Source organism: Novosphingopyxis iocasae (assembly GCF_014334095.1).
In the GTDB taxonomy this organism is placed as follows: domain Bacteria; phylum Pseudomonadota; class Alphaproteobacteria; order Sphingomonadales; family Sphingomonadaceae; genus Novosphingopyxis; species Novosphingopyxis iocasae.
This window is the reverse complement of record NZ_CP060495.1, coordinates 593,673-708,254: the sequence shown is the minus strand read 5'-3', so window position 1 is coordinate 708,254 and position 114,582 is coordinate 593,673. Positions and strand designations below refer to the sequence as shown.

105 protein-coding genes and 4 tRNA genes (2 of these 109 running past the window's edge) are annotated in these 114,582 nt (G+C 62.2%); 57 read left to right on the top strand and 52 right to left on the bottom strand.

What is annotated here, in order from left to right:
- On the top strand, positions 1–614 hold the 3' portion of the coding sequence (locus tag H7X45_RS03380; RefSeq protein ID WP_246449623.1) for a sigma-54-dependent transcriptional regulator. It extends 814 nt beyond the left edge of the window; 614 of the gene's 1,428 nt are visible here — the last part of the coding sequence; the start codon falls outside the window, past its left edge; the stop codon is at positions 612–614.
- A 404-nt stretch (positions 615–1,018) separates the two neighbouring features.
- Here the strand turns inward: H7X45_RS03380 and H7X45_RS03375 are convergent.
- Positions 1,019–1,106 (bottom strand) — tRNA-Ser (locus H7X45_RS03375).
- A 177-nt stretch (positions 1,107–1,283) separates the two neighbouring features.
- Here H7X45_RS03375 and H7X45_RS03370 point away from each other — a divergent pair.
- The 10 genes from H7X45_RS03370 to mazG are packed head-to-tail and all read left to right on the top strand — an operon-like array spanning position 1,284 to position 9,977.
- A complete protein-coding gene (locus tag H7X45_RS03370; RefSeq protein WP_187336149.1) occupies positions 1,284–2,321 on the top strand; it encodes a lytic murein transglycosylase in 1,038 nt (345 codons plus the stop codon).
- The gene (locus H7X45_RS03365; protein WP_246449621.1) at positions 2,299–3,105 is read left to right on the top strand and encodes a septal ring lytic transglycosylase RlpA family protein; all 807 of its coding nucleotides are present in this window, start codon (positions 2,299–2,301) and stop codon (positions 3,103–3,105) included. The genes H7X45_RS03370 and H7X45_RS03365 overlap by 23 nt, the downstream gene beginning before the upstream one ends.
- Before the next feature lie 41 nt (positions 3,106–3,146).
- Entirely contained in the window at positions 3,147–4,283 is a 1,137-nt protein-coding gene (locus tag H7X45_RS03360) for a D-alanyl-D-alanine carboxypeptidase family protein (protein WP_187336148.1), read from the top strand.
- Positions 4,283–4,909 carry a dTMP kinase gene (tmk, locus tag H7X45_RS03355; protein ID WP_187336147.1) on the top strand — a complete coding sequence of 209 codons (627 nt, stop codon included), beginning with the start codon at positions 4,283–4,285 and terminating at the stop codon, positions 4,907–4,909. Before H7X45_RS03360 ends, tmk begins: the two co-directional genes overlap by 1 nt.
- A gap of 4 nt (positions 4,910–4,913) precedes the next feature.
- Positions 4,914–5,915, top strand: coding sequence for an AAA family ATPase (locus tag H7X45_RS03350; protein WP_187336146.1), 1,002 nt, complete (start codon positions 4,914–4,916; stop codon positions 5,913–5,915).
- Positions 5,912–7,480: a methionine--tRNA ligase gene (gene metG, locus H7X45_RS03345; protein ID WP_187336145.1), complete on the top strand. Its 1,569-nt coding sequence runs from the start codon at positions 5,912–5,914 to the stop codon at positions 7,478–7,480. The genes H7X45_RS03350 and metG overlap by 4 nt, the downstream gene beginning before the upstream one ends.
- Positions 7,467–8,243, top strand: a complete 777-nt coding sequence (locus tag H7X45_RS03340; RefSeq protein ID WP_187336144.1) for a TatD family hydrolase — start codon at positions 7,467–7,469, stop codon at positions 8,241–8,243. The genes metG and H7X45_RS03340 overlap by 14 nt, the downstream gene beginning before the upstream one ends.
- Positions 8,240–9,004 (top strand): MBL fold metallo-hydrolase, encoded by a 765-nt coding sequence (locus H7X45_RS03335; RefSeq protein WP_187336143.1) that lies wholly within the window; start codon positions 8,240–8,242, stop codon positions 9,002–9,004. The genes H7X45_RS03340 and H7X45_RS03335 overlap by 4 nt, the downstream gene beginning before the upstream one ends.
- Complete coding sequence (locus H7X45_RS03330; RefSeq protein ID WP_187336142.1) at positions 9,001–9,180, top strand: hypothetical protein; 180 nt, start codon at positions 9,001–9,003, stop codon at positions 9,178–9,180. Before H7X45_RS03335 ends, H7X45_RS03330 begins: the two co-directional genes overlap by 4 nt.
- A gap of 20 nt (positions 9,181–9,200) precedes the next feature.
- Positions 9,201–9,977 carry a nucleoside triphosphate pyrophosphohydrolase gene (gene mazG / locus H7X45_RS03325; RefSeq protein WP_187336141.1) on the top strand — a complete coding sequence of 259 codons (777 nt, stop codon included), beginning with the start codon at positions 9,201–9,203 and terminating at the stop codon, positions 9,975–9,977.
- Here mazG and hflX read toward each other — a convergent pair.
- The 5 genes from hflX to dusB form a co-directional block, all read right to left on the bottom strand.
- Positions 9,956–11,284 (bottom strand): GTPase HflX, encoded by a 1,329-nt coding sequence (gene hflX, locus H7X45_RS03320; protein ID WP_187336140.1) that lies wholly within the window; start codon positions 11,282–11,284, stop codon positions 9,956–9,958. The genes mazG and hflX overlap by 22 nt on opposite strands.
- A complete protein-coding gene (gene hfq, locus H7X45_RS03315; RefSeq protein WP_187336139.1) occupies positions 11,281–11,775 on the bottom strand; it encodes an RNA chaperone Hfq in 495 nt (164 codons plus the stop codon). The genes hflX and hfq overlap by 4 nt, the downstream gene beginning before the upstream one ends.
- 74 nt (positions 11,776–11,849) lie before the next feature.
- Entirely contained in the window at positions 11,850–13,229 is a 1,380-nt protein-coding gene (gene ntrX, locus H7X45_RS03310) for a nitrogen assimilation response regulator NtrX (protein ID WP_187336138.1), read from the bottom strand.
- Positions 13,229–15,487: a sensor histidine kinase gene (locus tag H7X45_RS03305; protein ID WP_187336137.1), complete on the bottom strand. Its 2,259-nt coding sequence runs from the start codon at positions 15,485–15,487 to the stop codon at positions 13,229–13,231. The genes ntrX and H7X45_RS03305 overlap by 1 nt, the downstream gene beginning before the upstream one ends.
- 112 nt (positions 15,488–15,599) lie before the next feature.
- Entirely contained in the window at positions 15,600–16,598 is a 999-nt protein-coding gene (dusB, locus tag H7X45_RS03300; RefSeq protein WP_425498180.1) for a tRNA dihydrouridine synthase DusB, read from the bottom strand.
- 112 nt (positions 16,599–16,710) lie between these two features.
- On the opposite strand from dusB, the gene H7X45_RS03295 reads away from it, so the two are divergent.
- Together H7X45_RS03295 and H7X45_RS03290 are read left to right on the top strand one after the other, a co-directional pair.
- On the top strand, positions 16,711–17,853 hold the full coding sequence (locus tag H7X45_RS03295; protein ID WP_187336135.1) for a bifunctional 2-C-methyl-D-erythritol 4-phosphate cytidylyltransferase/2-C-methyl-D-erythritol 2,4-cyclodiphosphate synthase: 1,143 nt from the start codon (positions 16,711–16,713) through the stop codon (positions 17,851–17,853).
- Positions 17,850–18,365 carry a CinA family protein gene (locus tag H7X45_RS03290; protein ID WP_187336134.1) on the top strand — a complete coding sequence of 172 codons (516 nt, stop codon included), beginning with the start codon at positions 17,850–17,852 and terminating at the stop codon, positions 18,363–18,365. Before H7X45_RS03295 ends, H7X45_RS03290 begins: the two co-directional genes overlap by 4 nt.
- Here H7X45_RS03290 and H7X45_RS03285 read toward each other — a convergent pair.
- Positions 18,317–18,787: a type II toxin-antitoxin system RatA family toxin gene (locus tag H7X45_RS03285; RefSeq protein ID WP_187336133.1), complete on the bottom strand. Its 471-nt coding sequence runs from the start codon at positions 18,785–18,787 to the stop codon at positions 18,317–18,319. The genes H7X45_RS03290 and H7X45_RS03285 overlap by 49 nt on opposite strands.
- Positions 18,787–19,728, bottom strand: coding sequence for a lipoyl synthase (gene lipA, locus H7X45_RS03280; protein WP_187336132.1), 942 nt, complete (start codon positions 19,726–19,728; stop codon positions 18,787–18,789). The genes H7X45_RS03285 and lipA overlap by 1 nt, the downstream gene beginning before the upstream one ends.
- 68 nt (positions 19,729–19,796) lie before the next feature.
- Between lipA and H7X45_RS03275 the strand changes: the two genes are divergently transcribed.
- From H7X45_RS03275 to H7X45_RS03245, 7 genes are all read left to right on the top strand, one after another.
- Positions 19,797–20,435 (top strand): carbonic anhydrase, encoded by a 639-nt coding sequence (locus H7X45_RS03275; protein WP_187336131.1) that lies wholly within the window; start codon positions 19,797–19,799, stop codon positions 20,433–20,435.
- On the top strand, positions 20,432–21,049 hold the full coding sequence (locus H7X45_RS03270; protein WP_187336130.1) for a pyridoxamine 5'-phosphate oxidase family protein: 618 nt from the start codon (positions 20,432–20,434) through the stop codon (positions 21,047–21,049). Before H7X45_RS03275 ends, H7X45_RS03270 begins: the two co-directional genes overlap by 4 nt.
- 94 nt (positions 21,050–21,143) lie before the next feature.
- On the top strand, positions 21,144–22,643 hold the full coding sequence (gene putP / locus H7X45_RS03265) for a sodium/proline symporter PutP (protein ID WP_187336129.1): 1,500 nt from the start codon (positions 21,144–21,146) through the stop codon (positions 22,641–22,643).
- Positions 22,644–22,694: 51 nt separating this feature from the next.
- Positions 22,695–23,441, top strand: coding sequence for an NYN domain-containing protein (locus tag H7X45_RS03260; protein WP_187336128.1), 747 nt, complete (start codon positions 22,695–22,697; stop codon positions 23,439–23,441).
- A 203-nt stretch (positions 23,442–23,644) separates the two neighbouring features.
- A complete protein-coding gene (locus H7X45_RS03255) occupies positions 23,645–23,887 on the top strand; it encodes a hypothetical protein (RefSeq protein ID WP_187336127.1) in 243 nt (80 codons plus the stop codon).
- A gap of 4 nt (positions 23,888–23,891) precedes the next feature.
- Positions 23,892–24,164, top strand: a complete 273-nt coding sequence (locus H7X45_RS03250; protein WP_187336126.1) for an acylphosphatase — start codon at positions 23,892–23,894, stop codon at positions 24,162–24,164.
- Positions 24,161–24,574, top strand: a complete 414-nt coding sequence (locus H7X45_RS03245; RefSeq protein ID WP_187336125.1) for a gamma-glutamylcyclotransferase family protein — start codon at positions 24,161–24,163, stop codon at positions 24,572–24,574. The genes H7X45_RS03250 and H7X45_RS03245 overlap by 4 nt, the downstream gene beginning before the upstream one ends.
- 80 nt (positions 24,575–24,654) lie before the next feature.
- Here H7X45_RS03245 and H7X45_RS03240 read toward each other — a convergent pair whose 3' ends face one another.
- Positions 24,655–25,782, bottom strand: coding sequence for an alpha/beta hydrolase (locus tag H7X45_RS03240; RefSeq protein ID WP_187336124.1), 1,128 nt, complete (start codon positions 25,780–25,782; stop codon positions 24,655–24,657).
- A gap of 160 nt (positions 25,783–25,942) precedes the next feature.
- Positions 25,943–27,622 carry an energy-dependent translational throttle protein EttA gene (ettA, locus tag H7X45_RS03235; RefSeq protein ID WP_187336123.1) on the bottom strand — a complete coding sequence of 560 codons (1,680 nt, stop codon included), beginning with the start codon at positions 27,620–27,622 and terminating at the stop codon, positions 25,943–25,945.
- A 206-nt stretch (positions 27,623–27,828) separates the two neighbouring features.
- On the opposite strand from ettA, the gene H7X45_RS03230 reads away from it, so the two are divergent.
- Both H7X45_RS03230 and H7X45_RS03225 read left to right on the top strand, forming a co-directional pair.
- Positions 27,829–29,214: a M28 family peptidase gene (locus tag H7X45_RS03230; protein ID WP_187336122.1), complete on the top strand. Its 1,386-nt coding sequence runs from the start codon at positions 27,829–27,831 to the stop codon at positions 29,212–29,214.
- A gap of 3 nt (positions 29,215–29,217) precedes the next feature.
- Positions 29,218–29,526: a hypothetical protein gene (locus tag H7X45_RS03225; RefSeq protein ID WP_187336121.1), complete on the top strand. Its 309-nt coding sequence runs from the start codon at positions 29,218–29,220 to the stop codon at positions 29,524–29,526.
- 18 nt (positions 29,527–29,544) lie between these two features.
- Here H7X45_RS03225 and H7X45_RS03220 read toward each other — a convergent pair whose 3' ends face one another.
- Positions 29,545–30,429: a dienelactone hydrolase family protein gene (locus H7X45_RS03220; RefSeq protein WP_187336120.1), complete on the bottom strand. Its 885-nt coding sequence runs from the start codon at positions 30,427–30,429 to the stop codon at positions 29,545–29,547.
- Between the two features lie 189 nt (positions 30,430–30,618).
- Between H7X45_RS03220 and H7X45_RS03215 the strand changes: the two genes are divergently transcribed.
- Entirely contained in the window at positions 30,619–32,730 is a 2,112-nt protein-coding gene (locus H7X45_RS03215; protein WP_246449619.1) for a prolyl oligopeptidase family serine peptidase, read from the top strand.
- 10 nt (positions 32,731–32,740) lie between these two features.
- Here H7X45_RS03215 and H7X45_RS03210 read toward each other — a convergent pair.
- A tRNA-Pro gene (locus H7X45_RS03210) sits at positions 32,741–32,817 on the bottom strand.
- 88 nt (positions 32,818–32,905) lie between these two features.
- Between H7X45_RS03210 and H7X45_RS03205 the strand changes: the two genes are divergently transcribed.
- The 4 genes from H7X45_RS03205 (at position 32,906) to H7X45_RS03190 (ending at position 35,234) form a co-directional block, all read left to right on the top strand.
- Complete coding sequence (locus tag H7X45_RS03205) at positions 32,906–33,820, top strand: NAD(P)/FAD-dependent oxidoreductase (protein ID WP_187336118.1); 915 nt, start codon at positions 32,906–32,908, stop codon at positions 33,818–33,820.
- Between the two features lie 160 nt (positions 33,821–33,980).
- Positions 33,981–34,751, top strand: a complete 771-nt coding sequence (locus H7X45_RS03200; RefSeq protein ID WP_187336117.1) for a murein L,D-transpeptidase catalytic domain family protein — start codon at positions 33,981–33,983, stop codon at positions 34,749–34,751.
- 67 nt (positions 34,752–34,818) lie between these two features.
- The gene (locus H7X45_RS03195) at positions 34,819–35,106 is read left to right on the top strand and encodes a hypothetical protein (RefSeq protein WP_187336116.1); all 288 of its coding nucleotides are present in this window, start codon (positions 34,819–34,821) and stop codon (positions 35,104–35,106) included.
- 51 nt (positions 35,107–35,157) lie between these two features.
- Positions 35,158–35,234, top strand: a tRNA-Ile gene (locus tag H7X45_RS03190).
- Positions 35,235–36,279: 1,045 nt separating this feature from the next.
- Here the strand turns inward: H7X45_RS03190 and H7X45_RS03185 are convergent.
- A complete protein-coding gene (locus H7X45_RS03185; protein ID WP_187336115.1) occupies positions 36,280–37,989 on the bottom strand; it encodes a histidine kinase dimerization/phospho-acceptor domain-containing protein in 1,710 nt (569 codons plus the stop codon).
- Between the two features lie 173 nt (positions 37,990–38,162).
- Here H7X45_RS03185 and H7X45_RS03180 point away from each other — a divergent pair, with 173 nt between their 5' ends.
- Entirely contained in the window at positions 38,163–38,645 is a 483-nt protein-coding gene (locus H7X45_RS03180; RefSeq protein ID WP_187336114.1) for an Lrp/AsnC family transcriptional regulator, read from the top strand.
- Between the two features lie 54 nt (positions 38,646–38,699).
- On the opposite strand, the gene H7X45_RS03175 is transcribed toward H7X45_RS03180, so the two are convergent.
- Positions 38,700–39,974 carry a tetratricopeptide repeat protein gene (locus tag H7X45_RS03175; protein WP_187336113.1) on the bottom strand — a complete coding sequence of 425 codons (1,275 nt, stop codon included), beginning with the start codon at positions 39,972–39,974 and terminating at the stop codon, positions 38,700–38,702.
- A 212-nt stretch (positions 39,975–40,186) separates the two neighbouring features.
- Between H7X45_RS03175 and yaaA the strand changes: the two genes are divergently transcribed.
- The 3 genes from yaaA to gyrA all read left to right on the top strand — a co-directional run bounded on the left by yaaA (position 40,187) and on the right by gyrA (position 44,693).
- Entirely contained in the window at positions 40,187–40,951 is a 765-nt protein-coding gene (yaaA, locus tag H7X45_RS03170; protein ID WP_187336112.1) for a peroxide stress protein YaaA, read from the top strand.
- Positions 40,952–41,070: 119 nt separating this feature from the next.
- Positions 41,071–41,763, top strand: coding sequence for an SDR family NAD(P)-dependent oxidoreductase (locus tag H7X45_RS03165; protein ID WP_187336111.1), 693 nt, complete (start codon positions 41,071–41,073; stop codon positions 41,761–41,763).
- Positions 41,764–41,900: 137 nt separating this feature from the next.
- On the top strand, positions 41,901–44,693 hold the full coding sequence (gene gyrA, locus H7X45_RS03160) for a DNA gyrase subunit A (protein WP_187336110.1): 2,793 nt from the start codon (positions 41,901–41,903) through the stop codon (positions 44,691–44,693).
- Between the two features lie 7 nt (positions 44,694–44,700).
- Here the strand turns inward: gyrA and H7X45_RS03155 are convergent, their stop codons facing one another.
- From H7X45_RS03155 to H7X45_RS03140, 4 genes are read right to left on the bottom strand one after another with little or no spacing between them, the layout of a single operon-like run.
- A complete protein-coding gene (locus tag H7X45_RS03155) occupies positions 44,701–45,081 on the bottom strand; it encodes a type II toxin-antitoxin system death-on-curing family toxin (protein ID WP_187336109.1) in 381 nt (126 codons plus the stop codon).
- Positions 45,078–45,296, bottom strand: a complete 219-nt coding sequence (locus tag H7X45_RS03150; protein WP_246449616.1) for an AbrB/MazE/SpoVT family DNA-binding domain-containing protein — start codon at positions 45,294–45,296, stop codon at positions 45,078–45,080. The genes H7X45_RS03155 and H7X45_RS03150 overlap by 4 nt, the downstream gene beginning before the upstream one ends.
- A 20-nt stretch (positions 45,297–45,316) precedes the next feature.
- Positions 45,317–45,997: a lysoplasmalogenase family protein gene (locus H7X45_RS03145; protein WP_187336107.1), complete on the bottom strand. Its 681-nt coding sequence runs from the start codon at positions 45,995–45,997 to the stop codon at positions 45,317–45,319.
- The gene (locus H7X45_RS03140; RefSeq protein WP_187336106.1) at positions 45,994–46,827 is read right to left on the bottom strand and encodes an NAD(P)H-hydrate dehydratase; all 834 of its coding nucleotides are present in this window, start codon (positions 46,825–46,827) and stop codon (positions 45,994–45,996) included. The genes H7X45_RS03145 and H7X45_RS03140 overlap by 4 nt, the downstream gene beginning before the upstream one ends.
- Positions 46,828–46,891: 64 nt before the next feature.
- On the opposite strand from H7X45_RS03140, the gene trmFO reads away from it, so the two are divergent.
- The gene (gene trmFO, locus H7X45_RS03135) at positions 46,892–48,232 is read left to right on the top strand and encodes a methylenetetrahydrofolate--tRNA-(uracil(54)-C(5))-methyltransferase (FADH(2)-oxidizing) TrmFO (RefSeq protein WP_187336105.1); all 1,341 of its coding nucleotides are present in this window, start codon (positions 46,892–46,894) and stop codon (positions 48,230–48,232) included.
- Between the two features lies 1 nt (position 48,233).
- On the opposite strand, the gene H7X45_RS03130 is transcribed toward trmFO, so the two are convergent.
- A complete protein-coding gene (locus H7X45_RS03130) occupies positions 48,234–48,701 on the bottom strand; it encodes an EF-hand domain-containing protein (RefSeq protein WP_187336104.1) in 468 nt (155 codons plus the stop codon).
- 33 nt (positions 48,702–48,734) lie between these two features.
- Entirely contained in the window at positions 48,735–49,310 is a 576-nt protein-coding gene (locus H7X45_RS03125) for a squalene/phytoene synthase family protein (RefSeq protein ID WP_187336103.1), read from the bottom strand.
- A gap of 78 nt (positions 49,311–49,388) precedes the next feature.
- On the opposite strand from H7X45_RS03125, the gene H7X45_RS03120 reads away from it, so the two are divergent.
- The 3 genes from H7X45_RS03120 to H7X45_RS03110 are packed head-to-tail and all read left to right on the top strand — an operon-like array spanning position 49,389 to position 52,764.
- Positions 49,389–51,476 carry a TadE/TadG family type IV pilus assembly protein gene (locus H7X45_RS03120; RefSeq protein WP_187336102.1) on the top strand — a complete coding sequence of 696 codons (2,088 nt, stop codon included), beginning with the start codon at positions 49,389–49,391 and terminating at the stop codon, positions 51,474–51,476.
- On the top strand, positions 51,473–52,066 hold the full coding sequence (locus H7X45_RS03115) for a TadE/TadG family type IV pilus assembly protein (RefSeq protein ID WP_187336101.1): 594 nt from the start codon (positions 51,473–51,475) through the stop codon (positions 52,064–52,066). The genes H7X45_RS03120 and H7X45_RS03115 overlap by 4 nt, the downstream gene beginning before the upstream one ends.
- Positions 52,063–52,764: a TadE/TadG family type IV pilus assembly protein gene (locus H7X45_RS03110; protein ID WP_246449614.1), complete on the top strand. Its 702-nt coding sequence runs from the start codon at positions 52,063–52,065 to the stop codon at positions 52,762–52,764. Before H7X45_RS03115 ends, H7X45_RS03110 begins: the two co-directional genes overlap by 4 nt.
- 52 nt (positions 52,765–52,816) lie before the next feature.
- On the opposite strand, the gene H7X45_RS03105 is transcribed toward H7X45_RS03110, so the two are convergent.
- The 3 genes from H7X45_RS03105 to H7X45_RS03095 all read right to left on the bottom strand — a co-directional run bounded on the left by H7X45_RS03105 (position 52,817) and on the right by H7X45_RS03095 (position 55,816).
- On the bottom strand, positions 52,817–54,247 hold the full coding sequence (locus H7X45_RS03105) for a pyruvate dehydrogenase complex E1 component subunit beta (protein WP_187336100.1): 1,431 nt from the start codon (positions 54,245–54,247) through the stop codon (positions 52,817–52,819).
- Complete coding sequence (gene pdhA / locus H7X45_RS03100) at positions 54,247–55,197, bottom strand: pyruvate dehydrogenase (acetyl-transferring) E1 component subunit alpha (protein ID WP_425498187.1); 951 nt, start codon at positions 55,195–55,197, stop codon at positions 54,247–54,249. Before pdhA ends, H7X45_RS03105 begins: the two co-directional genes overlap by 1 nt.
- 283 nt (positions 55,198–55,480) lie before the next feature.
- A complete protein-coding gene (locus H7X45_RS03095) occupies positions 55,481–55,816 on the bottom strand; it encodes an FtsB family cell division protein (RefSeq protein ID WP_246449612.1) in 336 nt (111 codons plus the stop codon).
- Between the two features lie 214 nt (positions 55,817–56,030).
- On the opposite strand from H7X45_RS03095, the gene H7X45_RS03090 reads away from it, so the two are divergent.
- The 5 genes from H7X45_RS03090 to H7X45_RS03070 all read left to right on the top strand — a co-directional run bounded on the left by H7X45_RS03090 (position 56,031) and on the right by H7X45_RS03070 (position 58,178).
- Complete coding sequence (locus H7X45_RS03090; RefSeq protein WP_187336098.1) at positions 56,031–56,558, top strand: hypothetical protein; 528 nt, start codon at positions 56,031–56,033, stop codon at positions 56,556–56,558.
- 32 nt (positions 56,559–56,590) lie between these two features.
- Positions 56,591–57,013, top strand: a complete 423-nt coding sequence (locus H7X45_RS03085) for a phage holin family protein (RefSeq protein WP_187336097.1) — start codon at positions 56,591–56,593, stop codon at positions 57,011–57,013.
- On the top strand, positions 57,010–57,345 hold the full coding sequence (locus H7X45_RS03080; protein ID WP_187336096.1) for a hypothetical protein: 336 nt from the start codon (positions 57,010–57,012) through the stop codon (positions 57,343–57,345). Before H7X45_RS03085 ends, H7X45_RS03080 begins: the two co-directional genes overlap by 4 nt.
- A complete protein-coding gene (locus tag H7X45_RS03075) occupies positions 57,342–57,839 on the top strand; it encodes a YtxH domain-containing protein (protein WP_187336095.1) in 498 nt (165 codons plus the stop codon). The genes H7X45_RS03080 and H7X45_RS03075 overlap by 4 nt, the downstream gene beginning before the upstream one ends.
- A 114-nt stretch (positions 57,840–57,953) precedes the next feature.
- Positions 57,954–58,178 carry a DUF4170 domain-containing protein gene (locus H7X45_RS03070; RefSeq protein WP_187336094.1) on the top strand — a complete coding sequence of 75 codons (225 nt, stop codon included), beginning with the start codon at positions 57,954–57,956 and terminating at the stop codon, positions 58,176–58,178.
- A 20-nt stretch (positions 58,179–58,198) separates the two neighbouring features.
- Here the strand turns inward: H7X45_RS03070 and H7X45_RS03065 are convergent, their stop codons facing one another.
- The 5 genes from H7X45_RS03065 to carA form a co-directional block, all read right to left on the bottom strand.
- A complete protein-coding gene (locus tag H7X45_RS03065) occupies positions 58,199–58,840 on the bottom strand; it encodes a rhomboid family intramembrane serine protease (RefSeq protein WP_187336093.1) in 642 nt (213 codons plus the stop codon).
- Positions 58,841–58,874: 34 nt separating this feature from the next.
- Positions 58,875–59,351: a transcription elongation factor GreA gene (gene greA, locus H7X45_RS03060; protein WP_187336092.1), complete on the bottom strand. Its 477-nt coding sequence runs from the start codon at positions 59,349–59,351 to the stop codon at positions 58,875–58,877.
- 88 nt (positions 59,352–59,439) lie between these two features.
- Positions 59,440–62,793 (bottom strand): carbamoyl-phosphate synthase large subunit, encoded by a 3,354-nt coding sequence (gene carB / locus H7X45_RS03055; RefSeq protein WP_187336091.1) that lies wholly within the window; start codon positions 62,791–62,793, stop codon positions 59,440–59,442.
- Positions 62,793–63,017, bottom strand: coding sequence for a methionyl-tRNA formyltransferase (locus H7X45_RS03050; protein WP_187336090.1), 225 nt, complete (start codon positions 63,015–63,017; stop codon positions 62,793–62,795). The genes carB and H7X45_RS03050 overlap by 1 nt, the downstream gene beginning before the upstream one ends.
- Complete coding sequence (gene carA, locus H7X45_RS03045) at positions 63,017–64,192, bottom strand: glutamine-hydrolyzing carbamoyl-phosphate synthase small subunit (RefSeq protein WP_187336089.1); 1,176 nt, start codon at positions 64,190–64,192, stop codon at positions 63,017–63,019. The genes H7X45_RS03050 and carA overlap by 1 nt, the downstream gene beginning before the upstream one ends.
- 163 nt (positions 64,193–64,355) lie before the next feature.
- On the opposite strand from carA, the gene H7X45_RS03040 reads away from it, so the two are divergent.
- The 6 genes from H7X45_RS03040 to H7X45_RS03015 all read left to right on the top strand — a co-directional run bounded on the left by H7X45_RS03040 (position 64,356) and on the right by H7X45_RS03015 (position 71,254).
- Positions 64,356–64,805 carry a GatB/YqeY domain-containing protein gene (locus H7X45_RS03040; RefSeq protein WP_187336088.1) on the top strand — a complete coding sequence of 150 codons (450 nt, stop codon included), beginning with the start codon at positions 64,356–64,358 and terminating at the stop codon, positions 64,803–64,805.
- Positions 64,802–65,530, top strand: coding sequence for a hypothetical protein (locus H7X45_RS03035; protein ID WP_187336087.1), 729 nt, complete (start codon positions 64,802–64,804; stop codon positions 65,528–65,530). The genes H7X45_RS03040 and H7X45_RS03035 overlap by 4 nt, the downstream gene beginning before the upstream one ends.
- A 61-nt stretch (positions 65,531–65,591) precedes the next feature.
- Positions 65,592–67,466, top strand: a complete 1,875-nt coding sequence (dnaG, locus tag H7X45_RS03030) for a DNA primase (protein ID WP_187336086.1) — start codon at positions 65,592–65,594, stop codon at positions 67,464–67,466.
- 36 nt (positions 67,467–67,502) lie between these two features.
- Positions 67,503–69,539, top strand: coding sequence for an RNA polymerase sigma factor RpoD (rpoD, locus tag H7X45_RS03025; RefSeq protein WP_187336085.1), 2,037 nt, complete (start codon positions 67,503–67,505; stop codon positions 69,537–69,539).
- 134 nt (positions 69,540–69,673) lie between these two features.
- Entirely contained in the window at positions 69,674–70,327 is a 654-nt protein-coding gene (locus H7X45_RS03020) for a DUF6975 family protein (protein WP_187336084.1), read from the top strand.
- A gap of 81 nt (positions 70,328–70,408) precedes the next feature.
- On the top strand, positions 70,409–71,254 hold the full coding sequence (locus tag H7X45_RS03015; RefSeq protein ID WP_187336083.1) for an AAA family ATPase: 846 nt from the start codon (positions 70,409–70,411) through the stop codon (positions 71,252–71,254).
- A gap of 18 nt (positions 71,255–71,272) precedes the next feature.
- Here the strand turns inward: H7X45_RS03015 and H7X45_RS03010 are convergent, their stop codons facing one another.
- Positions 71,273–72,724 (bottom strand): methyl-accepting chemotaxis protein, encoded by a 1,452-nt coding sequence (locus tag H7X45_RS03010; RefSeq protein WP_246449608.1) that lies wholly within the window; start codon positions 72,722–72,724, stop codon positions 71,273–71,275.
- An 84-nt stretch (positions 72,725–72,808) separates the two neighbouring features.
- Between H7X45_RS03010 and H7X45_RS03005 the strand changes: the two genes are divergently transcribed.
- Positions 72,809–73,993, top strand: coding sequence for a vWA domain-containing protein (locus H7X45_RS03005; RefSeq protein WP_187336081.1), 1,185 nt, complete (start codon positions 72,809–72,811; stop codon positions 73,991–73,993).
- Between the two features lie 65 nt (positions 73,994–74,058).
- Here H7X45_RS03005 and H7X45_RS03000 read toward each other — a convergent pair whose 3' ends face one another.
- The 4 genes from H7X45_RS03000 to H7X45_RS02985 form a co-directional block, all read right to left on the bottom strand.
- A complete protein-coding gene (locus tag H7X45_RS03000) occupies positions 74,059–74,376 on the bottom strand; it encodes an alkylphosphonate utilization protein (RefSeq protein ID WP_187336080.1) in 318 nt (105 codons plus the stop codon).
- Between the two features lie 102 nt (positions 74,377–74,478).
- Positions 74,479–75,726 carry a JmjC domain-containing protein gene (locus H7X45_RS02995; RefSeq protein ID WP_187336079.1) on the bottom strand — a complete coding sequence of 416 codons (1,248 nt, stop codon included), beginning with the start codon at positions 75,724–75,726 and terminating at the stop codon, positions 74,479–74,481.
- Positions 75,690–76,904, bottom strand: a complete 1,215-nt coding sequence (locus H7X45_RS02990; protein WP_246449606.1) for an exo-beta-N-acetylmuramidase NamZ family protein — start codon at positions 76,902–76,904, stop codon at positions 75,690–75,692. The genes H7X45_RS02995 and H7X45_RS02990 overlap by 37 nt, the downstream gene beginning before the upstream one ends.
- A gap of 65 nt (positions 76,905–76,969) precedes the next feature.
- A complete protein-coding gene (locus tag H7X45_RS02985; protein ID WP_187336077.1) occupies positions 76,970–77,533 on the bottom strand; it encodes a DOMON-like domain-containing protein in 564 nt (187 codons plus the stop codon).
- Positions 77,534–77,664: 131 nt separating this feature from the next.
- Here H7X45_RS02985 and tyrS point away from each other — a divergent pair, with 131 nt between their 5' ends.
- Entirely contained in the window at positions 77,665–78,888 is a 1,224-nt protein-coding gene (tyrS, locus tag H7X45_RS02980) for a tyrosine--tRNA ligase (RefSeq protein ID WP_187336076.1), read from the top strand.
- Between the two features lie 106 nt (positions 78,889–78,994).
- On the top strand, positions 78,995–79,312 hold the full coding sequence (locus H7X45_RS02975) for a PilZ domain-containing protein (protein WP_187336075.1): 318 nt from the start codon (positions 78,995–78,997) through the stop codon (positions 79,310–79,312).
- A 19-nt stretch (positions 79,313–79,331) separates the two neighbouring features.
- Here the strand turns inward: H7X45_RS02975 and recG are convergent, their stop codons facing one another.
- Complete coding sequence (gene recG, locus H7X45_RS02970) at positions 79,332–81,383, bottom strand: ATP-dependent DNA helicase RecG (RefSeq protein WP_187336074.1); 2,052 nt, start codon at positions 81,381–81,383, stop codon at positions 79,332–79,334.
- Positions 81,384–81,463: 80 nt separating this feature from the next.
- Here recG and H7X45_RS02965 point away from each other — a divergent pair, with 80 nt between their 5' ends.
- Positions 81,464–81,736 (top strand): FAD assembly factor SdhE, encoded by a 273-nt coding sequence (locus H7X45_RS02965; RefSeq protein WP_187336073.1) that lies wholly within the window; start codon positions 81,464–81,466, stop codon positions 81,734–81,736.
- A gap of 129 nt (positions 81,737–81,865) precedes the next feature.
- A complete protein-coding gene (gene mfd, locus H7X45_RS02960) occupies positions 81,866–85,339 on the top strand; it encodes a transcription-repair coupling factor (protein WP_187336072.1) in 3,474 nt (1,157 codons plus the stop codon).
- Between the two features lie 114 nt (positions 85,340–85,453).
- On the opposite strand, the gene H7X45_RS02955 is transcribed toward mfd, so the two are convergent.
- On the bottom strand, positions 85,454–86,752 hold the full coding sequence (locus tag H7X45_RS02955) for a putative bifunctional diguanylate cyclase/phosphodiesterase (RefSeq protein WP_187336071.1): 1,299 nt from the start codon (positions 86,750–86,752) through the stop codon (positions 85,454–85,456).
- Positions 86,753–86,881: 129 nt separating this feature from the next.
- Between H7X45_RS02955 and H7X45_RS02950 the strand changes: the two genes are divergently transcribed.
- Complete coding sequence (locus H7X45_RS02950) at positions 86,882–87,652, top strand: NAD kinase (protein WP_187336070.1); 771 nt, start codon at positions 86,882–86,884, stop codon at positions 87,650–87,652.
- 18 nt (positions 87,653–87,670) lie between these two features.
- Here the strand turns inward: H7X45_RS02950 and H7X45_RS02945 are convergent, their stop codons facing one another.
- The 4 genes from H7X45_RS02945 to H7X45_RS02930 all read right to left on the bottom strand — a co-directional run bounded on the left by H7X45_RS02945 (position 87,671) and on the right by H7X45_RS02930 (position 91,648).
- Positions 87,671–88,036, bottom strand: a complete 366-nt coding sequence (locus tag H7X45_RS02945; protein ID WP_187336069.1) for a hypothetical protein — start codon at positions 88,034–88,036, stop codon at positions 87,671–87,673.
- Positions 88,037–88,181: 145 nt separating this feature from the next.
- A tRNA-Asn gene (locus H7X45_RS02940) sits at positions 88,182–88,256 on the bottom strand.
- Positions 88,257–88,467: 211 nt separating this feature from the next.
- Complete coding sequence (gene secA, locus H7X45_RS02935) at positions 88,468–91,194, bottom strand: preprotein translocase subunit SecA (RefSeq protein WP_187336068.1); 2,727 nt, start codon at positions 91,192–91,194, stop codon at positions 88,468–88,470.
- Between the two features lie 133 nt (positions 91,195–91,327).
- Positions 91,328–91,648, bottom strand: a complete 321-nt coding sequence (locus tag H7X45_RS02930; protein ID WP_187336067.1) for a hypothetical protein — start codon at positions 91,646–91,648, stop codon at positions 91,328–91,330.
- A 68-nt stretch (positions 91,649–91,716) separates the two neighbouring features.
- Here H7X45_RS02930 and argJ point away from each other — a divergent pair, with 68 nt between their 5' ends.
- Positions 91,717–92,946, top strand: coding sequence for a bifunctional glutamate N-acetyltransferase/amino-acid acetyltransferase ArgJ (argJ, locus tag H7X45_RS02925; protein WP_187336066.1), 1,230 nt, complete (start codon positions 91,717–91,719; stop codon positions 92,944–92,946).
- A gap of 14 nt (positions 92,947–92,960) precedes the next feature.
- Positions 92,961–93,755: an inositol monophosphatase family protein gene (locus H7X45_RS02920; RefSeq protein WP_187336065.1), complete on the top strand. Its 795-nt coding sequence runs from the start codon at positions 92,961–92,963 to the stop codon at positions 93,753–93,755.
- A 154-nt stretch (positions 93,756–93,909) separates the two neighbouring features.
- On the opposite strand, the gene trxA is transcribed toward H7X45_RS02920, so the two are convergent.
- The 9 genes from trxA to H7X45_RS02875 all read right to left on the bottom strand — a co-directional run bounded on the left by trxA (position 93,910) and on the right by H7X45_RS02875 (position 107,516).
- Complete coding sequence (gene trxA, locus H7X45_RS02915; RefSeq protein WP_187336064.1) at positions 93,910–94,227, bottom strand: thioredoxin; 318 nt, start codon at positions 94,225–94,227, stop codon at positions 93,910–93,912.
- A gap of 90 nt (positions 94,228–94,317) precedes the next feature.
- Positions 94,318–97,722, bottom strand: coding sequence for a double-strand break repair helicase AddA (gene addA, locus H7X45_RS02910; RefSeq protein ID WP_246449604.1), 3,405 nt, complete (start codon positions 97,720–97,722; stop codon positions 94,318–94,320).
- Positions 97,719–100,715 (bottom strand): double-strand break repair protein AddB, encoded by a 2,997-nt coding sequence (gene addB, locus H7X45_RS02905; protein WP_187336062.1) that lies wholly within the window; start codon positions 100,713–100,715, stop codon positions 97,719–97,721. Before addB ends, addA begins: the two co-directional genes overlap by 4 nt.
- Positions 100,716–100,736: 21 nt before the next feature.
- Entirely contained in the window at positions 100,737–101,468 is a 732-nt protein-coding gene (locus H7X45_RS02900; RefSeq protein WP_246449602.1) for a nucleotidyltransferase family protein, read from the bottom strand.
- A 1-nt stretch (position 101,469) separates the two neighbouring features.
- A complete protein-coding gene (locus H7X45_RS02895; RefSeq protein WP_187336951.1) occupies positions 101,470–102,450 on the bottom strand; it encodes an aminoglycoside phosphotransferase family protein in 981 nt (326 codons plus the stop codon).
- On the bottom strand, positions 102,447–102,890 hold the full coding sequence (gene tsaE, locus H7X45_RS02890; protein ID WP_187336950.1) for a tRNA (adenosine(37)-N6)-threonylcarbamoyltransferase complex ATPase subunit type 1 TsaE: 444 nt from the start codon (positions 102,888–102,890) through the stop codon (positions 102,447–102,449). Before tsaE ends, H7X45_RS02895 begins: the two co-directional genes overlap by 4 nt.
- Before the next feature lie 8 nt (positions 102,891–102,898).
- Positions 102,899–105,238, bottom strand: coding sequence for a sensor histidine kinase (locus tag H7X45_RS02885; protein WP_187336061.1), 2,340 nt, complete (start codon positions 105,236–105,238; stop codon positions 102,899–102,901).
- A 184-nt stretch (positions 105,239–105,422) separates the two neighbouring features.
- Positions 105,423–106,826 (bottom strand): adenosylhomocysteinase, encoded by a 1,404-nt coding sequence (ahcY, locus tag H7X45_RS02880; protein WP_187336060.1) that lies wholly within the window; start codon positions 106,824–106,826, stop codon positions 105,423–105,425.
- Positions 106,827–106,952: 126 nt separating this feature from the next.
- Complete coding sequence (locus tag H7X45_RS02875; RefSeq protein WP_187336059.1) at positions 106,953–107,516, bottom strand: YqgE/AlgH family protein; 564 nt, start codon at positions 107,514–107,516, stop codon at positions 106,953–106,955.
- A gap of 121 nt (positions 107,517–107,637) precedes the next feature.
- Between H7X45_RS02875 and H7X45_RS02870 the strand changes: the two genes are divergently transcribed.
- The 3 genes from H7X45_RS02870 to H7X45_RS02860 all read left to right on the top strand — a co-directional run bounded on the left by H7X45_RS02870 (position 107,638) and on the right by H7X45_RS02860 (position 110,063).
- Positions 107,638–108,111, top strand: a complete 474-nt coding sequence (locus tag H7X45_RS02870) for a peroxiredoxin (RefSeq protein WP_187336058.1) — start codon at positions 107,638–107,640, stop codon at positions 108,109–108,111.
- Positions 108,112–108,156: 45 nt separating this feature from the next.
- Positions 108,157–109,566, top strand: a complete 1,410-nt coding sequence (locus H7X45_RS02865) for an AMP nucleosidase (protein ID WP_246449600.1) — start codon at positions 108,157–108,159, stop codon at positions 109,564–109,566.
- 116 nt (positions 109,567–109,682) lie between these two features.
- Complete coding sequence (locus tag H7X45_RS02860; protein ID WP_187336057.1) at positions 109,683–110,063, top strand: hypothetical protein; 381 nt, start codon at positions 109,683–109,685, stop codon at positions 110,061–110,063.
- Positions 110,064–110,149: 86 nt separating this feature from the next.
- Here the strand turns inward: H7X45_RS02860 and H7X45_RS02855 are convergent, their stop codons facing one another.
- From H7X45_RS02855 to H7X45_RS02840, 4 genes are all read right to left on the bottom strand, one after another.
- Positions 110,150–112,039, bottom strand: a complete 1,890-nt coding sequence (locus H7X45_RS02855; RefSeq protein WP_187336056.1) for a M2 family metallopeptidase — start codon at positions 112,037–112,039, stop codon at positions 110,150–110,152.
- Between the two features lie 77 nt (positions 112,040–112,116).
- Positions 112,117–112,875, bottom strand: coding sequence for an alpha/beta fold hydrolase (locus H7X45_RS02850; protein WP_187336055.1), 759 nt, complete (start codon positions 112,873–112,875; stop codon positions 112,117–112,119).
- A 102-nt stretch (positions 112,876–112,977) separates the two neighbouring features.
- Positions 112,978–114,003, bottom strand: a complete 1,026-nt coding sequence (locus tag H7X45_RS02845; protein ID WP_187336054.1) for an aspartate-semialdehyde dehydrogenase — start codon at positions 114,001–114,003, stop codon at positions 112,978–112,980.
- A gap of 115 nt (positions 114,004–114,118) precedes the next feature.
- Positions 114,119–114,582, bottom strand: the 3' end of a protein-coding gene (locus tag H7X45_RS02840) for an APC family permease (protein ID WP_187336053.1). The gene runs 742 nt beyond the window's last position; 464 of the gene's 1,206 nt are visible here — the last part of the coding sequence; its start codon lies beyond the right edge, outside the window; its stop codon occupies positions 114,119–114,121.

Sequence of the window (114,582 nt, the reverse complement as noted above, 5' to 3'; positions counted from 1 at the left end):
AAGCAGTGGATGTGCGGATTGTGTGCGCAACCAATCGAGACCCGCTTCGCGAAGTTGCCGAGGGGCGCTTTCGCGAAGACCTCTTTTACCGCCTCAACGTCATACCCATCCATCTTCCGCCGCTACGCGACCGGGGCAACGACATCCTGCTATTGGCCGATCGCCTGACGCAAGCTATTGCCGAGGAGGAGCGCCGCCCGAACATGCGCCTGAGCGCATCCAGCCGCGCGCAGATTGCTACCCATCCTTGGCCCGGCAATGTCCGCGAATTGCAAAACGCCCTGCGCCGAGCCATCGTTACCGCACCGGGCGAGGAGGTGGACGTTCAGCTCACTGCCCATCCGGCGGGAACGGTCCCAAAGCCGCTCCTGGCCTGCGACGCCCTTCGCGATCCGTTGCCGCAGAGCGCCACCAAACCCGCTGATGCGATCGACTTGGCGGACCTCGAAGGACTTACGCTGGAGCAAATCGAGCGGATCGTCATCCAGGCGGCCATCAAGCGCAATCAGGGAAACGTGACCCGCAGCCAAGGATTTGGCGATCAACCCTTCCACCGTTTATCGCAAAATCGAAAAATGGTCCGCCGCAGCCGAATTATAGACCGCACTGGCTGAGGGGCATTACAAGCCAAACTATTTCTGGTGGAAGATGGGTTGCGTACAGGAAATGTTGTAACAGACTTTGCATGCAATTAAGCGAACAAGCTTGGTCAGCCGTACCGCCGATCCCGTCGTCCGACCACTGGTCGAATACGCTTACCAATCTTCGGGTAATGCTCCGCACTGCCTTCGGCGGGCCGTGGTTTTGGGCATGCGAGAAGCATCCAACATCTCGAATTTAGCTCCGATAGCTTCGGCACGCGATTAGTAATAGCCAATCTATCCGCACTCCTGCGCAGATGACGATCTTGTATCGAAATAAAATAGCCGGATAAAATCGCTATAAACCGCCAAAATCTGATAATTTAGTATCAGCGAATTTTGCTCGTGTCCGCTAAGCCGCGCATTCCCCAGTTAACTGGCGGAAGGGGTGGGATTCGAACCCACGGATGCTTGCGCATCGGCGGTTTTCAAGACCGCTGCAATCGACCACTCTGCCACCCTTCCGGTGCTGGACAGGCCTGTTCGAGCCGTCCGGTCGCGGGTTCCCTTAGCGCGGTGCTACGCCGCTGCCTAGCCTTGCGCTGAAGCGTGTCGAAGCGGCGACCATTTGCGGTTTCGCGCGCGGTTCATCCGTGCGACAACGACGCTGCACCATAGATTTGTGGCCCAAGGGAGTTCTTCATGCCGCGTATTGTTCTGGCAATCGTCACAGGTCTTGCATCGCTGATGCTGGCCAGCTCTCAACCGGCGTTCGCGCAGGATGCTGCGGGCTTTCAGGCCTATCTGACGCAGCTGCGCGCCGCTGCGCTGGCAGAAGGCGTGAGCGCCGCTACGCTCGACCGCGTTCTGCCCACGCTTACGTTCAGCGAAACCGCGATCCGCATCGACCAGAAGGCGAGCGGGGGCGGGGGGAGCGGTGCGATCCCGATGTTTACCGGGTCGGATGAGCAGCGCGCTATTATCGGCAAGGCCGGGCCGGGCCGCGATAAATATCGCGAATTGCGTCCCCAGCTTGATCAGATCGAGCGCGAACTGGGTGTGCCGCCTGGCATCATTCTCGCGATCTACGGCAAGGAGAGCAATTTCGGCAGCTATACCGGCAATTTCGATACGATCAGCGCGCTGGCGACGCTCGCTTATGAAGGACGCCGCCGTGCCTTGTTCGAGGGGGAGGCGATAGCAGCGCTCAAGATGGTCGATCGGGGCGTTCCGCGCACCAAATTGACCGGCAGCTGGGCCGGCGCCATGGGCAAGCCGCAATTCCTGCCGTCTGTTTATTTGCGCCTCGCGGTAGACGAGGACCGCAACGGCTTTGCCGACATCTGGGATAGCGAGGCGGACGCGATGGCGTCGATCGCCAATTATCTGGTTGCCGCGGGATGGCGGGCGGACCGGCCCTGGGGCGTTGCGGTGGACGTGCCCTCCGGTTTTGATCGCAGCGCTTACCGCAATCGGACCGTGCCTACGCGCTGCCCGCGCGTGTTCGAACGGCATAGCCGCTGGATGACGTTGGCCGAATGGGAACAACTCGGCTTCCGCCCGCAGGCCGGTTTCTGGCCGCAGGACAAGGACAGGATCCTCGCCACGCTGCTGGAGCCCGACGGCCCCGGCAACACGGCCTATCTGCTCACCGGTAATTACCGCGCGATCCTGGATTATAATTGCTCGAATTTCTACGCCATGGGGGTTGGCCTTCTTGCTGATCAGATCCAGCGCTAAGCTGATCTTTCTTGGGCTGATGTCAGCCGCGCTGGCTTCCTGTTCCGGCGGTCCGCAGCTTAGGGAAATTTCCGACAGTCCGGTCAAGATCGGCGCTCCCTATACTGTGCGCGGCGCAACCTACGTCCCCGCCGATGATCCAGCTTATGACGCGGTAGGCTATGCCAGCTGGTACGGCGGCGCGCATGAGGGGAGAGCGACGGCGCGGGGCGAGCCTTTTCACAAGTCCGCGATCACCGGCGCGCACCGCACGCTGCCGCTACCGAGCTATGTCGAGGTGACTGCACTGGAGACCGGGCGCACCATCCTTCTGCGCATCAACGACCGCGGGCCATTTGTTGCGGGGCGCATTATCGATCTTTCAGAGGGTGCGGCGGAAGAACTTGGCGTCAAGGCAGCAGGGATTGCGCCGGTCCGGGTCCGGCGTGTCGAACCGGTCGAGAGCGAGCGCCGACGCCTGCGCCAAGGCAAGCGCGTTAACCGGCCCAGCGCATCGCCGCGCGAAATCGCTGGTCTGCGGGCCAGATTGAACCAAGGCGGCGGCTTGACGTCATCGCAACAGGTCGCGCCGCAATCCTCTGTTCTCTATGTTCAGGTCGCCAGTTTTTCGGAGAAGGCCAATGCGTCGCGGCTCGCTTCGCGCCTTGGCGCCAGCATTCGGCCAAGCGGCTCAGGTCACTGGCAGGTGCTGCTCGGCCCCTATTCTTCTGGAGAAGCCGCACGCGTAGGGGTGGAAGCGGCGCGCCGGGCGGGCTATTCGGACGCCATGATCCTGAATCGCTGATCGAACCTGTTTGTCCTCACTCCATCTATCGACGGAATTTCATGCGCCATTTCCTCAGTCTCGCCGCCGCCCTTACGCTTGCCGTTCCCGCCTCCGCCCAGGCACCGAGTTATGACAGCACAGCTCCGATCGCATATATGGTCGATCTGAGCTCCGGCGCGGTGCTCTATTCGCGCGCTGCGGACAAGCGAATGCCCCCGGCCTCGATGGCCAAGATGATGACGGTGCTGGTCGCTTTCGATCTGATCGACAGCGGCAAGGTGAACGCCGACAAGAAAATTCTGGTCGGCGAGGATTCCTGGCGCGAATGGAATAATCGTGGATCGTCCATGTTTCTTGGCGTCAACGAACAGGTTTCGGTGCGCAATCTGCTGCACGGCATCGTGACGCTTTCGGGCAATGACGCCACCGTGGTTCTGGCCAAGGGGCTTGCCGGCTCGGAGCAGGCGTTCGTCGGTATGATGAACGAGAAGGCTCGCAAGATCGGTATGAGCAACAGCCATTTCGGCAATACGAACGGCTGGCCCGACGAAGGCGTAACCTATGTGACCGCGAAAGACCTGGCCACGCTAGCCAAGGCGACGATCGAGGAACATCCGAAACTCTACGAAGAATATTACGGGCAGCATAACTTCACCTGGCAGGGGATTAAACAGCCCAACCGCAATCCGCTGATCGGCAAGGTGCAAGGTGCCGACGGGCTCAAGACCGGCCACACTGAAGAGGCCGGCTATGGATTTACCGGATCGGCCGAACAGAATGGCCGCCGCTTGGTGGCGGTCGTCGCCGGACTCGACACCTATAACAACCGTATCAAGGAATCCGTTGCCTTCATGAACTGGGGCTTCGGTGCATGGACGACTAAGCCCCTCTATAAAAAGGGTACGGAAGTCATTGAAGCGAAGGTGCAACAGGGCGGCTCTCGCAGCGTTCCGCTTGTTGCACCGCGCGATCTGGCCGTGACGCTGCCGGCGACGCAGGGCGGCGATTACAAAGTCGCGGTGCGCTATGAGGGGCCGCTCACCGCGCCGATCGCGAAGGGCGACAAGGTGGCGGACCTGATCGTGACCACGGCGGACGGATCGACCCAACAAATGCCGCTGGTGGCGGGCGAGGATGTCGGCGAGGCCGGCATTTTTTCCCGCATCTGGAACGGCTTCCTGTCGCTTTTCGCCTGATGGAACGGGGCCGTTTCATCGCACTGGAGGGGGGCGAGGGGACCGGCAAGTCCACGCAGGTGAAGGCGCTGGCCGCCGACCTTTCGCGCCGCGGCATCGATGTGGTTACCACACGCGAGCCCGGCGGAACGGTGGGGGCCGAGGCGATCCGCAATTTGCTGCTGGAAGGAGCGGCAGATCGCTGGACGCCGGAGAGCGAGGCATTACTATTTGCCGCGGCGCGTGCCGATCATGTCGCCAAGCTGATCCGCCCGGCAATCGAACAGGGCCAATGGGTCTTGAGCGACCGTTATGTCGACAGCTCGCGTGCCTATCAATCGGCCAGCGGACTGCCGGACGATGATTTGATGACCTTGCACCGCATTGGCAGCGACGGATTATTGCCCGATCGCGTTTTGTTGCTGGAACTGCCAGGGGGCGAGGCAGGACGACGCGCCCATCGTCGCGATGGCGGGGCGGGCGATCGCATCGGCGGGCGGGACGAGCAGTTCCATGCCGATGTCGCCGGCGCGTTCCGCCGCTACGCTGCGGCCGAACCGGATCGCTTTCGTCGAATTGAAGCAAGCGGGCCGCCGGAAGAGGTCACCCGCGCTTTGGTTTCGGCGCTCGGCGACTATATCTCGTGACGTGATGGCGAACTTCATCGGACATGATCGCGCGGAAGCGGCGGTTCTCGCCGGTTTGGACGAAGGACGGCTTCACCACGCCTGGCTTCTGAGCGGGCCTAAGGGCATGGGCAAAGCCAGTTTCGCGCTACGCGCCGCGCGGTTGCTTCTGAGCGATAATGATGGATTCGAAGGTTTTTCCGCTTCCCAAGAAGGCCAGGCAGCTGCGTTGATCCGCGCCGGATCGCACCCCGACCTTAAGATTTTGCAGCGCTTGCCCAAGAAGGACGGGCTCGATCCGGAAGATGTCAGCGATGAGGCGGATCTCAAGCGCAATATCAGCGTCGATCAGGTGCGATCGCTGCAGCCATTGCTCGGCGGTAAGACGTCGATCGCGCCGCGGCGTGTCATCATAGTGGATGCCGCTGATGATCTGGAGCGCAGCGGTGCCAACGCGCTTCTGAAAAACTTGGAAGAACCACCGGAAAACACTGTGTTTTTCCTAGTTTCACATGCACCGCAGCGACTGCTTCCGACAATTCGTTCGCGCTGCCGGGTTCAGCGTTTCGACCCCTTGAGCGATGAACAGATGGATGCTTTCCTGCGTTCTGCGCTGCCCGATCTGCCGGACCAGGACCTTGCGGCGCTGATCCTCGCCGCGGAAGGATCACCGGGCCGCGCGATTGCCATGCACGGGCTCGACTTGGGTGCGCTCGACCGGCAGCTGTCGCAGATTTACCGCGAGGGCGATCGCAGCGGCAGCCTGGGATCCGGACTTGCGCAAAAGCTTTCGCTGAAAGCCGCGAATGAGCGATATCTCGCCTTTCTGGAGCAGGCGCCTGCTTATTTCGCAGCCATCGCGCGCGAGACCCCCCCCGCCAATGTGGCCCCAGTAATTGATGCCTGGCGTGAGGCCAGCGACCTTGCCGCACGCGCTGTCCCGCTTACGCTGGACAAGCAGAGTGTGGTTTTTCGCATGGCGCGGTTGCTGGCAGGCCTCTCTGCCCATAGGGATGCACGGCAATGACCGACACCAGCCCATTCTACGTCACCACCGCGATCAATTATCCCAATGGCAAGCCGCATATCGGCCACGCCTATGAAGGGATTGCGGCCGACGTCATCGCCCGTTTCCGCCGCTCCCAGGGACGCGAGGTCCGTTTCCAGACCGGCGTCGACGTCCATGGCCTGAAGATGGTGAAGACCGCGCGCGAAAAGGGCCTCGATCCGTCCGAATTCGCGGCACAGATGACGCCCCACTTCACTGAGCTGTGTGAGCGCTACCGGATCAGCTATGATCGGTTTATCAGCACGAGCGAGGACGCCAACCACATCGCCGCGCAGGAAATCTGGAAGCGTATGGAAGCGAGCGGCGATCTGTATCGGGACCGCTACGAAGGATGGTATTCGGTTCGCGACGAAGCTTATTATGCGGAGGGCGAACTGCTGGACGGGGAAGGGGGCGCGAAGCTCTCCCCGCAGGGAACGCCGGTGGAATGGACGGTCGAGGAAAGCTGGTTCTTCCGTCTTTCAGCCTATCAAGAGCGTCTGCTGGCACTGTATGCGGACCATCCGGAGTTCATTCAGCCTGATAGCCGCCGCAACGAGGTCATCCGCTTTGTCGAAGGTGGCCTCAACGACCTATCTATCTCTCGCACCAGTTTCGATTGGGGCGTGCCGGTGCCGGATGATCCGGATCATGTGATGTATGTCTGGATCGATGCGCTCACCAATTATTTGAGCGGCCTTGGCTTTCCGGACGACAAGGATGCACTGGTCGAAAAATTCTGGCCCGCGAATGTCCACCTGATCGGCAAGGACATCGTGCGCTTTCATGCGGTTTACTGGCCGGCGTTCCTGCTGAGCGCGGGGATCGAGTTGCCGCATCAGGTGCACGCTCATGGGTTCATCCTCAATCGCGGGCAGAAGGAATCCAAATCGCTCGGCAATGTCACCGATCCCATCGCGTTGGCAGATCGCTTCGGATCGGACGCCATTCGCTATTTCCTGATGCGGGACGTCAGTTTCGGGCAGGACGGCAGCATTTCGGATGAGGCCATCGTGACCCGCGCAAATGCTGACCTCGCAAACAGCTTCGGCAATCTCGCGCAGCGGACATTGTCGATGATCCACAAGAACCTGGATGGCAAACTAGCTACTGGATGGGAGCCGACAGAAGCTGATCGTGAGCTTCAGGCGCTCGTCCAGAATGCGTGCGGTGAGGAACTGCCGGAGGCATTCGAGCGCTTTACGTTCTCGCACGGTCTCGAGGCGTGGATCCGGGCGGTGTTCGCGTGCAATCAATATGTCGATGAGCAAGCGCCCTGGACACTCAAGAAAACCGATCCCGAACGGATGGCGGCGGTTTTGAGCCAGCTTTTCATTTGCATCCGCACGCTGGCGATAGCGATTGCTCCGATCGTTCCGGATGCAGCCCAGAAGCTGCTCGATCAAATGGGTATCGAAGCCCGCAACTGGCGCGATATCGCTGATCAGAATTGGTACCAGGCACGCGCCGCCGGTGCGCCGCTTGGCAAACCCGAGGGCATTTTTCCGCGATTGGAATTGGAGGCGACCGATGCTGGTCGATAGCCACTGCCATCTAAATTATGACGGGCTGGTCGATCGGCAGCAGGAAGTGCTCGCGGCCGCTCGTGCACGCGGCGTTTCCGCCATGCTCAATATATCGACCCGCGAAAGCGAATGGGACGATGTGGTGGCGACCGCCGAACGCGAGTCTGACGTCTGGGCCTCGATCGGCATTCATCCGCACGAGGCGGATGCCCACCCCGAAATGGACACCGCCAAGCTGGTAGCAGCCGCTGAGCGCGCCCGCGTGATCGGCATCGGCGAAAGCGGTCTCGATTATTATTATGACCATAGCGACCGCGATCAGCAGCGGCGCGGCTTTCGCGCGCATGTAGCGGCGAGCCGCGAAACCGGACTGCCGCTGATCATCCACACCCGCGAGGCCGAGGCCGATACCTTTCAAATCCTGCAGGAGGAGATGGGGAAGGGGGCTTTTCCGGCCTTGATCCATTGCTTCACCGCCAGCGCCGATTTCGCGAAGAAGGTGCTGAACCTAGGCCTCTACATTTCGATTTCCGGTATCGTGACGTTCAAGAATGCCAGGGAATTGAAAGAAGTAGCAGCCAAAGTTCCAAAGGACAGGCTACTTGTCGAAACCGACAGCCCGTTTCTGGCGCCCGTTCCGCATCGCGGCAAACCCTGCGAACCCGCGTTCGTTGTTGATACGGCGGCCTATGTTGCAGAGCTTCGCGGCGTCCCGATCGAACAGCTCGGCGAAAGCACGACGGAGAATTTCTACACGCTCTTTTCGAAGGCGGTCCAGTGAAGCTGCGGGTTCTTGGCAGCGGGACCAGTTCGGGTGTTCCGCGGATCGGCAATGATTGGGGCGATTGCGATCCCGGTGATCCGCGTAACCGGCGCCGACGTGCCTCGATCTTGATCGAGCATGACGGTAAGAACATCATCGTCGACACAGGGCCGGACTGCCGTGAGCAACTGCTGGATGCGAATGTGGCGACGCTCGACGCGGTGATCTGGACGCATGAGCATGCCGATCATTGCCATGGGATCGATGAACTGCGCGGCGTTTATTTCAACAATCGGGGCACGGTACAGGGCTATGCGCGCGAACGCACTCAGGCCATCCTGACCGACCGTTTCCCGTATGCCTTTCAGGGCTTCAACGAATATCCCGCTTATGCCAGCGTCGATCTTTTACCCGACGACAGCATGATCGCAGGTGTTCGCGTGCGCGTGGTCGATCTCCCGCATGGCCCCATCAGTTCTGCGGCGATGCGTTTCGACATCGGCGATGTGGCCATGGCCTATGCCACGGACTTCAACGTCTTGACCGATGAAGCTCGCAAACTGTTCAAAGGGGTCGATCTGTGGGTGGTGGACTCGGTGCGGCGCCGTCCGCATCCGACGCATCCGCATCTTGCGCAGGTTCTGCGGTGGATCGACGATTTGGGCGTTAAACAGGCGGCGCTGACCCATCTCGACCAGTCGATGGACTATGTCACACTAAAAGCTGAGCTGCCGGAGCATGTGGAGCCGGCCTATGACGGACTGGAGTTCGTCTGGTGATCGGCGGCGGCCTGGGCGTGAACTTGATCTGGGCGATCGGCATTCTGGTGCTATGCATTAGCTCGCTCATGGCACGGCGCGTACCACTGAAAGGCGCTGTGCGCATCGGACTGATCTGGGTGGCCATATTCGTCGCAGCCTATCTCATCATCAACTTGATCACAGATTTAACATAATATGTATTATCGCACTTAGAATGGCCGAAACTCGCAACAGCTTTAACGACCTCGTAACCATCATGGCGCGCCTGCGCGACCCGCAAGGCGGATGCGAATGGGACTTGGCCCAAACCTTCGCCAGCATCGCGCCCTATACCATTGAAGAGGCCTATGAAGTTGCCGACGCGATCGCGCGTGGCTCCATGCCCGAGCTGAAGGATGAGCTTGGCGATCTGCTACTCCAAGTGGTCTTCCACGCGCGGATGGCCGAGGAAGCTGATGCTTTCGCCATTGAGGACGTGATCAAAGCGATCTGCGACAAGATGGTTCGCCGCCATCCCCATATCTTCGATCAAAGTTCGCCCAATGAAACCCACGCTATCGAACAGCGCTGGGAGGAGATCAAGGCGGCCGAACGCGGCGATGTTGGCGTGCTGGACGGTGTTGCGCTGGCACTACCTGCGCTGTTGCGAGCTCAAAAGATCCAGAAGCGCGCGGCCCGCGTGGGCTTTGACTGGCCTGACGCAAGTGGCGCGAAAGCCAAGATTATTGAGGAACTGGACGAGGCCGAAGCGGCGACGAGCGCCGCGGATGTGGAGGACGAGGTCGGTGATCTGCTGTTCGCCGTCGTCAACTACGCGCGGCATCGTGCAGTCGATCCGGAAACCGCGCTTCGCGGTGCGACGGCAAAATTCGAACGGCGCTTCCGCCAGATGGAAAAGTCTGCGGATCAACCCCTTGGAAGCTTAACCCTCGAAAGCCTCGAAGAACTGTGGGCTACCGCCAAGCGTGCTCAGGCATCTTCGGCGGACTGATCAAGACGCCGGAAACGCCCCCAATTGCGCTCCGACATGCGAACGTTCAATTCTGTCATTTCGCCATCCTGCGATTGACCCAGCACCCGTCCATTTTCATGCAACCAGGCAAGCAGACGTCCCTCACCCGCCGGTAAACGCACCACCGCTTCGCGGTCGTCCGCAGTCAACTTGCCTGCGACCAGCTCGCGCATGGCCTCAACGCCCTCACCGGTAACGGCCGAGATCGTAGCCACGTCGTCCAGGCCCGCCGCCGCTTCTGCCAGATCGGCTCGCCGCTCAGATCCGATAAGGTCGATCTTGTTCCAGACCTCAAGGATCGGGATCGGATCTTCCTCCCCTTCCCCGTTCACGCCCAGATCGCGAAGGATGGCCAAAACATTGGCCCGCTGCGCATCGCTTTCCTCGTGCGCAATATCGCGCACATGGACGATCAGATCCGCGGCCGTCACTTCCTCCAACGTCGCCCGGAAGGCAGCAATGAGTTCGGTCGGCAAATCGGAAACGAAGCCGACGGTATCTGACAATATTGCTTTATCCAGACCGGGCAGACTGATCTCACGCATGGTGGGATCGAGCGTGGCGAACAGCAGATCTTCCGCCATGACGTCACTTCCGGTCAGGCGGTTGAAAAGCGTGGACTTTCCGGCATTGGTATAGCCGACCAGCGCCACGACGGGCCAGGGAGCGCGCTGACGCCGGTCGCGATGCAGCGAGCGCGTGCGGCGCACATCCTCCAGTTCCCGGCGCAGCTTGGCCATGCGATCACGGATCAGGCGACGGTCGGCTTCGATCTGGGTTTCACCCGGACCGCCTAGAAAACCAAAGCCGCCGCGCTGGCGTTCAAGGTGCGTCCAGCTGCGGACGAGACGACCGGCCTGATAATCAAGATGGGCAAGCTCAACCTGCAGACGACCTTCGGCGGTTGCTGCGCGCTCACCAAAAATTTCGAGGATGAGCCCGGTGCGGTCGATCACCTTGGTACCGGTCTTGTCCTCCAGGTTGCGCTGCTGGATTGCGCTTAGCTGCGCGTCAACGATCAGCAGTTCAGCATCGTTCTCTTCAATCGCCGCCGCGATTTCCTCAACCTGCCCGCCGCCCAGTAGGGTGGCTGCGCGTGGCGTGCGCACGCGGTAGGTGCGCGATTCTACGACATTCAGTCCGATTGCGAGGGCTAGCCCCCTGCCCTCCTCAAGCCGCGCGTCGGCGTCGAAACCGGACTCTCGGTCGATCTGCGGGAGGACGAGCACCGTACGGGCACCGCGGGAAAATTCATCCTCGCGTCCGAGCGTAAAACCGGTACTCAATCGTCCTCCTCGTCTTCGCGGTTATATTCGGCAAGGTTGATCGGCTGCAGCGGCTGAACGGTCGACACGGCGTGCTTGTAAACGAGCTGGCACATATTTTCCCGCTCCAGCAGTAGCGAGAACAGGTCATATGCGCGGATGGTCCCCTGCAGCATTACGCCGTTCACCAGGAACATCGTCACCGGCTCCTCGGTATCGCGCACGGCATGGAGGAACACCTCCTGCAACACGCCTTTGCGGTTGTTCGCCGACGCCATCAGGTCGTCGAACTGTTCCATCTCGACAGGCTCACTAGCCATGACTGTGCTGATCGCATGCTTGTAGACAAGCTGGGCCTGGCCATCGCGGCGCAGGAGCACGGAAAAGTTGTCAAACCAGGTGATGATACCCTGCAGTTTTACGCCCTTCACCAAAAACATCGTTACCGGCGTCTTGGTCTTGCGCAAATTGTTCAGGAACAGGTCCTGAAGTCCGTTATTTCCATCTGCCATTCGATTGTTCCCCCGAATTTGGCGGGCGTTTGTCCCCGCGGATTATTGTTATCGTCACTCTGTCTGCCGAGGGCTTAATCGCCTTCCTTTTTCCGATCGGAAATTCCGAGAAGCTTGAGCTTCCTGTGCAGGGCAGAGCGCTCCATACCGATGAACGTAGCCGTGCGAGACACGTTCCCCGAAAAACGCCGGATCTGGATGCGAAGATATTCGCGTTCAAAGGTTTCCCTGGCTTCGCGCAGCGGCGATCCCATCATGTTGGTGATTGCGGACCCCGAATTTCCATCCTGTCCCATCACTTCCGGCGGCAACATGTCGAGTTCGATCTTGTCCCGCCGCTCGACCGGGGAAAGAATGATCGTCCGCTCGATCACATTGCGGAGTTGGCGGACATTACCCGGCCACTCACATGATTGCAGCGCTGCCATCGCCTCTTCGGTAATCTCGGGTGGCGCTATATGCTGTTCGCTGGAGAAGCGGGCGACGAAATGACGCGCCAGCGCCGGGATGTCCTCGCGCCGCTCGGTCAACGGCGGCAGATCGATCGGCACCACGTTGAGCCTGTAGAACAGATCTTCCCGGAACCGCTTTGCCTCAATTTCCTCCGCAAGATCGCGCGAGGTGGAAGAGATGAAGCGCACGTCGACACGAACAGGACGGCTGCCGCCGACGCGGATAAAGCTCTGGTCGGTCAGCACACGCAAAATTTTCCCTTGCGTGTTGAGCGGCATATCCGCGACTTCGTCGATGAACAGGGTGCCGCCATGGGCTCGCTCAAGCAGGCCAGCCTGAATAAGGCGCCCCTCCCGCTCCATCCCAAACAGTTCTTCCTCGACATGATCCGGCGCCATACGGGCAGCGCTGACGGTGACGAAAGCTGCCGAAGCGCGCGGGCTCCAGCCATGCAAAAGCCGCGCGGCCACTTCCTTTCCAACGCCCGCCGGCCCGGTAATCAGCAAACGACTTCCCGTGCCGGCCACACGCTTCAGCGTCGCGCGGACATTGTTGATGGTACTGGAATTGCCGGTCAGCTCCTCGGCCTGTCCTACCTTTTCTTTGAGGACGGCGTTTTCCTGCTTCAGTCGCTCGGTTTCCGTAGCGCGATTGACGAGGTGTATCAGCCGCTCGGCCTCGAAAGGCTTCTCAATGAAATCGACGGCGCCCATGCCCACCGCGGCCACCGCGGTATCGATATTTCCATGACCGGAGAACACGATCACCGGAAGATCCGGATCGCGGCTCTTTACCTCTTTGAGGATTTCGAGACCGTCCATTTTCGAGCCGCGGAGCCAGACATCGAGAAGCAGAAGCGACGGACGACGTTCGTTGATTGCATCCATCGCGCTATCGCTGTTCTCGGCTGTCCGCGTTTCGAAACCCTCGTCCGAGAGCACGCCTGCAACGAGATCACGAATGTCCTTTTCGTCATCGACTATGAGGATATCGAGCGACATTAATTCTGGTCCTTCGGGCCGTTCTGGTCGTCACTGAGTTTGTTGCCGCCGGGCGTACCCAACAACGCGGGAGAGAAGCGCAAGGTTACGCAAGTGCCGCCATCAGCGGAATCGCTGAAGCCGATCTCGCCGAAATGCTCCTCGACGATCTTCTTCACAATCGCGAGGCCGAGGCCGGTGCCGCTGGCGCGGGTGGTCATATAGGGCTCGACAATGCGATCGCGGTCCTCGGGCAATCCGATGCCGTTATCACCAATCTCGACACGGATGTCATCGTCGCCCTTTGCGATCCGGACGCCAATCCGGCCATCGGAGAGATTGAAATCGGGATCGGCTTGAGCACGTTCATCGACCGCCTCCACCGCGTTCTTGATGATGTTGGTGAGCGCTTGGCCGATCTGGCGTCGATCGCACACCAGTTCGACATCTTCATCCGGTGCATTAAGATCGAAAATGATATCGGGGTGTGCGACTTCGTGAAGCAATAGCGACTGTTTGACCATATCCTGCAGGCTCTCGCTGCGGAAGACGGGCTTGGGCATGCGCGCGAAGGCGGAGAACTCGTCGACGATATTGCGAAGGTCGCCAACCTGGCGAATGATCGTGCCGGTCAGTTCCAGGAAGACATCGCCATCTTTCGTAATGTCCTTGCCGAACTTGCGCTTCAGCCGCTCGGCGGCGAGCTGGATCGGGGTGAGAGGGTTCTTGATTTCGTGCGCGATGCGGCGGGCGACATCGGCCCAGGCGGCGCGGCGCTGGTCTACCAGTTGCTGCGTAATATCCTCGAACGTCAGAACCTTGGCGTCGGGCCGGACGGACAGATTCACGGCGAGCGTCCGGGCATCGTCACCGCCGCCGAACTGCATCACCGCGCGCTCTTCTCCTCCATCGACCAGATCCGCCATAGCGGGCGAAACATCGCGCAGCGGCCTATCGATAAGACCCTGGCCATCGCTGCCAAGCAATTGCTGGGCGATGCTGTTGGCAAGACGGATGCGCCCATCGTCGCCCAGGCTGACGATGCCGGCCGTCACCGATTCCAGCACGGTCTCGATGAACGCGCGGCGTCCATCGAGCTGACTGTTCGCAGCTAGCAGATCGGAGGTCTGGATTTCTAGGCGCTCCGTCATGCGATTGAACGAGCGGCGCAAAATTCCGATTTCATCCGGCTGGTCGTCGACGATCGGCACGCGCGTGGAAAATTTGCCGTCGGCCACATTCTGCGCGGCATAGACCAGCTCGGTAACCGGATTGACCAGCCGGTCCGCCACCAGCAACGCCACCCATACGGCAACGCCGATGATCAGCAGTGAGATCAGGAACAGCGCGGCATTGAACTGAAGCTGCAGACTGCGCGATCGCTCGGCCAGCGCGCGATAATCGTTCAACACCTCCTGCGCGCGGTCTCCCATCGTGAAGCCGGCCGAATTCACGGTGCGGGTGGTGTAGAGATAGAGCCCGCTCTCCGGAAAAATCGGCGTGGCGGATTCGATCTTGTCCGCATCGGCCTGCACCACGATCTGCTCGCCAGCCTTTAGCTGGCGCATGATGCCCGGCGCTATCCACTGGGGATCGCCCGTCGGTGTGCCCTCCGAACCTGCCACCGCGGCCGTGCGCTGGCGCCCGTCCTCGCCCAGTTGGACCATGACCGCCTGATTGAATTTACGGCCCACGGTTTGAACGACATAGGCATCCTGAAAGGCGGGCGACTGCAGGCTGGTTTGGCCGAGCACGATCCTGAGATCGCTCGCCATGGTGAGCGTTTCGTCGCGCACGTCGTTCAGTTTTTCGGCGTAATAGCCCTTGGAGAGCGAAACCGAATTTTCGATCATTCCGCGCGCCGGGTCCGAGAACCAGAATTGCACACCGCTCTGAAACAGGATCGAGGCAAAGATCACGACCAGCAAGGTCGGTACCGCGGCGATCAGCGAGAACAGCGCCACCAGCCGGACATGGAGCCGCCCCTTGCTGCCGATCGACGACCGCGCGGCGCGGCGCAGCGCCATCCTCCGGCCGCCAAGGACAAGAATTGCAGTAGCGGGCAACAGATTGACGACAAGCAGTGCCGCCATGACGACAGGGCTAAGCGGCACATTGTTGCTGCCTTGGCCCGACAGCACCCAGTAGGTGAGACCGGCAATCAGGAGCATCCCGATCGCGCTGCCCCACTCCCATATGGAGATGGCACGTTCGCCGCCGGCGAAGTCCGCCAGTCGGGAGAAGACGCTTCGGCGGCGTTCGCTTATCTCAACGTCCAATCGGGGCGCGCTAGTGGCCATCAGGACACAGTTAGCCCATCAACGTGGCCGGTTCACCACAAAAAGCGGTCTAAAAGCGATATTCACCGTCCGCTGGACCCGGCTGGACGCGTCAAGCCGCTTCTGCACGCTCCAGATAGGGCTCGTAGAAGCGGGCGAGCATATCGCGCACCTTTTTCGGATCCGGCTCCTGATTCACCGCATTGCGCCATTCTGCCGAACCGGGCAGGCCCTTGACGTACCAGCCCAGATGCTTGCGCGCGCACCGGGCGCCGACATCCGGACCATAATGATCCATCATTGCCAGATAATGCTCATCGATCAGGCGATATTGTTCCGTCAGCGAGGGATCGGGCAGACGGGTACCGTCCGCCAACCAGCGCATCACCTGCCCGAGCAGCCACGGCTTTCCATAAGCGCCGCGGCCGATCATGACGCCATCCGCCCCGCTTTGCTCCAACGCCTTGTCGGCATCCTCGATAGAGCAGATGTCGCCATTGGCGATGACGGGAAGGTTCGTGGCCTCTTTCACCTTCGCAATGAACGACCAGTCCGCCGTCCCCTTGTACATCTGGCAGCGCGTGCGGCCATGCACGGTGATCAGCTTGGCACCGACATCCTCGGCAATATGCGCAAGCTCCGGCGCGTTCAGGCTCGAATGGTCCCAGCCCATGCGCATCTTTACAGTGACCGGCACCTTCACGGCATTCACGGTCGCCTCGATCAAGCGACGCGCCAGCGGAAGATCGCGCATCAGAGCAGAGCCCGCATCGCCATTGACGACCTTCTTCACCGGGCAGCCCATATTGATATCGATAATCGCCGCGCCGCGATCTTCATTCAGCTTCGCCGCCTCGGCCATCACTTGCGGATCGCAGCCGGCAAGCTGCATCGATACCGGCTCCTCCGCCGGGTCCCACGCCGCCTTCTGGACCGATTGGAGCGTCTCACGGATCATCGCCTGGCTGGCGATCATCTCGGTCACGTTGAGGCCGGAGCCGTAGCGGCGCACAAGCTTTCGGAACGGCATGTCCGTCACACCGGTCATTGGCGCGAGGATCACCGGCTGCGCAATGGTGATGTCGCCGATCTGGATGGGCGAAAGCCGCATATCGTAAGTCCGCATGTTGACAGGAAGGAGGCAGGTTAGACCCGCGTGTTAGACCGCTAAATAGCGTTAAAGCGCTTGGCGGACAAGATCAGGGGGCGCTAAGGGCGCGGCGATGGCGCAAGACCTGCATATCCTGATCGTCGCTGCCGGCAGCGGAAGCCGCGTCGGCGGCAATGTGCCGAAGCAGTATCGCTCTCATCTCGGCAAGCCCCTGCTTCGCTGGAGCGCCGAACGCTTCGCGCAGGATAAGCGGGTCCGCTCGCTGACGATCGTGGTCGGCGCCGGGCAAGAGGGAGAAGCGCTGGCAGCGCTTGGCGGTATCGAAGCAAAGCTCATCACCGGCGGTGCCACCCGGCGCGATAGTGTACGAAACGGGCTGGAACATCTGGCTGCACATGGCGCGCAGGGCGTAGTTTTCATTCACGACGCCGCACGGCCGGATGTACCGGATAGTGTGATCGAAGCGTTGATGGCAGCTCTAGCGACTGCGCCCGGAGCAACTCCTGTTCTGCCGGTTGCCGATAGCATTATCCGGGCGGAGGACGGAGTTATTGTCCCGCGCGAGGCCCTTCGCCGCGTCCAGACACCGCAGGCGTTCGACCTTCAGGCCATTCTTGCCGCCCACCGTGCCTGGCCAGAGGATCGGGACGCGAGCGACGATGCCCAGATGCTGCGCGCAAGCGGGGGAGAAGTAGCGCTGGTGCCGGGCGATGAGCGTTTGAAAAAGATCACTTTTGCGGAGGACTTCGTGGAACTGAGCCCCCTGCCCCCCTTCCGCATCGGGACGGGATATGACGTGCATCGCCTGGTTCGCGGTGAAGAATTGTGGCTGGGCGGCATTTTGTTCGATCACGACTTCGGCCTTGCCGGCCATAGCGACGCCGATGTCGTGCTTCACGCCATCACCGACGCCATCCTGGGTGCGATCGGTGCCGGGGACATCGGAAGTCATTTCCCGCCAAGCGATCCGCAGTGGCGCGGCGCGCGATCAGACCGTTTCCTGGCCCATGCGGTGGCGCTAGCAGATGCCGCGCACTACATGATCGGCAATATCGATTGCACGGTGATCTGCGAGGCTCCCAAAATCGGGCCGCGGCGCGAGGCGATGCGCAAGGAAGTTGCCCGGATCGTCGGCACCGATATCGCACGTATCAGCATTAAGGCGACGACTACCGAGGGCCTGGGCTATACCGGTCGGCGCGAGGCGATCGCTGCCAGCGCCAGTGCGCTGCTTCAGAGAAAGGACGAACCATGACCGATACGCTTTTCTCTCCGGAGGTATACGATCTCGCAAAGCGCGTGATTGACGAGAACAAGGCGATCGGACGCCGGGTGACCGTTGCCGAGAGTTGCACTGGTGGGCTCGTCTCCGGCGCGCTGACGGAGGTTCCAGGAAGCAGCGCGGTTTTCCAATGCGGCTTCACCACCTATGCCGATGAAGCGAAGATCGCGATGCTGGATGTCGCGCCCGATCTGATCGAAGTGTTCGGCGCAGTCTCGATGGCGGTGGCCTGGGGCATGGCGCAGGGCGCGCTCGCAAAGAGCGACGCGGATGTGGCCGTCGCGATCAGCGGCGTTGCCGGTCCCGGCGGCGGCTCGCCCAACAAGCCGGTCGGCACGGTGGTATTTGCCAAAGCCAAGCGCGGCGATGACCCCGAGCAGATCCATGCCGATCGCAAGGACTTTGGCGAGGACAAAAGCCGCGCCGAAATTCGCCGTCAGGCGGTGATCTGTGCGCTCGAATTGTTATTGCCCGACGCGCCATAAAGCTCCTCAGCGCGTTTTTCGAACGCACCGATCATCTTCATCAAAGCCTTTTCGAAAAACTGGCCGGCCAAGCTTTGGAACAGCCGGTTCTTGAAGGCGAAATCGACCTTAAAGTCGACGACGCAACCGCCTTCCCCGTCGCTCTCGAAGGCCCAGTCGTTGTGAAGATATTGCAGAGGGCCATCGACATATTCGACGTGGATGGCCGTCTTGGGCACCTTTACCACCTTTGATGTGAAGCTCTCCCGGATCGCCTTGAAGCCTACCACCATGTCGGCAATCGTCTCGGTCGGCTGTTCCTTCCGCACGCGCATGGCCACCACCCAGGGCAGGAACTCGGGGTAGCTTTTCACGTCCGCGACCAGATCATACATCTGCTCGGGCGTGTAGGGCATCCGGCGCTTTTCGCTATGGCGGGGCATCAGCGCGCCGCCGCCTTGGCCAGCTTCTCCTCCCGCGCAGCCCGCATCTGCGCGAAATCGTCACCGGCATGATAGCTGGAGCGGGTCAACGGGCTAGATGCGACCATCAGGAAGCCCTTGGCGCGCGCAATCGCAGCGAACGCATCGAAGCCTTTGGGCGGAACGAAGTCCACCACCTCGGCATGCTTGGGCGTCGGCTGGAGATATTGGCCCATGGTGAGGAAGTCGACATCGGCGGAGCGCATATCGTCCATCACCTGATGCACCTCCAGCCGCTGTTCGCCGAGACCGAGCATAATGCCGGACTTGGTAAAGATCGACGGCGCGTGGCGCTTCATTTGCTCCAGCAGGCGCAGCGAGCTGTAATAGCGCGCGCCCGGGCGAATGGTGGGATACAGCCGCGGCACCGTTTCCAGATTATGATTGAACACATCTGGCCCGGCCGCGCCGATCTTCTCGATCGCCTGCTCGTGCTTGTTACGGAAATCGGGCGTAAGGATCTCGATCGTGGTGCTGGGCGTCTGGTTGCGCAGTTCGTTGATTACTTTAACGAATTGGTCCGCGCCGCCGTCCGGCAGATCGTCCCGGTCCACCGACGTGATGACGATATGTTCCAGGCCCATCTTGGCCGCGGCCTCGGCGACATGGCCGGGCTCGGACTTGTCCACGATGCGCGGCATACCAGTCTTGACGTTGCAGAAAGCGCAGGCGCGCGTGCAAACATCGCCCAGGATCATCACGGTGGCGTGCTTCTTGGTCCAGCACTCGCCGATGTTCGGGCAGGCGGCCTCTTCGCACACGGTATTCAGGTTCAGCTCGCGCATCAATTTGCGCGTTTCAGCAAACCCCTGGCTGGTCGGGGCCTTCACCCGGATCCAGTCCGGCTTGCGCTTGCGTTCCGGACGATTCTCGGGAACTGGAGTGTTGGTCATGTCGTTCATGACCCGGAAATAGCGACGCCACCCAATGGTTGCCACCCCCAAAGCCGTTCTAGGGATAAAGGAAATCCATGACCGACTTTAACGATATGATCGAAGGCTATCGCGGCTTCTACCGCAACGATTGGGAAGCGCACCGCCAGCGCTGGGAAGAACTAACCGAAGGCCAGTCGCCGCAGGTGATGGTGATCTCCTGCTCGGACAGCCGAGTCGACCCCGCACTCGTGTTCAACAGCAAGCCGGGCGAGATCTTCGTCGTGCGCAACGTTGCCGCGCTGGTCCCCCCGTTCGAGACCAGCCCGGGCTTCCACGGTGTGTCCGCCGCCATCGAATTCGCCGTCCAGTTCCTCAAGGTTCCTGAGATCGTGGTGATGGGCCATGGCCGCTGCGGCGGCTGCAATGCTGCGCTGACAGGCAATGTCGCAGACACCGGCCATGGCGAAGGCGCCCACATCGCGGATTGGGTCCGAATGCTGCGCGACGCCAAGAAAAAAGTGGCGGAGGAATATGGTACCGAAGGGCGCGACGCCGGGCGTGCCATGGAGCTTGCCGGAGTGCGCGTCAGCCTCAACAACCTCATGACGTTCCCCTACGTCGCCGAGAAGGTCGAAAAGGGTGAACTGAAGCTGCAGGGTGCTTATTTCGCCATTGAGGACGGCGAGCTTCACGTACTCAACAAGGACAGCGACCAGTTTGAAACGGTGAGATGAGCGACGCTCTTCCCGATTTCTACAACGATCTAGATGCCTCGCTCGACCGTGCCTGGGCGCTCCTTTTGGAAGGGGCACACAGCCGGTCAGGCGGGGCGCATACGCCGTCGTTGGCTACCGTGGACGCCAAGGGGCGGCCGCAGCAACGGATCATGGTCCTCCGCGAAGCGGATCGTGATAGTCGGCACATGCGTTTTCATACCGATGCCCGTTCCGAGAAGATCGTGGAGATCGGATCGGCCGCGCCGGTCAGCGTGCTAATCTACGATGCGGACGCCAAGCTCCAGTTAAGGCTCTCGGGCACAGCCAGCATTCAGGCCCATAGCGCGTCGGCCGACGAGGCCTGGAGCGAGGCCGATAACTATGCGCGCCGTTGTTATCTGGCCGATCCCGGCCCTGGCACGCCAGTACAGAAGCCCACTTCCGGCCTCCCCGCGTCGGTTCAGGGCGAGAAGCCAAGCGACGAACAACTGAAGCCCGCGCGCAGCAATTTCGCGATCGTGCAGGCCGAAATCGATCAAATCGATTTTTATTATCTCGCCCATCAAGGCCACCGCCGGGCGCGATTCGCTTGGAACGGCGAAAGCTGGGAAGGGACCTGGCTGGTTCCCTGATCAATCGCCGCCACCGGACTGCCTATCGGCAGTCCGCCGCGTATGAAGCACCGCCGGGCTGGACAAGGGCCGCTCGATCCTTATCCAAGGCGCCATGAAGACCGGCACACTCATCTCTCTCGCGCTCTACTTCATCCTTATGATCGGCATCGGGCTGTACGCCTGGCGCAAATCGACCGACAGCAGCGAAGGTTATCTGCTCGGAGGACGCCAACTGCACCCGGCGGTGGCTGCCCTGTCGGCTGGCGCCAGCGACATGTCCGGATGGCTTCTTCTCGGTCTGCCCGGCGCGCTGTTTGCCTCCGGCCTCGTGTCCGCCTGGATCGGCATCGGTCTGTTCTTCGGCGCGCTTCTCAACTGGATCATCGTCGCGCCCCGGCTGCGTGAGCAGACCGAGCGGCTCGGCAACGCCCTCACCATCCCAGAATTCCTCGCCAACCGCTTTCCGGACCGCGCGCTGGCGCTGCGGGTCACCAGCGCGCTGATCGTCGTGGTATTCTTCGCCGTGTACACCGCGGCGGGCCTGGTGGGCGGCGGCAAGCTGTTCGAGACGAGCTTCGCTGCGCTGTTCGGCGACATCGGCATCCCCGACTACGCGCTGGGCCTCTGGATCACCGCGGGCGTCGTGTTGGCCTACACCATGGTCGGCGGGTTCCTCGCCGTCAGCCTGACCGACTTTGTGCAAGGCTGCATCATGGTTGTCGCGCTGGTCCTGATGCCGCTGGTCGTCATGTTCGGCCCCGGCGGCAGCGCGGGCGAATCGCTCACCCAGGTTCAGCCGGGCTTCCTAGACCTCACTTACGGGCTCACGACCATCGGCTTCTTCTCCGCGGTCGCCTGGGGCCTTGGCTATTTCGGCCAGCCGCACATCATCGTGCGCTTCATGGCGGTGCGTAGCGTGAAAGCCGTCGCCACCGCCCGCAACATCGGCATGACTTGGATGTTCGTCTGCCTGCTCGGCGCACTGGGCGTGGGCCTTGCCGGCCGCGCCTATGCCGCGCGTAACGGCATCGTGGTGGAGGACCCGGAAACGATCTTCATCGTTCTCGCCGACCTGCTGTTCCACCCGCTCATCACTGGCTTCCTCCTCGCCGCGCTGCTCGCCGCCATCATGTCGACCATCAGCTCGCAGCTGCTGGTCTCCTCCAGCTCGCTGACCGAGGACTTCTACAAGCTGTTCCTGCGCAAGAATGCGTCCGAGCGCGAGTCGGTGAACGTCGGGCGCATCTGCGTCCTCCTCGTCTCGCTCGTCGCGATCCTGATCGCGAGCGATCCGAACAGCGAAGTGCTAGGCCTCGTCTCCAACGCCTGGGCCGGCTTCGGCGCAGCCTTCGGCCCCATGATCCTGCTCTCGCTCACCTGGAAGCGGATGAGCGGCGCGGGCGCGGTCGCCGGGCTCCTCACGGGCGCGGTCGTCGTCGTCGGCTGGATCGCCCTGGGCTGGGGCAAGAGCTTCATGGGCGGCGAAGGCGTGTATGAGATCATACCCGGCTTCATCGCCTCCTTCATCGCAGTGGTGGTCGTCAGCCTGATGACCGAACCCGCCCCGTTCGAAGAGGTGGCCGACGATCCCGCGCCGCAGCCTGCCGAGTGATGTGCGTCTGAGCGTTTGCAATCGCGGATGCAAGCAGGCAGGGCAGCGCGCATGACCACCGATGGCAAACGCAACACCGCCCTCCTGATCGACGCCGACAACGCGTCCCACGCCGGCATCGACGCGGTACTCACCGTGATGGCCGAGCTGGGCGAGGTGAACATCCGCCGCGCCTATGGCAACTGGCGCAAGCAGGCACTGAAGGGTTGGGTCGACAAGCTGCACCTCTACGGCATCGAGCCGCAGCAGCAGTTCGACATGACCAAGGGCAAGAACGCCACCGACATGAAGATGACCATCGATGCGATGGACATGCTGATCGGCGGGCGCGTGAACGGCTTTGGCATCATGAGCTCGGACAGCGACTTCATGCCGCTGGCCATGCGCCTGCGCCAGGACGGCTACCCGGTCTACGGCTTCGGCAGCGCCAAGACGCCGGAGGCCTTCAAGGCCGCCTGCACACGCTTCATCGATGTCGACGCGCTGATGCGCAAGGACACACCGCGCAGCGACAAGCCCGCCAAGACCGGGGAGACCAAGGCGTCCAACGGCACGCAGGAGCGCGGCCAGGTGGACGACAAGCTGATCGGCCTGCTGGTCGATGCGTACAACGCCAGCGACCGGGACGAGCGCGGCTTCGCCAACATGTCGCAGGTGGGCCAGCGCGCGGGCAACCGCTCCAGCTTCGACGTTCGCAACTACGGCTTCTCGCGCCTCAGCGACCTGTTCGAGGCGGTGCCCAACTTCCAGACCGAGCGGCGCGACGGCAACCAGCTCTGGGTCAAACGGCTGCGCTGAGCTTCACACTGCTTCACACAGTCTTGGGCGGAAGACTCTCGCCCCCGAAAACGCCCTGCCCCCGCGGCTTCGCGCGCCCTTACGATGTCAAAGGACCGATCCTCGTTTACCCCATTTGTTCTCCTGTAGGACAGCGCAAAATCGCGCGGCCGGAACGCCCTCGCCTGTCGGACCGTTGACCCTCCAAACGCAAAGGAGATCCCATGACCGACGAAAACAAGCGCACCGAAACCGCCCGCGACCATGACGACAGCCGCATCATCGATGCCGCGCAGAAGGACGCGATGGGCGGCGGTGCCGAGCAGAGCCGTTCGGGCGGCGACAAGCAGACCGCCGTCGGCACCCGCGCCGAAGCCAAGCGCGTCGACGACCCGCAGGTCGATACCGGCGTCGACAAGGGCGACGACCGCGCCGATACAAAGCCCAACGAAACCAGCGCTACCTGAGCGCATGACCACCGCTTGCCGCCTGACCGTCCACGGCCGTGTCCAGGGTGTCTGGTATCGCAACTGGACGGTTCAGGCGGCGCGTGACCTCGCCCTCACTGGCTGGGTCCGCAACCGCAAGGACGGCACGGTGGAAATCCACGCCGAAGGTGATGCGGACGCGATCGATCGCCTGATCGAACTCGCCGCCGCTGGGCCACCCGCCGCCAACGTCGAGCGCATCGAATGTGACGCAGCCGATTGCCAAAGCTTCGATGTCTTCGAAAAGCGACGATGACCAACCTGCTGTTCGCATACGGCCTGCTGATGACAGGCCAAAGTGGCTCTGCCGACTTGGAGCTCTACGACAAACTAACATCGATCGGCCGGGACAGCGTCACCGGCCGTTTATACGATTGCGGCGGATATCCGGGCCTGGTGCCAGGCGAATACGGAGATGTAGCCGGCGAAGTTTTTCGCGTACGGGACGAAGCCGTCTGGCATACCCTAGACCGGTTTGAGGATTATGATCCCGCCCAAACCAAAAATTCGCTCTATATCCGTAAGCGTGCAGTGACGGCATCGGGCTACGATGTCTGGCTGTATTGCTTCAACGGTGCCACAGCTTCGCTATCTCTTGTTCCACAATCAGACTGGCGGCACATCGATAGCCGGAAGGGCAAAGGCTCTCCCGGCCGACATGCCTGAGATAGAGGCACATCCAGCGCACTGATTACCTATTGTCATTGCCGATACTGCGGGCGTCCGGATCGGTGATGTCATTCAAATTACTTCTTAGGGTGTCCGAAGTCACCGGGGCCAAAATTCCCGGCTGTCAAGGGAAGGCCGGGTTTCATCAGCAGGCACCACCCATAATAACCTCCAGGTGCGGCATTCTTTTCACTCCACGATGCGGGCCTTGCGATCTCGGCCCTGCACGCGCCGGCGTCCAGATTGGCCCGGGCCGCAGCCGTGTAATCAGGCGCTTTTCCGCCATGGTAGACAAACGGTACCGGGTTTCCCGTGCGCGCCGGCTTTAGGTAAAGCGTTCGGAACGCGTCTAGCCAGCCCATCAGCGCCATGGTGCGATGCTCCTCGCTGCCTGAACGGTCGACAAACGCCCATTTCAGCCCTTCGGGCGCGCTGGTATCGAAAGCGGAGACCAGGGTTTCCAGCCATTCTCTCGATCGGTTGCCGACACCCTCGTCGCCCATCGTAATGTAGATCCGACGGTCTGAAGGGATTTGCGCCGCAAGCTTTGCCGCGGCCTCATCCACCACGCGCCCTTCGTCCCACCAAACGCTGGTTGTCAGGGCGATGTAATCGTCGAACATCTCTGGCCGCTCGAGCAGAGTATCGACCACAAACAGTCCGCCGAGGGAAGCGGCCGTCAGAACCTTGCGGTCCGTTCTGTAGCGGTTCGTTGCCCAAGGGATCACGTCACGTTCCAGGAATTCACGAAATTTCGGCGCGCCGTTTGGCTGCATCCGATCTCCGTAAACGGCCGTCAGCGTCCGTGCATCCATGCGATTTAGAGGCGGCGTGAGTTCGGCGTAGCGATTGTCAGTGCGAACGCCGATCAGGATAAACGGCTCGAAACTGGTAGAAAATTCTGCCTCGGCTGCGATGCCGGAAAGTAGCTCGAAATCTTGCTCCGGCCCGCCATCGACAGAGAAGACTATCGGATATGTGCGGTCCGGATTCTCGGAATAACCCCGCGGCAGACGAACAGTGACCAATTTTTGCACGCCATAAACGCTCGATTCGATCCTGTGAGCGGAACCGATAACGATTGGCTCTCCCGCCGCATCGGAGAGAACGGCATGGTCGGCCTCGGACTGAGCTTCGGCTTGGTTGGGGAAGCCGACGAAAAATGCGGCTGCAAGAAGCGGAAAATGGCGGAAGGTCGCGTGCATAAAAAGTCTATGTCACACAGGCCCTTATGTTGCCAAGCTCTTCCCTTTTCCAGCGATTTGATCGAGTTGACGTGCTCCGCGCTTTTGAAGTGTCATGCAAATTAAAGCCACCCAGGCAGATGCCAGGGTGGCCTTTATTGTTAGCTGACAAACGGCCGAACTACCGCGTCAGCCGCTTGTAGCTCGTCTTGCCCGGCTTCAACGCGTCTTCGCCCAGGCGGCGGACCTTGTCTTCTTCATAAGCTTGGAAGTTGCCTTCGAACCATTCGACATGGCTGTCGCCTTCGAAGGCGAGGATGTGCGTGGCCAGGCGATCGAGGAAGAAGCGATCGTGGCTGATGACCACGGCGCAGCCCGCGAAGCTTTCCAGCGCCTCTTCCAGCGCGGCAAGCGTTTCGGTGTCGAGATCGTTGGTCGGTTCGTCGAGCAGCAGGACGTTGCCGCCCTCCTTCAGCATCTTGGCCATGTGCACGCGGTTGCGTTCACCGCCCGACAGCTTGCCGACCTTCTTCTGCTGGTCGCCGCCCTTGAAGTTGAACGCGCCGACATAGGCCCGCGTCGCCATCTCATGCTTGCCGAGCTTCATATAATCCAGCCCGTCGGAGATTTCCTCCCAGACATTCTTGGCGGGATCGAGATGGTCGCGGCTCTGGTCGACATAGCCCAGACGCACGGTCTCGCCGATTTCGATGGAGCCGGAATCGGGCTCTTCCTTGCCGGTGATGAGCTTGAACAAGGTGGTCTTGCCCGCGCCGTTGGGGCCGATCACGCCGACGATGCCGCCGGGGGGCAGCGAGAAGGTGAGGTCTTCGAATAGCACCTTGTCGCCGAAGGATTTGGTGAGGCCTTGAGCCTCGATCACCTTTCCGCCCAGGCGTTCTGGCGTCTGGATGAGTATCTGCGCCTTGCCGGGCGCGCGGTTTTCCTGCGCTTCGACCAGCTCGTCGAACGCCCGGATACGCGCCTTGCTCTTGGTCTGGCGGGCCTTCGGGCTCTGCCGGATCCAGGCAAGCTCGTCCTCGATCGCCTTTTGGCGGCCCTTGTCCTCGCGCGCTTCCTGCTCGAGCCGCTTGGCCTTCTTCTCCAGATAGGTGGAGTAATTGCCTTCATAGACGAAGTAGCGCGAGCGATCGAGCTCGAGGATCCAGTTCACTACATTGTCGAGGAAGTAGCGATCGTGGGTGACGAGGATGACGTTGCCCGCATAATCCACCAGGTGCTTTTCCAGCCAGGACACGCTTTCGGCATCGAGATGGTTGGTCGGCTCGTCGAGCAGCAGAATGTCGGGTTTTTCAAGGAGCAGACGGGTCAGCGCCACGCGGCGCTTCTCGCCACCGGAAAGATTGGCGACCGAGCTGTCGCCCGGAGGGCAGCGGAGGGCCTCCATGGCGATTTCGAGCTGGTTGTCGAGCGTCCAGCCGTCGACCGCGTCGATCTTTTCCTGCAGCGTGCCCATCTCTTCCATGAGCGCGTCGAAATCCGCGTCCTCGGGCGGATCGCCCATCAGGGTGCTGATCTCGTTGAACCGGTCGACGAGGTCCGCGACGGGGCGCACGCCGTCCATCACATTTTCCTTCACCGTCTTGCTCTCGTCCAGCTCCGGCTCCTGCGCCAGATAGCCGACGGTGATCCCCTCGCCCGGCCAGGCCTCTCCGGTGAATTCCTTGTCCATGCCGGCCATGATCTTCATCAGCGTGGACTTGCCGGTGCCGTTGGGCCCGACGATGCCGATCTTGGCGTCCTGATAGAATTGCAGGCTGAGGTTGGAGAGCGTGGGCTTGGGCGCTCCGGGGAAGGTTTTCGTGAGGTTCTTCATCACGAAGCTGTACTGGGCGGCCATGTCGTCTTGCTTTCGGTTGGCCCGCCCCGTTTTCCGTAAGTGCTGAGCCTGTCGAAGCACGTTTCTCGAACGAGAGGCGCCCTTCGACCAGCTCAGGGCTTCGGAAAGAGGCGGGCAGTATGGAATTTCCCGCTCCCTCTAGTCGCAAGGCCCGCGCGCTTCAACCGTCCTTGGCAAGCGCCGCCTTGGCCGATAGATCGGGCGCCATGATCAAACTCATCCCGCTCACCGCCGTCCTTCTCACCACCGCCGCGCCCGCGCTGGCGCAGCAGGATCTACGCAACCTTTCGCCCATGCAGGCGGACGCGATGAGCGACGAAGTGGCCTATGACATCACCGAAGGGCTGGTAACGGAAGTCGGCCACCGAATGGGGGGGACCGAGGACGAGGCGCGGGCCCGCGAATGGGCGGTAAAGAAGCTGACCGATCTGGGTTTTGCCGACGTCCATGTCGAAACCTACCAGATGCCCGTCTGGGTGCGCGGCACGGAGACGGCGGAGGTGATCGCGCCCACACCGCAGGACTTCCACATCACCGCGCTGGGCACCAGCGGCTCGACCGGGCCGAAGGGGATTGAGGGCGAGGTGGTCTATTTCCCTAGTTTCTCCCGCCTGCTCGCCGCGCCGGAGGGTAGCCTCAGCGGCAAGATTGCGTTCGTGACGCACGATATGCGCGTGACGCAGGACGGCTCGGGCTATGGATTTGCCGGCCCCTCCCGCTGGCGCGGGCCGAATTTCGCGTCCAAGGCAGGTGCTTCGGCCATCGTCATCCGCTCGGTCGGCACCGACCATCATCGCAATCCGCACACCGGCGGCACCACGTTCGATGAAGGCGTGAAGCACATTCCGGCGGGCGCCATCAGCAATCCCGATGCCGACACGCTGGAGCGACTGATTGCGCTGGGCGAGCCGGTCCGCATGAAGCTGGTGCTGACGCCGAAGGACCTCGGCATGCAGGAAAGCGGCAATGTGATCGCCGAAGTTCCCGGCGCGGACGAAACGCTGCCGCCGATCGTGGTGGCCTGCCATCTCGATAGCTGGGACCTCGCGCCGTCGGCGTTCGACGATGCCGCGGGCTGCGGCATTATCACCGCCGCGGCCAAGCGCGTGATGGAGATGGGGCAGCCGCGTCGGACCATCCGCCTCCTTTGGGCGGGCGCGGAGGAAGTCGGCGTGTTCGGCGGCAAAGCCTATGGCGAGGCGCACAAGGATGAACCGCATGCGCTGGCCATGGAATCCGATTTCGGCGCGGATCGCGTATGGCGCGTGGACTTCAACCTGGGCGATGCGGACCTCAAGGATCGGCTGGCGCTAGCGCTCGCCCCACTCGGCATCGCACGCGGCGATACCCATGCCCATGGCGGCGCGGATGTCGGCGCGATCATCGAGGCGGTGAAGCCCGCGGTGATCGATCTGCAGCAGGACGGCACGCGCTATTTCGATCTGCACCACACGCCGGATGACACGCTCGACAAGATCGATCCCGCCCAGATGGCGCAGAACGTCGCCGCCTGGACCACCGTGCTGCAGATCATGGCCAATCATGACGGCCCGATCGGCCCCGAACTCGCCGCCGCGCACGAGGGCGGCTGAGCCGTGCGCCGCGCCATCCTGATCGCGCTGCCGCTGGCGTTGATGGCTTGCAAGCAGCAGCCCGCCGATCCCGACCTTAGCGGCGAAGCAAAGATCGACGCGGAAGCAAAGTCCTTGAACGAAGCCGCGGACGAGGCCGCTCGGATCGTGGAGGAAGATGCCGCGAGCAACGTTGCCGAGCGGCGCGCCGACACCGCCGCAGCGGCAGCCGCTGCGGGTGCGCTTTACGGCGGACAGGCTGCGCAGCCAAATGGCACCGGCCGCCGCAGACCGAATGCGGATGCGACGCCCAGTCCGGAACGTCCCTACTGATCGGGCACTGAAGCTCGGCTACAGGTTTTTGCGATACAGCTCGCTCATCCGGCCCCAGGCGCGCTCGGCGGCGGACTGATCGTAGGACGGGCTGTCGATGACGGTCCAGCCATGGTCCGCAGGATAGACCTCAACCTCCGCAGGAACATTCGCTGCCGCCGCAGCTTCGCGAAGCGCGGTCTTGTCGCCCGGTGCCTTCTCATCGTCATTCTCGGCGATCGCGAACAGATAGGCGGCCTTGGTTTCGTCGAGCAGCTTGTGCGGGCTTTGCGGATCGTCCGGCTTCACCAGCCCCCCGCCATGGAGCGAGGCAGCGGCGCGCACGCGGGCCGGCACTGCGGCGGCGGTGTACACGGTGAACGGCCCACCCATGCAATAACCATTGGTGCCGGCGCCTTTGGCAGTATCCACTTCCTCACGCGCATCGAGCCAGCCGATCGCCGCCTTGGCATCGCGCATGATCGCGTCCGGCCCCAGCAGCTTGCGCATCTCGCCCGCCTTGGCAAAACCGTCATTGGCCTGGAAATCGGCGAAGTCGCTGAACATCGGCGCCTTCCCGCTGCGATAATATTGGTTCGCGACAAGCACGGCATAGCCCTGCCCCGCCAGCCGGCGCGCCATCACCTTGAAGGCATCACGCAGGCCCGCAATGTCCGGCCACGTCAGGATCGCCGGGTGTTTGCCGGAAGAGGGCCGCACGAAAAACGCATCCATCGTGCCGTCCGCCGTGGGTATGCTCACCATGCCCTCGGTCAGGCTAGCGGTGGAAGCCATTCCGCTGCTGCCAGGAGTACAAGCCGCCAGCGCCGCCATGCTGCCGAGCGCCGCGAACTGCCGGCGGTTGACCGACCAGTCATGGCGCTTGGCTGATTCCATCCGGTTCAGATCGTCGCGCTCGCACATGGGTTCGTCTCCTGCCGTTAGTTTTTCGTCGAAGAGCTTAAGCTGCAGACAGCGCGCGTAAAGCCCCGCTCTTGCAAAGGGTTTGCCAGCCGATAAGCTCCCGGCAACCCCTGATTTTCCGGAAAGCCTCCATTCATGCGCAGAACAGCCCTCGCCCTCCTCGCCTCCACTTTGCTAAGCGCTCCGCTCATGGCACAAACCAAAGACAGCACCGCTCCGGCCTCTGCAGCCGCCAATCCCGACGATCCCTATATCTGGCTGGAAGAAGTGCGGTCGGATCGCGCGATGGACTGGGTGAACGCCCACAATGCCGAGACGGTGAAACGTCTGGAGGCGGACCCGCGCTATCAGGTGAATTATGACGAGGCGCTGGCGCTGGCAGGGGCAAAGGATCGCATCCCGATGCCGAGCTTCCTGAACGGCGAGATCTACAATTTCTGGCAGGACGAGGAGCATCTGCGCGGCATCTGGCGCAAGACGAGCCTTGCCGATTATCGCACGGCCGATCCAAGCTGGACAACCGTGCTCGACATTGATGCGCTGGGCAAGGCGGAGGGCAAATCCTGGGTGTTCAAGGGTGCCGACTGCCTGGAGCCTGAAGAACGTCTTTGCCTCATCAGCCTGTCCGACGGCGGTGAGGATGCGACCGTCACGCGCGAGTTCGATCTGCAGACGGGCCGTTTCGTGGACGGCGGCTTCGATCTGCCGCGCGCCAAATCCGCGGTCACCTGGGAAGATCAGGACCATCTGTTGGTGGCGACCGACTGGGGCGGCGATGATCTGACGACTTCGGGCTATCCCTATATCGTCAAGCGCCTCGCGCGCGGACAGGCCATGGCCGATGCGGTTGAGGTCTATCGCGGCGAGAAGGACGATGTCGGCGTGTTCCCCGGCATGGTACAGGACGGATCGGGCAACAGACTGCCTACGGTCGTGCGCGCGATCGATTTCTTCCACTCCACCACTTCCGTCCTTACCGAGGACGGCGCAAAGGCGCTCGCCATCCCTGAAAAGGCGAACATCGCCGGAATGGTCGACGGTCATGTGATCGTGAGCCTGGATGAGGACTGGACCGTGAACGGCAAGACCTTCGCCGCCGGTTCGGTGGTCGATCTGGCGCTTGCCGATGTGAAGGCCGATCCGGCCAATCTCGCCCCCCACCTCGTATGGGCACCGGGCCCGCGCGACGCGCTGGAAGGCGTCTCGACCACGCAGGATCGTCTGCTGATTGCGACGCTGGAAAATGTACGCGGGCGGCTGTGGTCCTACGCCCCTAGCCGCGATGGCGGCTGGAAAGCGATGCAGCTCGATCTGCCCGACAATCTCTCGCTCGGTTTCGGTTCGACCGACGAGAAATCGGACGAGGCGTTTCTGGTGGCCAGTGGTTTTACGACACCGACCACACTGTATCTTTCCAACGCCGCGACAGGTGAGATCGAGGAAGTCAAATCGCTTCCCGCGAAGTTCGATGCCGAAGGACTGGTCGTCGAACAGCTGGAGGCGACGTCCAGCGATGGCACGAAGATCCCCTATTTCGTGGTGCACCGGAAAGACATTCCGCTGGACGGCAACACCCCGACGCTACTGAACGCTTATGGCGGCTTCCAGGTGAGTCAGACGCCTTATTATTCGTCCAATATCGGCAAGCTATGGCTGGAACGCGGCGGCGCCTTTGCGCTCGCCAATATCCGTGGTGGCGGCGAGTTCGGCCCGGCCTGGCATGAGGCAGGCCTCGGCACCAAGCGCCAGATCATCTATGATGATTTTGCGGCAGTGGGCGAGGATCTTATCGCCCGCAAAATCACATCGCCGAAGCATCTTGGCATCTTCGGCGGCTCCAATGGCGGGCTGCTTATGGGCGTGGAGATGATCCAGCGGCCGGACCTTTGGAATGCCGTCGCTATCCAGGTGCCGCTGCTCGACATGATCCGCATCAGCAAGATCGCAGCGGGCGCGTCCTGGCAAGGCGAATATGGCAATGTGAACACCGATCCGGAGGCTATGGCCTTCTGGCAGAAAACTTCGCCCTATCAGAATCTGGAGCGCGGCGCGGACTATCCCGAACCGTTCATCTTCACCACCACCAAGGATGATCGCACCGGCCCCCAGCACGCCCGCAAATTCGCCGCGCGCATGGAGGAATATGGCCTGCCCTTCTATTATTATGAGAACACCGAAGGCGGCCACGGATCGGGCGCGGATATCAAGCAGTCCGCGCGCACCAACGCCCTCACCTATACCTATTTCATGGAAAAGCTGATGGGCCCGCCCGCCGGCGGCACCGGTGAAGGCGCAAAATAAGCGTGAAATATGGTCGGGGAGACAGGATTCGAACCTGCGACCCCCTGGTCCCAAACCAGGTGCGCTACCAGCCTGCGCCACTCCCCGACTGCCCAGCGCCCTAGCTTCGCGCGGCTGGGTGGACAAGAGCTAAGATAGCTAGGCGGCGGGCGCGGGCGGGAGTAAATGGCGTCGCATGAGCGAAACGATTGAATGCGTGGTAGTCGGCGGCGGGCCGGCGGGGTTGACGGCGGCAATCTATCTGGCGCGTTTCCGGCGGCAGGTGGTGGTGATCGATGCGGGCGAAAGCCGCGCGGCGATGATCCCGACGTCGCATAACCATGCCGGGTTTCCGGACGGAATAGCGGGTGAAGAACTGCTTGCCCGGATGCGCGCGCAGGCGGAGAAATATGGCGCCGAAATCCGTACCGGGCGTGTGCTGGACATCGCCGCGCTGGGTGACGGCTTTCAGCTGGACAGCGACGACGGTGCAATCACGGCGCGCGCCGTCCTGATCGCGACAGGCGTCGTCAATCGCCGCCCGCCCATTGCCGAGGCGGATCATGACGAAGCGCTTGCGCGCGGCCTGCTGCGCTATTGCCCGATCTGCGATGGCTATGAAGCTAGCGGCCAACGGATCGCCGTGCTGGGCGCAGACGGACACGGTGTGGCCGAAGCGCTGTTCCTGCGGCGGTATAGCGAAGACGTTACCCTGCTCACCTTGGTCGAGGCCGATCTAGATCAGGGCGACCGTGCCGATTGCGAGCGGGCGGGCGTCGCCATCGAAACACGCCCCGCTTCGGCCTTCGCGTTCGACGAATGCGTGCGCGTAACTTTCGAGGATGGCGGAGAGGAGCGCTACGACACGCTGTATCCCGCGCTCGGCTCCAACGGCAATTGTGAGCTGATCGATGCGATGAAGGTGGCTCAGGACGAGGACGGCTGCGTGCCGACCGACCGGCACCAGCGCTTGAAGGTCGACGGACTTTATGCCGCGGGCGATATCGTGGCCGCGCTGGACCAGATCAGTGTCGCCATGGGTCACGGCGCGATCGCCGCCACCGCGATGCACAATGATCTGCGCAAGAAGGACGGGCAAACCCCGCGCTGATCTGCTTTCACGGCATGTTCAGGCGGCATTGCTATGGTGCATAGACTTCGGGCGGGCCTTTACTGTCGTTTTGCGCCGAGTGCCTGACAATCCAATACTGGCTGCGCGCTGCCGGATCACGGGAGTATCAGGCGCGGGTTCGCAGCCGCCGGGAGAACTGATGACAATTCGCAGCTGGACCGCCATTTCCGCCGGAACGCTCGCCCTGATGGGCGGGCTGGCGCTAAGCGTCGCGGTATTTCCAAGCGCCGCAAACACGCCGGACCGGGAAACGCGCGTGAAGCTTGCTGACGAGATCCGGATCGCGCCTGCCGCGCTACGCCGTAGCGCGGTGCTGGAGCGTCCCGCCGCCGTTGCGCCAGCCTCTGTCTCGAAAGCTGCAATGCGCCCTGCACCCGCGTCCCATCCTGCCTCCATCGGCGGCATCCCGCCGAAACTGCTCGACCGCGCCCTGTCATCGCTTGACCGGCATCGCGCCGAGCTATCGCAGACCGCGCGCATCGGCGTTGTTGATTACGCCGAACATAGCAGCAAGCCGCGCTTTTACATCGTCGATCTCGATGCCCGCACCGCTACGGCGCTGCGCGTTACTCACGGCAGCGGATCCGATCCCGATCATGACGGTTATCTCGATCGCTTTTCGGATGTCGACGGTTCCAACGCCACCTCACGCGGGGCCTATCGAACGGCGGAAGTTTACGATGGCAAATATGGTCGCGCCGAGCGACTGGACGGGCTGGACGCCAGCAACCGCACCGCTCGCGACCGCGCGATCGTGATTCACAATGCGTGGTATGCCGAACCCGGCATCGTGGCGAGCCAGAAAAAGCTCGGCCGCAGCCAAGGCTGCTTCGCCTTTTCTGCGCACGACCTGCCGCAGGTGATGCGCGCGCTTCCGCCCGGAAGCCTGATTTACGCTGACAAGACCTGATATATTTTGCATTGCAGCATCCGAACCTCGCCCCACCCGTTGGTGTGCGAACGATAAGGATAACAATGTGACGAAGCGGGACAGCGACAACATGATGGCGGCCGGCATGGAAGCCTGGGCGCTCGGCTTCGAAGCCTGGACCGTTATGGGCCTGCGGATGATGCGGCTCGCCGGCGGCGGCACGCTGGCGCAAAGCGAATCACGGCGCATGGTGGAGGAAAAGCTGGAGGCGCTTGGCGAACTGCAAATGAAAATGCTCACCGGTGGCATCTCCAGCGATCCCGTTACCGGCTCTCGCCAGATGATGCGCCATTTCAGCGGCAAGGTGAAAGCCAACCGTCGGCGCCTCGGCTGACGAATCGCGCTTGCGCGCGCCGCTCTCCGTCCGCTACTGCCCGCTTTGGTCGGGCCTGTAGCTCAGTTGGTTAGAGCTGGCCGCTCATAACGGCTAGGTCGGGGGTTCGAGTCCCTCCGGGCCCACCAGACACCTCGCGCGTCCCCGTCCGCCCGGCCCGCATGGCGGCGCGCAGATCAGACAGTGTGACAGGATCGACGCCGCGCGCCGCGCAATGGGCGAACAGGCGCGTCCACCAGTCGTAGAGCAATTCCACCTCCGCCTCGCTGCGCACATAAGGGGTAAAGCCCGGTGCCAGCGACGGCGAGTGGAAGGAGAAGACGAGCAGCGGCAGCTTTTGCGCCAGGGCCGCGTCTACTGCCTCGATCGCTTTCTCTGCGGAAATACCTTCCGGCGTCAGCGCAATACGCTCGACCAGGCCCAAGCGGCTAAGCACTGCGCGCATGTTCGCCCTGCCCTCGCTTGCACGGAACAGACCGGCGGCGCGGGAACCGAGATGACCGGCAAGAACGCTGGTCACCGGCAATTCGGCGAGGAGCCCTTTGGACAGCCAATAAGGCGCAAGAGGCGTGGCCGCATAATTGGGGCCGCCCTGTCCGCGATAATCGAAGAGGCTGCGCACCGACGTGTCGCAGTCCAGGCCGAATTCCTGAAGGATGGGCGGACTTGCTGTCCCCGCACCATAACGACCGGCGCGGTAAATCTTCGATTCGACACCGATGTTCCGCAGGATCGCTTCATACAGCAGGCCAAACTTTTGCCGCTCCAGCTCGGGCGGCAGGTTGCAAGCGTAGCTGTTGTGGACCGAAACCGTTTCTTCGAAGGGTGGGCTGACCCAAGGATGCAACTGCACGCCCACATCCGCGGTTCCAGCGCGGCACCAACCGGATAGCATCTCTGCCGCTGCGCCATCACTCACGATGGGATAATCCACCAGATAGATGGGATTTACGCCCGCCTTCTCACAAAATGTCTGAAAGCGCGGCATGGCCCGCACATGCTCCAGACCGTGCTGATCGCGGGTGAAGGGACCGTCCCAGTCAAACTCTTCTTCGGTATCGACGGTGACGATGAAGCGCGGCCGCCACTCGGCCCCGAATTCTACTGGCGTACCGTCACCCAAGGGCCAACGCGGATCGCTGGGCGGTTCGCGTCGGTCCATGATCTGCTCCGTCAGTCGAGGCGGCCCGCACCTTCGCGGCCGAGCCGTTCCTTGACGGCCGGAAGCCTCAGTAGCAGCGAGTCCTCTTCGAAACGTAAATCGCCGCCCGCCGCCTGCGCGAGATTGCGCACCAACCGCAATGAAAAGCCAAGGCCGAGCAGCGGTTCACCCGCCTCGTCGGCACCGCTTTCGGTGCTGAGCAACTCTTCCTCAGTCTTGCCCGCGAGCCGCTTGGGTCGCGAGATATCAATGAAGTTTACCGGCTCCATCCCGATGCGGGTGCGGATAACGCAATCGATCCGCTCACCGCGCTCGCAACCGATCACCAGCGCGCTCACCAGCCGCGTCGCGATCCGCTCGGCCGACTGCTGACCCAGCGCAAAAGCGCGCACGGTTTCCGCCTTGCGCAAATGCAAAGAGACGCCGCGCATATCGGTAAGCGTGCGCAGCCGGTCCGCCATGCGGTTTAGCAGCCAGCCCGCCTCCGTCGTGCCTTCGTCTTCGTCGAGCCTGCCGGTCTCCAGCCGCGCGGCCAGATCGAGATCGTCGAAACCGGAAAGCAGCCGCCGCGCATCGTCCAGAATGCTAGTCGCAAGCGCGCGATAGGCGGAGGAAACAGGCCCGAACAGCTGCTGTTCGATAATCTCTGCAAAGCCGATAATCGCGTTCAAGGGCGTGCGCAGTTCGTGGACGAGCTGACGCATCTGGTCGCTGCCCGAATCCTCGGTACCGCGGACCGTGATAGTGGCATCGTCCGCGGCATGCGGACGGCGCATCATGCCCTTGAAACCCAAGAAGCGGCCATCGCGATCGTCGAACATTGGGCCGGCATGAATGCGCCAGTCTCCCGACACCATCGGCGCGCCGGTGAGACGCATGCGCGCGCCTGAAATCGGCATGCGCTGGCGGAAGGCGGCGGCGGCAAAGGCGTCCGGGCCGGGATCGTCCTCATAGGCTTCTTGCGCAATTGATACGCCCGCAACGGCACCGATCGGAACGCCCTCCGCCTCACGGATCAGGCCCCGTGCGTCGGTTTCGAAGGTGAAGCGTTCCGCCGATGGGGCAGGCTCCGGGGCGCTGCCGCCCTCCAGTGGCAGCTGCGGCGCCTCGGCCCGTTCGCGCTGCTCCTGAAAGCGGCGGATGCGATCGACCAGCGCGCTGATCTGGGATGGGCTCTCGGCGCTCGAACCGGCTTCGGATGTCGCTTCTTGCGCTGCACGCAGGACGGCGGGCTTCACCGCCGGCTCCTCAGCTTCAGTTCGATCGACGTTGCGCCGCTCGGCCCGGTCATCCTGCAAGACGAAATCGGCATGGGTCCATGCGCTCAACGCCCGTGCCGTGGCTGGCCCGATATCGTCGCGCTGGCGCAGAAATCCCCGCGCGCGCGTCGGAAGGCCGGGAACCATCGCGGCCCATTCCTCATCCGTCAGCCGAGCAGAGCGCACGGCTTCAGCGGCTACGGCGGGCTTATCCGAACAGAGAAAGCGCACCAACGGGGCGGAGCGAAGGCGGCCGGAAAGGGCGCGGACGCTCTGCGCGCGCACCGCCTCGCTCGTCCCTTCATGCAGGTGACGCAAGCGGGCCAAGCCGATCGCGACGTCCGTCTGGTCCTGCCCGGCAGGGCTCTGCGCCAGCAGATCGATCAGCTGACGCCACTGGACTGCGGCCTGACCGGTTTGCTGGCCGCTCAGCGCTGTCTTCAGGCGGTCGTCGTAGCGCAACGCGGTTGCCCCTGTCGTAAAAATGGTTGCGGATTGGTTTCGAGCCAAGTGGGTAGCGCTGCGCGGCCCATTCGGGAAGCAACGAATGAAAGTCGCCCTGAGATGGGACAATTGCATTACCGGATAATTTTATTATAAGCTTCGGGTGTTTTGGGGGTCTCGGATAACAGAGAATGGCTACAATCCATCTTGACGACATAGATATGAAGCTTCTTGCCGAGCTTCAGAAAAACGGTCGCATGACCAATGTGGAGCTGGCGCAGCGCGTCGGCTTAACCGCCCCGCCCTGCCTGCGCCGCATGCGCGCGCTGGAAAAGGCAGGCGTCATCAAGGCCTATCATGCGCATATAGACCCCGCTCAGTTGGGCTATTCGATCACCGTCTTCGCCATGGTTAGCCTGAAGAGTCAGGCCGAGGAAGATCTGCGCGCATTTGAAGAGCATGTCCGCGCGCTGCCTGAAGTGCGCGAGTGCCACATGCTGAACGGTGAGATTGATTTCATCCTGAAGATCGTCAGCCACGATCTGCAAAGCTTCCAGCAACTGCTTACCGGCAAGCTGACGAGCGCACCCAATGTCTCCAGCGTAAAGACCTCGCTGACCATCCGTACGGTGAAGGATATGCCCGGCGTTCCGATCCCGGCCGAAGCCGAATAGCGAAACGGCCCCGAAAGCGGGGCCGTTTGCTTGAATTAACAGGTATTTCCGAGATCAGCTGGCGGTTGCCGCCGCCTCCGCCGAAACACCATTGTTCAGATAGAGCTTCCAATAATTGGCGATCGCTGCGCGGTTGCCGCCGTTCACCATGTCGAACTCGGCGAGGGCAGCCGCCTTGTCACCCATTTCGGCGAGCGCGATGCCGCGGCGCGTATGGATCATGTCGGCGTCAACACCGCCCTTTTCTAGAGCAACCGAATAAAGATCGGCAGCCTTGGCGTAGTCGCCATAGCCCATATAAGCGTCCGCGGTGGAGGCCGCGATCTTGCCGTTGGCCGCCGTGCGCGCGTCCTTGGCGGCAGACGGAAGCCCCGCCTTGTCGGCGGCGATATTTCCCTGCGCGATTCCGCGCTGCTCGTTCAGGAAGGTGCTGTTGCTGAGACCGTTGGAACCGGCTTCATCGATCACCGCGACAACCTCACCAGGGAACCGGCGCGGATCAAGTGCTTCAATATATTCGCCATAATCGCGCTCGCTCTTCAGCGCACCAACCTGACGCATCAGACGCATGAGATCGAGATTCTCCGGCGTCGTCAGGTTCGCGCCATCGCGATAGACGATCAGCGTATCGCGCCAGTTGGTCGCCGTCGGATAGGCGGAAACGAGCCGGCCGAGCCAATCACTAGCCGCCGCGTTGTTCTTGGCCTGCAATGCCAGTGCGGCACCACGCTTGTACCAATTTTGATCGACCGCCTGACCGGAAGCCTTCTGATTCTCGATCGCCGTGTTGAGCCACTTCAGCGCGGTCGCATTATCGCCGGCGTTATTATAGGCTTCTGCCATGACCGCGGCGATATTGTTGTCGCGATAACCAGCGTCATAGGCCTGCTGCAGCATCTCCGCGGCGCGGGCATAATCCTTGGCCTGATAGGCAAACTGGCCTTCGAAGAAAGAATAGCGGCTCTTCTCCTCCGGGCTGGCCAGACCGCTATCGAGCACCATGTTGATGCCACGGCGCTGGAGCGCCTGATCGTTCAGCTTTCCACCAAGCTGGAGGGCGAGATTGCCCGCCCAATACATATCGTTCGGCGCGGTAGCCGAGCCGACGCTTGCATCGAACGCGGTCTTCGCAGCAGCGAGGTCACCCGCCTGCAGCGGCTTCACGACGCTATTATAGCCTTCGGCATATGCTTTGGTGGGCGCAGGAACGCGCTGTTCCTCCTGCTGCGCCTTTTTCTTCGGCGCGGCCTGCGCGGCGCCGGGGGCCATCGCCATCATCGAACCGGCAGCTAGCGCCAAGGCGAGCTTCCTGTGAGAAATGCGTTTCATAGTCTTCCTTCCTGTTGCGGCTTAACTCTGCCGTTCAAGCCGTTGATTTGATCCGATATCGGCCAAAAGTCTCTGTTGAATCCTTTATCGCGCGAATCGTCTGAATGCCGTTTGAACGCTGCTTAAACGCCTCGGTTTCGCGAACGGGATCGATAGCGGCGAAAAGCGACTCCGCCTTGGCGTGCGCCGGTCCAAGCGTTAGGACACCGCTTATGCTAGCACTCCTCTCTCCCGCCAAGACGCTCGATTATGACAGCGAGCTTCCGCCGCATGACGTAGCCGCGCCGCGGCTCGAATCCAAGACCGGGCGACTGGTCTCCGCCGCCTCCAACCTGACCAAGGACAGGATCGGCGAGATCATGAAGATTTCGGACAAGCTCGCCGACCTCAATTATCAGCGCTATCGCCATTTCGACGATCAGCCCGAACGCGCCGCGATCTACGCCTTTGCGGGAGACGTCTATAACGGGTTCGAGGCGAAAAGCCTGGAGCCGGAGGCGATTGCCTTCGCTCAAGACCATGTGCGAATCCTGTCCGGTCTCTACGGCCTCCTGCGCCCGCTCGACGCGATCCGGCCATATCGGCTGGAAATGGGGACGCGCTGGGCACCGCGATACGACAAGCTCACCGATTTCTGGGGCAAGACCATCGCCGATCTGCTCGCCGACGATCTTGACGCCGAAGGATCGGGCACGATCATCAATCTCGCCAGCAACGAATATTATGCCGCGGTCGAAGGGTCGCGCACGGTACGGGCGGCCCGCGTGATCGCGATCGATTTTCGAGAGGACGGGCCGAAAGGCCTGCGCTTCAACAGCTTCGCCGCCAAGCAGGCACGCGGCATGATGGCGCGTTATATCTGCGAGCATCGGCTGGAAAAGCCGGAAGAGCTGAAGGGCTTCGACAGCGACGGCTACCGGTACGTGGACGACGGCAGCGAGGAGCATAGCTGGCGCTTCGTCCGGGCGGCAGAATAAATGCGGTTAGGAGAAGTGCCTTTCGACCGGCTCAGGGCTTCGGTCTTTAGAACAGCTAGTTGCCCAAACCCCGCAGTCCTGAGCCTGTCGAAGGACGCTTTCCGACAGGGATCTCCGCGATGACCAAGTCCGCCATCATCATCGGCGCGTCCGGCGGGATCGGGGCAGCCCTGGTCGAGACCCTTCGCGACGAAGACGAGTACCAGGTCACCGCCCTCGCCCGCTCCTTCGAAGGCGATGCGCATATCGATATTACCGACGAAGCGAGCGTGGCCGCCGCCGCCGAGCGATGCGCTCCAATGAAACCGGAACTGATCATTCTCGCCACCGGGCTGCTCCACGAGGGCGAGCGGGGTCCGGAAAAGGCGCTGCGCGATCTCGACGGCGACTGGCTTGCCCGTACTTTCGCCGTCAACGCCATCGGCCCCGCGCTGGTGGCCAAGCATTTCCTGCCGATCATGAAGGACAGTGGCATCACCCGCTTCGCCGCACTGTCCGCCCGCGTCGGCAGCATTTCGGACAATCGGCTGGGCGGCTGGTACGGCTACCGCGCTTCCAAGGCCGCGCTCAATCAGGTGATCCGTACCCTCGCGATCGAATGGCGGCGCAAGAATGAGCGCTCAATAGTGGTCGGCCTGCATCCGGGTACAGTCGACACGGCGTTGTCCGAACCGTTTCAGGGCAATGTGCCGAAGGGCAAGCTTTTCTCCGCCGATCGCGCGGCGGTGCAGCTGCTCGATGTGCTGGACGATCTGAAGCCCGGTGACAGCGGCCGTGTCTTCGCCTGGGACGGCGAAGAGATTGCGCCATGACGTCATAAGGGTGGGCCGCCCTGGCCGAGCCATGAACAAAAGCTGTCGATAAGCCGGAAAAACCCCCTGCCCGGCTGGCAATCATGCGCGCGATCCCCTAGGCTTTTGCCCAACCGAAACAATCAGGATACTCGCTTGTGAGCGACGACGGCGCCGTGATCGATCCCGGCCAACCCCCCCGCGATATTTCTCCCATCTCGATCGTCGACGAGATGCGCACCAGCTATCTCGATTATGCGATGTCGGTGATCGTCAGCCGCGCGCTGCCCGACGTGCGCGACGGCCTGAAGCCGGTGCACCGGCGCATTCTGTACGCCAGCCAGGAAGGCGGCTTCGTCGCCGGGCGGCCCTATCGCAAGAGCGCCAAGATCGTCGGCGACGTGATGGGCAACTATCACCCGCATGGCGACAGCGCGATCTACGATGCGCTGGCCCGCATGACCCAAGACTGGTCGATGCGCGTGCCGCTGGTCGACGGCCAGGGCAATTTCGGATCGATGGACCCTGATCCGCCGGCCTCCATGCGCTATACCGAAGCGCGGCTCGCCAAGGTGGCGAACTCGATCCTGGCCGATCTCGACAAGGATACGGTCGATTTCACGCCGAACTATGACGGCAGCCGGGAAGAGCCGCAGGTTCTGCCCGCGCGCTTCCCGAACCTGCTGGTAAACGGCGCCGGCGGCATCGCGGTCGGCATGGCGACGAATATTCCGCCGCACAATCTGGGCGAAGTCATTGCCGCCGCACTCGCCTATATCGACAATCCCGGCATCGAGATCGAGGAGCTGATCGAGATTGTTCCCGGCCCCGATTTCCCGACCGCGCCGATCATCCTGGGCAAGGGCGGCGCACGCGCGGCCTATATGGAAGGCCGCGGATCGATCATGATGCGCGCCCGGCACGAGCTGGAGGAAAACCGGAGCGACCGGCGTTCGATCGTGCTCACCTCGATTCCCTTTCAGGTCGGCAAGAACGGTCTGGTCGAGAAGATTGCCGAAGCGGCGAAGGATCGGCGGATCGAGAATGTTTCGGATATCCGCGACGAATCGAGCCGTCAGGGCGTTCGGATCGTCATCGATCTGAAACGTGATGCGACGCCGGAAGTGGTGCTCAACCAGCTGTGGCGTCACACGCCCGCACAGTCGAGCTTCCCGGCCAATATGCTCGCCATTCGCGGCGGCCGGCCGGAGGTTCTGAACCTTCGCGATATCATCGAAGCGTTCGTGAAGTTCCGCGAAGAAGTCATTACGCGGCGCACCAAATATGAGCTTAACAAGGCACGCGAACGCGCGCATCTGTTGCTCGGCCTTGTGATCGCGGTAACGAACTTGGATGAGGTCGTCCGCATCATTCGCGGTTCGGCAAGTCCCGCCGCCGCACGCGCTGCGCTACTCGCCCGCGAATGGCCGGTGGCCGAGATTGCCAGCTATATCGCACTGGTCGAAGCGGTCGAGCATGAGGTTGAGGGTGACACCTATCGTCTGTCCGAGCGGCAGGTAAAGGCCATCCTCGACCTGCGCCTCCATCGGCTCACCGCGCTGGGGCGCGATGAAATTGGCGATGAATTGCAGCAGCTTGCGGACAAGATCGAAGAGTATCTCGCAATCCTGGCCGACCGGCGGAAGCTCTACGAAGTCATGCGCGAGGAGCTGGAGGCGATCCGCGACGAATTCGCCACTCCGCGGCTCAGCGAAATCGCACCGAGCTGGGAAGGCCTCGAGGACGAGGATCTGATGGAGCGCGAGGAGATGGTCGTAACCGTCACCCATGGCGGCTACATCAAGCGCACCGCCCTCGCCTCCTTCCGCTCGCAAAAGCGCGGCGGCAAGGGCCGCGCCGGCATGGCGACCAAGAACGAAGATGCGGTGACGGAGCTATTCGTCACTTCGACGCATACGCCCGTTCTGTTCTTCTCGAACAAGGGACAGGTATACCGCTTAAAGGTTTGGAAATTGCCGGAAGGTGGCCCGCAGACGCGCGGCCGCCCGATGGTGAATTTGTTGCCGCTGAGTGAAGGCGAAGTGATTACCAACGTACTGCCGCTGCCCGAGGATGAGGGCGAATGGGGCAATCTCCACATCGTGTTCGCCACCGCGCGCGGCATGGTCCGCCGCAACAGCATGGATGCGTTCACGAATGTGCCGTCCAACGGCAAGATCGCGATGCGCTTCGACGATGAGAGCGACGACCGTCTGATCGGCGTGCGCCTGCTGACCGAAGAGCATGACGTGTTCCTCGCCAGCCGCCAGGGCAAAGCGATCCGCTTCGCGGCGACCGATGTGCGCGAATTTCAAAGCCGCACTGCCACCGGCGTGCGCGGCATGAACCTCGCCGATGACGACGAAGTGGTCTCGATGGCCACGCTGCGCACCGACGACACCACCTCCGAAGAGCGCGACGCCTATCTGCGCGCCGCGCCTTGGAAGGAAAATGAGGCGGAAAGCACGCTTGCCGCGGACCGGATGGATCATCTTCACGAGACCGAAGAGTTCATCATGACCGTGTGCGCCAATGGCTACGGCAAGATCTCCAGCGCCTATGATTATCGCCAGATCGGGCGCGGTGGAAAGGGCCTGATCAACATCGACAATATCGGCCGTAATGGCCCGGTCGTCGCCAGCTTCCCGGTCATCACCGGGCAGCAGCTGATGCTCGTGACCGATCAGGCCAAGATGATCCGCCTCGGCCTCAACAATATGCGCGTCATCGGCCGCAACTCGGCCGGTGTGCGCCTGTTCGACGTCGCCAAGGGCGAACATGTCGTCGGCGCCGCGCGGATCGACGAAGACGAAAACCCGGAAAACGAAGCGGAAGCCGCGATCGCCGAGGAATTGGCCGAGGGCGATCCCAAGGCTGTGCAGCTCGACGACGGCACCAGCCGCGAGACGCTGAGCGAAAATGTGGAAGAGGAAGATCCGGACGCCGAATGAGGCGGCGCTAGTCGATATGCCCGGCGAACCAGGCGGTGACCTCGTCCTCGCCCAGTTCGCCGGCGGCGAGCCGCTGCACCATGAGGGTGGCATCCGCCTTATCGAAATTCAGGCTGATGCCATTCAGCGCCAGAAACAGTCGGGCCGCGACCCAGGCTGTCCGTTTGTTGCCGTCCACAAAAGGATGGTTACGGGCGATACCGAACGCATAAGCCGCGGCTAATTCCGCAGCGGTGGGATTTTCGTAAAGGGCGCGGTTCACCGCGCGAGCGATGGCAGACTCCGAACCGCCCTCGTCGCGCAATCCCTCGCCGCCACCATGTTCCGCCAACTGGCGATCGTGAACCGCTTCGAGAACGGCGCGATCGACCCAGCGCCATTCCGTCATTTTGCAAGCACGCGGAGGATGTCGCGATCCTCCCGCATAATCGCCTCGGCCTTCTCCATCGCTTCCGCGAAACTGGCGTCATAGCCCGACAGCGCAAACTTTCCGTCGGGTTGTTCCGTCAGATAAAGTTCGTCGCCCTGCTCGACCCGCAACCGAGTCAGCACATCTTTCGGGATGATGACTCCGGTACTGTTTCCGACCCTGATGAGTTTCAACGGCTTTGTCATAACAGCCGTTATAACGCCGCCTCTCGCTCCCCGTCAATCGCGGTTGCGCGCGAGCGCTGGACGATGCCTGTCGTCATCATGAACACACCGACATAGTAAAGCGGCCATACCAACCACGCGGCGATGGCATCCGCCAATAGGCCGCCTTCGCGGGCGAGCAGAAACAGGTCGGATGCCAGGAAAAGCAACGCGCCGATGCCGGTGCGGTAGCGCGGAAAGCGGCTGTACCAGGCGGTGCCCGCCATCAGCGAGACGAAACCAACATAGACGAGGAGCCCCGCTTCATCGCCGAGCGTCGGCGCGAGGAACCAGCCGATGGTGAGCGCCGCAAACGGGATGACGATGGCCAGTAATCGCTGGCTCGGCGTCGGCGCGGTGCGGCGGTTGAGCCAGAAATAGATGATCGCGGCGATATGCCCGCAGACGAACAGGAATGCGCCGTTCACCAGATCGAACTCCAGCACCACATCTCCACCGGCATAGAAGCCCAGCATCAGGCCAATCAGCGCGCGCATGCGCACTGCGCGCCAGCGTAATGCATAAGGAAGGAGGAGTGCGACGCCCGCTCCTTTCCAGAGGATGGACAGACCGCCCAGCATCGCGGTCTGCTCCACGAAGACATAGCTGATGCCGAAGAACAGGCTGGCGAGCAGCCATGGCCGCGCGTGGGCGAGATCGTGATCTTTCACGCTTCGGCCTCGCAAAGCGCCTGCAGGCTTCGCGCGAGCAGGAACGGCAAGTCGTCCGCGATCAGTCCGGCGCCTCCCCGCTGCCCGGCATCGCCGTGCAGCCATGTCGCCATAGCCGCCGCCTCGAACGCGTCATCATGCTGGCAGAGTAGCCCGGCTATCGTCCCCGTCAGCACATCTCCCGCCCCTGCCGTGGCGAGCCAGGGCGTCGCATGCCGGTTGACGCCATGGCGGCCGCTCGGCGTCGCGATATGGGTCTCGGCGCCCTTCAGCAGCACGGTTGCGCCGCTGCGCGCAGCCGCGCCGCGTACCGCGGCAGCGCGATCGCCCAGATCGATATCAGGAAAGAGACGCCCAAACTCGCCGGCATGGGGCGTCAGGACCACTTCCTCGCGCAGGGCCGCGAACAGGCTGTCTGGTTCCTCCGCAAATGACGTCAAGGCATCGGCATCGAGCACCATCGGAAAGCCCCGCCCCAGCCAGTCTAGCACCTTCTCCCGCGTCTGTGCGCCGACACCGAGACCTGGCCCCAGGGCGAGCGCGCCGGTACGGTCGTCGATGAACGCGTTCTCCCCATCGTCTTCGCGCAGCATGATCGCCGTCAGGTGGGCAGCATGTTCGTCGAGCGCCGCCGCCTCGCCCACCACTGTCACCAGTCCGGCGCCCGCGCGCAGGCATGCCATGGCGGCAAGGCGCACGGCCCCGGTGGCATGGCGCGGCCCCGACAGGATGAAGGCATGGCCACGATCATATTTGTGGCCGTCATTCGCGGGCGGCGTCGTCCGCGGCGGCAACACCGTTCCATCTTCGGCGAACCGGGCTTCGAACATTTGCACGTCTCCTCCTGCCAGCGGTCATTGTCCCATCGCCCACCTATTTGCTAGAGGGCAGGCCATGGAACATCAGGTGCACATCATCGGCGGCGGGCTCGCCGGATCGGAAGCGGCGTGGCAATTGGCGGAGGCCGGCGTCAAGGTGCGCTTGTCCGAAATGCGCGGAGGCGGCGACATGACGCCCGCGCATCAGACCGAAGGCCTTGCCGAACTGGTCTGCTCGAACAGCTTCCGCTCGGACGACGATACCGCCAACGCAGTCGGCCTGCTCCACCATGAGATGCGGGGCCTCGGCTCGTTGATCATGCGCGCGGCCGAAGAGGCGAAAGTCCCTGCCGGATCGGCGCTGGCCGTGGACCGCGACATTTTCTCCGATCATGTCTCCAAGGCGCTCGAATCTCACGCGAATATTGAAGTCGTTCGCGAGCGGATCGACCGTCTGCCGAGCGAAGGCCTCACCATCGTGGCCACTGGCCCGTTGACCGCCACGGGCCTGGCCGAAGACATCCTTGCGCGCAGCGGGCAGGACAGCCTGGCCTTTTTCGACGCCATTGCGCCGATCGTCTATCATGAGAGCATCGATTTCGACGTCGCTTGGTACCAAAGCCGTTGGGACAAGGTCGGTCCGGACGGGGACGGCAAGGACTATATCAATTGCCCACTCGACAAGGCTCAATATGACGCCTTCGTCCAAGGCCTGATCGACGGCGAGAAGGCCGAATTTCGCGACTGGGAAAAGGACACGCCCTATTTCGAGGGCTGTATGCCGATCGAGGTGATGGCGGAGCGCGGGCCGGAAACGCTGCGCTTCGGGCCGATGAAACCCGTGGGCCTCACCGATCCGCGTACCGGGCGCTGGGCCCATGCCGTGGTGCAGCTGCGCCAGGACAACCGCCTCGGCACGATCTGGAACATGGTCGGCTTCCAGACCAAGCTGAAATATGGCGCGCAGGTGGAGCTGTTCCGCACCATTCCGGGGCTTGAGAAGGCAGAATTTGCGCGGCTCGGCGGCCTGCACCGCAATACCTTCATCCACTCCCCCTCGGTGCTCGATCATCAGCTGCGCCTGAAGGCCGCGCCGCATATCCGGTTTGCGGGGCAGATCACGGGCTGCGAAGGCTATGTCGAAAGCAGCGCGGTCGGCCTCGCCTGCGGGCTGATGACGGCCGCCGAGATCCGCGGCCACAGCTTCACGCCGCCCCCGCCGACCACGGCGCTGGGTGCGCTGCTCGGCCACATAACCGGCGATGCCGAGCGCAAGGACTATCAGCCGATGAACGTCAATTTCGGCCTCTTCCCCATGCCCGAAGGCAAGGTGAAGAAGAAGGAGCGCAAGCTGTTCTATACCGAGCGGGCCAAGCGCGACATGGCCGAATGGATGCGTCCCGTCGTGGCGGCCTGACCTAACAGCGACACCTCGCTTTAGCTTTGCGCTTGGGCGCCGTGGTGGCGAACTCCTGACGCGTCAGGAGGCCATTGCGGTCTGCGTCCGCACCTCTGAATCGTTCACCAGTGGCAACCGCCCATTCCTCGAACGTCAGCAGGTTGTTGCCGTCGGTATCGAGCTTGCGGAAGGCGGCGGTACGACTTCCCATCAACTCGTTTCGGCTGATGAGCTCATCCCGGTCCCGGTCGTAGCGGTTGAAACGCACCTCTTCCCGTGACAGCTTGGGCGCTTCCGGGGGAACGGGAGGCGCAGGACCGCGCGCGTCGCCGATGTTACCGGCATCGGGCAGGCCGGTCGACGCGGCTTCGAGCGGCGGGGGCGGGCCGGTTACCGGCTTTTCGTCCTGAGCGCGGCCCTGCCACCAAAGCAGACCTGCGCCGAGCAGCAGCAATGTTCCCAGAATGCCCGCAATGAAACGGCTCATGATGGTTCCCCCCGGAAACGATCATGGCGGGCTTTAACGTCCCGTCAACCCGTGCCAGCTGAGCCGCAGCCCTGCGAACCGACCTTCCGATCGTGCGGCGAGCAGAAGGAGCGACAGCGGGCGAAGCCGGCGGGGCCAGGAGCGCGTCTCGGCTATATCGAAATCGGCGCTCGTCTGACCCACCTCGGCAAGTGACCAGACCCGGCCTGCCGCCTTCAAGCCATCGGGCGCATCTTGCCCGGCAAAACCGGTAAACAGCCCCTCACCTCGCTCACGCGCGAAAGCTTCCGGCTCTTCGGGCGTAAGCAAACGCGCTTCCCAGCCATCGACCATGCGTTGCATCGCCGGCTTGATCGCCCAGGCAACCCGCGCCTCCGCTTGCTGGATTCGGGCAATCAAAGGCTCGCCCTTGGGCGGGGCATCAGATTGTAGCACGTCGCGCCACCAGGCGAGCCGAATTTGGCCGAGCATGGCCTCACTGCTGGTATCGACGATGCGCGCGAGCCTTCGGTCCAGCTCGAGCAAGAGATCGAGCAGTTCCCTATCCTGCGGCAGGGCAGCGGTCAGCGCGAGCGCTTCCCAGGGTTTGGTATCAACGGGTGGGGTCATGAGTACAGGGCCGTGCCTAAAGCAATCAAAGCTCCGTGAAAATGCCTAGTTAAGCGCGATCCTTAAGCCCTGTTAACCATGCGCGTTGAACGCTTCTGCACCATTGCCGCCCTATGGCGCTCACTGAACTCTTTCGGGTTCAGGCAATCGAGGACTGTATTCGCGATGCGAAACAAACGGGCGAGGCTGGTAAGCACCGCATTCACGCGGCTGTTACGCGATGAGGGTGGCAACACCCTCGCGATGGTCGCTGCCGGACTGGTCCCACTCCTCGCGATGGTCGGCGGAGCCGTCGACATGAGCCGCGACTACATGGTCAAAACAAGGTTACAACAGGCTTGCGACGCTGGTGTGCTCGCAGGGCGCAAAGCTGTAGGCAACAGTACGTACGGGGATGCTGCGAAAGCGCAGGCGGCGCGCTTCTTCAACGCCAACTTCCCCGCAGGCTATCAAGAGGGCACACAGCTCAGCTTCACGTCAAGTTCCGCGAACAACGGCACCACGGTGGACGGGGTGGCAAGCGTTCGCGTGCCCAATCTCGTCATGTTTATCTTCGGAATGGCCCACACTGATCTGAGTGTGACATGCACCTCGGCCCTCGATGTCACCAATGTGGATGTCACGATGGTGCTCGACACTACCGGCTCGATGGACGATCCCATCTCCGACGGGTTGGGCGGAACGACTACCAAAATTGCGGCGCTTCGCGCGGCGATGAAGCAATTTTACGCCACCATGAAGACCGCTTCGAGCGGTACGACCGCGCGTGCGCGCTACTCTTTCGTTCCTTATGCGCAGACCGTCAATGTCGGCAAAATCGTCTACGCGACCAACCCAGACTGGATGGACTACACGCACAGCTACCAAAGTCGCGAGGCGCAGTGGAGAAACGAAACTGACACCAGCAAGCCGCCGGTGGGATACACCAACCCCCAGACGCAGAATGTCGATTACTACGATACCTATTCGACCGGTCCGTACACGACGGTCTCGACTTTCACGTCGCTCAGTTCTTCGACCTGCTCATCCAACGTGCCGAATTCCGGTTCGTGGACAAACGATGGAGGGACAACGTCAACGAATACGGTAGAATACCTGTCTGACGGCAGGCGCAAGACCAACGCGCTCACCAATCAGTCGCAAAAGCAAGAATATGTATATACATATTCCTATTCCGGCTTTTTTTACGGGACCTGCTCGATCAAGCGCGCAACGGGTTACCGCGTGCGACATTACGGCACCGTGACTTACGAAGACCCGGTTTATCCGACCAAACAGGTATTCACCGGCTGGATCTACAAGAAGCGCAAATTCGATGGCGTCGAAAACCAGAACCTGAAGAATTATCTCAACGGCCAGACTTTCGTCACGCAAACTGGAGATAATGGCGCCGATCAAAGCCTTGTTTGGGCTGGCTGCATCGAAGAGCGCGACACGATCAACAGTGGTGACGTGGAATATAAGAACGGCGCGATCAGCCCGAGCGGCATGAAGGATCTCGACATCGATGGTGTGCCCAGCAGTTCGGAAGATGGCTGGCGCCCCTATGTCCCGGAACTGACCTATTTTCGCACCTACACATCCTATGGAAATATCTACTACAATTCAGCGGATACGAGTTCAGAAGGGCTCAAGGCTTTCGCCAGCTGCCCGAAGCCCGCTCAACTCCTGAAGCCGATGACGGAAACCGAATTTGCTTCCTATGCCGATGGGCTGGTTGCGAGCGGCGGTACCTATCACGACATAGGCATGCTGTGGGGCGGACGTTTCAGTTCATCGACGGGTCCGTTCAGCGCAACCGTGAACGCTTCGCCCGCAAACGGTCTTTACGTCGGACGCCACCTCATCTTCATGACCGATGGGATCATGCAGCCGGGCGCCAATCAGTATAATGCCTATGGCGTGGAAATTCATGACAAACGCATAACGTCCGACGGCTTCAGCGATCAGACATTGCGGCATACCCAGCGGTTCAAGGCCATTTGCGAATCGATCAAATCCAAAGGTGTTCGCGTCTGGGTCATCGCCTTTTCAACTGCCTTGACTGATGATTTGCGCAATTGCGCGAGCGCAAACAGCTCCTTCGTGTCGCTGAATTCTCAACAGCTCAATGATAACTTCTTGAAGATTGCCCAATCGATCGGCGATCTCAGGATCATCAAGTGAAGCGCTTGCTGAACCTCATCAGGCGCGACGAGCGGGGCGTGACGGTGATCGAGTTCGCCGTCATCCTGCCCACCTTTCTGCTGATGCTCATCGGCACCTTCGATATCGGATATCAGGTCTATTTGCGCGCCACGCTGTCCGGCGCGGTACAGGCGGCTGCGCGGGCGAGCGCGTTGGAAGGCGGCCCAAGCTCAATTGCCTCTATCGACAATACCGTCCGAAAACAGGTCCAGAGTCTTGCGCCAGAGGCGGACATCACGTTCAATCGGAAAAGCTATTTCAGTTATAATGATGTGGCGCGGGCCGAAGCCTTCGCGGACTCCAACGGCAATAGCGTTTGCGATAATAATGAAAGCTACGAAGACGAAAACGGCAACTCTTTGTGGGACAAGGATGTCGGCAAAAGCGGCGTTGGCGGTGCGCGTGATGTTGTGCAGTACAATGTCAACGTCACGTACGATCAGCTATTTCCACTCTGGAAATTAGTCGGCGGATCGAAGCGCGTTACCATATCGTCCACCACCGTCTTTCGAAATCAGCCTTATGATTCGCAGACCAAGGCGGCGTCCGTCACGAGGACATGCTCATGATGACGCCGCGCAGATTGATACGCCATCGCCCATCCATCGGAATAAGCGGGCTCATCCGCCGCTTGCAGCGAAACCAGAGCGGTCTGGCACTGACCGAGTTCGCGCTGAGCCTGCCGATCTTTGTCGGACTGGGAATGTACGGCACGGAATTAGCCTATCTCGCTGTGGTGAATATGCAGATGAGCCAGGCTGCGCTCACTCTGGCGGACAATGCGTCTCGTCTGGGGCAAACCCAGAACAACGTGACTTCGGTGGCGATCAAGGAAAGCGATATCATCACCGTCTTCAATGGCTTGAAGCTGCAGGGACAGACATTCGATCTGCTCAGCAATGGCCGCGTGATCCTCACAAGCCTTGAGCGCAATCCGACGGGCGGCCAGTGGATTCACTGGCAACGCTGTCTTGGAACAATGAAAGTCAAGTCTGACTATGGGGATGAGGGGACCGGATTAATCGGCACGAGCTTTCCCGGCATGGGTCGGGCTGGCCAGGAGGTGACCGCACTTAGCGGCACTGCTGTGATGTTCGTGGAGCTAAACTATAAGTACAAAGGCCTCTTCGGTGACTTGTTTGTAAAGGACAAGATTCTGAATCAGCAAGCGGCTCACAATATTCGTGACAACCGCAATCTCACCGTCGGACTGATCGACGACGCTCCACTTAAAGAACTATATTGTACGAAATACACCGCTGGCTGAGCCGCTTGCATCATAAGGACGGCGGGAGTGCATCCCGCCGCCCGTAACGCCATCAGTCGCGGTAACACACCTTCTTCACGGCGGCGACGATCCGCTCGGCATCGATCAGCGTCGCTTCTTCCAGGTTCGCCGCATAGGGCATCGGCACGTCTTCGTTGGTCACGCGCATGACCGGGGCATCGAGATCGTCGAAGCCCTCTTCCATACAGATCGCGGCGATTTCGGACGCGATCGAGCAGGTCGGCCAGCCTTCCTCGGCCACCACCATGCGATTGGTCTTCTTCAGGCTCTTTAGCACCGCCGCCTTGTCGAGAGGACGCAGCGTGCGCAGGTCGATCACCTCCGCCTCGATCCCCTCACCTGCCAGCATGTCGGCGGCTTCCAGCGCGAGGCCGACGCCGATCGAATAGCTGACGATCGAGACGTCCTTGCCTTCGCGCATGATCCGCGCCTTGCCGATCGGCAAGGTGAAATCATCGAGCTTGGGCACTTCGAAGCTGCGGCCGTAGAGGAGCTCGTTCTCCAGGAACACCACCGGATCGGTGCTGCGGATGGCGGACTTCAGCAGGCCTTTCGCATCCTGCGCATCATAGGGCGCGATCACGATCAGGCCGGGAACGCTGGCGTACCAGGGCCCGTAATTCTGCGAGTGCTGGGCACCCACACGGCTCGCCGCGCCATTGGGTCCGCGGAACACGACCGGGCAGCGCATCTGGCCGCCGGACATGTAGTTGGTCTTGGCGGCCGAGTTCACGATATGGTCGATCGCCTGCATAGCGAAGTTGAACGTCATGAACTCGACAATCGGGCGCAGACCGCCCATCGCCGCGCCCGTGCCGACGCCGGCAAAGCCATATTCGGTGATCGGGGTATCGATCACGCGCTTGTCGCCGAACTCGTCGAGCAGGCCCTGGGTGACCTTGTAGGCGCCCTGATACTGCGCCACTTCCTCGCCCATCACGAAAACGCGGTCGTCGTCGCGCATTTCCTCGGCCATCGCATCGCGCAGCGCTTCGCGAAGGGTGAGCGTTTCGAACTCGGTGCCCTCCGGAATTTCCGGATCGTTCAGGATTTCGGTTTCGCCCGCGTCAGCCATATCCTTGGTCGCGCTCTTACCCGGACGCTCGTGGCGATCCTCATCATCGCCGCCATCGGCCGCCTGATCCTTGTCGGCAGCGGCCTTGGTCTCGCCGCCGGACTTGGCAGAACCGCCGCCCTTGGCAACTTCCTCAACATCCTCGCCTTCCTCAGCGAGAAGCGCGATGACGGAACCGACCTTCACCTCGTCAGTGCCTTCTTCAACCAGAATCTTGGCAATCGTGCCTTCGTCCACGGCCTCGAATTCCATCGTCGCCTTGTCGGTTTCGACTTCGGCCATGATGTCGCCGGAAGAGACGGTGTCTCCTTCCTTGACCAGCCATTTGGCGAGCGTGCCCTCCTCCATGGTCGGAGAGAGCGCGGGCATTTTTAGTTCAATCGCCATCAGTAGGATTCCACCAGCACGTCGGTATAAAGTTCATCGAGATCGGGCTCGGGCGAGCTTTCGGCGAAGTCCGCCGCGTCGCTGACAATCGAACGGATTTCCTTGTCGATCGCCTTGAGATCGTCCTCGCTATGGCCATCCTTGATCAGCTTGGCCTTGAGCCGCTCGATCGGATCGGACTTTTCGCGCATCTCCTGCACTTCCTCGCGGCTGCGATATTTTGCAGGGTCCGACATGGAGTGGCCGCGATAGCGGTACGTCTTCAGCTCTAGGATGATGGGGCCGTTGCCGCCGCGCACATGCTCCAGCGCCAGCTCGCACGCGCCGCGCGTCGCCAGCACATCCATGCCGTCGACCTGAATGCCGGGGATGCGGAAGGACTGGCCGCGGCGGAACATCTTGTCCTCCGCAGAGGAGCGGTTGACGCTCGTGCCCATGGCATATTGGTTGTTCTCGATCGCGAAGATGATCGGCAGGTTCCACAGCTCGGCCATGTTGAAGGCTTCGTAAACCTGCCCCTGATTTGCCGCGCCGTCGCCGAAATAGGCGAGGCACACGCCGCCGTCGCCGCGATATTTATGGGCAAAGGCGAGACCCGTGCCGAGCGGCACCTGCGCACCGACGATACCGTGGCCGCCATAGAAGCGATGCTCGACCGAGAACATGTGCATCGAGCCGCCCTTGCCCTTCGAGATGCCGGCCTGGCGCCCCGTCAACTCTGCCATGATCACCTTCGGGTCGAGCCCATAAGCGAGCATATGGCCATGATCCCGGTAGCCGGTGATGACGCTGTCGAGATCGCCGTCGAGCGCCGACTGCAGGCCGACCGCAACCGCTTCCTGGCCGATATAGAGATGGCAGAACCCGCCGATCAGGCCGAGGCCGTAAAGCTGACCCGCCTTCTCCTCGAAGCGCCGGATAAGCAGCATCTGGCGATAGAACTCCAGCATCTCATCTTCGCTCGCCTCGTAAAGCTCAGGGTTGCCGGGCGCATCGTCGGTGATCTGCGTATGCCCGTGGAGGCGGTCCTCCGGGGCATCCTTTTCCGCGGCCTTCGACTTGCTCGCGGTTTGCTTCTTCTGCGGAGTTCTCGCCATTTGAATCCTTTCCCGTCGGGGCCTTCCGCGGCCCCCGAAGTGGTTTGCCTTCCCTAGCGGAATGCGCGGGCCGCGCAACAGGTTGCCGCAAGCGATTAGAGGCTCTGCATAGCTATGCGAGCGGCAGATCTTGTCATTACTCGTCGAGGGGGACGATAATTTCGTCCGGGGCGGCGACGCCCAGTTCCTTGCGCATCATTTCCCCGGCCAGATCCGGGTCGACACGGTCACCGTCCAGGAGCCTCGCGCGATTGCGCAGGGCGTCGCGCTCCTCCTGCAGCTTCGCCAGCTCGATTTCGCGCTCGGCCAGCCCGGTTTTGTAATCGCTCCAGGCGAGGATGCCCGTCGGCCCGAGCATGGCATAAGCCGCGATGGCGAGCAGCGCCATCAGCGCTAGGCCGGGGCCAAGCGCCGAATAGAGCAGTGACTGGATCTTCGGGCGGCGGCGCATCATCGCTGGCAACTGAATCATACACGCCGGGCAATGGCAAGATTTTAGCGCTCAATTGCAGGTCTCTTACGGTCGGCGAGCCGTATGCGTATCGGCTGGCGGGCGAGAACCGAGATGATTTCGGTTCGGCAACGGAACAAGCTGCAGCAGGCTTCGTTCGAGAGACAAACCATCCATGCGGACGGTGACCGAGACCAGATGGTTGCCTCCGCCTAATGAAAGGACCGAACACATCATGGCGAACGAGACCAGCGAAAGCTCCGCACGCACCGCCCGCGTTCAGCAGGCCGCAGGCACCACTTCGGCAACACCCGCAACCAGCGCCGCGGCGTCTTCCGGCGACGCGACCAGCGAAAGCAAAACCGAGAAGGCCAAAGCAGCCGCGTCGGACGTCAAGAGTTCTGCCAAAGAACAGGCCCTTGGCTTGAAGGATAAGGCGCTGTCTTCTGCACGCAGCGCAGCAACCGACGGCAAATCCAAGGCCGTTGAGAAAGTCGGCGGCGTCTCGAAGGCCATTCAAGCCAGCGCCAGCAAGCTCGACGAAGATGTCGGCCAGACCTATGGCGATTTCGCCCGCTCTGCCGCGAAATCGATCGATGACATCGCAGCTCAGCTCGACGCCAAGGATATCGATGAACTGCTGGAAGACGCCAAGGCGTTCGTTCGCAAGAGCCCTGCCATCGCCATCGGCATCGCTGCGGCCCTCGGATTTGCAGCCTCGCGCGTCGTCAAATCCGGCCTCGATCTCGACGACAACGTTTGAGATTGATGCGGGCAAAAAGGGCGGGGCCAGGAATGAGTGATATCGCAGAAGCCGATCATTATCGAGACGGACCGGCACGCGAGGACATACCGCCTCCCGTCGGTGAGACGTTGCACGAGAATGTCGATCGACTCGTAGGCGATGTCAAAACGCTGATCGGCGCGGAAAAGGCCTATTGGAGTGCCAGGCTGCGCTATTCCAAGTCGCTGGCGAAGCAGGCCGCTTTGCTGTTCGGCGCGGCAATTGCGCTGGCTGCCTCAGCATTTACCGCCCTCATTCTCGGTACGCTACTCGTGCTATCGGCTCGGGTCGGGCCGATCTGGGCAACCGTCATCGTGGTGCTGGTTACGCTGACAGTCTCCGGACTGCTGGCATGGATCGCTCTTAAGCGCGCCAGAAAACTGGCAATCCCAACACCAAGTCATGGCAGCCGCGATGAAGAGGATGAGCTATGACCGCACGTCGTGAACGGGTCGCCGAACTCGACATCGCCCGAAAGGCGGTGCGCCGAAAGCTGAAGCGCAGCATCAGTACTGCGAAGCAGGAAATCACTCCCGGCGCGCTGGTTGGCCAAGTCAAGCGCCGCAAGCGCGGCCAAGTGGAACGGCTGATTGCAGATGCCAAGGCGGAGGCGGTTCAGAACCGTGACCCGATCCTGCTTGGCGGCCTTGCCGCACTGGCTGCCGGACTGATCACCCATTCCGTGCGGCGCTGGAAGCGGCATCACCGCTGCCATGTTGCCGAACCCGCGCCGCTTACCAAAAATTTTGATGGAGAAAGACTATGACCGAACAGAGCAATCAGGACGGCGAAGGCCGCGTGAAGCATGCCGCGAATTCCGCGAAGGAAAAAGCTGGTCACGCCTATGACAGCAGCCGTGACGCGGTGAAGCGTGGCGCGGAAAATACCAAGGTCAAAGCGCGTGAGCTCGGCCACAAGTCGGGCGAGCAGATCGAGAAAAACCCGTTGGCCGTACTTTTCGGCGGTCTTGCCATCGGCGCTGCGGTTGGTGCGCTGCTTCCGCGCACGCGCAAGGAACAGGAATATCTCGGCAAGACGGGCCGCGACCTCAACATGCGTGCCAAAAGCGCGTTCGAAGCTGCCAAGGAATCCGGCAGCCAGCAGATCGATCAACTCGGCCTGAGCGGCGATGCGGTGAAGAACCAGTTCAAAACGCTGGTCGACAAGGCTGGCGGTGCCGCGAAGACAGCCGGCAAGGCAGCGGCCGAAGGTGCCAAGCATCCCGATAAATCGGCAGTCGCCAACGCTGAAGGCGCCTGAATAACGCACTCCGATGGCATTCTCTCGGGAATGTTTTGAGGGCTGTCTTGAATCGGAAAGGCCGCGCTGGTAACGGCGCGGCCTTCAACACGTCTCAAAGAACGGATGCCGATCATGGCCAAGCTTCATCTCGTCTTCGGCGGCCGGGTCTCTGATCCGCGCGTGCTGGAATTCGCCGATACCGACAAGCTCGATATCGTCGGCATTTTCCCCAATTACGAAGAGGCCGAAGAGGCTTGGCGCTCGGCGGCGCAGCGCACCGTGGACGATGCGGAGATGCGCTATGTCGTGGTGCATCTGCACCGGCTGCTGGAGCCCGGCGATCCGGCGAATCCGTAATCCGGCAAACCCTGATCCGTTCAGGCGTTCCGGTAACGCAGGATCAGTAGCGGCCGCGAGAGCACCAGCCCGACGATAAAACCCGCGATATGCGCGGCGATGGCAATCTGAATGCCGTCGCCGCCGAACGCGAAGGCCATCATCAGATTGAGGCCGATCCACAGCAGCAAAAGTTGCGCGCCGCGCGCGATCTCGGCCGGCAAGGGCCCGACCGGCTTCGGCCTGTTGCGCGCAAATAACACCATATAGCCTGCGATAATCGCGGCGATCGCGCCGCTCGCCCCCAGAACGGGATTGAGCGAGCCCGGAGACCAAGCCGTTTCGGCGAGACCGCCCGCGATCGCCCCGGTCAAATAGACCAGTCCCATCAGTTTCCAGCCCAGCGCCAGTTCGACGAAGCGACCGCAGAAGAACAGGATCAGCATATTGAACAGCAAATGGCTGAAATCGATGTGCAGAAAGGCGTGGGTCAGCAATGTCACCCATGCCGGCCACCAGAAATCATAAGCGCCCGCACTGCCCAGCGCGCCAGTGAGACGCGCCGGAATCAGCGCGCCCTCGATCACCGCCTGCTGCTGGAATCCACCCAACCAGACGAGCACAAAGATCAGCACGTTGATGCCGACCAGAATGTTGGTCAGCGGCCCCTTCGGCATGTTCATCGGGCGGGCTCCATCGTCCGGGCCGCGAAGAAAATCAGATGAACTCGATCTTCTCGATGAGGTAATATTTGTCGCCCGACGGGACGGTCACCTCAACTTCCTCGTCCACCTTCTTGCCGATCAGCGCACGGCCGAGCGGACTGGAATAGCTCAGCTTGCCCTGCTTGGCATCAGCTTCCGCCTCACCCACGATCTGATATTTGATCGGCTTGTCGTTCTCGTCGAGCATGGTGACGGTGGCACCAAACACCACCTTGTCGCCGGATAGTTCGGACGGATCGATCACCTGCGCGCGGCTGAGCTTGTCTTCGATATCGGCGATGGACGCCTCTACTTGGCCCTGACGCTCCTTGGCGGCATGATATTCGGCATTCTCCGAGAGATCGCCATGCGCGCGCGCCTCCTCGATCGCATCGACGATCAAAGGACGCTCCTCCTTCAGCAGCTTCAACTGCGCACGAAGCTTTTCCATTCCCTCTGCCAACATCGGCATCTTATCGAACGTCGCCATGGCGGCATCCTTCACGTCTGAATCTAAAACCAAATCCCCCGCGGCTGGCCAGTGCCATCCGCACGCAGTTCGCTAAATTGTAAGGGAGTTACTGCGACCGCGAATAATAGTCCTGAAGTGAGCGAACTTCAAGGTGGTGTGACTTCAACGCCCGGATTGCCCCCATCGCCGCCACGCCCGCTGCTGCAGTGGTATAGCTTGCGACGTTCTGTCGCAGCGCCGAACCGCGGATGCTGGCGCTGTCTTTCAGCGACTGCCAGCCCTCGGTCGTGTTGAAGATCATATCCACACTGCCGTCCTTGATCCGGTCGACAATATGGGGCCGTCCCTCGGCCACCTTGTTCACATGCTCCACCTCAAGCCCCTCCCCTTGCAGGAAAGCCGCGGTGCCGCCGGTGGCGATCACCTTGAAGCCCAGCTCAAGCGCGTCGCGGACGGCGGGCAGGATCACCGGCTTGTCGCTGTCCTTCACGGACACGAACAACGTGCCTTCCATCGGCAGTTTCATGCCCGCGCCGATTTGCGACTTGGCAAAGGCCGTCGCGAAATCGCCGTCGATGCCCATCACTTCGCCGGTAGACTTCATCTCCGGGCTCAGCACCGGATCGACGCCGGGGAAGCGCGCAAAGGGGAACACCGCCTCCTTCACCGCGACATGATCGATGTCGAGATCGATCGCGGGCAGGTCGGCCAGCTTTTCGCCCGCCATCACCCGCGCGGCGATCTTGGCCACCGGCACACCGATCGCCTTGGCGACGAAGGGCACGGTGCGGCTGGCGCGCGGGTTCACCTCGATGAGGTACACCTCGCCGTCCTTCACCGCGAATTGCACGTTCATCAGGCCGCGCACATTTAGGCCGAAGGCAAGCGCCTCGGTCTGACGACGGATCTCGGCGATGATGCCGGCGGGCAAGCTATGCGGCGGAAGCGAACAAGCGCTGTCGCCCGAATGGACACCGGCTTCCTCGATATGTTCAAGCACGCCCGCGACCACCACCTGATCGCCGTCGCAGATCGCATCGACATCCACCTCGGTGGCATCGCGCAGATATTGGTCGATCAGGACGGGGCTGTCGCCGGACACCTGCACCGCGGTCTCGATATAATTTTCGAGCTGTTGGGGGCTGTCGACGATCTCCATCGCGCGGCCACCGAGCACATAGCTCGGACGCAGCAGCACCGGATAACCGATGCGCTCCGCTCCTGCGAGCGCCTCCTCCAGGCTGCGTGCAATGCCGTTCTCGGGCTGCTTCAGATCGAGTTTGCGGATGAGCTTCGCGAACCGCTCCCGGTCCTCGGCCAGATCGATCGCGTCGGGATCGGTGCCCAGGATCGGAATGCCCGCATCCTCCAGCGCCTGCGCCAGGCCAAGCGGCGTCTGTCCGCCGAACTGCACGATCACACCCTTCAGTTTGCCCTTCGTCTGCTCGATATGCAGCACTTCGAGCACGTCCTCCGCGGTCAGCGGTTCGAAATAGAGCCGGTCGGACGTGTCGTAATCGGTGCTCACCGTTTCCGGATTGCAGTTGATCATGATCGTCTCGTAGCCAGCCTCTTCCAGCGCGAAGCAGGCGTGGCAGCAGCAATAGTCGAACTCGATCCCCTGCCCGATCCGGTTGGGGCCGCCACCCAGGATCACGACCTTCTCGCGGTCGGACGGTTCGGCTTCATCCTCCGGTTCACCGAAGATCGGCGCTTCGTAGGTCGAGTACATGTAAGGCGTGGCCGCATCGAACTCGCCCGCACAGCTGTCGATGCGCTTGTACACGGGCCGCACGCCAAGCTTGTGCCGCAGCGCGCAGACTTCCGCCTCGTTCGTTGCGCCAGCCATTGCCTGGATGACCGAACCGATCAGCCCGCGCGACTGGGCGACAGTGCGCCCCGTGCCGTGCGCGACGTGGACCGAATCGACCGCGAGGTTGGCAAGGCGGCTATCGGAAAAGCCCATGGCCTTCAGGCGTCGCAGCCCAGCTGCGTCGATCGGCAGACCGTTTTCCTCGATATCCGCCTCGGCTTTGATGATCGCCTCGATCTGGCGCAGGAACCACGGATCATAGAAAGTGATCGCGTGGATTTCCTCGACGGTGAAGCCCTCGCGCATCGCCTGCGCCACCACCAGAATGCGCTGCGGCGTCGCCTTGGACAGCGCCTCCACGATCCGCTCCCGGCTGATGCCCTGAATGTCGCGGACGCGGTTGAAGCCGTCGAGCCCGGTTTCCAGGCCACGCAGCGCCTTCTGCATACTTTCGGCAAAGCTGCGGCCGATGGCCATCACCTCGCCCACCGACTTCATCGAGGTGGCGAGATAGGGCTCGGCGCCCTTGAACTTTTCGAAGGCGAAGCGCGGGATCTTGGTGACGACGTAATCGATCGTCGGCTCGAAGCTCGCAGGCATCGCGCCGCCGGTGATGTCGTTGGCAATCTCGTCCAGCGTATAGCCTACGGCCAGCTTCGCTGCGACCTTGGCGATGGGAAAACCGGTGGCCTTGGAGGCGAGCGCAGAGCTGCGCGATACGCGCGGGTTCATCTCGATCACGACCAGGCGGCCGTCCTTCGGATTGACCGCGAACTGCACGTTCGATCCGCCGGTTTCCACGCCGATTTCGCGCAGCACCGCCAGCGATGCGTTGCGCATGATCTGATATTCCTTGTCGGTCAGCGTGAGAGCTGGCGCGACGGTGATGGAATCGCCCGTGTGGACGCCCATCGGATCGACATTTTCGATCGAGCAGATGATGATGCAGTTGTCGTTCCGGTCCCGGACGACCTCCATCTCATATTCTTTCCAGCCGAGCACCGATTCCTCGATCAGCACTTCGGTGGTCGGGCTGGCATAGAGGCCGCCGCGCACGATTTCCTCGAACTCCTCGCGGTTATACGCGATGCCGCCGCCGGTGCCGCCCATGGTGAAGCTGGGACGGATGATCGCCGGCAGGCCCGTACGCTCCACGGCCTCAAGCGCCTCTTCCATCGTGTGCACGGTGGCCGAGCGCGGGCTTTCCAGGCCGATCTTGTCCATCGCCTCGCGAAAGCGCTGCCGGTTTTCCGCCTTGTCGATCGCATCCGCCTTCGCGCCGATCAGCTCCACGCCATATTTTTCGAGCGTGCCGTCCTTGTCGAGCGCCAGCGCACAGTTGAGCGCGGTCTGCCCGCCCATGGTGGGCAGCACGGCGAGCACCTCGTCCGGCCGCTCGGCGCGTTCCTTGGCGATGATTTTGGCAACCATTTCGGGCGTCACCGGCTCGATATAAGTCGCGTCCGCCATGTCCGGATCGGTCATGATCGTGGCGGGGTTGGAGTTCACGAGGACGATGCGATAGCCCTCCTCGCGCAGCGCCTTGATGGCCTGAGTGCCCGAATAATCGAACTCGCAAGCCTGCCCGATAATAATCGGCCCCGCGCCGATGACGAGGATGGTGGAGATGTCAGTGCGTTTGGGCATTAGAAGTGCTCTTGTCCCAGCTTGGTCAACTTGTGAAATGCCGTTGCATCAAGCCTTAAAGATTGTGAAAGCTTCCCAGGCATCTCTCTTGTGGATCTGCCAAAGGTATCAATCTGGATTAGTTTCTCTCCGTCGCATTCAATGAGGCGAACGACCGCTTCCACGTCATCGTGAGGCCGGACGTGATCCAAATCACCAATTTCGAAATCGCGAACGGTTGCCATCACACTGCCTCCTTCGACAGCTTCCCAACAAACTTCTCGAAGAGATAAAAACTGTCCTGCGGGCCTGGGCTGGCCTCCGGGTGATATTGCACGCCGAAGACGCGGCCACCCTTGGCTTCGAGCCCGCAATTGGTTCCGTCGAACAGGCTGACATGCGTCTGGGTCACGCCCTCTGGCAGCGTGCCGCCGTCCACGGCAAAACCGTGGTTCATGCTAGTGATCTCGACCACGCCGTCTTCCAGGCGCTTGACCGGATGGTTCGCGCCGCGGTGACCCTGGAACATTTTTGCCGTTTTCGCGCCGAGCGCGAGGCCGAGCAGCTGGTGGCCGAGGCAGATGCCGAAGATCGGCATGTCGCGCTCCAGCAGCCCCTGGATCACCGGCACGGCATATTCGCCCGTCGCCGCGGGATCGCCGGGGCCGTTGGATAGGAACACGCCATCGGGCTTCAGCGCCATGATATCGTCGAGCGAGGCGCGCGCCGACACGACGGTGACGCGGGCACCCGCCCGCACGAGGTTGCGGAAAATGTTGCGCTTGGCACCGTAATCGATTGCCACGACATGGGGCGCGCCGTCGCGCGGGCTATCGGCAAAACCGCTACCCAGTTCCCAGGTGCCGCCCTTGTCCCACAGATGGGTTTCCTCGCCGGTGACTTCGCCTGCCAGATCCATGCCTTCCAGCCCGGTCCAGTCGTTCAGCGCCTTCATCAGCAGATCGCGGTCGAACAGGCCTTCCTTGCTGTAGGCGATTACCGCGCCCGGCGCGCCTTCGCGGCGGACGAGGCGGGTCAGCGCGCGGGTGTCGACGCCGGACAGGCCGATCAGCCCCTCGCCCGCCATCCAGTCGTCGAAACGCTGGGCATGGCGGAAGTTGCTGGGCGCGGTCACGTCTTCGCGCACCAGACAGCCCAGCGCGTGGGCGTGATCCGCCTCCACGTCTTCGTCGTTCGCGCCGACATTGCCGATATGCGGGAAGGTGAAGGTGATGATCTGCCCGGCATAGCTGGGGTCCGTCATCACTTCCTGATAGCCGGTCATCGCCGTGTTGAAGCACAGTTCGCCCACGCGCATGCCTTCCGCGCCGAAGCCCTTGCCCCAGACGGCGCGGCCACTGGGCAATAACAGCAACCCCGTGGCACCGGGCGGAGCGTCGGGAATGCCGGTATCGGACATGGGGCGAAATCCTTGTTTTGCGCGTGCGATCGGGCCGCGCTCGGCGGCCTTTCGAAGTGGCGATGGGCTACAACCGGCAAGGCTGCACGGTCAATCTAGGAAAGATCGGGGAAGGCCGCTATGGTGGTACTTTATTTCTCACGACATTTCCGGAGCTGAACCCATGATTCGCGATGAGCTGAAGGCTGCCCAGATCGCCGCCATGAAAGGCGGGGACAAGGAGCGCTTGGCCGCAGTCCGCCTGATGCTGGCCAAGGTGAAGGACCGCGATATCGAACTGCGCGGCAAGGAGCCGGGCGACGACGATGCGATGGTGATCGACGTGCTGCAGAAGATGGCGAAGCAGCGCCGCGAATCGATTCAGATGTACGAGGATGGCGGGCGCGATGAGCTGGCCGCCGCCGAACGCAGCGAGCTGGCCGTGATCGAACAGTTCCTGCCCGCGCAGATGAGCGAAGACGAAACGCGCGCGGCGATCGAGGGCATTAAAGCGGATCTTAACGCTTCGGGCATGAAGGATATGGGGCGCGTGATGGCCGAGCTGAAGGCCCGCCACGGGACCGAGCTCGACATGAGCCGGGCCAGCGCGCTCGTGAAGGAGAGCCTGTCATGAAGCCCATCGTCCTTACCGCCCTTGCCGCTTCGCTGGCGCTCGGCGCCTGCGCGCGCGCCGACGATGTCGATAACGAGAGCAACGCGACGAGCGAGGCGAAGGAAGCTGCGCTCGAAGCGCAGACCGACGATTTCGTGATCAATGCCGAGGATTTCGGCCGGGAGCAGCTGGGCGGCAAGATCGAAGGCCCCGCCGGGCCGGAAGTCGAAGCCTCGCTGCTGATGGCCGACGGCACCTCGATCGGGGATATCCGCAGCTATGTCGCCTGTCCCGAAAACATCAGCGTGTGCGATCCGGCGAAGCTACCTGCGGACACGATCTACACCTATGTCCATGTCGTGACGCCGGGCGTGGACGAGCCCAATGACGATGCGATCGGCACGCCTAAAGCGATCAAGCCGGTCGCCAAATCGGTGACCTTCCGTACCGACATGCCGGCGGGCGGTTTCGTCGGCCATGCCGGCTATTCGCTGGAACAAGCGCGCGCGGCGCTCGGCCCGCAAGGGACGTTCACCGTCTCGTGCAACGAAGGCAAGCTGGTATGGGAAGTGGCCTCCGGAGAATTCTGGGGCACGGGTGAGCCGGTCACCTTCTTCTGGAAATCCAGGAAACCGCCACAGGGCCCGGCCAAGGCCTATGGTTTCGACGCGGACGGGTTCACGGCGAACGGCACCGGCCCCTTCCCCGCCCCGCAGGCGGATGGCGACGCGACCGGTTGCACCTGATTTCACGCGGTGGCGGCAATGCCGCCTTGGCGAATCCCGGGGCGCTGCCTAGACTGAGAGCATGACCCTTTCCCCGCAATGGCTCGACCAGCTCAAGGACCGGATCAGCCTGTCCTCGCTGATCGGCCGATCGATCAAACTCACGCGCGCGGGGCGTGAGTACAAGGCGTGCTGCCCGTTCCATAACGAGAAATCGCCGAGCTTTACGGTGGTGGAGGAAAAGGGCTTTTACCACTGCTTCGGTTGCGGCGCGCATGGCAGCGCAATCGACTGGATGATCCAGCACCAGGGGCTGGACTTCATGGAAGCCGTCAAGGCGTTGGCAGACGAGGCCGGCATGGACGTGCCCGCCCCCGATCCCCGCGCCGCGCGGCAGGCGGAAAAGCGCGCCAGTCTGCACGATGTGATGGAAGCGGCACAGACGCGTTACCGAGACAAGCTGGGTGGCCTGGAGGGCGCAGGCGCGCGCGCTTATCTGGAACAGCGCGGCTTTTCGGGCGAGATCGTCAAGAATTTCGGCTTCGGTTTTGCGCCGGACGAACGCGGCGGCACGCTGCGGGAGCTGTCGCGATTCGAGGAGCCGCAGCTGATCGAGGCGGGGCTGCTGATCGATGTGGAGGGCAAGCAGCCCTATGATCGCTTTCGCGGACGGCTGATGATCCCGATCCGCGATATCCGCGGCCGCGTGATCGCCTTCGGTGGCCGGATCCTGGGCGACGGCACGCCCAAATATCTGAACTCGCCGGACACGCCGCTGTTCGACAAGGGGCGCACGCTCTACAATCTGGACAAGGCCGCGCCCGCCGCGCGCCAGACGGGCCGGATGATCGTGGTCGAAGGTTATATGGACGCGATCGCGCTGGCGCAGGCGGGGTTCGCGGATGTGGTCGCCCCGCTCGGCACCGCGCTTACCGAAACGCAGATCGAGATGCTGTGGAAGCACACCGAATGTCCCGTCCTCTGCTTCGACGGGGACAGCGCGGGCCAGCGCGCGGCCATGCGGGCCGCCGAGCGTGCGATGCCGCTGCTGCGCCCTGGCCACAGCCTTGCCTTCGTGACGCTTCCCGCTGGACAGGACCCGGACGATCTGGTGCGCAGCGCCGGCCCGCGCGCCTTTGCAGAGCTGCTGGAACGCGCAGAGCCTCTGGTCGAGCGACTATGGAATCACGAACGCGCCGCCGCCCCGCTCGTCACGCCTGAACAGCGCGCGGCGCTAAAAGCCCGGCTGAACGGGCATGCGACGAACATTCGCGATGACGACATTCGCCATCATTATCATGCAGCCTTTCGCGAGCGGCTCGATTCGCTGTTCGCGCGCCAGCAGCGTCCGCAAGGTCGATATGAGCGCGGTAACAATTCTCGTCCGGGCCGCGCACCGTGGCGTCCTGCGCCCCGCCCCGCCTCGGCAGCGTTAAAGGGCTTCAATGCGGCCAGCTTCGACCATGCCATGGCTTGCGCCGTGGTAGCAGGGCTGGAGCGTTATCCCGACATCGCCCATTCGCATTTCGAAATTCTCGGCGATTTTCACCCCGCGGACGCGAAATTGGCCGAGCGCCTGGACGCGCTGCTATCCGTTCCGGCAGCCCGGCACGCCAAAGGGGTTGATCAACGTGGGGATTATCCCATATCAGCCGCAGCTGGATTGTATAATAGAGCGCAAGGGCCGAACGGGGCCGAGCCGCTGATCTTTTCCTTCAATCGGCCAAACACACCCGGCGCGGCTCCTGATGGGGTCGTCGAACGGGCAAAGCGGGATTTGTGCGAAGCTATTCGCGTCATGGTGGAACGCCCCGCGATCGAGGCCGCGCTGGAACGCGCGACCCGCGCCGCGGAAACGAACCTGACCGAAGATAGTTACGCAGAACAACAGAGACTGCGCGCCGTGCGGGAGGAATTCGACCGTCGGCTCGCCGACCTTATGCAGGACGAGGGCTAACCCCCTCCCCTCATTGCAAATTGAGAGAGTAGAGCATTGGCAACTCGGGCGAAGAAGAACGAAGCGAACGGTGATGCGGATAATGGCGATGCACCGCTGATCGACCTCAACGACGCGAAAATCAAAAAATTGCTGAGCCGCGCTAAGAAGCGCGGATATCTCACTTATGATGAGCTGAACGACGCTCTTCCGCAGGATCAGATGAATTCGGAGCAGATCGAGGACGTGATGTCCGCAATCTCCGAAATGGGCGTGAACATCGTCGAAAATGACGAGGAAGCCGCCGAAGAGCCTGAAGACGAAGTCGAAAGCGTCGACGCCAAGGATTCCGCCGACAAGAAGGGCGCGGACAAGAAGGCCGCTGTCAAAAAGCCCGCCGCGGGTGAGCGCACGGACGATCCGGTGCGCATGTACCTGCGCGAAATGGGCGCGGTCGAACTGCTGAGCCGCGAAGGCGAGATCGCCATCGCCAAGCGGATCGAGGCTGGCCGGGACACGATGATCCTGGGTCTTTGCGAATCGCCCATCACCTTTCACGCCATCATTGAATGGTCCGCCGCCCTGAACGAGGGCGAGATGCAGCTTCGTGAGATTCTCGATCTCGACGCCATGCTCTCCAAGGAGCCTGCTCCGGAGAATATGGAAGAAGACGAGGACGACGACGGCGAGATCAGCGAAAAGACTGCCGGACCGTCCTACAAGGATGAAGAGGACGAGGAAGATAATTCGGACGAAGGCGACGACGAGGATGAAGACGGCGCTTCCGCCCGCAAGAAGCGTGAGGATGAAGAGGACGAGGAGGACAACACCCTTAGCCTAGCGCAGATGGAAGAGACGCTGAAGCCTGGCGCACTGGAGCGCTTCGCGCGGATCGAAGATCTTTTCCGCAAATTCTCCAAGCTGCAGGAAACGCGCATGAACGCGCTTGGCGTCGGAAATGATCTGAGCGCCGCGCAGGAGAAGAAGTATCACCAGCTGCGTGAAGATCTGACCGCCGAGGTGGAATCGGTACAGTTCCACGCGACCAAGATCGAATATCTGGTGGACCAGCTTTATGCCTTTAACCGGCGCCTCACCACGCTGGGCGGCCAGATGCTGCGCCTTGCCGAGCGCCACAAGGTGCCGCGCGGCCAGTTCCTGGAGCAGTATGTTGGCCATGAGCTGGATGAGAACTGGCTCGAAACGGTCTCTGGTATCGACCGTAAGTGGAAGAAATTCGTCGATAATGAAGCCGATGCGGTTGACCGTATCCGTACCGAGATCGGCGATATCGCGTCGGCCACTGGCATGTCCTTGGGCGAATTCCGCCGCATCGTGAATATGGTGCAGAAAGGCGAGCGCGAGGCGCGCATCGCCAAGAAGGAAATGGTCGAGGCGAACCTGCGCCTCGTGATCTCCATCGCCAAGAAATATACCAACCGCGGCCTGCAGTTCCTCGACCTCATTCAGGAAGGCAATATCGGCCTGATGAAGGCGGTGGACAAATTCGAATATCGTCGCGGTTACAAGTTCAGCACCTACGCGACGTGGTGGATCCGCCAGGCGATCACCCGCTCGATCGCCGATCAGGCGCGCACGATCCGTATCCCGGTCCACATGATCGAGACGATCAACAAGCTGGTGCGCACGAGCCGCCAGTTCCTGCACGAGCAGGGCCGCGAGCCTACCCCGGAGGAAATGGCCGAACGCCTTTCCATGCCGCTGGAAAAGGTTCGCAAGGTGATGAAAATCGCCAAGGAACCGATCAGCCTCGAAACGCCGATCGGCGACGAAGAGGATTCGCATCTGGGTGATTTCATTGAGGACAAGAACGCGATCATCCCGGTGGATGCGGCGATCCAGTCCAATTTGAAGGAAACGGTGACCCGCGTTTTGGCATCGCTCACACCGCGTGAGGAACGCGTGCTGCGCATGCGTTTCGGCATCGGCATGAACACCGATCATACGCTGGAGGAAGTGGGCCAGCAGTTCAGCGTGACCCGCGAACGTATCCGCCAGATTGAGGCGAAAGCTTTGCGCAAGCTCAAGCACCCGAGCCGCAGCCGCAAGATGCGAAGCTTCCTGGACCAGTAATCCACAGGCTATCCACCAGTTGCCCACTGGCTGAGACGCACTGGTAACTGCCTCTTCAGCATTGCGGCGTAGTTTTGCCGTGGCCCCGGGGGCAGCTTTTTGCCGCCGGTTGGTGTGGAGGGACAGGACCGCTCGTGACAGCACAGCAGCAATTCGATGCCCCGATCGGGGCGGGCGACCGGCTTATCGCCCTGAAGCAGAGCGAGGGTCACGCCTCGGCCGCGCATTATCAAGCGCTGCTCGCGAACGCGCAGCCACCCGAACTGGCAGACCTCGTTCACTTTCTGTGCCTGCTTCACGGGCGCAGGCCGGGCGTTATCGATCACGCCGCCAGCACTGCAACGGGCGACGAGCGCGCCTGGCTTGACGATGCAGCCGACGCCTTCATGAAGGAACGGCTCTATATTACGCGTCTTACCGTCGATGCGGGGCCGGTGACGGGCGTATCCGAAGACGATCATAGCGAGGCAGCCGCGGTAGAACTGCGCGGCTCCTTCCAGTTGCTCTCCCGCTCAGAAAGGCGGGGCTGCGCCATTGGCGCGGCGCTGGCGTTCGCGCTCGACTGGCCGGATCTGCGCGCCATACTCGATCCGCTCGCTCGTCGCCTGGGCATCGATCCGCCTCTGTGCGCGCTGCCGAGAGAAAGGGAAGTGCGCGATCTGGCCGAAAGCCTTTCCGCCACACCGGCCGTTTCGCGGGCAATGATGTTCGGCGCGGATCAGCTATTTCAGCTTCAGCGCGGTGCCTGGCGCCTTTTGGCGGCCCGGGCCAGACTGCGCGCGCAATAAGGTTCTTGCCCGAGCCCGCTTGCATGCAAGGAACGCGCACTTTAATCCGTCCTCAAACGATACCGATCAAGGACGGACCATATGCGTTTCGAGGGCACCCAGGACTATGTCGCCACCGATGATTTGAAGGTGGCCGTCAACGCCGCGTCCACGCTGCGGCGCCCGCTTTTGATCAAGGGAGAGCCGGGAACGGGCAAGACTGTGCTTGCCGCGGAAGTGGCCAAGTCCATGGGCGCGCCGCTGATCGAGTGGAATATCAAATCCACCACCAAAGCGCATCAGGGCCTATACGAATATGATGCCGTGGCGCGGCTACGCGACGGCCAGCTTGGCGACGAACGCGTCCACGATATTTCGAACTACATCAAGCGCGGTAAACTGTGGGAAGCGTTCACCTCCCCTGAAATGCCGGTGCTTCTGATCGATGAGATCGACAAGGCGGACATCGAGTTTCCGAACGACCTTCTGCAGGAACTCGATCGGATGGAATTTCACGTCTACGAAACCGGCGAAACGGTGAAGGCGGCCGAGCGGCCCATTGTAATCATCACGTCGAACAACGAGAAGGAACTGCCCGATGCGTTCCTGCGCCGCTGCTTCTTCCACTATATCAAGTTTCCGGACCGGGAGACGATGCAGGCGATCATCGACGTGCACTTCCCCGACATCCAGAAGATCCTTGTGCGCAAGGCAATGGATATCTTTTACGAAGTTCGCGATGTGCCGGGCCTCAAGAAGAAGCCGTCGACCAGTGAGCTGCTGGATTGGCTCAAGCTGCTGCTGGCGGAAGACATGCCGCTCGACGTGCTACAATCGAAGGACGCGACCAAGGCAATCCCCCCGCTCCACGGCGCATTGCTCAAAAACGAACAGGACATCATGCTGTTCGAACGGCTCGCCTTCATGGCGCGCCGCCAGGGCGGCTAATTCTTTGCCGACCAGTCTCTAAGTGTTGTGGCGAAGTCCGTCCGCAATCAACGTCCGTGAAGCGCTTTTCGCGTCCAGATTGTAGGCGATCTCGAAATCGCCCCAGCGCGTCCCGTCGATAATCAGCGGCATGTATACATTGCGCACAACCAGATATTCCCGGCCATCCCCCTCCTGCCGATAAACCGCCATCATATAGGGCGCGGTGCTCGCCTTGGCCTTTCGGTCAATCGGATACATTATGATGCGCCCGTTACGGCAATATTCTGTGTCATGGGTGAGATCACCCGTGGGCGCACGCGAATGACGGCTGAGATGCGTCGGCAAATATCCATTGCGGTCGGTACAGGCGCAGGCCAAAATCCTAGGATCCGAGGCTGACACATCGTCGAGAATGGGCCGCCAGTGTATATCGGCCCAGTCGCACAAGCCCGTCCGGTAGCGCTGCGGCTTGCTGTTTCCGATCGGTTTGTAATCCGTATCGAACAGGTCTGCTCGTGCCACTTTGCCGTTCGCGAGGGCCTCTTCGGTGAGCGCCGCGATCTTCTGCGCGACATCCCAGGCTCGGGTCACAAGCTCACGGTCCTCGGGCGCAAGATCTGCCTTAACGATGCTATCGAACATCTCGTTCGCAGTCATCTCCAGCCGTCCGACGCGTTCATAGGCGTCCGCCAGCTTGTCATTATTGTCGGATACCGCGGTGTCGAAGGCACCCAGTACGTTGCGAAGTTTTTCAACGTGGCTGCTGATGGTACTTGTCGCCTGCACGATATCGTCGTTCTGCCGATCAACTTCCAGCACCAGATCGGTAACGCTCAACAGCGTTCCCTCGATACGGCCGATCGATTTCTGAACGGTGTCGCTCGACTTCGTTCCGCGCTCGATCTTGGCGATCACCTGCTCTGCTTCGCTACCGAGCGATTCAATCGTGTGCGAAATATCGTCTGTCGCCTCGCGAGTTCCGCGGGCCAGTTCCTTCACTTCGCTGGCTACGACCGCAAAAGTGCGTCCTGCATCACCGGCTTTTTCCGCTTCGATGGCGGCGTTCAGCGCCAACATGTTCGTGGTGCGCGCAATTTCATCGATCGTCTGGGAGCTGCGTTTGACCTGATCCATGGCCGAGGCGAAGCCGGATACGTGATCACCCAGCGCCGAAACGAGTTCGAGCAGCCCTTCGATATGTTCGAGTGACCCGCGAATGAGCTGTGCCCCTTCCGCAAGACGCTCACGCGCGCGTTCGGAAAGCAACCGTGCCTCGTCGCTGGCATCGACCACTTGCCGCTGGTCTGCTTCAAGCGCGCCGACCGTATCGATCAGCGCTCCATGCTCGCGCCGCAGCCGCTCTGATGATGCAATAACGGTTTGGACGATACCGGCGACGTCGCTGCAACCAACCGTAACCTCGCCGCAACTTGCCGGAATCTGCGCAAGCGCTTCGCTAGCGGAGGTCTGGATGATCTCATGCTTCACTGGTAACGTTTCCCTTTTAGTCCCGACGACTGCTAGCCTCCAGATGGTTAGCGCCGCGTAAACGCAGAATAGGAATTCCGAACAATGTTCTTCGCCTTCATGGACGAACTGCGCACCGCCGGGATCGGGGTGACGTTGAAAGAACATCTGATGCTGCTTGAGGCGCTAGAGAGCGAGGTGATCGAGCGGCGGCCCGAGGAGTTCTATTATCTCGCGCGCGCCACGCTGGTGAAAGACGAAGGCAAGCTGGATCGCTTCGATCAGGTATTCTCCAAGGTCTTCAAGGGTCTGGAGACGAACTATGGGACCGAGCAGCAGGATATTCCGCTAGATTGGTTGAAAGCGGTCGCGGAGAAATATCTGTCTCCGGAAGAAATGGCGGAGATCGAAAAGATCGGCGACTGGGACGAGCTGATGGATACGCTCAAGAAGCGCTTGGAAGAACAGGAAGAGCGCCACCAAGGCGGCAACAAGTGGATCGGCACTGGCGGCACAAGCCCCTATGGCAATTCGGGCTACAATCCGGAAGGCGTGCGTATCGGCGGAGAATCGCGCCACAAAAAGGCGGTGAAGGTCTGGGATAAGCGCGAGTTCAAAAACCTCGACAACACGCGGGAGCTGGGCACGCGCAACATCAAGGTGGCGCTACGCCGGCTGCGCCGGTTTGCGCGCGAAGGCGCGGCGGAAGAGCTGGATATCGATGCCACCATTCGCGGCACCGCCAAGCAGGGCTGGCTCGACATCCACATGCGGCCCGAACGGCATAATGCGGTGAAGCTGCTCTTGTTTCTGGACGTCGGCGGATCGATGGATCCGTTCGTAAAACTGACTGAAGAGCTATTCAGCGCGGCGACGAGCGAGTTCAAGAATCTGGAGTTCTTCTATTTCCACAATTGCCTTTACGAAGGCGTATGGAAGGACAACCGCCGCCGCTTCACCGAGCGGACGCCGACCTGGGATATCCTGCACAAATATGGCCATGACTATAAAGTGATCATCGTCGGCGATGCGTCGATGAGCCCCTATGAGATCAGCCATCCAGGCGGCAGCGTAGAACATTTCAACGAGGAAGCGGGCGCGGTCTGGCTGCACCGCCTGACCAATACCTACCCCGCCACCGCCTGGATCAACCCGGTGCCAGAGCGCCAGTGGGGCTACTCGCAGAGCGTGAAGATGATCCGCGATCTGGTGGACGGCCGCATGTATCCGCTGACGCTGGACGGTCTTGACGATGCGATGCGCGAACTGAGCCGCAAGCAGGGGCAGTAGTCTCAGCGCAGCGATCGATATCCTAGGTCGCCGCCTCCGACAAACTTCCTTATAGCGCCTTCGGCTTAGCGTTTCCTAACGAACTCCGCGCGCAGGACGAGGCCTTTGATGCCGGGATATTTGCAGTCGATCTCCTGCGCGTCGCCGGTCAGGCGGATGCTTTTGATCACAGTGCCCTGCTTCAGCGTCTGGCCCGCACCCTTGACGTCGAGGTCCTTGATCAACGTCACCTGATCGCCATCGCTCAGTAGATTGCCGACAGCATCACGCACTTCAAGCGGTCCGTCATCGTCCACCGCATCCGCCGACTGCTTCGCCGTCAGTTCCGACGCCGGCATCCACTCGCCGCTTTCCTCATCATACACATAATCTTCATCGGCCATATTTCGGCTCCTTGTCCTCGTCTGCTGAAACCCTGCTACAGGGTCGCGATTAGCAACCCGATAGAGTCCAGAATTGCGCGCGTAATGCCCCTTTGGATGGACTCAATTGGGACGTTGTTCGACGAACGCCCCGTGCTTCAGCAACAAGTCCAGCAAGGCGTTAACCTCTCCTCTTGGATGGTGAGCAAAACGCGCTTCAATCTGGAATGAAGTAAAACTGGATTGTGATAGTGCCCAGTGCGCGGCATCACTTAGAAAGCCTGCCGGCTCCCTTTTTCCGCCGAGCACGAGAACCGAACCCGAACTCGGTTGCTCAACATGAGCTCGCAAACCCGTCCGCGAAAAAATACGGTCGGACGAGCTGGTGGGTTCAGCACTCCCTCTGCCCGCCAGAAGACGCTGTTTTACAGCAATATCTTCTCGTAGCCCTGGCTTCCTAATGAGGTCGGCCACGATTTCGGCAATCTGATCGAGATGTTGCTCAAGTCGCGACCCATCATTCGCCGACGGAAAATAAGCCCGTATTCGCGTATCGTTGCGCGCGAGATCGCGGAGAAGATCGAATATTGCCAATCCGTAAAGCGGTTGCACGCCAAAAGTAAGGTGCAAAGATGATCCGCCTGTAGCCAAAGCGTCATGATAATATCCACGCGGAATATAGAGAAGGTCACCCGGCTGCATTCGGATTTCATAAGCAACCGGCCCCTTCGCTCGATCGATCGCTTGTTGATCGCGGAGAATAGTGCCTGAAACAGGTCGATCCGCTCGATTGGCATAAATGCGCCAGACTTTCTCGCCTTCGCATTGGACGGCAAAGACTTCGTGGGGGTCGCAGTGACTCGCAAAGCCCGCCACCCCGGATTGGGAAGCATAAAGATTGACACCGACTTTTGCCGCGAACTGGCGGCCCAACGCCTCGCACAGCCGTCGAAGGGGCGGCACCCGGTCCTCCAGCCCATCGATGATCAGGGTCGCGCCCATACGCATCAGGCCTTCGATCAAATCCGCATTGGGGACTTGTTGAGCACCGTTCGCCAGTTCGCGCAGAGAATGATAATGTGCAGACGCGATCGACTGTCCGTTTGCGACGAGCTTCAGACCGGGTTCGGGCCAGTGGACCGTGTTGCGGAGCAGCGCGGATACCGTTGCACTGTCCATAAGCTCTTGCCGATCCGATGCGGCATCATCGGCAGAGACGTGCAGCGGCACATTATCGTAATATTCCGACAGAAAACGATCGAGCGAAGTAGGCGTCAGAAAATTCGCCAACCGGCTAGGACTGTCATCGGTGCCGTTGGTCATCTTGAAGAACCTCAATAAATCAGGAAATCGCTGCTTGCCGCGCACCATGCCGCCTCGTCACCATGCGCCAGCGCGTCGAGATCGCTCGGCGTGGATTGTGGGTCGTCGACCCATTCGCGCAAAGCGGGGCCGCCATTGATAACGTCGATGGCGAGATGGCCCTCGGTATATTCATATTTGAAGTCCATACCACGCCACAGCGGATAGTCCGGGTAGAGCCGCCGGATCGCCTTGAAAGCGAGGGCCTGGAGGCGCCAGGGCCGGAACGCGGCATGATCGTAGAAGCGGCCTTCCGGGTGAATGTGGACCCCGTGGCACAGCTGTCCGGCATGCTTGTGGAACGTCGGCTCGAACCAGATTTCCCGCAGTGCGCAGCCTTCCAGCCATTCCGGCGCGGCCGTGCGCATGGTATCGATCACGGCGCGCGCATCGATATCCGGTGCGCCGAAGATCTCGAGCGGGCGGGTCGTCCCCCTCCCCTCGCTCAGCGTCGCGCCCTCCAGCATCACCGTTCCAGCGTAGCTGCGGGCCATGGACAGGTTCGGCGCATTAGGGCTGGGGTTGATCCAGATGCGGCTTTCCGGCCAGCCGAAACCCGGCGTGGCATCCGGCTGCCAACCCTGCATCTCGACGACGCGATAATCCACCTCGATCCTGAAATGATCGATGAACCAACGCCCCATTTCACCCAGCGTCAATCCGTGACGCATCGGCATGGGCGCGGCGCCGACGAAACTTTCGTAGCCGGGACGCAGCGTCAACCCCTCGACCGGGCGACCCGCCGGATTGGGCCGGTCCAGCACCCAGACTTCCTTGCCATGCTCGGCGCAGGCTTCGATCATGTAGAGCAGCGTCGTGACGAAAGTGTAGATGCGGCAGCCGAGATCCTGCAGATCGATCAGGACCACATCGAAGGTGCTCATCGACTGGCCTTTCGGGCGGCGAACGTCGCCGTAGAGGCTGAACACCGGGATGCCGTGAACGCGGTCGGTCTCGTCCGGCGTCTCGACCATATTGTCCTGCTTATCGCCCTTCAGCCCATGTTGCGGGCCGAAGGCAGCGGTCAGATTGATATCCTCACATCCCGCCAGCGCGTCCAGCGAATGCGTAAGGTCCGCGGTCACAGATGCCGGATGGGCCACCAGTGCCACGCGTTTGCCTTTCAGCGGCGCGCGCAGTTCGGGTTCACTCAGAAGGCGGTCGATCCCAAATTTGAACTCGCTCAAACCAATATACTCCATCGCTCCGGCGATCCGCCGCAGACCAGTGATTGCAACTTCAGGGCGGCGACTCAGGCCGGCAGCTTGAGCACAAAACTGCCCGGATCATGGAAATCCGGCTGCGCCCCGGGATGTGCGACCGCCCAGTAGCTTTTATCGCCGTCCACCGTCTCAATTACCGCCGAAACCGCCGCCTCGAGCGCCTTTACCCGCCATTCAAAGGGAAGCACCAGTTCCGCCTCCAGCGCAAAATGGCTCGCTGAAGCATCAAGGCCGGTAACGGGCGGTGCCGGTAAGTCCAGCGGCGTCATCCCCTCGCGCACATCCGTAAAGCGATAGGCCGCCCAGCGATAGGAGGGCGAGAAATTGAACTCCTCATAGGCGCTCTCGCCCGGACGGCGCAGGAACAGTTCGAAACAGGTGGTCTGCCAGAGATCATCCGCGCGCGCCGCCTCGGCCGGGTCCGGGAGAGCCAGCCGCTCCTCGGCGATCTCGAGATGATAGCGCAGCTTTAGGCCGCTGGTTGTGCGTTCGATCGCGACGTTCAGGCTGATGTCGTTCGGAACAGGCCCATTGGGATGCGGCGACAACGCCAGGGTCTCGTGAGGCTCAGACGGAGTGAAGGATTGGGTCATCCTCTAACCATATAGCTTTCCCGTCATGCTGTCGAAGCCGTTCGGTGAGCGCGCCATCCAAAGATTTTTCCTGCCTTAGCGTGGCCCGATCCCTCTTGGCCCCACCGCGCCGCCGATGTAACCGTTCGCCCATGAACTATACGTCCGATCTTCTTCGCACGCTTGATGAGCGCGGCTACATCCACCAGTTGACCGACGCCGAAGGGCTTGACGCGCTGGCGAGCAAGGAGATTGTGCCGGGCTATATCGGCTTCGATGCGACCGGCCCCTCGCTCCATGTGGGCCATCTGGTTTCCATCATGATGCTGCGCCAGCTTCAACAGGCCGGGCACAAGCCCATCGTGATCATGGGCGGCGGGACCACCAAGGTGGGCGACCCCTCCGGCAAGGACGAGAGCAGGCAAATGCTCTCGGATGATCAGATTTCGGCCAACATCGCCTCGATCCGCGAGATTTTCGAACGCTTCCTCACTTTCGGTGATGGCCCTACCGATGCCGTGATGATCAACAATGACGATTGGCTGGGTCAGCTCGGCTATATCGAATTGCTGCGCGATGTCGGACCGCACTTCACCGTCAACCGCATGCTCACCTTCGATAGCGTGAAGCTGCGACTGGACCGGGAGCAGCCGCTCACCTTCCTCGAATTCAACTATATGATCCTGCAGGCCTATGATTTCCTTGAGCTGTCGCGCCGCCATGGCTGCCGCCTGCAGATGGGCGGATCGGACCAGTGGGGCAATATCGTCAACGGCATGGAGCTGACCCGGCGGATCGATGGGACGCAATTGTTTGGGCTGACGACGCCGCTCATCACCACCGCAGATGGCCGCAAGATGGGCAAGACGGCTAGCGGCGCCGTCTGGTTACGCTCCGACATGCTGAGCCCTTATGATTACTGGCAGTTCTGGCGCAACACGCAGGATGCCGATATCGGCCGCTTCCTGCGTTTGTTCACGGACCTTCCGCTGGACGAGATTGCGCGTCTGGAAGCGCTTGAGGGCGCGGAGTTGAACGAGGCCAAGAAGCGCCTGGCCGACGCGGCCACCGCCATGGCGCATGGGCAAGACGCTGCCGAAGCGGCGGCGGCCACCGCACAGGCGACGTTCGAAGGCGGCGGCGCTGGCGAAGACCTGCCGACCATCGCTATTACCGATCCGATCAGCATTCTGGACGCCTATTTGGAGCTCGGTCTTGTTGCCTCGAAGAAGGAAGCCCGGCGGCTGATCGACGGCGGCGGCGCGCGACTGGATGGCGAACCGGTTGATGATGTGAACCTCATGATCGAGCCTGGTGATAAGCCTCGGCGGCTGTCGGCGGGCAAGAAGAAGCACGGGCTCGTGACAAAAGGCTGACGGCGGCGGCGGTAAGACTCTGTTCGCTAAAACGCTTAAAGGCGGCTTTACTAGGCCGTTACACAGTCGATGCTCCGATGAGCGCCTCGACTGAAAGACACCATCAATGCCGAATGCCGCCCTCGACAATTTCGATCTCCGACAGGCCGCGCGCCACCGTGCGGATTTCAAGACGATTATGGAGAGGACCGCGGGGCGCGAGCATTTCTCGCACATTTGCAATATCTCGGCCAACGGCTTCATGATCGACGATGCCGAGGATTTGAGCCGGGGCGACCGGGTTTCGGTACGGCTTCCGGTCATTGGACGCATCGAAGCGCATTGCGTCTGGGCGGTTGATACGCGCGCGGGTTTTCAGTTGGAGCGCATTATCCGCATGCCGGATTTCATCGCGATGCTGGACGACCTTCAGAACCCTCGCTGAGGCGTTCATTCAGCCATCATCAGCCCGAGCGCAAAGTCCGGACCGCGCTGTCCCGCTCAAACAGATAGAGAGCAATTCGCGCCGCTTCTCCCCGCGCGCCTTCCAGCCCGCCGTCGCGCTCGATCAGCATGCGCGCATCGTCGCGGGCGTAGCCGATCAGCTCGCGCACCTGCTCCTCGCTCGCTACGGAAAAGCCTTCCTCGCCTGACTGGCGCGTGCCCATCAGTTCTCCTGCGCCGCGCAGCTTCAGATCCTCTTCCGCGATACGAAAGCCGTCATTGGTCTCGCGCATCAGCGCCAGCCGCGCGCGCGATGTCTCGCTGAGTTGCCCGGTGCGCAGCAGCAGGCAGGTGGATTTGGCGCTCCCCCTCCCGACCCGTCCGCGTAGCTGATGGAGCTGCGCCAGGCCGAAGCGGTCCGCGGCCTCAACGATCATCAGCGACGCGTTGGGCACATTCACTCCCACCTCGATCACCGTGGTCGCCACCAGAAGCGAAAGCGCGCCACTGGCGAAGCGCTCCATCACCGCGTCTTTTTCCGGGCCTTTCATGCGCCCATGGACTAGCCCGACCTTATCGCCGAAGCGCAGCCGCAGCATAGCCGCCCGCTCCTCGGCCGCTGCGAGATCGCTTGCATCGCTCTCCTCGACCAGCGGGCAGACCCAATAGGCCTGACCGCCGCTCTGGATATGGCGACCGATACCGTCCACCACCTGCGGCAGGCGCTCGTCCGAAACCACCACCGTCTCCACCGGGGTGCGCCCCGGCGGCAATTCGTCGAGCAGCGACACGTCCATCTCACCATAAAGCGCGAGCGTCAGGGTGCGGGGGATCGGCGTCGCCGTCATGGCCAGAAGATGCGGCGGCCGCTCCGCCTTCTGCGCTAGCAATAATCGCTGCGACACGCCGAAGCGGTGCTGCTCGTCGATCACGATGAGGCCAAGCGCCTTGTAGCGCACCGCCTCCTGAAAGATCGCATGCGTGCCGACCAGTATATCGATCGATCCGTCGGCAAGGCCCATCAGGGTAGATTCGCGCACGCGTCCTTTATCGCGACCCGTCAGAATTTCGATCTGTACCGGCAGCGACCGCGCGAGCTCCCGCAGACTTTCCAAGTGCTGGCGCGCGAGAATTTCCGTCGGAGCGAGCAGCGCGGCCTGCCGCCCCGCCTCCACCGCCCGGAGCATCGCGATCAGCGCCACCGCCGTCTTGCCCGAGCCGACATCGCCCTGCAGCAGCCGCAGCATCGGGCGTTCCTGCGCCAGATCGCCCTCGATCTCCCGCACCGAGCGCGCCTGCGCACCGGTCAATGCGAACGGCATTTTCAGCGCATCGACCAGGCGCCCGTCGCCCCGGATGGGATAGGTCTTCCGCCGGTCGCTGGCTGCACGGACCAACAGATAGGCCAGCTGATTGGCAAACAGCTCGTCGTAGGCAAGCCGCTGTCTGCCAGCCTCGCCATCCGGTCCATGGGCTGCGGCCAGCGCGTGTCGCCAGTCCGGCCAGTCGAACTTGGATTTCAGGCTGGGCTCTATCCATTCGGGCACCTGGGGCGCGCGCTGCATCGCAGTCGCCACCAGATCGCCCATGCGCCGGTTCGAGATGCCATCGGCCAGCGGATAGACAGGCTCCACCAGCGGCACCGCCCCACCCTCTTCCAGAACCTCCGGATGAATGATCTGGCGTTCCTGGCCATAGGCTTCCAGCTTGCCGGTGATCCGCCGCGTCTCGCCCACCGGAAGCTGTTTCTTCGCCCAACCCGAATTGCGACCGAAAAAGACCAGGCTGATTACATCGCCGCGCGTGTCCGCCGCGTGAATGCGCAAGGGGCTGCGCGCGCTGCCGCCGCTGCGATGATCTAACACGTTCACGGTTACGATCACCGTCTCGCCGATCTGCGCGTCGTCCAATCCTTCGATCGCGCGCCGATGCACGAAATAGCTCGGAAAATGAAAAAGCAGGTCCTTCACCCGCTCCAGCTTCAGGCGCGCGAGCGGCTTTGCCAGCGCGGCACCGATGCCCTTCAGGCTGGTCAATTCGGCGAACAGTGGATTGAGAATATCGGGCCGCATGATTATCTGGCCTCCTAACCGAACATGTCCGGGCTGAGTAGACCCGGTCCGCGTCTCATCCGCCAGCAGGAAACCAAGCCATGCCTCTCGACCGCGACGCCCGCGTCCGCCGCACGAAATTCCGCGCCTGGCACCGCGGCACGCGCGAGGCTGATTACATGATCGGCGGCTTTTTCGATCGCCATCATGAAAGCTTCACCGAAGCCGATTTCGAGTGGTTCGAACGGCTGCTGGAAGAACAGGATGTCGATATCATGGCCTGGGGCATCGGAACGCAGGCCGTGCCCAGCGCGTTCGATGGCCCGCTGATGGACAAGTTCCGGAAGCTCGACTTCATCGATATCCCGCGCTGATCGGTCCGTTACATTCTCTTCCACCGTTTGTGCTGAGCCTGTCGAAGCACTGCCCTTATCCGCAACGCCCCCCTAAGAAGACCGGCCCTTCAACAAGCTCGGGGCGAACGGAGTTTTTCGAACAGTCTGATGCCCGATCTTTCCAGGATAACGCAGGCTAAGCGCCCGCTCACGCTCAGTTCGGTTCCAGTCGGCTTTCTGCCATGGCTACTGGCCGATCTGGCGCGCGCTGCGAAGGGCCGCGCGGTCTACATCGCGCCGGAAGAAACGGAAATGCGCGCGGTGGCCGAGGCCGCGCAATATTTCGCGCCCGAGCTGGAGGTGCTGGAATTTCCGGCGTGGGATTGCCTTCCCTATGACCGCGCATCACCCTCGCTTCCCGTAACCTCGCGACGGATGGCAACGCTGGCTGCGCTGCAGGGCAAACCCAAATCGGCGCAGCTTCTGGTTACCACGGTCAATGCCGTCACGCAGCGCACGCTAACGCCCTTCCGCCTGCGCGAGCTGGGCGCAAGATTGCAGCCTGGCGCGGTCATCGAGCGCGAGAAGCTGTCTGAATTGCTTACAGCCAACGGATATGAGCGCACGGAAACTGTGGCCGATGCTGGCGAATATGCCGTGCGTGGCTCAATCGTGGATCTGTTTCCTGCGGGACGCGAACTGGCGCTTCGGCTTGATTTCTTCGGCGACGAGATCGAATCGGTGCGCGAATTCGATCCGGCGGACCAGCGCTCGGTAGGACGGGTGGATCATTTCGACCTGCTCCCCGCCGCTGAGGCTCTCCTGGACGAAGGATCAATCAAGCGCTTTCGCAGCCGTTATCGCGAGCGTTTTGGGGCCACCGCGACCGGCGATCCGCTTTATCAAGCGATCAGCGAGGGCCGCCGCCTGGCCGGCATGGATCATTGGCTGCCGATGCTGGAAGAACGGCTCGTTCCGCTGTTTGATCATCTGCAACCGCAGGACCTGATCGTTGCCGATGCCGGTGCGCCCGCCGCGGCGCAGCAGCGCTTCGATGCAATTCAGGATTACCAACAGAACCGGCAGCGCGCGCAATCGAGCGAGCCGGGCAGCTATCGTCCCTTGCCCGCCGATGCGCTCTATCTGACGCCCGACCAATGGACGAAGGAACAAGAAGAGCGGCCCGTCCACCAACTCAGCGGATTTGCCGAGCCGGAGAGTGACCGCGTGCTAGATTTCGGCGTCGCCGGATCGCGCGATTTCGCACCCGAGCGCGCCCAGAACGCCAATGTCTACGAAGCGGCGGTGAAGCATATCGATGCGCTGCGGAAGGACGGCAAGCGCGTGATTCTAGCCAGCTATTCGCGCGGCGCGCGGGAGCGGCTCACCGGTCTGATGAAGGACCACGGCCTCAAGAAGTCCAAGGCCGCCAAGAACTGGCAGGAAGCACAGGGAGCGGCAGCAGATGGCAGCGCCGCGCTCACCATCCTGCCGCTCGACAGCGGGTTCACGGGCCCTGACATCGCGGTCATCACCGAACAGGACATGCTCGGCGACCGGCTGGTCCGGCGGCGCAAGAAGCGCAAGAGCGCGGATGCTTTCCTTTCCGAAATCCAGGCGCTGGCGGTGGGTGACCTTATCGTTCACGCCGATCATGGCATCGGGCGCTATGAGGGACTGACCCAGATCGAGGTCGGTAAAAGCGCGCATGACTGCGTTTCGCTGAGCTATGCGGGCGGCGACAAGCTGTTCGTGCCGGTCGAGAATATCGACGTACTCTCGCGCTACGGCGCCGATCATGAAGGCGCTTCGCTCGACAAGCTGGGCGGCGAGGCGTGGCAACGGCGCAAGGCGCGGATGAAGGAGCGCATCCGCGAAATTGCGGGTGAGCTTATGAAAACCGCTGCAGCCCGCGCGCTGAAGCCCGGCGAAGTCGCCGAGGTGGAAGACAGCAGCTACGCCAGCTTCGTCGATCGTTTTCCGTACGAGGAAACCGAAGATCAGGACCGCGTGATCGGCGAGGTTGTCGAAGATCTTCAGGCAGGTAAGCCGATGGATCGCCTCGTCTGCGGCGATGTCGGCTTCGGCAAGACCGAGGTGGCGATGCGCGCGGCCTTCGTCGCGGCGATGAGCGGGATGCAGGTGGCGGTGGTGGCACCGACCACGCTGCTCGCACGCCAGCACTACACCAATTTCGTCGAACGTTTCCGCGGTTTCCCGCTGGAAGTCGGCCGCCTCTCGCGCCTTGTACCATCGGCCGAGGCCACGAAAACACGCGAAGGGCTGAAAGACGGCACGATTGACGTCGTCATCGGCACCCATGCGATCCTCGCCAAATCGGTGGATTTCAAGCGTCTCGGCCTCGTCATCGTCGATGAAGAACAGCGTTTCGGCGTGACCCACAAGGAACGGCTGAAGGCGCTGAAAACCGACGTCCATATGCTGACCCTCACTGCCACGCCCATTCCGCGCACGCTGCAGATGGCGATGTCTGGCCTTCGCGAACTATCGGTAATCCAGACCCCGCCGGTCGATCGCCTGGCGGTCCGCACCTATGTGATGCCTTGGGACCCGGTGGTTATGCGCGAGGCCTTGCTGCGCGAACATTATCGCGGCGGCCAGAGCTTCTTCGTTGTCCCGCGCATCGCGGACCTCACCGACATCGAGGAATTCCTGCGCGAGGAGGTGCCCGAGGTGAAGGCCGTCGTCGCGCACGGGCAGATGTCCGCCGGCGATGTCGAGGAGCGCATGACCGCCTTCTACGACAAGCGTTACGACGTGCTGCTGTCCACCACGATCGTGGAGAGCGGGCTCGATATCCCCAGCGCCAACACGCTGATCGTCCACCGCGCGGACCGCTTCGGCCTTGCCCAGCTCTATCAGCTTCGCGGCCGCGTCGGTCGTTCCAAGACGCGCGCTTATGCTTATCTGACAACGCCTGAAGGCCGGGTGCTGACCGAGACGGCGGAGAAGCGCCTGAAGGTCCTGTCAGACCTCGATAGCCTGGGTGCGGGCTTCCAGCTCGCCAGCCACGATCTCGACATTCGCGGCGCGGGCAACCTCGTTGGCGACGAACAGTCCGGCCACATCAAGGAAGTGGGCTTCGAACTCTACCAGTCGATGCTCGAAGAGGCGATCATTGCCGCGAAAGCCGGCGACATGGGTATGGATGCCCCGTCCGAGAAGTTCAGCCCGCAGATCACCGTCGATGCGCCGATCTCCATTCCGGATTTCTACGTGCCGGACCTTTCCTTGCGCATGGGTCTCTATCGCCGGATCAACGAGATCGATCAGGTGGACGCCATCGAAGGCTTCGCCGCCGAACTGATCGACCGCTTCGGCGATCTGCCCGACGCGACAGAGAACCTGCTCACCCTGATGCGGGTGAAGCTGAATGCGCTGACGGCCCAGGTCGCGAAGATCGAAATCGGTCCGCGCGGCGCGCTGGTCAGCTTCCACAACGACAGCCCGCCGGACGTGCCGGCGCTGATGCGTTATGTGGAGCGGCTGGGCGAAGTGGCGAAGCTGCGGCCCGACAGTAAGCTCGTCATCAATCGCGTGTGGCGCGATCCGAAAAGCCGCCTCCACGGCGCGCTGCAGCTGTCACGCGGTCTCGCCAAAATGGCGCAAGGCAAAGGCTGATCCGTCGCAGCCAGAGCCGTTCATGCTGATCATGTCGGGCGCGTTTCTCCGCGCTGGGCAGTGCTGAGAGCGAAGGGCGATCGGCTCAGCGCCTAGCGAAGTCTTAGCGAGCCCTTAACGGTTCGCGGCCAGCGCAAATTCGCGAAAGGCGTCCGCCTCCAAAGCGCCTGCGCGGAGGAAGCCTTGCCAATAATCGCATCCTTCGTGAGCGATCAGATCGCGCTGGCCTTCGCTCTCGATCCCTTCCGCGATCACTTCGAGCCCGAGCGCCTTTGCCATCGCGATGATGGCGCGCACGACGATCCTGTCCCGCTCGGAGCCTTGAAGCTCCCCTGTCATGCGTTTGTCGAGCTTCAGATAGTCGAGCGGAAGCGCGCTGAGATAGGCGAGCGAGCTGTATCCGGTGCCGAAATCGTCAAGCGCGATCCGCAGCCCCTCGGCACGCAGACGTCCGAACTGCTGCCCTGCTGCTTCCAGATCGTCGATCAGTGCACTTTCGGTGATCTCAACGGTCAGGCAGTCCTTGCGAAAACCGTGGTCTGCCAGATATCCCAGCAGCCGATCCGCCATGTCCGGACTTGCCAAATCCTGCGCGGTGACATTGATCGACAACCGCAGGTCCTGAAGCGCCCCGCCCCAGCTTGCCGCCAGATCGATTGCCCGCTCCTGGATGTGCCGCGACAGCGCCAGAACGAAATCGCTGCGCGCGGCGGCGGCGAACAGCGCCTCACCGCCAAGCGTGCCGAACTCCGGATGTTGCCAGCGCGCCAAGGCCTCCGCACCTGTCATGCGCCCGTCGTGCAACGCGAATTGCGGCTGAAACAGGATAGCGATCTCGCCCCGGTCCAGCGCATGGCGCATGTGGCGGCCCAGCGTCTCGTCCATCATCGCTTCATCAAGGCGCCCTGCCTCGGATTGGACGATAGTGCGGGTATCGGCCCGCATCGCTTCTTCCAGCGCCATGCGGGCACGTCGCATATAGGCAGCGCCATCTTCCGCGTCATGCTTTTCCGCAATGCCGATCCGGGGGCTCAAGTGTATTGCGCTGCCCTCGATTTCGACGGGGCGGTGGAGCTCGGCCACCAGCTGGCGGGCGACAAGCGGCGCCGACGCGGCGGCATCCAGCGCAATGAGAAACTCCGCGCCGCCGGTACGCGCGGCAAAGGGCGGACGCCCCTCGATCACGCGGAGGAAGCGGCGAATACGCTCGCCAACGTCGGCCAATGCGCGGTCGCCGCCATCCCGGCCATGGGAGACGTTGACGTTGCGAAAGCCGGCCAGTCCGATCAGCAGCATCGCGCCCGGCAGAACGGCATGCTCCAGCCGCAACCGCGCGGCCTTGCCTGTCGCCAGCCCGGTGATCCAGTCCCGCTGATCGTCGTGCGCTGCCTTATGTTCGCGCCTGTCGTTCATCGCGTTCAACCCTTGCCCCGCACCATCGCGCCCCCTAGCACGGTTCCCTAAGCGCGGGACCGTTAAATTCCTGTCATCTCGACCTTGAGGGTCTGGCGCTGCAATGAACGTTTTTCTTGAGGCATCGGCATGATCGAAGGCACCGCGCTGCTCGCCAGCCCCACCCGGATGGCCCGCGAGGCGCGCGAAGAATTGCTCGGCCGCTATGAATTCGTGGACCTGGAAGATGCCACGCGCGTCGTGGTGCTGGGCGGTGACGGCTATATGTTGCAGGTGCTGCACCAGATGCTCGAAAATGGCCGCTTGAAACCCGTGTTCGGCATGAACCGCGGCACGGTGGGTTTCCTGCTCAACAGCTGGCGCTCGGATGACCTGTCGGACCGTCTGGCGAAAGCAAAAAGCTTCTCCGTCGCGCCGCTACGGATGAGCGTGACAACTGCCAGCGGCGAGACTCGTGTTCTGCCCGCCATCAACGAGGTGTCGCTGCTTCGCGAGACGCGCCAGACTGCCAAGATCGAAGTGCGCATCGATGACCGCGTGACGATTGACGAGATGGTCTGTGATGGTGTGCTGGTTGCAACGCCAGCAGGATCGACCGCCTATAATATGTCAGCGAACGGCCCGATCCTGCCGCTCGGCTCCGCCATGCTGGCCCTGACGCCGATCAGCCCGTTCCGTCCGCGCCGATGGAAGGGCGCCATCCTGCCGGACCGCAGCCGCATCAGTTTCCGTATCCTGAATGCCGACAAGCGCCCGGTATCGGCCGTTGCGGATCAACGTGAAGTGCGGGATATTACCCGCGTGGATATCGAAATCGATCGCAGCCGGCAGCTTACGCTGCTGTTCGATCCGGAACATGCGCTTGATGAGCGGATCGCGATGGAACAGTTCGCCACCTGAACGGCGGCGTACACCCTGTTAAAGCCCGCGGCGGTCGCCCTTTCCGTCAAGCTGAATAGTCGGTGGGGCAAGCCCGTCAAATCCGTCACGCCCCTTGTCTTGGGCATCGATAGCCACGCCATCGCGCGCGGCAGGATAGCGTCGCGGCGAGTCAGCAATCTCGACGATGGCCGACAGGGCACCTTGCCCTTCAGCCCAGCGCAACGCTGCCGCTTCCGCCGTAACGTCGTTCACATATTCGCCGCGATGCCGCGCGCAAACGGAAAGGAGACCGTGAATCAGTTCACAGTTCCATCCAAACCGGTTTGGCCCGATAGGAATCAACCGAATACGAGCCTCAGCCTCCAGCGCCCGCTCGCCTTCCTCCAAACGTTTGACTTTCATGGCAATTCCCCTCCCAGCAGGCCTGTCACCACAAGCCACTATTGGCAAGGGCGGACGGCAGGTCAAGGATGGCCGAGCCGAATTGGTCAGGTTTGAGCGAAAGCACCGTTCTGGGACGGCATGCACTGATATCAGTGCTGAAAAGTGGCTCCCCGAGTTGGATTCGAACCAACGGCCGCTCGATTAACAGTCGAGAGCTCTACCGCTGAGCTATCGGGGAGCAGCCCCGGTCCCCCGGGGCAGGCCGCGCCTATAGCAGCGGCTTTTTGGGAATGGCAAGCCTTGTGTCGCGCTATTTTTTTCCCGCAATCCGATAAGGCTGTAATCGTCCGCGGAGACGGCTCACAAATGCAGCCTGGGGCCCACTGTCGCAATCGTTCGCGGCATGGGGCCCCATCCGTTTCACCTTCTTCCCGGCCTGCCGTGCGGCCCTAAAGCTGCCCGTGGCAATGCTTGTACTTGCGGCCCGAACCGCAAGGGCACGGCGCGTTACGGCTGATGTTGGGATTGTTGGTCAGCCCCTCCATATCCGCTTCAGCCGTTTGCTGCGGCGGCAGTGTGTCCACCAGACCGCGCGTGCCTGCATCGGTATCGTTGGTATCGTCCATACCGGTCAGCGGATCGATATGGGTGGTCAGGAAGTCCGGCAGGTCCGGCAATTCTGCCATAGGCATCGGTGCCTGCGCACGGAATTCGCTGGTCGCAAGGGTGCGGGTCACATCTTCGCGAATCTGATCGAGCATGCGTTGGAACAGCGCGAAGCTCTCCTGCTTATACTCGTTCAGCGGCGTTTTCTGCGCATAGGCGCGCAGGAATACCACCTGGCGCAGCGCATCGAGCGTGGAGAGATGCTCTTTCCAGTGATGATCGAGCGACTGGAGCAGAATGCTTTTTTCCACATCGCGCCACATCGATTCGTCGATGCCCTGGATTTTCTCGTCGATCTTCTGGACGGTACGCTCGACCAGTCGGTCGGCCACCATCTCCGGCTCGATCGCGTCTTCTTCCAGCCAGGCGTCGATCGGCGGTTCCTCACCCAGAAGCTGCGCGGTCTTCTCCTTCAGGCCCGGAATATCCCATTGCTCGGGATAGGTGCCGGGCGGGCAGTGATCGTTCACGATCGCGTGGATCGCGTCCACGCGCATATGCTCCACCACCTCTTCGACGGTGTCGGAATCCATGATGTCCGCGCGCTGTTCGTAGATCACCTTGCGCTGATCGTTCATGACGTTGTCATACTCGACGACCTGCTTGCGCGCTTCGTAGTTACGCGCCTCGACCTTCTTCTGCGCGGTTTCGATCGCTTTGGACAGCCACTTACCGCCGATCGCCTCGCCATCTTCCAGGCTGGAATTCATCATCCGTGCGAATAGTGATTCGCTGCCGAAGATACGCAGCAGATCGTCTTCCAGGCAGAGGTAGAAGCGCGACAGGCCGGGATCGCCCTGACGGCCGGAGCGCCCGCGCAGCTGGTTGTCGATGCGGCGGCTTTCGTGACGCTCCGTACCGAGCACGAACAGGCCCCCGGCTTCCAACACCTTTGCCTTTTCCGCGGCGATTTCCTGCTTGATGCGCGCGATTTCCTCGTCGCGGCGCGGGCCTTCCTCGATATCCGCAAGCTCTTCCTCGACGCGGAATTCCAGGTTGCCGCCGAGCTGAATATCGGTGCCGCGCCCGGCCATGTTGGTGGCGATGGTAACCGCACCGAGCCGCCCCGCCTGGGCCACGATATGGGCCTCGCTCTCATGCATGCGCGCGTTCAGCACATTGTGCTTCACTCCCTCGCGCTTCAGGAACTCGCTGAGCAGCTCGGACTTTTCGATCGATACCGTGCCCACCAGCACCGGCTGGCCGGTATCATATTTCTCTTTGATCGCCGCCGCGATGGCAGCGAACTTGTCGTTCGTGTTCTTGTAGAACTGGTCGTCCTCATCGATCCGTTGCACCGGCAGGTTGGTCGGCATCTCGGCGACGTTGAGTTTATAAATCTCGTAGAATTCCGCCGCCTCGGTGGCCGCAGTACCCGTCATGCCGGAAAGCTTGGGATACATCCGGAAATAGTTCTGAAACGTGATGGTCGCCATCGTCTGGTTCTCGGGCTTCACATCGACGCCCTCCTTGGCCTCCACCGCTTGGTGCAGGCCGTCGGACCAGCGGCGCCCGTCCATCATGCGGCCGGTGAACTCATCGATAATGACGACCTTGCCGTCCTTGACGATATAGTCGGTATCGCGCTTGAACATGAGGTGCGCGCGCATGGCGTTTTCGAGATGGTGGACCACCAGCGTGTTCTCGAAATCATACAGGTTCGTGCCCTCGAGGAGGCCAGCCTCCTCAAGCAGCCGCTCGACCTTCTCCGTGCCGTCTTCGGTCAGCAGCACCTTCTTGGACTTTTCATCCTTTTCGTAATCTTCTTCGTCCAGCCGCGGAATGATCGCGTTGACGGCGGCATAAAGTTCGGACCGGTCGTCGGTAGGTCCGGAGATGATCAGCGGGGTCCGCGCCTCGTCGATCAGGATCGAATCGACCTCGTCGACGATCGCGAAATTGAACGGCCGCTGGACCATGTCCGCGCGGTCATATTTCATATTGTCGCGCAGATAATCGAACCCCAGCTCGTTGTTCGTCGCGTAAGTGATGTCGCTATTATAGGCGTCGCGGCGCTGCTGCTGATCCAGATCGGGGACGATGATGCCGGTCGACAGGCCGAGGAAGCCGTACAGCTGCCCCATCCACTCCGCGTCGCGGCGGGCGAGATAATCGTTCACCGTGACCACATGGACGCCCTTGCCGTCCAGGGCGTTGAGATAGGCGGCTAAGGTTGCGACCAGCGTCTTGCCCTCACCGGTGCGCATCTCTGCAATCTCGCCGCGGTGAAGCACCACGCCGCCCACCATCTGCACATCGAAATGCCGCATGCCGAAGACGCGCTTCGATGCCTCACGCACCGTGGCAAAGGCTTCGGGAAGGATGTCGTCCAGCGTTTCGCCGGCCTCCAGCCGCTCCTTGAAGCGAGCGGTCTGCGCTTTCAGATCCTCGTCGGAGAGGTTCATGATCTCCGGTTCGAAACCGTTAATCTTGTCGACGATTTTGTAGATGGATTTGACGTAGCGTTCGTTGGACGAACCGAAAATCGATTTGGCAATGGCGCCGAGCATAGGATGATCCCGTTGAGCTATGATGGCCGGTCCGGCGCATCGGCACCGGGCTTTACGGCAAAAGATGGTAAGAAATGCGCGCATCGCAACCGGATGCGCCAGGACGGGTGCACCCGTCCGGAAGGTCAGCGCGTCAGGGCTTGCCCGTAAAATGGGCGTGGCGATCGCCCGTGCCCCAGCGCAAAGGAAGCGCAGCCGCGTAACCGAAGCTTCGTATAAGGGAGAAGCCGCCGCGAACATCATCCGCATGTTCGGCGACCGAAGCGGGAATGGCGGATGCGCCGATCCGCTCGGCAGAAAGAGCGGTCAGGACGTTGCCGGCGCGGCTTTCGGCTGCAACATCGCCGCTGTCCGCTTCGGCGGAAGCAGCCGCCCGCAAGGTCTGCGCGTCCAGCGGCACACCCATCAGGGCGTGCGCCAGTAGCAGCATCAGACTTGCAAAGGTAAACTTCATCGATAGACCCGCGCGGGAACGTTCCTTGGGCGTCTCCTATCAAAAACAGACCGAAAGGCAACTGGCCCTTGGCGCTCCCCCCTTCCCCCCTCGCCCCTTCGAGCTTTCCCGAACTGCCCGCTATCGCCGGTGTGACATTGCGCACGGCCCGTGCCGGCTATACCCGCCGACAGCGTTTCGACATGACCTATGCGGAGCTGAGCGAAGGCACGACCGTCGCCGGTGTGTTCACGAAAAGCCGCTGCCCGTCCTACGAAGTGCAACTGGGCAAGGAGACCGCGCTGCTCGGCCATGCGCGGGCGCTGATCGTGAATGCGGGTAACAGCAACGCCTTCACCGGGATGAGCGGCCGTGAAGCGGTGGAGACGATCATCGCGCGCGTGGCCCATCATCTCGGCTGCCAGCCGTCGGATGTGTTCGTCTCCTCCACCGGCGTCATCGGCGTGCCGCTGCCGATCGACAAGGCGGAGGCGGGGCTTGCAGAGGTGTTCACCGCCCAGCCCTGCGGTTGGGTAGACGCGGCAACTGCAATCGGCACCACCGATACCTTTCCCAAGGGCGCAAGCGCATCGGCGGTCGTCGGCGACGCTACCGTACAGCTTGCCGGGATCGTGAAGGGATCGGGCATGATCGCGCCCGATATGGCAACGATGCTGGGCTATATCTTTACCGACGCGGCGATCGAGGCCCCCTTCCTGAAGGAAATGCTCGACCGGGCGAACGGGCGCACATTCAATGCCATCACCGTGGACGGCGATACTTCCACCAGCGACACCGTCCTCGTTTTCGCAACCGGGAAGACAGGTGGCCCGGCGCTGTCGGATTGGGACGATGACGGCGCGGACGCTTTCTACGCCGCGCTGGAAGAGGTCTGCCGCAGCCTGGCCCATCAGGTCGTGCGCGATGGCGAGGGCGCGCAAAAATTCATCGAAATAACGGTGACCGGCGCGGAAAGCGATGAAAGCGCGCGGCGCATCGGTCTGTCGATCGCCAACTCACCGCTCGTCAAGACGGCGATCGCGGGTGAAGACGCCAATTGGGGCCGGGTGGTCATGGCGGTCGGCAAAGCGGGCGAGCCTGCCGAGCGCGATCTGCTTTCCATCCGCTTCGGCGCGACCGAGGTGGCCGCCAAGGGCATGGTCGTCCAAGGCTATGACGAGGCACCGGTGGCGGAACATCTGAAGGGCCAGGACGTCGCCATCGGCGTCGATATCGGACTCGGCGAAGGCAGCGCCACCGTGTGGACCTGCGATCTGACGCACGGCTATATCAGCATCAACGCCGATTACCGGAGCTGATGAGGACAAGCGGCATGCACGACCTGTACGAACCCGTCGCAGCCATCATGCGCGAGTGCGGCGAAACCATCATCCTGACCCGCTTCCGCGATCTCTCCGACGACCAGATCGAGGAAAAGAGCCCCGGCGATCTCGTCACCGTGGCGGACCGCGAGAGCGAACGCTTCCTCACCGACAGGCTAAGCGAGCTTCTGCCCGACGCCGCAATCCTGGGTGAAGAGGCGACGGCGGCGGATCCTTCGGTGATGGACCGCATTCATGAGCCGGTCTGCTGGGTGATCGATCCGATCGACGGCACCAGCAATTTCGCCGCGGGCCGATCGCCCTTCGGCATCCTGATCGCGCTGGTGCGCGGCGGAGAGACGGAAGCCGGGTGGATCTATGATCCGGTGTCGAAGCGTCTGTGCCACGCCCATCGCGGGGCTGGCGCATGGATCAACGGCGATCCGCTGCATTCGAAAGGAAGCGGCAAGGACAAGCCCGTCATCGCGCTCTACACCAGCTTCATGGAAGGCGAAGAACGTATTCGCGTCGACGCCGCGGCGGCGGCCCATTTCGAGATCGTGCCCCCGCCGATGTGCGCGGCCGAGCAATATCCGATGCTCGCCACCGGCCAGCACGACATCACGATCTATCGCCGCTCGCTTCCATGGGATCATGCCGCTGGCGCGCTGTTTCTGAACGAGGCGGGCGGCACGGTCGCACGTTTCGATGGCACGGCCTACCGACCCGATCAGACGGAGATGACCGGCATGCTTGCCGCCGCGACGCCGGATCTGTGGGATGAGGCGGCGCGCGTCCTCCTGTAGCGCCCCTAAGGGATCGTCGCTACGCGCGCATTTCAATACCCAAGGCCGAAAGGGCTGAGCCTGTCGAAGCCCGCTTCTCGAAAGCGCACGAGCGCCCAGCCGAGAAACGTCCTTCGACAGGCTCAGGACTTACGGTCTCCAGCAGACGTGGCGCTTAGAGCGCGCCTTCAAGCCAGCTCTTGATCTGCGCCTTGGGCGCGGCACCAACCTTTGTTTCGACCGGCTGACCATCCTTGAAAAGAATCATCGTCGGGATGCCGCGAACGCCATATTTGCCGGGCGTGTTGGGGTGATCGTCGATGTTGAGCTTGGCGATCGTAACGCCGTCCAGCTCTTCGCTGATCTCTTCCAGCGATGGGCCGATCATCTTGCACGGTCCGCACCATTCGGCCCAGAAATCGACGAGCACGGGCCCGTCAGCCTTCAAAACGTCCTGTTCGAAATTGTCGTCGCCAACTGCCTTGGTGGCCATGATCATTACTCCTTGAATGGGTTGTTTCGAAGGTAGAAACGCGCAGCGGTCCGCACAAGTTTCGCTGGCGATATGAAAGCTTGGGCAGGCTCAAGCCGGGCTGTGTTCGGCAAGCTGCGCCGGACCGAGCTCGATCAAGGTTGGCCCGTGCGAGTAAAGCAATGCCGTTTCCACTGGGCGATCGGGGAAAATGGTGCCCAGCGCGGCGGCATAGCGGGCCATCTGCCGCTTATAGGCCGTGGGCACCGCATCCGCGCTTCCCGGAATCGCAGCGCCCGTCTTGAAATCGATCACCAGAATGCGCTCCGGCTCTATCAGAAGCCGGTCAACCGTACCCGCGATCACGCTTTCGCCGACAACCGCGGCGATCGGCGCTTCGGCCAGTGCGGTGGGCGCAAAGATGGCGGACCAGCGCGGATCGTCCAGCACGCGGGCCACGCTTTCGTAAATCTCGCTGCGCTGTCCCTCCTCCAGATCCGGCGCACGGCGGGCGAGCCAGGCCAGCGCCAGTTCGTGGCGCCGGTCCGGATCGGCGCTGGGAAGATGCTCGAACAGTCCGTGCAGCAACCGCCCGCGCTCCGCTGCGGCCCGGCGCTTCGGATCTGGCGGCGCGGCGGCGGCATCGTCCTCTCCGCTGCCAGATGGCGCAAGCGGGCGCGGCGGACGGCTTTCTTCCGGTGCAGGACTATGCAGCCAGGCGGGCAAGGGCGTGGACGGCAGATCGTCCGTTGCAGACGGCCCTTTCTCCTTGGCGACATCGCTACCCGCGAAGCGCCGTACCGCACCCCAATCGGCATCCTCTTCCCATTCCAGTCCCATGCCGTCCATCGCGCGGTCGAGCGCGGCGTACCAGCTATGCTCGGGCACATCCTTGGCGCGCACCCCCAGTGAGCCAGCAAGCACCAGCCGCTCTTCCGCCCGCGTCAGCGCCACGTAAAGAAGCCGCCAATGCTCCTCCAGGTCACGCGCTTCGGCCATCGCAGCCGCTTCCGCCAGCCGCCCTGCCCGCTCCTCCTTTCGCAGCGCCAGAACCGGTAGATCGGCATCGTCGAGGCGCAAATCGAAGCTGCGATCGGGTGTCTTCGTGGGATCCGCGGTCGTATCCGCCAGGATCACAAGCGGCGCCTGCAGTCCCTTGGAGCCATGCACCGTCATCACGCGGACCTCACCGCTCACCCCGGCCTGTTCGCGCTTCACATCGACATCGCCGCGATCGAACCAATCGAGGAAGCCCTGAAGAGAAGCGTGATGGTTAGCCTCGAACAGAAAGGCGGCGTTGATCAGCTCCCCGATCGGATCGAGCGCCTCGCGCCCCAGGCGAGCAACGAGGCGGCGGCGACCATCGATCGGGCCGGAAAGAATGTTTTCAAGAAATTCGTGCGGCGTTCCGAAATCCGCCCGCGCCAGAAGATCGCGTAGCGGCGCGATCCCGTCCGTCAGCTCCGCCTGTTCGCGCAGATGGCGCCAGAGCGTCCGGCCCCGCGCCCCCGGCCCGCGCCAACCATAACGGAGCAGATCGTCCTGGCTCCACCCGATCAGCGGCGATACCAGCAATTCGGCGAGGTTGAGATCGTCTTCCGGCTGCACAGCGAAACGGATCGCCGCAAGCAGGTCTTTCACCGCCAATGGCTGACCAAGGCGCAGGCGATCGACGCCCGCCACCGGCACACCCTCCGCATAGAGCCGGGCGACCAAGAGAGACGCCAGCTCGGAGCGCCGCCGCACCAAAATCATGATATCGCCGGGCGCCAGCTTCTTGCCGGTGGTGGCGAGAACCGGTGCCTCTTTCAACCACTGCTTGATCTGCGCCGCCAGCTTGCGCGCATAGGCCAGCTTTTCTTCGGCCAGCCAGCTCTCCTCATCCTCCTCGGACTGCCAGTCGTCGACGGGGCGAACGGGCCGCAGCAACAGAACCTCCCCCACATCGGGCTTCACCCCGATATGCGGAGCGACCGGCGACTCCAGACCAAAAGCTTGATGCCCGCGCTCACCAACCAGTGCATCGACTAGCTTCAGGATCGGTTCGGTCGAACGGAAGCTGGTGGCGAGGTCCAGCCGCGCCAGCTCGCGCGGCTCGTCGCGATTGGGATCGGTGGCAAGCTGCTCGATCCGTTGATGAAGCCGCTCGCGCGCGTCGCGATATTGCTCCGGATCGGTGCCCTGAAACCCGAAGATCGCCTGCTTGAAATCGCCCACGGTGAACACCGTGCGGAGCCGACCGCCCTGCGCGCCGACGCCGGTAAAGAAATCCTCGGTTACCGCCTCGATGATGTCCCACTGGGCGCGGTTGGTGTCCTGCGCCTCGTCCACCAGCACATGATCGATGCGCGCATCCAGTTTGAAGCGGATCCATTCGCCGATGCCCGGCTGGGCAAGCAGGCGTGCCGCGCGGCGGATAAGATCGTCAAAATCGACGACAGCGCGGCGACGCTTGGCCAGCGCATAGGCATCCGAATAGGCCCGTCCCGCCGCCAGTGCGCCAGCATAAAGGGCGGCAAAGCGGGCAAGGCCGACCTGCGCCTGCAAATGCCCGCACCAGTCCAGCATCGCTTGCGCGTCTTCGGCATAACCTTCTGCCTTGGGCGCGCGCTTCGTCAGTTCGCCTTTCTGGGTGGCCCATACGCTGTTGAGATCGGCCAGACTGGCCGCGCGGTCTGCCGCGTCAAGCGCCATCCAGGCATTGATTTTGGCGACATTCTCCGCGCCCGTCTTTGCCTTCCAATCGGCATTGTGCGCACGAATGCTGCGCAGCAAATTCTGATCGACGGCGGCACATTGGTTGGCAAGCCAGGCTTCCGGATCGCCCTCGATCTCGACCCCCGCGATGCGGCGCGCAAAGACTTCCGCGCCCTCCAGGCTGTCGGGAACCAGCGCCATCGCATCGGGCGCGGATGCACAGCGGATGAGGAAGCTCTCCGCCCCCTGTTCACCAAGCCGCAGGCTCAGCTGCTGGATCGCATCGATCAGCCAGGCGCGCCCCTCACCCGCCGCGTCGGACACCAGATCGGCCAGCACCTGACGGCGCAGCTGCAACTGATCGCGTTCTTCCAGCGGTGCGAAGCCCGGCACCAGACCGGCCTCTGCCGGAAAGGCGGCGAGCAGGGTCTGGCAGAAGCTGTGGATCGTCTGGATACGCAGGCCCCCGCCCGGCGCGTCGAGCACCTTGGCGAACAGCCGCCGCGCGCGCTCTTGATCCTCGGGGCCGAAGGCGGCGCCGATGGCTTTGAGGTCCGCGGCGAGCGGCTCGGGCTTCATCCGCACCCACGCGGCAAGGCGTGCATTGATGCGGTTCGCCATCTCCGCCGCACCCGCCTTGGTAAAGGTGAGGCAGAGCAGGTTCTCGGGAGCAGATCCTGCCAGCAGCAATCGGAACACGCGCGCGGTGAGCACCTGCGTCTTGCCGGTGCCCGCCGATGCGCTCAGCCAGACATCGCGGTCCGGTGCCACCGCCTCGCGCTGATTGCCGCGCAGTGGATGGAGTAGGCCGTCCGTCACGAAGCGCCCTTTCCATACCATTCGTCGAGACGCATCAGATGGTCGTAATCGCCATAAGGCGAATATTCCGGGTGCAACATCGCGGTGAAGGGCGCATCGCCGGTGAGCCACGTCTGGATTGCTTCGTGCACATGATGGGCGGCATGTGCGACGAAATCATCTGCCGCGATCGCATCATCGCCGCGGCCGCCGATTGGCGTGTCGATATAGCCAAGCTCGCCCTTGCGCGCGCCGTTCGGGGCCTTGCCCAGCGACCAATATTCAAAGCCGCCTGCATGGCCGGACAGGCCCTCCACTCCGCCGCGCTCGACGATCAGGCCGGTCAGGCCCAGTTGGAGCGCATAACCCGCGCGCACCTGCGATTTGCCGGGTGGCTTGCCGGTCTTGTAATCGACGATCACCAGCGATCCGTCGGCGCAGCGATCGATCCGGTCGACCCGCCCCTTCAGCGTCACGCCTTCATAATCGATCCGGCCCTGCTTCTCGATCGCGGCGATCACGCGGCCCTCCTGGTCGCGCAGCCGCACGGTTTCTTCGGCAATCCAGTCGATGGCCTGCAGCAGACGCGGCTCCCACAAGGCCCGCATCAGAGGATGAGCCCCCTGGCTGCCGAGTAGCGCGACGGCGCGTTCGTGCAGCTTGGCGGGATCGCAGCCATCCTCCTTGGCCCACAGCTCCAGGATGTCATGCACCGCCGTGCCGCGCCAGGCGGGTGTCGGGTCTGCATCGACCGGATCGAGGCGTCGCAGCCCCAGAATGCGGCCCGCGTAGAAAGCGAACGGGTCCGCCTTCAGTCGGTCAAGATCGGTGATGTTGAGCGCCACGCGCCGCTGGTCGGCAGACGGGCGCGGTTCGGGACGCTCGGCGGGAATGACGGTCTCCGGCGCATCGATTGCCGCGGCGAGCGCCAGGGCCCGCTCATCCGATCGCAGATTGCTGCCCGCCATCGCCTGCAATCGGAGCAGGAAGCGGGAAGCGACGCCCGGCCCGCCCCGATCCCGCCGCGCGCGGCTCAGCACGACTTCGGGCGCGCCCATCAAGCCGGCAAGATCATGCGCGGCCAGCCCGATCGAGCGTTCCAGCGCGGGCAGGCCCAGTTCGCGCCGGATCCGCGGTGCAAGCCATGGGTCGGGCTGCGGCAGCGTGGGCCAAGTGCCCTCGTTCAACCCGCCGCAGATGACGAGGTCCGCCTGCTGCAAACGCGCTTCCAGCAAACCGTAGATGGCAACGCGCGGATGGCCCCCATAGGCCGGGCGTACCGCAATGTCGGCCAGCAGGGTTTCGATCCAGGCCGGCAATTCTTCGGCCTCGGCAAGATCAGGACCGAACGCGGCACCGGCTTCCAGATCGGTCGAAAGTTCGGCCAGCATCCGGCCCTCTCGGCCGCGCCACACGCGATCTCCCGCGAGTGCTTCGCTCACAATGCGCAAGGCTTCCAAGGCCGCGTTTACCGAGCGACCCGCCTGCCGCAGAGGAGCGAGCTGCGGCGCCAGTTCGGACCACCAGCCTTTCAGCTGTTTCCACTTCCCCGTATCCAGCCGACGCTCTTCGTCATCGGCTATCCGGCGGTCTATCCGTTCAGCGATGCCGCCCAGCCCGCCCGCCGATCGCGGGCCGCGCAGCAGCAAATCGAGCGTCCGGACGCGGTCCAGCCAGGCGAGCCGCTGGGCCTCGTCCGCATTGCGCACGAGCGGATGCTTCAGCAGCGTGAGCAGCGCCACGGGCGCGAAATCCTGCGCTGCAGCCTCAGCCAACGCCAGCATTAGCGTTCCCACCGGTTGTTCGGACAAGGGCCGCCCGGCGCTATCGTCCGCCTCGATCCCCCAACGCTTGAGATGGACTGCGACCCGCCGTGCAAGTTCGCGATCGGGCGTGGCGAGCGCTGCCCGCTTGCCCGGTTCTTCCAGCGCCTCGCGGATCAGGATCGCAATCGCCTGCGCTTCGGCTGCGCTGTCGGGCGCTTCGAGCACGCGTACACCCGCCAAGCTACGGCGCTCGGATGGTAGATCGCGCCATTTCCCGGTCGCTTCAGGGGGTGCAAAGGCGTTGCTGATAGCATGGGCCCGGCGCGGCGACGCATCGCTCTCGCCCGAGCGCACCCAGCGCATCACCTCATCGCGGGCGATACCCATGCGATCGAGCAGAAGTTTCAGGTGGAATTGTGGATGGGTTTCCAGCGAAGGTTCGGGTGTCAGCCCTTCCTCACGCGGGGCATGGGGGCCGATTTCCGCCCATTCCTCATCCGGCATGGCGATATCCAGATCGGGCAGCACTACCTGCCCGCGCTCCAGCTCCGCCACCGCGCGAAGAAGCCCTGCGACAGCCGGAGCCGCAGTGGTGACGCCTGCGGCAACCACGAAGCCGGGCGGCGGGCTTTCGCGCCAGCGTGCGGCGACACCGTCCAGCAGGCGATTGCGCCGGTCGGCAACGTCGATGCGCCCAATGGAGCTAAGATGCCTCTGCCAATCGCCTGCCACATCGGCGAACAACTTCAGCGAGCGGCGGTAATGATCGGCCAACTCTTCGGCGAGCGGCAGGGCGTCTAGCGCAGCTGGCTCCTTCCGCTCGATCACCAGCTGATCGAGCGCGCGGGCGAATTGGTCCGCAAGACGCAGCGCTTCGGGCGCGCTCACTCGCTCGTCATCGATGCGCATGCGCCGCTGGACGATGCGCGCGACCGCGAGCTTGCGTGTCAGCGGATCGACCGCGGGCGGCACATCTGCGCCGACCGGATCCAGCGCCAGCCCAAGCGACTCGCCGATATCGAGGTCTCCCACCGGCACCATACGCGGCAGCAGCAGGCCAGGCGCGGCGCGGCGAACGAACGCATCGGTAATGGCCCGCGCGGCGCGGTTGTTGGGCACCAGCACCATGCCGCCGGAAAGCCCGCGCTCTGCCTCGGCGAAACGGTCCAGCATTCCGGCCGCCAGGGCGTCGGCGAAACCGCGATGCGCCGGAATGGTGTAAACGGCTGGCTTGGCCCTGCTGCCCATCGGCCCTTCGATCAGCCCCGCTCAGCCATTGGCAAACCAGGCTTCGGTCGGTTTGATGGCGGCGGGCGTGCCGATGTCGAACCACTCGCCGTCAAAGATGCTGCCGTAAAGACGGCCCGCCTCGATCGCCCTGTCCCAGAAGCGGTTGGTGCTGAATGCCTCACCGTCCGGGCCTTCGACCAGGGATTTCGCCATCAACTGGACGCCGGTGAAGATGAACGGCGCGACCTTGCGCTCCATTCGCCGCGAAATGCGTCCTGCACCGTCGAGGTGAAAATCCCCGCTGCCGCCATGGTGGTGCGCCCGTGCGTGCGGCACGAGCAACAGTAGCGCGTCCATGCGCTCACCGTCCCATTCCTCGGCCAGCTGAACAAGCGCCGAGCGCGGCCCATCAACCCAGATATTGTCGCTGTTCACGCAGTAAAAAGGATCGGACGCGATCTTCGGTAGTGCTTTGACGAGGCCGCCGCCGGTTTCCAGTAGCTTCTCTCGTTCGTCCGAGACCGTATAGTCCATGCCGAACGGAGCCGTCTGGACATGGCCCTCTAGCGCGTCGGCGAGATAATGGACGTTGACCACCACATGCGAGACGCCTGCCCTGGCCAGATGCTCCAGCGTATGATCGATCAGCGGCCGCCCGGCAACGCGCACCAGCGGTTTCGGCGTGCTGGCGGTTAGCGGGCGCATCCGCTTTCCCAGGCCCGCAGCCATCACCATCGCGCCTGTTACCTTTTGGGAGGCTTCGCTTGCCATCTCAGCTTTCCGATCCGGCAGCGACAAGTTCGGACCGGCGGTCTTCGGGTACATTATCGTCAAACCACTGGCGCACCGAATCCAGCGCGGGATGCGCGAGATCGCGCTCCAACAGTTTCCACATGCGCGGCAGAAAAGCCAAATAACGCGGTTTGCCGTCGCGGCGCCAGAGGCGGGTGAAAATCCCGATGATCTTGGCGTTACGCTGCGCGCCGAGCAGGGCGTAATGCGTGCGGAAATCCTCGCCCTCGCCCGTCAGCTCGCAATAGCGATCCAACATGCGCGCCTCCAGCTCCTCGGAAACATCGCGGCGCGCATCCTGCAGCAACGAGACGAGGTCATAGGCCGGATGACCAGCGAGCGCGTCCTGGAAATCCAGAAGCCCCAGCCGATCCTCACCGATCAGCATGATGTTTTCGGCATGATAATCACGCAGCACTGTAACCGGCTTTTCCTGCGCGGCAATTACCGGCGCCAGCAGCTGACGCCACAGCGCATCATAGCCTTCCCGGTCCACCTTCAGATGCGCGGCAGGCGCGAACCATTCCGGCAGAAGCGCAGTCTCTTCCAGATATTTGGCCTCGTCATAAGCCGGCACATTGGCGGGCGGCACATCGCGCAGGGCAATCAATTCGTCGATCGCCTGCTCGTAAATGGCCGCCTCTTCCTCGGGATGATAGGCAAGATGCTCGCGCATCCGGCGATTGCCCAGGTCCTCCAGCAGGACAAGGCCGCGTGTCAGATCGCTGGCGATGATCTTTGGCGCGCGAAAACCGTGGCCTGTAAGATAATCGGCGATGGCAACGAACGGCGCCGGATCCTCGTGCGGCGGCGGCGCGTCCATCAGGACGCCGCGGTTGCCCGCCTCGTCTTCCACACGGAAATAGCGCCGGAAGCTGGCATCGCCGGCCAGCGGTTCGATGCGCGCGCCGGTCCAGCCGGCAGAGTTGAGGAAGTGCGGAGCGCCTGCGGGCGGGGTCATCGCGGTGGCCATCGGCCTTCCCAACTACGCGCCGCGTCCACTGTCAACCGCCGAGCAGCGCTGCCATCACGATCGATGCGGATGTGGAGCGCATCGGCAACAAAGCGCGGGTCCGCACGCTCAGGCCATTCTACGATCAGCGCGCCGTAGGAGCGCGCTTCATCCAAGCCCAGCTCTTCCAGTGCCGCAGGATCGTCCAACCTATAGAGATCGACATGCGAGACGGGCAGGCGCACTGCGGGCGGGTCATAAGGGTGAACCAGCGCGTAGCTGGGACTGGCCACTTCGCCTTGGTGCCCGAGCCCCTGCAGGATACCGCGCGCAAGAACCGTCTTGCCCGCCCCCAGATCGCCGGACAGCGCGATCAGGTCCCCGCGCCGAAGCTGCCCCGCCAGGCTGCGTCCCAGCATGAGCATTTCCGCCTCGTCCGAAATGTTCATCTTCCTGGTCACAAGCGTGGCAGCTCGATGGTGATCATGGTGCCCTCGCCCTCCTGCGATATCAGCTCCAGCGATCCGCCGTGCGCCTCCACCAGCTGCCGTGCAAAGGGCAGGCCGAGCCCGCCCGAACCGGCGGCGGCGTCTGCCTCCAGCCGGTTGAGCGCACGCGCCTGCGCTTTGGCATCCATGCCCGGTCCGTTGTCCGAAATGACGATGCGCACGCTGTGCTGGCTGCCGTCCGCGAAAACGAGCACGGCGGCATCGGTGCCCGCATAAGCGAGCGCGTTGCCCAGAACGTGATCGAGCGCCTGACGCAGGCGGCGCTGATCGGCCGGCACCGTGCCTGCACTGCCCCGGATATCCAGCCGCAGATCGATCCCGGCCCCCAGCGCATCGGCGCGATGGTCCTTCGTCAGCGCGCCGAGCAGGTCCACGATTTTCAACGGCTGCTTGTCGATCGGCAGCGCCCCGGCCTCGCCCTGGCTGAGATCGAGCACAGTGTTGATCTGGCCCGACAACCGCTCGACCGACTGGAGGATCGCGCCGACATATTCCTTCGCCTGCTCGCCCAATTCGCCCGCAAGACCGGCGGCGAGCATCTCCGCGAACCCCTGGATCGACGTGAGCGGCGTGCGGAATTCATAGCTCATATTGGCAAGGAAACGCCCCTTGATCGCATCCGCCTCGGTCAGCGCCTCGTTGCGTTCGCGCAGCGCCCGCTCGATGCGTTGGCTGTCCGAAATGTCGAGCATCGCGAACAGCGCGTTGCCGTCCGGCAACGGCAGCGTGGAAAAGCGGAAATAGCGTCCGTCGGAAAACTCCAGCGCGCCATCCCGCCGCGCACGACGCTCGGTCGCCGCGCGAACCGTCTCGCGCATCACCGCGGCCTTCGACGGATCGACCAGGCGGCGGGCCAGCGAAGCGATCAGCTTGTCGATATGCGGATGCCCGGCGAGCGCCTTTTCATCCGTCTCCCATATCTCGGCAAAGCGCTCATTCCACAGATTGAGGCTTCCATCGGAGCCGAACACGGCGATGCCTTCAAACAGATTGTTGAGCGTTGCCGTGCGCACCCGCAGCAACGTGTCGCGCGAACTGGCGAGCCGCGCCTGTTCGGTACGGTCCTCGAAGATTAGCAACAGCCCGGCATCGGGTGTGGGCTGGGCGAGCACGCGCAAATGCGTGTTGTCCGGCAACAGCCAGTTTTCCTGCACCGGCTCGGCCGACTGGAACCAGCTTTGCCGCTCGCTGCGCCAGGCTCCGAAATCGCGGACCTCGGGAGAACGTCCGGCATCGCGCATCCTGTCCAGCACGCGGGCGAAATCGGGCTGCTCGGCCAGCCATTCCTCATCCATGCCGAACATCCGTCGGAACGGCAAATTGGCGAACACCGCGCTGCCGTCGCCGTCGAACTGGACGACGCCGGAGCTCATGGCATCCAGCATGTCGCGCTGTGCGGAAACGAAGCTGCGATGCTTGGCCCGCGCTTCGGCAAGCTCCTGCATTTCGATCGCATAGCCTGCCACGCCGACATCGCCGATCGGCACGTCGACCACCATCATGTGGCGCCGATCGCCCTCGATCGTGACCGCGATTTCCCGCGTAATCGTTACACCCTTGTCGGTGGCTTCCTGCGCGACTGCGGCGGGCGAACGCCCTTCCACCGTCTCGATCAGTTCGGCGCCGGCCGCCACTACATCTTCGGCGGACGCCCCCCCGACAGCCTGCACGAATGCATCGTTCACAAGCATCAGCGAGCCGTCCGGCGCGCGGTGCCACATCGGCAGCGGCGCCGCCTCGATCAGGCCGGACAGGGCATGAAATGCACGCCGGGCAGCGTCCGCTTCGGCGGCTAGCCGCGCCTGATCGCGATGGGATTCGGAACGGTCGAAAAACCACAGAAGCGCTGCGCCATTCGGATAGATCTGACTGTCGGCGAGCGCGCCCTTGATACCCAGCGCCCGGTCGCTGCCTTCTACTGCGAAGCTGGCCTCGAAGGATTTGCCGGTGCGCTGGACGAGGCCGACCTGCTTGGACAGTCGCTCGATATCCTGGGGCACAAAGCCGCCGGGACCAGCTTCGGTCGAGAGGTCGGAAAGATGGCCGATCTTTCGCTCGATCCCGAGCCATCCGAGCAGCCGATCCGGCGTATCGACCTTGCCGTCCAGGCGAACGATCAGCGGGATGGCGGGTGCGGTCTCGATCAGACGGCCCAGCCGTGCGGTCTGGCGCAGGCTTTCTTCGGCGCGGCGGCGCATCGCCATACCGGTCCACACAGCCCAGGCACCGCCCAGCAACCACGCCCCCAGGACGATGCCGACCGCCGCCATCGAGAATGCATCGCTCATCCTTGCCGGGCTAGGCGAAGCGCTGCCCAGGTCAAGAGGGATGCGCAGGCATTGCACCTGCTCAAGCTCCTAAACCGGTTTCCTGATGCGCAGCCCAAACGCGAAAGAGCCGCAGGCGATGGGCCTGCGGCTCCTCATGTTCGTTCGACAAATCCCGCCGCAAGAAACGGCGAGGATCGTCCGATCAGTAGCGGTAATGCTCGGGCTTGAACGGGCCTTCCTGCTCGACACCGATATACTTCGCCTGCGCCTCGGTCAGCTTGGTGAGGTTCACGTTCAGCTTCTCAAGGTGCAGCGCGGCCACTTCCTCGTCGAGATGCTTAGGCAGCACATAGACGTCATTCTCATATTCGCCGGTCTTGTGCTTGGTGAACAGCTCGATCTGCGCCAGCACCTGGTTGGTGAAGCTGGCGCTCATCACGAAGCTGGGGTGGCCGGTCGCGTTGCCGAGGTTGAGGAGGCGACCCTTGGACAGAAGAATGATCCGCTTGCCGTCCGGGAATTCGACCATGTCGACCTGCGGCTTGATTTCGGTCCACTTCATGTTTTCCAGGGCACCGACCTGAATCTCGTTATCGAAGTGGCCGATGTTTCCGACGATCGCCATGTCCTTCATGCCGCGCATGTGCTCGATAGTGATGACGTCCTTGTTGCCCGTCGTCGTGACGAAGATGTCAGCGCGCTTCACGCCTTCTTCCATGGTGACGACCTCGAAGCCGTCCATCGCCGCCTGCAGGGCGCAGATCGGATCGATCTCGGTCACCAGCACGCGGGCACCGGCGCCGCGCAGAGAGGCAGCAGAGCCCTTGCCGACATCGCCGTAACCTGCGACGCAAGCCAGCTTGCCGGCCATCATCACGTCGGTACCGCGGCGGATGCCGTCGACCAGCGATTCCTTGCAGCCATATTTGTTGTCGAACTTCGACTTGGTGACCGAATCGTTCACGTTGATTGCCGGGAAAGGCAGCTTGCCTGCCTTCGACAGCTCGTAAAGGCGGTGGACGCCCGTGGTGGTCTCTTCGGAAACGCCGCGGATCGCCTCGACCGTCTTGGTGAGATAACCCGGCTTCTTCTCGATGAATTCCTTGAGGGCGCGCTGCATTTCGCGCTCTTCTTCATTTTCCGGCGCGTCCATGCTTTCGCCCGCCTCCATGCGCGCGCCCCACAGCGCGAACATCGTGGCATCGCCGCCATCGTCCAGGATCATGTTGCAGGGCTCATCGCCCCAATCGAAAATACGTGCGACATAGTCCCAATATTCGCCGAGCGTTTCACCCTTTACAGCGAACACAGGGATACCCTGATCGGCGATCGCGGCGGCGGCGTGGTCCTGCGTGGAATAGATGTTGCAGGTGGTCCAGCGCACATCCGCGCCGAGCGCGACCAGCGTCTCGATCAGAACGGCGGTCTGGATCGTCATGTGCAGCGAACCGGCGATCTTCGCGCCCTTCAGCGGCTTGTCCGATCCGTAACGCTCGCGCAGCGCCATGAGGCCGGGCATCTCGGTTTCGGCGATGGCGATTTCCTTGCGGCCGTAATCGGCCTGCGAGAGATCTGCGACGATATAATCCTGAGTGGCGGTTGCCATGATATGTCTCCTGGAGAGGCGTGATTCGTGGCCGTGCGGGGCGCGCACAGCCGATATGGTGCGCTCCATAGCGGCTGTGCAGGCAAATATAAAGAAAACTTTATATGTGGGTGAGCGGCGGCCCGATCAGGCCGCGCCGAAGCCGCTCGACAGCATGGCGGGGTCGATGCCCGCGCTCCGATAGGCCGCGCTCCAGACATGCTCGGGCCCTTCGCCGAAGAGCACATCAGTATCGCAATCGGCAAGCAGCCAACCGGGCCGGGTCATCTCCTCTTCCAGCTGCCCGGCATCCCAGCCGCTATAGCCCAAAGCCAGACGCCAGTTTTCCGGTCCCCTGCCCTCTGCAATGTCCGTAAGAATGCTGAGACTGGACGTCAGGCCCCAGCGGCCAGCGACATCCACTGTATCGCTGCGCTGATAATCCAGGCTGTGGATCACGAAGCCGCGTTCGGTCTGGACCGGCCCGCCTTGCAGCAGTGGCTGCCCTTCTGCCGGCCCGTCGGCCTCCAGATCGAGCTGGCGAAACACTTCGGCGGCGCTCACGCCATCCACCGTGCGGCCCAGATCGATTCCGAGCGCCCCCTCTTCATCGTGCATGCACATGGCGATCACCGCGCGTTCAAAGCGCGGATCGCCCATGCCCGGCATGGCAAGCAGGCAGCGACCGGTGAAGTAGATGGGTTGCGTCATAGCAGTTCAACATAGGGGCCGTAGCGCAAGCGTCCAGCTTGCGGCGGGCATTGCGGGGATGAAAGTTTCGCGCCAAGGACCATATGCAACGCTCCCTAGAGTCCCGAGAAAGGAAACAGGCATGTCCATCAAGGAAGGCGATACCCTCCCCAAGACCCAGTTCATCACCATGACCGAGGACGGCCCGCAGCCGGTTGATTTCGATCAGTTTTTCAAGGGCCGCAAGGTCGCGCTCTTCTCCGTGCCTGGCGCCTACACGCCCACCTGCTCGGCGCGTCATCTGCCCGGCTTCGTCGACAAGGCGGACGAGCTGAAGGCCAAGGGCATCGATGAAATTGCCGTCACTGCCGTGAACGACGCCTTTGTGCTCGGCAAATGGACCGAAGATGCCAAGGACATCACACCGCTCGCCGACGGCAATGGCGAATTCGTGAAGGCGCTGGATCTTACCATGGACGGCACCGGCTATGGCATGGGCACGCGGGGCCAGCGTTTCTCCATGATCGTGGACGACGGCGTCGTGACGAAACTGAATGTCGAGCAGCCCGGCGATTTCCGCGTCAGCTCTGCCGATCACATGCTCGAGCAGCTATAAGCGAGGGAGGTTCGGGCCATTACTCCGGAAAAGATCATCGAGGAATTGCGGCGGCGCTATGAAAGCGCCGTCGCGAACCTGCGCGCCGACCTGATCGCCTATATCAAGGACGGTACCGCGCCCTCACCTTCTGCGCGGGCCGAGGGGCGTTACGCCTATCCTGAGCTCACCATCCGCTATGAAGGTGAAAAGCGGGATCGGCATCGCACCACATCCTTCGGACGGCTGGTGAGCGCAGGTAGCTATGCCAGCAGCATAACCCGGCCCGATCTCTTCGAGGATTATCTGACCGAGCAGTTGAAACTGCTCGATGCGCAATATGAGATCGAAGCGGATATCGGCGCTAGCTCTCAAGAGATTCCCTATCCCTATGTGCTGGACGCAGGCAGCGGGCTGGAACTGGGCGGCGTTGCGTCGCTGGAACTGGCGCGCCATTTTCCGACCACGGATCTTGCCGATATCGGAGATGAAGCCGCGGACGGCCTCTTTGTGGCAGCGCCTGGCAAACCGTCGCCGCTCGCATTGTTCGATGCCCTGCGCACAGACTTCTCGCTCGCGCGTCTGCGCCACTATACCGGCACCGCGCCGGAACATTTCCAGCGTTATGTGCTGTTCACCAACTATCACCGCTATATCGACGAATTCGTCAGCTGGGGCTGTGAGCAGGTCGGCAAGGGCCGGTTCAGCGCGCTGGCGGGCGCCGGCGGCCTGTTGATCGACCAGTCGCATGATGCACCGGGCGATCTTGTTGCCGACAGCACATGGCGCAAGCACCAGATGCCCGCATATCACCTGATCGGGGAAGACCGCAGCGGCATCAGCCTGGTCAATATCGGCGTCGGCCCCTCCAACGCGAAGACGATTACCGATCATCTGGCCGTCCTGCGGCCCGAGGCATTCCTGATGATCGGCCATTGCGGCGGCCTGCGTCCCTCGCAGCGGATCGGTGACTTCGTGCTGGCCCACGCCTATCTGCGTGATGACCATATTCTGGACGATGTGCTGCCCACCGAAATTCCGATCCCGGCCATTGCAGAGGTGCAACAGGCACTGGCTGAGGCGGCAGAGGAAACGCTGGAGATCGATCGGGACCAGTTGAAGCGCCGCATGCGCACCGGCACTGTCGTGACCACCGATGACCGCAACTGGGAGCTGCGTTTCTCGGACAGCGCACTGCGTTTTTCGCAGAGCCGCGCGGTCGCGATCGACATGGAATCGGCCACCATCGCCGCGCAGGGATATCGCTTCCGCGTACCCTATGGCACGCTGCTATGCGTTTCGGACAAGCCGCTGCACGGCGAAATCAAGCTGCCGGGCCAAGCCAACCGTTTCTACGAAGAGTCGGTTTCGGCCCATCTCCAGATCGGGATTGCAACCTGCGACAAGCTGCGCGCAACCGGAGCGCAGCTGCACAGCCGTAAGCTGCGTGCCTTCAACGAGCCGCCGTTCCGATAGGGTCTCGGGCAATCTCGCCTCTTTTTCGCAGGTGCGTCATCAACTTGTTGTCGTTTGGAAACAAGTCGCGCGCTCGTGCATTGATTGAGCGAGATTGAACGAACAGGAGACCAAATATGGTAGACGCAAAGAGCACCACGACCACTCCCCCGGCCAAGAAGTCGACCACCGAGAAAGCGAGCGACGGCATCAAGTCTGCTGGCAAGAAAGTGTCCGACAGCAGCAAGGCGGCCGGTAAGAAGGTCGGCGAGTCGGCAAAGTCGGCATCGGAGTCGGTCAAGGCTGGCGCGCAGAAGACGAGCGAAACCGTGAAGGCCAATCCTGGCAAGACCGCAGCCGTCGTTGGCGGCATGGCAGCGGCAGCTGCTGCGGCAGTGGTCGGCACGAAAGTCTATAAGGACAAGAAAAAGAAGGACGCCGCGCGCGCCGAAGTCGACAAGGTCGGCATGCCGGAAATGCGCAGTGGCTCGACCAAGGTCAATCACGACAAGAAGTGATCGACTGATCTTACAAAGGAAAAGGGCGCCGTCGCGGCGCCCTTTTTTTTCGGTGACTGAAAGTTGAGCGTGGAACCGCGCGCGGTTCACCAGCCGCAGCTACGCCCCTTGTTCTGTTTTTTCAGCCAAGCCTGAAGCGGAGCAAAATATTCCAGCATCGCTTTGCCGGACATTTCACGGCTGCCCGTGAACTTCTCCAGCGCATCCGGCCAAGGGCGCGAGGCACCCATTTCCAGCATGGCGTTCAGCTTCTCGCCGACTTCCTTGTTGCCGTAGAAGCTGCAACGGTGGAGCGGCCCCTTCCATCCGGCGGCATCGCAAGCAGCCTTGTAGAACTGGAACTGCAGGATGCGCGCCAGGAAGTAACGCATATACGGCGTGGTCGCCGGAATATGATATTTCGCGCCCGGATCGAAATCCGCCTCGGTCCGCTGCACCGGCGGGGTGACGCCCTGATATTCCAGGCGAAGATCATCCCAGCCCTTTTGCAGGCCATCGCTGGGGATCGAACCATCGAACACGCCCCAGCGCCATTTATCGACCAGCAGGCCGAAGGGCAGGAACGCCACCTTGTCCATCGCCTGACGCAGCAGCAGGCCGATGTCCTTGTCCGCGCTCGGCACCTGCGATTTGTCGAGCAGCCCGATCTGGGTCAGATATTCCGGCGTGATCGACAGCGCGATCATGTCCCCGATCGCTTCGTGGAAGCCATCGTTCGCCCCGTTGAGATAGAGGAAGGGCTGCTTGTTGTAGGCGCGCTGGTAGAAGTTATGGCCCAGCTCGTGATGGATGGTGACGAAATCATCCGCATTGACCTTGATGCACATCTTGATGCGCAGATCGTCGACATTGTCGAGATCCCAAGCCGATGCGTGGCACACTACTTCGCGGTCACGCGGTTTGGTGAATAGCGAACGGTCCCAGAACGTTTGCGGCAGCGGCTCAAAGCCGAGCGAGGTGAAAAAGCCCTCGCCGGTCTTCACCATCTTCAGCGCATCGTAATCCTTCGCTTCGAGCAGTTCGGTGACATCATAGCCAAGATCGCCAGCACCTTCGGGCGCCACCACATCGTAGATATTGCCCCATTCCTGCGCCCACATATTACCTAGCAGGTCGGACCTGATCGGGCCGGTGGCGGGCTGCACCTCGTCGCCATATTTCTCGTTCAGCTTGGTGCGGACATAACAGTGCAGCTCATCATAAAGCGGCTTTACGTCATTCCACATCTTGTCAGTCAGCGCGGTGAAGTCCTCGGGCGGCATGTCATAAGCTGAGCGCCACATCGATCCGACGTCGCTATAGCCCAGTTCCGTCGCGCCCTGATTAGCGATGGCGACCATGCGGATGTAATCGTCGCGCATCGGCGCACCCACATTGGTGTTCCAGCTGGTCCACATCTCTTTCAGATCGGCAGGGTTGCGGTTGGTCCCCATAGCCGCTTCGATGTCGCTACCGTTAATCGGTTCACCGTTCAGCGTGCCCTTGCCTTTGCCATATTGGGACTGGAGCGAGGTGGAGATGGTGTTCAACTCCGCCGCTGCACCCGGCGTGGTCGGCGCCGGAAGTACGATGCCGCCACGCAGCGTATCGAGCTTGCGCTTGGTATCGTAATCGAGGCCCGGCACATCGGCAAAGCGCGCAGCGTCGTTCGCGAAGCCGACCGACATTTCGGTCCCGATGGTGCCGAAATAGGCCGCCAGCGCATCGGTATCGTCCGTGATATAGGTCGCGTTGGTCCAGGCGGCCTGCGCTGCGGGCAGCGAGAATTCGGCAAGCTTCGTTTCCGCCGTTTCCACGAACGCCTCCGCCTCGGCCTTGCTCGGCACGACAGCATCTGAGTCGGGCGCGGGGGCCTCGCTGGTGGTCGATCCATTGTTGCCGCCGCGGCCTACGGCCTGCGCATAAGCCGGGGCTGCCGCGGCCAGGCTGGCGGCGGCCAGCGCTACGAACGAAATGCTGCGATGAAATCTGGTCACGGGAAATACTCTCCTGGATGGCGCATTGGCTGCGCTGTCTTCGATGCGCCGGACCGTGCCGCCTGCCGGATGGGCCGTCAAGCCGCCAGAAAGCGCGCCATCGCCTCGCCAAGCTCCGGCTTGGTTACGCAGGACATATGCGTTCCGGGAATCCAGTCGAGCGTGGCATTGGGCAACTGCTCGGCCAGCGCCTCGGGCGAGCCGTTGTCGCGATCATCGCGGCCACACAGTACCTGCACCGGCGTGTCGATATTGCTGAAGTCTTCGATCGCAGCCTCGGGGATCGAGGCGAGAAGATGGCCCATCGCACCGCGATCGATCTTCTGTGTCTTCATGAACTGGATCGCCATCCAGTGCGGATCGCCGCGCTTGGCCGTCTCATAGGCTGCCAGCGCGTCCACGAAAAAGGTGCGCCGCGTGCCCCAGCCCGAAAGGCCCTCCAGACCCATGCCCGAGAGAATAGCCTTGCCCGGCTTCAATCCCTTGCCGAGCAACCGCGCCGTCGTGCGCGCGCCAAGCGAGAAACCGCCGAGATCGAAGTCTTCGAGGCTGTAATGCGCAATCAGATGCTCGGTATCGCGCACCAGCACGTCTTCGGGATAGGCTTCCGCCTCGGTTGGCGCGGCGCTTTCGCCATGGGCGCGAAAGTCCGGCATGATCACGCGGAAACCTTCGGCCGCCACCTTTTCGGCATGGCCGAAGCGAATCCAGTTGGTCTGAGCTTCGGAGAACAGGCCGTGCAGCAACATTACCGGCCGCCCCTCCCCCATGATATGGACGGCTAGCTCGGTGCCGTCGAAGGAGGGCACGGTTTCTTTGGTGGCGGTCTTGGTCATGCCAGAAGACCTAACCAGCGGCGGCGATGAAATCCACCGCGCCGCTGGGAAAGTGCGTCTTTTGGCAGTGGCCGCGCTCGGCGTGACCGAGCTGCCCCAGTCTCAGGCCTTTTGCAGGTGCTTCTGACCCAGCAATTCGGCGATCTGGACCGCGTTCAGCGCGGCGCCTTTACGCAGATTGTCGGAGACGCACCACAGTGAAAGGCCATTGTCGACGGTGGGGTCCTCGCGGACACGGCTGATATAGGTCGCGCCGTCGCCCACGCATTCCACCGGCGTGACATAGCCACCGTCTTCCTGCTTATCGACGAGCATGATGCCCGGCGCCTCACGCAGGATATCGCGTGCTTGCTCCGCCGTGATCTCGTCCTCGAACTCGATGTTCACCGCCTCGGAATGGCCGACAAACACGGGCACGCGCACGCAAGTTGCGCTCATCTTGATTTTGGGATCGAGGATCTTCTTGGTCTCGACCACCATCTTCCACTCTTCCTTGGTCGAGCCGTCTTCCAGGAAGACGTCGATATGGGGAATGACGTTGAAGGCGATCTGCTTGGTGAAGACGTTCTGGCTCTTCTCGTCATTGACGAAGATCGCGCGGGTCTGTTCGAACAGCTCGTCCATACCCGCCTTGCCCGCGCCGGAGACCGACTGGTAGGTCGCCACCACCACGCGCTTGATCTTCGCGGCATCGTGCAGCGGCTTCAACGCCACCACGAGCTGCGCGGTCGAGCAATTTGGGTTGGCGATGATATTGCGCGCCTTGTACCCGTCGATCGCGTCGCCGTTCACTTCCGGCACGATCAGCGGCACGTCCGGGTCCATGCGATAGAGCGAGCTGTTGTCGATCACGACGCAGCCGGCGGCGGCAGCCTTCGGCGCATAGGTCTTGGAGGCGCCCGATCCGGCGGAGAAGAGGGCGATGTCCCATCCGGCGAAATCGAAATGCTCGATATTCTTCACCTTCAGCATCTTGCCGGTTTCGCCGAACTCGACCTCGCTGCCCACCGAGCGAGAGCTGGCGACGGCGGCGATCTCGTCGATCGGGAATTCCCGCTCGGCCAGAATGTTCATCATTTCCCGGCCGACATTTCCCGTCGCGCCAACCACGGCCACCCGATAACCCACTTCTTATCTCCTTCTCGTCCGGCGAGCGCATGCCGGAGAACCTGCTGCATAGCAACAAAGTGGTATGTGCACGGCCAAAAGCAACGCTTTGGCGGGCTGACCCTGCGCTACGCCATCACACGAGGCCAGCGAGATGCGCTGCAAGCACCAGCGCAGCAAGGATCGCGCCCGCCGCGCCCGCTATCGATATCCATGTCTCGCCCGCACCGCGCCGAACCGCGAGTATATTCACCAGCGCAAACACTGTCAGAAAAACGAAGCTCGCCGCCTTCACCAGCGGATCGAGCCCGCCGAATAGCGCCAGCAGCGCCGCCACTCCGGCGATAAGCACCGTGGCGAACCAAGGCACACCGTCGGCCAGCGTTTTGCTGAAGACGCCCGGCATACCGCCCGCCTCCGCCGCGCGCTTGCCGAGCCGCGCGGTCGAGAAAATGGTCGCATTGATGGCGGACGCAGTCGAGAGCACTGCGGCAATCGTTACGGCGATGAAGCCGGGTGTCCCCGCCGCTGCCCGGCCCGCAATGGCCAGCGAGATTTCCTTGTTCTTGATGATGGCATCCGCGCCGATCAGCATCGCCG

Excerpts from the sequence above, each read along its gene's own strand:
- H7X45_RS03285 (WP_187336133.1), bottom strand. The coding sequence starts at position 18,787 with ATGCCCCGCCATAGCGAAAAGCGCCGGATGCCCTACACGCCCGAGCAG.
- mfd (WP_187336072.1), top strand. The coding sequence starts at position 81,866 with ATGCCCGATCTTTCCAGGATAACGCAGGCTAAGCGCCCGCTCACGCTC.
- H7X45_RS02955 (WP_187336071.1), bottom strand. The coding sequence starts at position 86,752 with ATGAACGACAGGCGCGAACATAAGGCAGCGCACGACGATCAGCGGGAC.
- dusB (WP_425498180.1), bottom strand. The coding sequence starts at position 16,598 with ATGCGGCTTTCGCCCATCCAGATCGGCGACATCACCATTGCGCAGCCG.
- greA (WP_187336092.1), bottom strand. The coding sequence starts at position 59,351 with ATGGCGACGTTCGATAAGATGCCGATGTTGGCAGAGGGAATGGAAAAG.
- metG (WP_187336145.1), top strand. The coding sequence starts at position 5,912 with ATGACCGACACCAGCCCATTCTACGTCACCACCGCGATCAATTATCCC.
- H7X45_RS03050 (WP_187336090.1), bottom strand. The coding sequence starts at position 63,017 with ATGGCAACCGTTCGCGATTTCGAAATTGGTGATTTGGATCACGTCCGG.
- putP (WP_187336129.1), top strand. The coding sequence starts at position 21,144 with ATGAAGACCGGCACACTCATCTCTCTCGCGCTCTACTTCATCCTTATG.
- H7X45_RS03000 (WP_187336080.1), bottom strand. The coding sequence starts at position 74,376 with ATGGCCGATGAAGATTATGTGTATGATGAGGAAAGCGGCGAGTGGATG.
- carA (WP_187336089.1), bottom strand. The coding sequence starts at position 64,192 with ATGTCCGATACCGGCATTCCCGACGCTCCGCCCGGTGCCACGGGGTTG.
- H7X45_RS03065 (WP_187336093.1), bottom strand. The coding sequence starts at position 58,840 with ATGAACATGCCGAAGGGGCCGCTGACCAACATTCTGGTCGGCATCAAC.
- H7X45_RS03245 (WP_187336125.1), top strand. The coding sequence starts at position 24,161 with ATGACCAACCTGCTGTTCGCATACGGCCTGCTGATGACAGGCCAAAGT.
- H7X45_RS03090 (WP_187336098.1), top strand. The coding sequence starts at position 56,031 with ATGGCGAACGAGACCAGCGAAAGCTCCGCACGCACCGCCCGCGTTCAG.
- H7X45_RS02985 (WP_187336077.1), bottom strand. The coding sequence starts at position 77,533 with ATGACCCAATCCTTCACTCCGTCTGAGCCTCACGAGACCCTGGCGTTG.
- H7X45_RS02975 (WP_187336075.1), top strand. The coding sequence starts at position 78,995 with ATGCCGAATGCCGCCCTCGACAATTTCGATCTCCGACAGGCCGCGCGC.
- H7X45_RS03270 (WP_187336130.1), top strand. The coding sequence starts at position 20,432 with ATGAGCGACGCTCTTCCCGATTTCTACAACGATCTAGATGCCTCGCTC.
- H7X45_RS03040 (WP_187336088.1), top strand. The coding sequence starts at position 64,356 with ATGATTCGCGATGAGCTGAAGGCTGCCCAGATCGCCGCCATGAAAGGC.
- H7X45_RS03105 (WP_187336100.1), bottom strand. The coding sequence starts at position 54,247 with ATGGCGATTGAACTAAAAATGCCCGCGCTCTCTCCGACCATGGAGGAG.
- secA (WP_187336068.1), bottom strand. The coding sequence starts at position 91,194 with ATGCTCGGCGCCATTGCCAAATCGATTTTCGGTTCGTCCAACGAACGC.
- H7X45_RS03350 (WP_187336146.1), top strand. The coding sequence starts at position 4,914 with ATGGCGAACTTCATCGGACATGATCGCGCGGAAGCGGCGGTTCTCGCC.
- H7X45_RS03165 (WP_187336111.1), top strand. The coding sequence starts at position 41,071 with ATGACCAAGTCCGCCATCATCATCGGCGCGTCCGGCGGGATCGGGGCA.
- lipA (WP_187336132.1), bottom strand. The coding sequence starts at position 19,728 with ATGAACGACATGACCAACACTCCAGTTCCCGAGAATCGTCCGGAACGC.
- H7X45_RS03075 (WP_187336095.1), top strand. The coding sequence starts at position 57,342 with ATGACCGAACAGAGCAATCAGGACGGCGAAGGCCGCGTGAAGCATGCC.
- recG (WP_187336074.1), bottom strand. The coding sequence starts at position 81,383 with ATGCGGCCCGATATTCTCAATCCACTGTTCGCCGAATTGACCAGCCTG.
- H7X45_RS03215 (WP_246449619.1), top strand. The coding sequence starts at position 30,619 with ATGGCACAAACCAAAGACAGCACCGCTCCGGCCTCTGCAGCCGCCAAT.
- H7X45_RS03220 (WP_187336120.1), bottom strand. The coding sequence starts at position 30,429 with ATGTGCGAGCGCGACGATCTGAACCGGATGGAATCAGCCAAGCGCCAT.
- H7X45_RS03260 (WP_187336128.1), top strand. The coding sequence starts at position 22,695 with ATGACCACCGATGGCAAACGCAACACCGCCCTCCTGATCGACGCCGAC.
- H7X45_RS02945 (WP_187336069.1), bottom strand. The coding sequence starts at position 88,036 with ATGAAAGTCAAACGTTTGGAGGAAGGCGAGCGGGCGCTGGAGGCTGAG.
- trmFO (WP_187336105.1), top strand. The coding sequence starts at position 46,892 with ATGGAACATCAGGTGCACATCATCGGCGGCGGGCTCGCCGGATCGGAA.
- H7X45_RS03230 (WP_187336122.1), top strand. The coding sequence starts at position 27,829 with ATGATCAAACTCATCCCGCTCACCGCCGTCCTTCTCACCACCGCCGCG.
- H7X45_RS03005 (WP_187336081.1), top strand. The coding sequence starts at position 72,809 with ATGTTCTTCGCCTTCATGGACGAACTGCGCACCGCCGGGATCGGGGTG.
- tmk (WP_187336147.1), top strand. The coding sequence starts at position 4,283 with ATGGAACGGGGCCGTTTCATCGCACTGGAGGGGGGCGAGGGGACCGGC.
- H7X45_RS02870 (WP_187336058.1), top strand. The coding sequence starts at position 107,638 with ATGTCCATCAAGGAAGGCGATACCCTCCCCAAGACCCAGTTCATCACC.
- H7X45_RS02950 (WP_187336070.1), top strand. The coding sequence starts at position 86,882 with ATGATCGAAGGCACCGCGCTGCTCGCCAGCCCCACCCGGATGGCCCGC.
- H7X45_RS03180 (WP_187336114.1), top strand. The coding sequence starts at position 38,163 with ATGGCTACAATCCATCTTGACGACATAGATATGAAGCTTCTTGCCGAG.
- H7X45_RS02895 (WP_187336951.1), bottom strand. The coding sequence starts at position 102,450 with ATGACCCCGCCCGCAGGCGCTCCGCACTTCCTCAACTCTGCCGGCTGG.
- pdhA (WP_425498187.1), bottom strand. The coding sequence starts at position 55,197 with ATGCTGGAGTTCTATCGCCAGATGCTGCTTATCCGGCGCTTCGAGGAG.
- H7X45_RS03080 (WP_187336096.1), top strand. The coding sequence starts at position 57,010 with ATGACCGCACGTCGTGAACGGGTCGCCGAACTCGACATCGCCCGAAAG.
- H7X45_RS03295 (WP_187336135.1), top strand. The coding sequence starts at position 16,711 with ATGGCGCAAGACCTGCATATCCTGATCGTCGCTGCCGGCAGCGGAAGC.
- H7X45_RS03200 (WP_187336117.1), top strand. The coding sequence starts at position 33,981 with ATGACAATTCGCAGCTGGACCGCCATTTCCGCCGGAACGCTCGCCCTG.
- H7X45_RS03205 (WP_187336118.1), top strand. The coding sequence starts at position 32,906 with ATGAGCGAAACGATTGAATGCGTGGTAGTCGGCGGCGGGCCGGCGGGG.
- tyrS (WP_187336076.1), top strand. The coding sequence starts at position 77,665 with ATGAACTATACGTCCGATCTTCTTCGCACGCTTGATGAGCGCGGCTAC.
- tsaE (WP_187336950.1), bottom strand. The coding sequence starts at position 102,890 with ATGAACATTTCGGACGAGGCGGAAATGCTCATGCTGGGACGCAGCCTG.
- H7X45_RS03095 (WP_246449612.1), bottom strand. The coding sequence starts at position 55,816 with ATGATTCAGTTGCCAGCGATGATGCGCCGCCGCCCGAAGATCCAGTCA.
- H7X45_RS03130 (WP_187336104.1), bottom strand. The coding sequence starts at position 48,701 with ATGAGCCGTTTCATTGCGGGCATTCTGGGAACATTGCTGCTGCTCGGC.
- ettA (WP_187336123.1), bottom strand. The coding sequence starts at position 27,622 with ATGGCCGCCCAGTACAGCTTCGTGATGAAGAACCTCACGAAAACCTTC.
- H7X45_RS03110 (WP_246449614.1), top strand. The coding sequence starts at position 52,063 with ATGATGACGCCGCGCAGATTGATACGCCATCGCCCATCCATCGGAATA.
- ahcY (WP_187336060.1), bottom strand. The coding sequence starts at position 106,826 with ATGGCAACCGCCACTCAGGATTATATCGTCGCAGATCTCTCGCAGGCC.
- H7X45_RS03370 (WP_187336149.1), top strand. The coding sequence starts at position 1,284 with ATGCCGCGTATTGTTCTGGCAATCGTCACAGGTCTTGCATCGCTGATG.
- H7X45_RS03340 (WP_187336144.1), top strand. The coding sequence starts at position 7,467 with ATGCTGGTCGATAGCCACTGCCATCTAAATTATGACGGGCTGGTCGAT.
- H7X45_RS02850 (WP_187336055.1), bottom strand. The coding sequence starts at position 112,875 with ATGACCAAGACCGCCACCAAAGAAACCGTGCCCTCCTTCGACGGCACC.
- H7X45_RS03035 (WP_187336087.1), top strand. The coding sequence starts at position 64,802 with ATGAAGCCCATCGTCCTTACCGCCCTTGCCGCTTCGCTGGCGCTCGGC.
- H7X45_RS03070 (WP_187336094.1), top strand. The coding sequence starts at position 57,954 with ATGGCCAAGCTTCATCTCGTCTTCGGCGGCCGGGTCTCTGATCCGCGC.
- ntrX (WP_187336138.1), bottom strand. The coding sequence starts at position 13,229 with ATGTCGCTCGATATCCTCATAGTCGATGACGAAAAGGACATTCGTGAT.
- H7X45_RS02875 (WP_187336059.1), bottom strand. The coding sequence starts at position 107,516 with ATGACGCAACCCATCTACTTCACCGGTCGCTGCCTGCTTGCCATGCCG.
- H7X45_RS03360 (WP_187336148.1), top strand. The coding sequence starts at position 3,147 with ATGCGCCATTTCCTCAGTCTCGCCGCCGCCCTTACGCTTGCCGTTCCC.
- H7X45_RS03250 (WP_187336126.1), top strand. The coding sequence starts at position 23,892 with ATGACCACCGCTTGCCGCCTGACCGTCCACGGCCGTGTCCAGGGTGTC.
- dnaG (WP_187336086.1), top strand. The coding sequence starts at position 65,592 with ATGACCCTTTCCCCGCAATGGCTCGACCAGCTCAAGGACCGGATCAGC.
- H7X45_RS03240 (WP_187336124.1), bottom strand. The coding sequence starts at position 25,782 with ATGCACGCGACCTTCCGCCATTTTCCGCTTCTTGCAGCCGCATTTTTC.
- H7X45_RS03290 (WP_187336134.1), top strand. The coding sequence starts at position 17,850 with ATGACCGATACGCTTTTCTCTCCGGAGGTATACGATCTCGCAAAGCGC.
- H7X45_RS02885 (WP_187336061.1), bottom strand. The coding sequence starts at position 105,238 with ATGAGCGATGCATTCTCGATGGCGGCGGTCGGCATCGTCCTGGGGGCG.
- H7X45_RS03155 (WP_187336109.1), bottom strand. The coding sequence starts at position 45,081 with ATGACGGAATGGCGCTGGGTCGATCGCGCCGTTCTCGAAGCGGTTCAC.
- H7X45_RS02930 (WP_187336067.1), bottom strand. The coding sequence starts at position 91,648 with ATGAAGTTTACCTTTGCAAGTCTGATGCTGCTACTGGCGCACGCCCTG.
- H7X45_RS02900 (WP_246449602.1), bottom strand. The coding sequence starts at position 101,468 with ATGGCAAGCGAAGCCTCCCAAAAGGTAACAGGCGCGATGGTGATGGCT.
- H7X45_RS03255 (WP_187336127.1), top strand. The coding sequence starts at position 23,645 with ATGACCGACGAAAACAAGCGCACCGAAACCGCCCGCGACCATGACGAC.
- H7X45_RS03125 (WP_187336103.1), bottom strand. The coding sequence starts at position 49,310 with ATGACCCCACCCGTTGATACCAAACCCTGGGAAGCGCTCGCGCTGACC.
- trxA (WP_187336064.1), bottom strand. The coding sequence starts at position 94,227 with ATGGCCACCAAGGCAGTTGGCGACGACAATTTCGAACAGGACGTTTTG.
- H7X45_RS03140 (WP_187336106.1), bottom strand. The coding sequence starts at position 46,827 with ATGTTCGAAGCCCGGTTCGCCGAAGATGGAACGGTGTTGCCGCCGCGG.
- H7X45_RS03120 (WP_187336102.1), top strand. The coding sequence starts at position 49,389 with ATGCGCGTTGAACGCTTCTGCACCATTGCCGCCCTATGGCGCTCACTG.
- H7X45_RS02995 (WP_187336079.1), bottom strand. The coding sequence starts at position 75,726 with ATGGTGCGCGGCAAGCAGCGATTTCCTGATTTATTGAGGTTCTTCAAG.
- addB (WP_187336062.1), bottom strand. The coding sequence starts at position 100,715 with ATGGGCAGCAGGGCCAAGCCAGCCGTTTACACCATTCCGGCGCATCGC.
- H7X45_RS02920 (WP_187336065.1), top strand. The coding sequence starts at position 92,961 with ATGCACGACCTGTACGAACCCGTCGCAGCCATCATGCGCGAGTGCGGC.
- carB (WP_187336091.1), bottom strand. The coding sequence starts at position 62,793 with ATGCCCAAACGCACTGACATCTCCACCATCCTCGTCATCGGCGCGGGG.
- H7X45_RS03275 (WP_187336131.1), top strand. The coding sequence starts at position 19,797 with ATGACCGACTTTAACGATATGATCGAAGGCTATCGCGGCTTCTACCGC.
- mazG (WP_187336141.1), top strand. The coding sequence starts at position 9,201 with ATGGCCGAAACTCGCAACAGCTTTAACGACCTCGTAACCATCATGGCG.
- H7X45_RS03175 (WP_187336113.1), bottom strand. The coding sequence starts at position 39,974 with ATGAAACGCATTTCTCACAGGAAGCTCGCCTTGGCGCTAGCTGCCGGT.
- H7X45_RS02965 (WP_187336073.1), top strand. The coding sequence starts at position 81,464 with ATGCCTCTCGACCGCGACGCCCGCGTCCGCCGCACGAAATTCCGCGCC.
- H7X45_RS02860 (WP_187336057.1), top strand. The coding sequence starts at position 109,683 with ATGGTAGACGCAAAGAGCACCACGACCACTCCCCCGGCCAAGAAGTCG.
- H7X45_RS03015 (WP_187336083.1), top strand. The coding sequence starts at position 70,409 with ATGCGTTTCGAGGGCACCCAGGACTATGTCGCCACCGATGATTTGAAG.
- hfq (WP_187336139.1), bottom strand. The coding sequence starts at position 11,775 with ATGGCAGATGGAAATAACGGACTTCAGGACCTGTTCCTGAACAATTTG.
- H7X45_RS03085 (WP_187336097.1), top strand. The coding sequence starts at position 56,591 with ATGAGTGATATCGCAGAAGCCGATCATTATCGAGACGGACCGGCACGC.
- yaaA (WP_187336112.1), top strand. The coding sequence starts at position 40,187 with ATGCTAGCACTCCTCTCTCCCGCCAAGACGCTCGATTATGACAGCGAG.